This is a genomic window from Actinomadura luzonensis (genome assembly GCF_022664455.2).
In the GTDB taxonomy this organism is placed as follows: domain Bacteria; phylum Actinomycetota; class Actinomycetes; order Streptosporangiales; family Streptosporangiaceae; genus Nonomuraea; species Nonomuraea luzonensis.
Map to the genome: position 1 here is coordinate 2537367 of NZ_JAKRKC020000002.1, position 114351 is coordinate 2651717.

At 73.5% G+C, this 114351-nt stretch carries 99 protein-coding genes and 1 pseudogene (2 of these 100 running past the window's edge); 59 read left to right on the plus strand and 41 right to left on the minus strand.

The genetic code is table 11. From position 1 onward, the window contains the following. From MF672_RS42090 to MF672_RS52330, 3 genes and pseudogenes are all read right to left on the minus strand, one after another. Window positions 1–1202, minus strand: the 5' portion of a protein-coding gene (locus MF672_RS42090; RefSeq protein ID WP_247815710.1) for an MMPL family transporter. Its footprint begins 1084 nt before the window's first position; the window shows 1202 of its 2286 coding nt (coding positions 1–1202); its start codon is at window positions 1200–1202; its stop codon lies off the left edge, out of view. 136 nt (window positions 1203–1338) lie between these two features. After that, the gene (locus MF672_RS42095) at window positions 1339–1506 is read right to left on the minus strand and encodes a hypothetical protein (RefSeq protein ID WP_242379429.1); all 168 of its coding nucleotides are present in this window, start codon (window positions 1504–1506) and stop codon (window positions 1339–1341) included. A 325-nt stretch (window positions 1507–1831) separates the two neighbouring features. Next, window positions 1832–2098: pseudogene (locus tag MF672_RS52330) on the minus strand (AMP-binding protein); the annotation flags it as partial. 151 nt (window positions 2099–2249) lie between these two features. On the opposite strand from MF672_RS52330, the gene MF672_RS42105 reads away from it, so the two are divergent. Beyond that, window positions 2250–3032, plus strand: a complete 783-nt coding sequence (locus MF672_RS42105; protein ID WP_242379433.1) for a glycerophosphodiester phosphodiesterase — start codon at window positions 2250–2252, stop codon at window positions 3030–3032. On the opposite strand, the gene MF672_RS42110 is transcribed toward MF672_RS42105, so the two are convergent. Then, window positions 2999–3466: a hypothetical protein gene (locus MF672_RS42110; protein WP_242379434.1), complete on the minus strand. Its 468-nt coding sequence runs from the start codon at window positions 3464–3466 to the stop codon at window positions 2999–3001. The two genes, MF672_RS42105 and MF672_RS42110, sit on opposite strands and share 34 nt — an antisense overlap. Before the next feature lie 208 nt (window positions 3467–3674). Between MF672_RS42110 and MF672_RS42115 the strand changes: the two genes are divergently transcribed. After that, window positions 3675–5627, plus strand: coding sequence for a sensor histidine kinase (locus MF672_RS42115; RefSeq protein WP_242379435.1), 1953 nt, complete (start codon window positions 3675–3677; stop codon window positions 5625–5627). After that, window positions 5627–6280 carry a response regulator gene (locus tag MF672_RS42120; protein ID WP_242379437.1) on the plus strand — a complete coding sequence of 218 codons (654 nt, stop codon included), beginning with the start codon at window positions 5627–5629 and terminating at the stop codon, window positions 6278–6280. Before MF672_RS42115 ends, MF672_RS42120 begins: the two co-directional genes overlap by 1 nt. 7 nt (window positions 6281–6287) lie before the next feature. On the opposite strand, the gene MF672_RS42125 is transcribed toward MF672_RS42120, so the two are convergent. Then, the gene (locus tag MF672_RS42125; RefSeq protein WP_242379439.1) at window positions 6288–6767 is read right to left on the minus strand and encodes a hypothetical protein; all 480 of its coding nucleotides are present in this window, start codon (window positions 6765–6767) and stop codon (window positions 6288–6290) included. A 346-nt stretch (window positions 6768–7113) separates the two neighbouring features. Here MF672_RS42125 and MF672_RS42130 point away from each other — a divergent pair, with 346 nt between their 5' ends. Both MF672_RS42130 and MF672_RS42135 read left to right on the plus strand, forming a co-directional pair. Next, the gene (locus MF672_RS42130; RefSeq protein WP_242379442.1) at window positions 7114–7317 is read left to right on the plus strand and encodes a cold-shock protein; all 204 of its coding nucleotides are present in this window, start codon (window positions 7114–7116) and stop codon (window positions 7315–7317) included. Window positions 7318–7473: 156 nt separating this feature from the next. Beyond that, window positions 7474–9069 carry an alkaline phosphatase family protein gene (locus MF672_RS42135; RefSeq protein WP_242379444.1) on the plus strand — a complete coding sequence of 532 codons (1596 nt, stop codon included), beginning with the start codon at window positions 7474–7476 and terminating at the stop codon, window positions 9067–9069. 255 nt (window positions 9070–9324) lie between these two features. Here the strand turns inward: MF672_RS42135 and MF672_RS42140 are convergent, their stop codons facing one another. Continuing rightward, window positions 9325–10032, minus strand: coding sequence for a histidine phosphatase family protein (locus MF672_RS42140; RefSeq protein WP_242379446.1), 708 nt, complete (start codon window positions 10030–10032; stop codon window positions 9325–9327). A 59-nt stretch (window positions 10033–10091) separates the two neighbouring features. Here MF672_RS42140 and MF672_RS42145 point away from each other — a divergent pair, with 59 nt between their 5' ends. Together MF672_RS42145 and MF672_RS42150 are read left to right on the plus strand one after the other, a co-directional pair. Next, window positions 10092–11471, plus strand: a complete 1380-nt coding sequence (locus tag MF672_RS42145; RefSeq protein WP_242379449.1) for an MFS transporter — start codon at window positions 10092–10094, stop codon at window positions 11469–11471. Beyond that, window positions 11471–12301 (plus strand): ChbG/HpnK family deacetylase, encoded by an 831-nt coding sequence (locus MF672_RS42150; protein ID WP_242379452.1) that lies wholly within the window; start codon window positions 11471–11473, stop codon window positions 12299–12301. The genes MF672_RS42145 and MF672_RS42150 overlap by 1 nt, the downstream gene beginning before the upstream one ends. Window positions 12302–12395: 94 nt before the next feature. Here the strand turns inward: MF672_RS42150 and MF672_RS42155 are convergent, their stop codons facing one another. After that, entirely contained in the window at window positions 12396–12869 is a 474-nt protein-coding gene (locus MF672_RS42155) for a hypothetical protein (protein WP_242379454.1), read from the minus strand. 255 nt (window positions 12870–13124) lie between these two features. Here MF672_RS42155 and MF672_RS42160 point away from each other — a divergent pair, with 255 nt between their 5' ends. The 8 genes from MF672_RS42160 (at window position 13125) to MF672_RS42195 (ending at window position 21216) form a co-directional block, all read left to right on the plus strand. Continuing rightward, entirely contained in the window at window positions 13125–13550 is a 426-nt protein-coding gene (locus MF672_RS42160; RefSeq protein ID WP_242379456.1) for an Ohr family peroxiredoxin, read from the plus strand. A gap of 30 nt (window positions 13551–13580) precedes the next feature. Continuing rightward, on the plus strand, window positions 13581–14285 hold the full coding sequence (locus tag MF672_RS42165) for a molybdopterin-dependent oxidoreductase (RefSeq protein WP_242379459.1): 705 nt from the start codon (window positions 13581–13583) through the stop codon (window positions 14283–14285). Next, window positions 14251–14967 (plus strand): cytochrome b/b6 domain-containing protein, encoded by a 717-nt coding sequence (locus MF672_RS42170; protein WP_242379460.1) that lies wholly within the window; start codon window positions 14251–14253, stop codon window positions 14965–14967. The genes MF672_RS42165 and MF672_RS42170 overlap by 35 nt, the downstream gene beginning before the upstream one ends. A 35-nt stretch (window positions 14968–15002) precedes the next feature. Beyond that, window positions 15003–15557 carry a CGNR zinc finger domain-containing protein gene (locus MF672_RS42175; RefSeq protein WP_242379461.1) on the plus strand — a complete coding sequence of 185 codons (555 nt, stop codon included), beginning with the start codon at window positions 15003–15005 and terminating at the stop codon, window positions 15555–15557. Between the two features lie 222 nt (window positions 15558–15779). Further along, window positions 15780–17405 (plus strand): ABC-F family ATP-binding cassette domain-containing protein, encoded by a 1626-nt coding sequence (locus tag MF672_RS42180; RefSeq protein ID WP_242379462.1) that lies wholly within the window; start codon window positions 15780–15782, stop codon window positions 17403–17405. Window positions 17406–17595: 190 nt separating this feature from the next. Continuing rightward, the gene (ligA, locus tag MF672_RS42185) at window positions 17596–19698 is read left to right on the plus strand and encodes an NAD-dependent DNA ligase LigA (RefSeq protein ID WP_242379463.1); all 2103 of its coding nucleotides are present in this window, start codon (window positions 17596–17598) and stop codon (window positions 19696–19698) included. A 241-nt stretch (window positions 19699–19939) separates the two neighbouring features. Then, a complete protein-coding gene (locus MF672_RS42190; RefSeq protein WP_242379464.1) occupies window positions 19940–20608 on the plus strand; it encodes a tyrosine-protein phosphatase in 669 nt (222 codons plus the stop codon). Window positions 20609–20697: 89 nt separating this feature from the next. Next, entirely contained in the window at window positions 20698–21216 is a 519-nt protein-coding gene (locus MF672_RS42195) for a DUF6624 domain-containing protein (RefSeq protein WP_242379471.1), read from the plus strand. 164 nt (window positions 21217–21380) lie between these two features. Here MF672_RS42195 and hemC read toward each other — a convergent pair whose 3' ends face one another. The 5 genes from hemC to MF672_RS42220 all read right to left on the minus strand — a co-directional run bounded on the left by hemC (window position 21381) and on the right by MF672_RS42220 (window position 25880). Next, window positions 21381–22316 carry a hydroxymethylbilane synthase gene (gene hemC / locus MF672_RS42200; RefSeq protein WP_242379472.1) on the minus strand — a complete coding sequence of 312 codons (936 nt, stop codon included), beginning with the start codon at window positions 22314–22316 and terminating at the stop codon, window positions 21381–21383. An 89-nt stretch (window positions 22317–22405) separates the two neighbouring features. Further along, window positions 22406–23437: a LacI family DNA-binding transcriptional regulator gene (locus MF672_RS42205; protein ID WP_242379473.1), complete on the minus strand. Its 1032-nt coding sequence runs from the start codon at window positions 23435–23437 to the stop codon at window positions 22406–22408. Window positions 23438–23632: 195 nt separating this feature from the next. Beyond that, a complete protein-coding gene (locus MF672_RS42210; RefSeq protein ID WP_242379477.1) occupies window positions 23633–24091 on the minus strand; it encodes a MaoC family dehydratase in 459 nt (152 codons plus the stop codon). Continuing rightward, complete coding sequence (locus tag MF672_RS42215; RefSeq protein WP_242379479.1) at window positions 24088–24972, minus strand: amidohydrolase family protein; 885 nt, start codon at window positions 24970–24972, stop codon at window positions 24088–24090. Before MF672_RS42215 ends, MF672_RS42210 begins: the two co-directional genes overlap by 4 nt. Then, complete coding sequence (locus tag MF672_RS42220; protein ID WP_242379482.1) at window positions 24972–25880, minus strand: SDR family oxidoreductase; 909 nt, start codon at window positions 25878–25880, stop codon at window positions 24972–24974. Before MF672_RS42220 ends, MF672_RS42215 begins: the two co-directional genes overlap by 1 nt. Before the next feature lie 114 nt (window positions 25881–25994). Between MF672_RS42220 and MF672_RS42225 the strand changes: the two genes are divergently transcribed. From MF672_RS42225 to MF672_RS42235, 4 genes are all read left to right on the plus strand, one after another. Beyond that, entirely contained in the window at window positions 25995–26453 is a 459-nt protein-coding gene (locus MF672_RS42225; RefSeq protein ID WP_242379494.1) for a MarR family winged helix-turn-helix transcriptional regulator, read from the plus strand. Between the two features lie 52 nt (window positions 26454–26505). After that, on the plus strand, window positions 26506–26640 hold the full coding sequence (locus MF672_RS51640) for a hypothetical protein (protein WP_302893367.1): 135 nt from the start codon (window positions 26506–26508) through the stop codon (window positions 26638–26640). A 33-nt stretch (window positions 26641–26673) separates the two neighbouring features. Further along, window positions 26674–26901 carry a DUF6011 domain-containing protein gene (locus MF672_RS42230; RefSeq protein WP_242379503.1) on the plus strand — a complete coding sequence of 76 codons (228 nt, stop codon included), beginning with the start codon at window positions 26674–26676 and terminating at the stop codon, window positions 26899–26901. 72 nt (window positions 26902–26973) lie between these two features. Beyond that, window positions 26974–27180: a hypothetical protein gene (locus MF672_RS42235; RefSeq protein WP_242379504.1), complete on the plus strand. Its 207-nt coding sequence runs from the start codon at window positions 26974–26976 to the stop codon at window positions 27178–27180. Between the two features lie 46 nt (window positions 27181–27226). Here MF672_RS42235 and MF672_RS42240 read toward each other — a convergent pair whose 3' ends face one another. Beyond that, a complete protein-coding gene (locus tag MF672_RS42240; protein WP_242379505.1) occupies window positions 27227–28426 on the minus strand; it encodes a phospholipase D-like domain-containing protein in 1200 nt (399 codons plus the stop codon). Window positions 28427–28477: 51 nt separating this feature from the next. Next, window positions 28478–29869 carry an MFS transporter gene (locus tag MF672_RS42245; RefSeq protein ID WP_242379506.1) on the minus strand — a complete coding sequence of 464 codons (1392 nt, stop codon included), beginning with the start codon at window positions 29867–29869 and terminating at the stop codon, window positions 28478–28480. Between the two features lie 181 nt (window positions 29870–30050). On the opposite strand from MF672_RS42245, the gene MF672_RS42250 reads away from it, so the two are divergent. Together MF672_RS42250 and MF672_RS42255 are read left to right on the plus strand one after the other, a co-directional pair. Further along, complete coding sequence (locus MF672_RS42250) at window positions 30051–31055, plus strand: helix-turn-helix domain-containing protein (RefSeq protein ID WP_242379507.1); 1005 nt, start codon at window positions 30051–30053, stop codon at window positions 31053–31055. 201 nt (window positions 31056–31256) lie between these two features. Continuing rightward, complete coding sequence (locus MF672_RS42255) at window positions 31257–32282, plus strand: hypothetical protein (RefSeq protein WP_242379508.1); 1026 nt, start codon at window positions 31257–31259, stop codon at window positions 32280–32282. 75 nt (window positions 32283–32357) lie between these two features. Here the strand turns inward: MF672_RS42255 and MF672_RS42260 are convergent, their stop codons facing one another. After that, window positions 32358–33890: a hypothetical protein gene (locus tag MF672_RS42260; protein ID WP_242379509.1), complete on the minus strand. Its 1533-nt coding sequence runs from the start codon at window positions 33888–33890 to the stop codon at window positions 32358–32360. A 149-nt stretch (window positions 33891–34039) separates the two neighbouring features. On the opposite strand from MF672_RS42260, the gene MF672_RS42265 reads away from it, so the two are divergent. Further along, entirely contained in the window at window positions 34040–37564 is a 3525-nt protein-coding gene (locus tag MF672_RS42265; RefSeq protein WP_242379510.1) for a WD40 repeat domain-containing serine/threonine protein kinase, read from the plus strand. 13 nt (window positions 37565–37577) lie between these two features. Here MF672_RS42265 and MF672_RS42270 read toward each other — a convergent pair whose 3' ends face one another. Beyond that, window positions 37578–38765, minus strand: a complete 1188-nt coding sequence (locus MF672_RS42270) for a PucR family transcriptional regulator (RefSeq protein WP_247815711.1) — start codon at window positions 38763–38765, stop codon at window positions 37578–37580. 271 nt (window positions 38766–39036) lie between these two features. On the opposite strand from MF672_RS42270, the gene MF672_RS42275 reads away from it, so the two are divergent. From MF672_RS42275 to MF672_RS42330, 12 genes are all read left to right on the plus strand, one after another. Next, window positions 39037–40209 carry an ATP-grasp domain-containing protein gene (locus MF672_RS42275; RefSeq protein WP_247815712.1) on the plus strand — a complete coding sequence of 391 codons (1173 nt, stop codon included), beginning with the start codon at window positions 39037–39039 and terminating at the stop codon, window positions 40207–40209. A gap of 15 nt (window positions 40210–40224) precedes the next feature. After that, window positions 40225–42018 carry an AfsR/SARP family transcriptional regulator gene (locus MF672_RS42280; RefSeq protein ID WP_242382367.1) on the plus strand — a complete coding sequence of 598 codons (1794 nt, stop codon included), beginning with the start codon at window positions 40225–40227 and terminating at the stop codon, window positions 42016–42018. 101 nt (window positions 42019–42119) lie between these two features. After that, the gene (locus tag MF672_RS42285) at window positions 42120–43067 is read left to right on the plus strand and encodes an ABC transporter ATP-binding protein (protein ID WP_242382368.1); all 948 of its coding nucleotides are present in this window, start codon (window positions 42120–42122) and stop codon (window positions 43065–43067) included. 1 nt (window position 43068) lies between these two features. After that, the gene (locus tag MF672_RS42290; protein ID WP_242382369.1) at window positions 43069–43881 is read left to right on the plus strand and encodes an ABC transporter permease; all 813 of its coding nucleotides are present in this window, start codon (window positions 43069–43071) and stop codon (window positions 43879–43881) included. A 12-nt stretch (window positions 43882–43893) separates the two neighbouring features. Next, window positions 43894–45036, plus strand: a complete 1143-nt coding sequence (locus tag MF672_RS42295; protein ID WP_242382370.1) for a YcaO-like family protein — start codon at window positions 43894–43896, stop codon at window positions 45034–45036. Then, entirely contained in the window at window positions 45036–46334 is a 1299-nt protein-coding gene (locus MF672_RS42300) for a TfuA domain-containing protein (protein ID WP_242382371.1), read from the plus strand. The genes MF672_RS42295 and MF672_RS42300 overlap by 1 nt, the downstream gene beginning before the upstream one ends. Before the next feature lie 157 nt (window positions 46335–46491). Continuing rightward, window positions 46492–46761 (plus strand): StsA-related sactipeptide RiPP, encoded by a 270-nt coding sequence (locus MF672_RS42305; protein ID WP_242382372.1) that lies wholly within the window; start codon window positions 46492–46494, stop codon window positions 46759–46761. A 70-nt stretch (window positions 46762–46831) separates the two neighbouring features. Beyond that, complete coding sequence (locus MF672_RS42310; RefSeq protein WP_242382373.1) at window positions 46832–47101, plus strand: StsA-related sactipeptide RiPP; 270 nt, start codon at window positions 46832–46834, stop codon at window positions 47099–47101. A gap of 142 nt (window positions 47102–47243) precedes the next feature. Beyond that, complete coding sequence (stsB, locus tag MF672_RS42315; RefSeq protein ID WP_242382374.1) at window positions 47244–48746, plus strand: StsB family radical SAM/SPASM domain sactipeptide maturase; 1503 nt, start codon at window positions 47244–47246, stop codon at window positions 48744–48746. A 24-nt stretch (window positions 48747–48770) separates the two neighbouring features. After that, window positions 48771–49049, plus strand: a complete 279-nt coding sequence (locus tag MF672_RS42320; protein WP_242382375.1) for a PqqD family protein — start codon at window positions 48771–48773, stop codon at window positions 49047–49049. Beyond that, window positions 49046–50320, plus strand: a complete 1275-nt coding sequence (locus MF672_RS42325) for an NAD(P)/FAD-dependent oxidoreductase (protein WP_242382376.1) — start codon at window positions 49046–49048, stop codon at window positions 50318–50320. The genes MF672_RS42320 and MF672_RS42325 overlap by 4 nt, the downstream gene beginning before the upstream one ends. Continuing rightward, window positions 50317–52161 (plus strand): S9 family peptidase, encoded by a 1845-nt coding sequence (locus tag MF672_RS42330; protein ID WP_242382377.1) that lies wholly within the window; start codon window positions 50317–50319, stop codon window positions 52159–52161. The genes MF672_RS42325 and MF672_RS42330 overlap by 4 nt, the downstream gene beginning before the upstream one ends. A gap of 17 nt (window positions 52162–52178) precedes the next feature. Here MF672_RS42330 and MF672_RS42335 read toward each other — a convergent pair whose 3' ends face one another. Beyond that, window positions 52179–52424: a response regulator transcription factor gene (locus tag MF672_RS42335; RefSeq protein WP_242382378.1), complete on the minus strand. Its 246-nt coding sequence runs from the start codon at window positions 52422–52424 to the stop codon at window positions 52179–52181. A 229-nt stretch (window positions 52425–52653) separates the two neighbouring features. Here MF672_RS42335 and MF672_RS42340 point away from each other — a divergent pair, with 229 nt between their 5' ends. Genes MF672_RS42340 through MF672_RS42355 form a run of 4 tightly spaced genes read left to right on the plus strand, consistent with a single transcriptional unit; the run spans window position 52654 to window position 57578 of the window. Beyond that, entirely contained in the window at window positions 52654–52866 is a 213-nt protein-coding gene (locus MF672_RS42340) for an aroma-sacti cluster domain-containing protein (RefSeq protein ID WP_242382379.1), read from the plus strand. After that, window positions 52863–55991 carry an AAA family ATPase gene (locus MF672_RS42345; RefSeq protein WP_247815713.1) on the plus strand — a complete coding sequence of 1043 codons (3129 nt, stop codon included), beginning with the start codon at window positions 52863–52865 and terminating at the stop codon, window positions 55989–55991. Before MF672_RS42340 ends, MF672_RS42345 begins: the two co-directional genes overlap by 4 nt. Continuing rightward, window positions 55988–56962: a S8 family serine peptidase gene (locus MF672_RS42350; RefSeq protein WP_242376173.1), complete on the plus strand. Its 975-nt coding sequence runs from the start codon at window positions 55988–55990 to the stop codon at window positions 56960–56962. Before MF672_RS42345 ends, MF672_RS42350 begins: the two co-directional genes overlap by 4 nt. Continuing rightward, on the plus strand, window positions 56949–57578 hold the full coding sequence (locus tag MF672_RS42355; RefSeq protein ID WP_242376172.1) for a GAF domain-containing protein: 630 nt from the start codon (window positions 56949–56951) through the stop codon (window positions 57576–57578). Before MF672_RS42350 ends, MF672_RS42355 begins: the two co-directional genes overlap by 14 nt. A 143-nt stretch (window positions 57579–57721) precedes the next feature. On the opposite strand, the gene MF672_RS42360 is transcribed toward MF672_RS42355, so the two are convergent. Then, complete coding sequence (locus tag MF672_RS42360; RefSeq protein ID WP_242376171.1) at window positions 57722–59377, minus strand: amylo-alpha-1,6-glucosidase; 1656 nt, start codon at window positions 59375–59377, stop codon at window positions 57722–57724. A gap of 183 nt (window positions 59378–59560) precedes the next feature. Here MF672_RS42360 and MF672_RS42365 point away from each other — a divergent pair, with 183 nt between their 5' ends. After that, a complete protein-coding gene (locus MF672_RS42365) occupies window positions 59561–60577 on the plus strand; it encodes a LacI family DNA-binding transcriptional regulator (RefSeq protein ID WP_242376170.1) in 1017 nt (338 codons plus the stop codon). A gap of 21 nt (window positions 60578–60598) precedes the next feature. Here MF672_RS42365 and MF672_RS42370 read toward each other — a convergent pair whose 3' ends face one another. The 4 genes from MF672_RS42370 to MF672_RS42385 are packed head-to-tail and all read right to left on the minus strand — an operon-like array spanning window position 60599 to window position 65516. After that, window positions 60599–61621 carry an ABC transporter permease gene (locus MF672_RS42370; RefSeq protein ID WP_242376169.1) on the minus strand — a complete coding sequence of 341 codons (1023 nt, stop codon included), beginning with the start codon at window positions 61619–61621 and terminating at the stop codon, window positions 60599–60601. Continuing rightward, a complete protein-coding gene (locus MF672_RS42375; RefSeq protein ID WP_242376168.1) occupies window positions 61614–63131 on the minus strand; it encodes a sugar ABC transporter ATP-binding protein in 1518 nt (505 codons plus the stop codon). The genes MF672_RS42370 and MF672_RS42375 overlap by 8 nt, the downstream gene beginning before the upstream one ends. Then, the gene (locus MF672_RS42380) at window positions 63121–64188 is read right to left on the minus strand and encodes a sugar ABC transporter substrate-binding protein (RefSeq protein WP_242376167.1); all 1068 of its coding nucleotides are present in this window, start codon (window positions 64186–64188) and stop codon (window positions 63121–63123) included. The genes MF672_RS42375 and MF672_RS42380 overlap by 11 nt, the downstream gene beginning before the upstream one ends. Further along, window positions 64185–65516 (minus strand): enolase C-terminal domain-like protein, encoded by a 1332-nt coding sequence (locus MF672_RS42385; protein ID WP_242376166.1) that lies wholly within the window; start codon window positions 65514–65516, stop codon window positions 64185–64187. Before MF672_RS42385 ends, MF672_RS42380 begins: the two co-directional genes overlap by 4 nt. A 287-nt stretch (window positions 65517–65803) precedes the next feature. Between MF672_RS42385 and MF672_RS42390 the strand changes: the two genes are divergently transcribed. Beyond that, entirely contained in the window at window positions 65804–66553 is a 750-nt protein-coding gene (locus MF672_RS42390; RefSeq protein ID WP_242376165.1) for a FadR/GntR family transcriptional regulator, read from the plus strand. 22 nt (window positions 66554–66575) lie between these two features. Here the strand turns inward: MF672_RS42390 and MF672_RS42395 are convergent, their stop codons facing one another. Then, window positions 66576–68339: an RICIN domain-containing protein gene (locus tag MF672_RS42395; protein ID WP_242376164.1), complete on the minus strand. Its 1764-nt coding sequence runs from the start codon at window positions 68337–68339 to the stop codon at window positions 66576–66578. Between the two features lie 296 nt (window positions 68340–68635). On the opposite strand from MF672_RS42395, the gene MF672_RS42400 reads away from it, so the two are divergent. The 4 genes from MF672_RS42400 to MF672_RS42415 all read left to right on the plus strand — a co-directional run bounded on the left by MF672_RS42400 (window position 68636) and on the right by MF672_RS42415 (window position 75848). Next, on the plus strand, window positions 68636–70123 hold the full coding sequence (locus tag MF672_RS42400) for a lectin (protein WP_242376163.1): 1488 nt from the start codon (window positions 68636–68638) through the stop codon (window positions 70121–70123). A gap of 3 nt (window positions 70124–70126) precedes the next feature. Next, entirely contained in the window at window positions 70127–72520 is a 2394-nt protein-coding gene (locus tag MF672_RS51645; RefSeq protein ID WP_302893368.1) for an RICIN domain-containing protein, read from the plus strand. Window positions 72521–72596: 76 nt separating this feature from the next. Continuing rightward, on the plus strand, window positions 72597–74576 hold the full coding sequence (locus MF672_RS42410; protein WP_242376162.1) for an alpha-L-fucosidase: 1980 nt from the start codon (window positions 72597–72599) through the stop codon (window positions 74574–74576). Window positions 74577–74645: 69 nt separating this feature from the next. After that, on the plus strand, window positions 74646–75848 hold the full coding sequence (locus tag MF672_RS42415; RefSeq protein ID WP_242376161.1) for an acyltransferase family protein: 1203 nt from the start codon (window positions 74646–74648) through the stop codon (window positions 75846–75848). Here the strand turns inward: MF672_RS42415 and MF672_RS42420 are convergent, their stop codons facing one another. The 3 genes from MF672_RS42420 to MF672_RS42430 are packed head-to-tail and all read right to left on the minus strand — an operon-like array spanning window position 75849 to window position 78399. After that, window positions 75849–76322: a hypothetical protein gene (locus tag MF672_RS42420; protein ID WP_242376160.1), complete on the minus strand. Its 474-nt coding sequence runs from the start codon at window positions 76320–76322 to the stop codon at window positions 75849–75851. Continuing rightward, window positions 76319–77722: an ATP-binding protein gene (locus tag MF672_RS42425; RefSeq protein WP_242376159.1), complete on the minus strand. Its 1404-nt coding sequence runs from the start codon at window positions 77720–77722 to the stop codon at window positions 76319–76321. Before MF672_RS42425 ends, MF672_RS42420 begins: the two co-directional genes overlap by 4 nt. Further along, a complete protein-coding gene (locus MF672_RS42430) occupies window positions 77719–78399 on the minus strand; it encodes a response regulator (RefSeq protein ID WP_242376158.1) in 681 nt (226 codons plus the stop codon). The genes MF672_RS42425 and MF672_RS42430 overlap by 4 nt, the downstream gene beginning before the upstream one ends. Window positions 78400–78447: 48 nt before the next feature. Between MF672_RS42430 and MF672_RS42435 the strand changes: the two genes are divergently transcribed. Then, a complete protein-coding gene (locus MF672_RS42435; RefSeq protein ID WP_242376157.1) occupies window positions 78448–79290 on the plus strand; it encodes an SGNH/GDSL hydrolase family protein in 843 nt (280 codons plus the stop codon). On the opposite strand, the gene MF672_RS42440 is transcribed toward MF672_RS42435, so the two are convergent. Continuing rightward, a complete protein-coding gene (locus MF672_RS42440; RefSeq protein ID WP_242376156.1) occupies window positions 79277–80776 on the minus strand; it encodes an aromatic amino acid ammonia-lyase in 1500 nt (499 codons plus the stop codon). The two genes, MF672_RS42435 and MF672_RS42440, sit on opposite strands and share 14 nt — an antisense overlap. Before the next feature lie 62 nt (window positions 80777–80838). Between MF672_RS42440 and MF672_RS42445 the strand changes: the two genes are divergently transcribed. The 7 genes from MF672_RS42445 to MF672_RS42475 all read left to right on the plus strand — a co-directional run bounded on the left by MF672_RS42445 (window position 80839) and on the right by MF672_RS42475 (window position 91904). Further along, on the plus strand, window positions 80839–82395 hold the full coding sequence (locus tag MF672_RS42445) for an NAD(P)-binding domain-containing protein (RefSeq protein ID WP_242376155.1): 1557 nt from the start codon (window positions 80839–80841) through the stop codon (window positions 82393–82395). Beyond that, complete coding sequence (locus tag MF672_RS42450) at window positions 82385–83869, plus strand: class I adenylate-forming enzyme family protein (RefSeq protein ID WP_242376154.1); 1485 nt, start codon at window positions 82385–82387, stop codon at window positions 83867–83869. Before MF672_RS42445 ends, MF672_RS42450 begins: the two co-directional genes overlap by 11 nt. A gap of 144 nt (window positions 83870–84013) precedes the next feature. After that, entirely contained in the window at window positions 84014–85477 is a 1464-nt protein-coding gene (locus MF672_RS42455; protein ID WP_242376153.1) for a ricin-type beta-trefoil lectin domain protein, read from the plus strand. 67 nt (window positions 85478–85544) lie between these two features. Next, entirely contained in the window at window positions 85545–86813 is a 1269-nt protein-coding gene (locus MF672_RS42460; RefSeq protein ID WP_242376152.1) for an SGNH/GDSL hydrolase family protein, read from the plus strand. A 125-nt stretch (window positions 86814–86938) separates the two neighbouring features. After that, window positions 86939–88726, plus strand: coding sequence for an ATP-binding cassette domain-containing protein (locus MF672_RS42465; protein ID WP_242376151.1), 1788 nt, complete (start codon window positions 86939–86941; stop codon window positions 88724–88726). Beyond that, on the plus strand, window positions 88723–90495 hold the full coding sequence (locus MF672_RS42470) for an ABC transporter ATP-binding protein (RefSeq protein WP_242376150.1): 1773 nt from the start codon (window positions 88723–88725) through the stop codon (window positions 90493–90495). Before MF672_RS42465 ends, MF672_RS42470 begins: the two co-directional genes overlap by 4 nt. A gap of 17 nt (window positions 90496–90512) precedes the next feature. Next, the gene (locus MF672_RS42475) at window positions 90513–91904 is read left to right on the plus strand and encodes a WD40 repeat domain-containing protein (RefSeq protein ID WP_242376149.1); all 1392 of its coding nucleotides are present in this window, start codon (window positions 90513–90515) and stop codon (window positions 91902–91904) included. An 18-nt stretch (window positions 91905–91922) separates the two neighbouring features. Here the strand turns inward: MF672_RS42475 and MF672_RS42480 are convergent, their stop codons facing one another. From MF672_RS42480 to MF672_RS42505, 6 genes are all read right to left on the minus strand, one after another. After that, on the minus strand, window positions 91923–93113 hold the full coding sequence (locus tag MF672_RS42480) for a DUF2786 domain-containing protein (protein ID WP_242376148.1): 1191 nt from the start codon (window positions 93111–93113) through the stop codon (window positions 91923–91925). Between the two features lie 81 nt (window positions 93114–93194). Continuing rightward, the gene (locus tag MF672_RS42485) at window positions 93195–93746 is read right to left on the minus strand and encodes an EF-hand domain-containing protein (RefSeq protein ID WP_242376147.1); all 552 of its coding nucleotides are present in this window, start codon (window positions 93744–93746) and stop codon (window positions 93195–93197) included. Beyond that, entirely contained in the window at window positions 93727–94278 is a 552-nt protein-coding gene (locus MF672_RS42490; protein WP_247815714.1) for a nuclear transport factor 2 family protein, read from the minus strand. The genes MF672_RS42485 and MF672_RS42490 overlap by 20 nt, the downstream gene beginning before the upstream one ends. 242 nt (window positions 94279–94520) lie before the next feature. Then, window positions 94521–95351, minus strand: a complete 831-nt coding sequence (locus tag MF672_RS42495; RefSeq protein WP_242376145.1) for an SDR family oxidoreductase — start codon at window positions 95349–95351, stop codon at window positions 94521–94523. A 173-nt stretch (window positions 95352–95524) separates the two neighbouring features. After that, the gene (locus MF672_RS42500) at window positions 95525–96223 is read right to left on the minus strand and encodes an SUKH-4 family immunity protein (protein WP_247815715.1); all 699 of its coding nucleotides are present in this window, start codon (window positions 96221–96223) and stop codon (window positions 95525–95527) included. Beyond that, a complete protein-coding gene (locus tag MF672_RS42505) occupies window positions 96175–97572 on the minus strand; it encodes a hypothetical protein (RefSeq protein ID WP_247815716.1) in 1398 nt (465 codons plus the stop codon). Before MF672_RS42505 ends, MF672_RS42500 begins: the two co-directional genes overlap by 49 nt. A 683-nt stretch (window positions 97573–98255) precedes the next feature. On the opposite strand from MF672_RS42505, the gene MF672_RS42510 reads away from it, so the two are divergent. Continuing rightward, complete coding sequence (locus MF672_RS42510) at window positions 98256–100166, plus strand: APC family permease (protein WP_242376143.1); 1911 nt, start codon at window positions 98256–98258, stop codon at window positions 100164–100166. 295 nt (window positions 100167–100461) lie between these two features. Here MF672_RS42510 and MF672_RS42515 read toward each other — a convergent pair whose 3' ends face one another. Next, on the minus strand, window positions 100462–101991 hold the full coding sequence (locus tag MF672_RS42515; protein ID WP_242376142.1) for an FAD-dependent monooxygenase: 1530 nt from the start codon (window positions 101989–101991) through the stop codon (window positions 100462–100464). A gap of 63 nt (window positions 101992–102054) precedes the next feature. Here MF672_RS42515 and MF672_RS42520 point away from each other — a divergent pair, with 63 nt between their 5' ends. Next, window positions 102055–102663, plus strand: a complete 609-nt coding sequence (locus tag MF672_RS42520) for a TetR/AcrR family transcriptional regulator (RefSeq protein WP_242376141.1) — start codon at window positions 102055–102057, stop codon at window positions 102661–102663. A gap of 219 nt (window positions 102664–102882) precedes the next feature. Here MF672_RS42520 and MF672_RS42525 read toward each other — a convergent pair whose 3' ends face one another. The 3 genes from MF672_RS42525 to MF672_RS42535 are packed head-to-tail and all read right to left on the minus strand — an operon-like array spanning window position 102883 to window position 105010. Then, complete coding sequence (locus MF672_RS42525) at window positions 102883–103380, minus strand: DinB family protein (RefSeq protein ID WP_242376140.1); 498 nt, start codon at window positions 103378–103380, stop codon at window positions 102883–102885. After that, window positions 103377–104678, minus strand: a complete 1302-nt coding sequence (locus tag MF672_RS42530; RefSeq protein WP_242376139.1) for an RNA polymerase sigma factor — start codon at window positions 104676–104678, stop codon at window positions 103377–103379. The genes MF672_RS42525 and MF672_RS42530 overlap by 4 nt, the downstream gene beginning before the upstream one ends. Continuing rightward, on the minus strand, window positions 104675–105010 hold the full coding sequence (locus MF672_RS42535; protein ID WP_242376138.1) for a YciI family protein: 336 nt from the start codon (window positions 105008–105010) through the stop codon (window positions 104675–104677). Before MF672_RS42535 ends, MF672_RS42530 begins: the two co-directional genes overlap by 4 nt. A 489-nt stretch (window positions 105011–105499) precedes the next feature. Between MF672_RS42535 and MF672_RS42540 the strand changes: the two genes are divergently transcribed. The 4 genes from MF672_RS42540 to MF672_RS42555 are packed head-to-tail and all read left to right on the plus strand — an operon-like array spanning window position 105500 to window position 108272. Beyond that, entirely contained in the window at window positions 105500–105814 is a 315-nt protein-coding gene (locus MF672_RS42540; protein ID WP_242376137.1) for a DUF4158 domain-containing protein, read from the plus strand. A 4-nt stretch (window positions 105815–105818) separates the two neighbouring features. Beyond that, window positions 105819–106571, plus strand: coding sequence for a hypothetical protein (locus MF672_RS42545; RefSeq protein WP_242376136.1), 753 nt, complete (start codon window positions 105819–105821; stop codon window positions 106569–106571). After that, window positions 106543–106863, plus strand: coding sequence for a hypothetical protein (locus MF672_RS42550; RefSeq protein WP_242376135.1), 321 nt, complete (start codon window positions 106543–106545; stop codon window positions 106861–106863). The genes MF672_RS42545 and MF672_RS42550 overlap by 29 nt, the downstream gene beginning before the upstream one ends. Then, the gene (locus MF672_RS42555; RefSeq protein WP_242376134.1) at window positions 106845–108272 is read left to right on the plus strand and encodes a Tn3 family transposase; all 1428 of its coding nucleotides are present in this window, start codon (window positions 106845–106847) and stop codon (window positions 108270–108272) included. The genes MF672_RS42550 and MF672_RS42555 overlap by 19 nt, the downstream gene beginning before the upstream one ends. 224 nt (window positions 108273–108496) lie before the next feature. Here MF672_RS42555 and MF672_RS42560 read toward each other — a convergent pair whose 3' ends face one another. From MF672_RS42560 to MF672_RS42575, 4 genes are all read right to left on the minus strand, one after another. Then, a complete protein-coding gene (locus tag MF672_RS42560; RefSeq protein ID WP_242376133.1) occupies window positions 108497–109051 on the minus strand; it encodes a hypothetical protein in 555 nt (184 codons plus the stop codon). A 364-nt stretch (window positions 109052–109415) separates the two neighbouring features. Next, complete coding sequence (locus tag MF672_RS42565) at window positions 109416–110027, minus strand: TetR/AcrR family transcriptional regulator (RefSeq protein ID WP_242376132.1); 612 nt, start codon at window positions 110025–110027, stop codon at window positions 109416–109418. A gap of 596 nt (window positions 110028–110623) precedes the next feature. Beyond that, the gene (locus MF672_RS42570; RefSeq protein ID WP_247815717.1) at window positions 110624–111166 is read right to left on the minus strand and encodes a hypothetical protein; all 543 of its coding nucleotides are present in this window, start codon (window positions 111164–111166) and stop codon (window positions 110624–110626) included. Between the two features lie 89 nt (window positions 111167–111255). Continuing rightward, window positions 111256–111948, minus strand: coding sequence for a calcium-binding protein (locus tag MF672_RS42575; RefSeq protein ID WP_242376130.1), 693 nt, complete (start codon window positions 111946–111948; stop codon window positions 111256–111258). 180 nt (window positions 111949–112128) lie between these two features. On the opposite strand from MF672_RS42575, the gene MF672_RS42580 reads away from it, so the two are divergent. Beyond that, window positions 112129–114351: the start of an nSTAND1 domain-containing NTPase gene (locus MF672_RS42580; protein ID WP_242376129.1), read on the plus strand. The gene runs 2793 nt beyond the window's last position; the window shows 2223 of its 5016 coding nt (coding positions 1–2223); it begins with the start codon at window positions 112129–112131; the stop codon falls past the right edge of the window.

Here is a 114351-nt window from a genome sequence, read left to right on the forward strand (position 1 = left end):
GGGCGCGGGGCGCGGCCGAAGCTCGGGGTGCGGCCGGGGCGTGGCGTGCGGCCGGGGCGGCGCCAGGGCAGGGTGCCCCGCTCCAGCCACCGGTCCAGCCGCGGCAGCAGCGCCGGGGCCAGCGTCAGCGCGGCCAGCAGCGTGACCGACGCGGCCAGCATGCCCGCCAGCGCCATCGACCGCGCCCACGGCACCCCGACGATCAGCAGCGCGCAGGACGTGACGAGGATCGCCACCGCGCACCAGGCCACCGTGCTGCCCGCCGTGGCCGTGGCGTGCGCGGCCGCGGCCCGCGGCGGCCGGCCGGCCCAGCGGGCCTCGCGGTAGCGCAGCAGGATGAGCAGCGTGTAGTCCAGCCCGAGGCCCACCGCCATGGTGACGGTGTAGGTCAGGATGGTCGAGTCGACGGGCCAGAACCGGCCGGCCAGGGCGAGCGTCCCGGCGGCCGTCAGGATCGCCGCGCCGCCCACCAGCAGCGGGACGGCCGCGGCCCCCACCGCGCCCAGCCCGAGCACGAGCAGCAGCGCGGCCAGCGGGACGGTCCGCGTCTCCATCGCCCGCAGGTCGGCCAGATCGGTGTGCGCGAGCTGGGCGAAGGCCCGGCTGACGCCGAGGATCGTCACCTCCACAGCCTGCGGGCCGCCCGCCGACGCCTCGCGGGCGGCCTGTCGCGCCGTGGCGAGCTGGGCGGGCAGGTTGCGCTGCCGGGCCAGCTCGTCGCCGTGCACCCCGGCCAGCACGTACGCGTGCCGCCCGTCCTGCCCCGCGACCGGCGGCAGCGGCAGGAGCGCGCCGACGTCGGGACGGGCGTCCATGGCGCGGGTCACGGCGGCCACCGCCCGCTGGTAGGCGGGGTGCCCGGCGTCCAGGGCGGGCGAGGTGAAGGACAGGATCACCTGCTCGGTGCCCTGCTCAGGGAACCCGCGCGCGATCAGCGCGGCGGCCGCCGCCGACTCCGAGCCCGGCACCTCCAGCGAGGGCGGCGTCAGCCGCCCGGTCAGGCCGGGCAGCAGCACCGCCGAGCCCGCCGCGAGGGCCAGCCAGACGGCGGCCACGAGCCGGCCGCGCCGGGCCACCGCCCGGCCCCACTGCCCGAGCGCCGCCGACCCGCGCCGCCCGCCCCCGGTTCCCGGCGCGGGGTGGTCGTGCAGAGCCTGGCCGGTCCGGAGCGCCGCGCTGTCTGTCGCTTTGGTGCCGCTCATGCGCACCGACCCCCGATTGTCACCCTACGCGAACGTTCCACTACTACGCGATAAGGTCGGCGAGTTCAACGAGCGCCCGGACGGCGGCGCGCCGAGCGGCCTCAGGCGACCAGCCTGCTGTCGGCCCGCCGCTGGATCAGGTCCTTGTCGGCCACGACCACCGCGTCCGGGATCGCGTCCGGCAGGTCGTCCTCCAGGGGGAACCGGGCCGGTCGAGGTAGCCCAGGCCGAGGTACGCGCCGCCGAGGTGGATCTCGCCCCCGTCGGCGGGCCGCAGGTTCTCGTCCAGCAGGCGGACCTCCACGCCGGGCAGCGGCGAGCACTCCGTGGGACCGTACAGGTTGAACAGCCGGAAGGGCAGGCCGGGCGGCGACAGGCGGGTGCGCTCGTCGGGGATGACGATCGTGGTGCCGCCGGTCAGGTACCGCCAGATCTCCCAGACGGAGGCGTCGAAGCGTGCCGAAGGTTCGGTGCGACCAGGCCATGAGGCTGGACAGCGCGCGGTGGGGGACGAGCACGCCCTTGGGGACGTCGGCCGGCACCAGATGCCGCCACGCGGGCTCGGTCACCACGGCCGCGGTGCCCCGGAGCATGGTCCTGACCCGTTCCGGCGGGGCGGCGGGGTCGATCGGCGCGAAGGCGAGACCCGCCTTCAGCACCGCCGGCTCGCCCGCGACGAGCCGGATCGAACGATCGGCGAGCACGGCCGCCCAGCGCCCCCGGCCGGTCGCCGGCAGGCGGCGCAACGGCGCGGCGAGGCCGTTCGCGAGATCGTCCAGCTCCCGGTAGGTGAGCTGTTCCTGACCGGCCGAAAACGCGGCCCTTTGTGGGGACGACTCCAGCCGACGCTGGTGAAGCTGCAGAACAGATGCTAAGGGTGCGGCATCTGGCGTCATTGTCACGCCTGCCGTTTGTTGAGTTTTCAGCGGTTTTTGTCGGCGCGCCGCGGAACAGAATGACCTGGTCGCCGGAAGGGTGGCAATACATTCCAGAAAGCCGTTCTACAGCTCTTGATCACGCCGGCCGCCGCGCATACCCTCCAGGACGATGACGATCAGAACAGCGCTCACCATGGCGCTCACGACCGCGCTGACGACGGCGCTGACCGCGGTGCCCGCCCGCGCGGCCGTCGCCTGCCCGCTGGTGTTCGGCCACGGCGGCTACCCCACCGGCCCCAACCCCTGGGAGCGCGACCTCGTCCGCCAGCCCAACAACCCGAGGGCGCTGAACGACCAGAAGTCCTGGGGCGCGGACGGGGTGGAAGGCGACGTCCAGCTCACCAAGCAGGGCACCAAGGCCGTCATGTGGCACAACACCTCCACCAACGGCCTGACCGGCACCAAGCAGAACATCACCGACATCTGGTGGGCCGCCGGCACCACGAACCTCCAGGACCGCACCATCGTGCGCGGCCCGTACACCGGCGAGCGCGTCCACACCCTGCGCGAATGGCTCGACCAGGTGCGCGCCCGCGGCCTGGTCGCCCTCCTGGAGATCAAGCCCGAGACCCGGCCGATCCTGTCGAACGCCACCTACGCCACGGCCGCCTGGAAGGAGATCTCCGACCCCATCAAGGAACGGCAGGCCGCGCAGCGCATCCTGGTCTACTCGACGGACTCCTGGATCCAGGGCGAGCTGGCCAAGCGCCACCCCGGGCTGCTCAAGGGCTCGGCCGCCCGCTGGACCGACAGCGTCGCCTGGGAGGAGCCGCCGCCCTCGTGGAGCGGCAACACCGCCCGCTGGCAGAGCGTGCTCGACCAGGCGCCGGCGAGCGTGATGACGAACTACACCAAGGACTACCGCTCCTGGCTCAAGGGCAGGTGCGGCTGACCCTCCTCCCCGCGGCGGCGCAGCAGGCGCACCAGCCGGGCCGCCGCCAGGCCGCTCAGCGCCAGGTGCGCCGAGACCAGCGCGATCTGGAAGACCCGCTGCCCCGCCGTGAGGTCGACCGCGTACCCGCCGTCGTAGAAGCCGGAGACGAAGGCCAGCACCCCCGCCACCACCAGCAGCGCGGCGGCCGGCACGGCGAGCGCGCGGCGGCGCGCGGACGCGGCCGCGACGAGCACGACCTGGGCGGCCATCATCGGGATCGGCGCGGACAGCCGGGCCTGCGGGCCGAGCGCGTCCAGGAAGTCGTGGTTCAGCCCGGCCGACACCGAGAGGGCCGCGCCGGTCAGGTCCATGGCGAGCAGCAGCGCGACGCCGGCCGGCAACGCGACCCGCAGGGCGCGGCCGGCGGCGGGAGCGGGGGCGGGAACGGACATGTGGTCCACCTCCATCGGGGATCTACGGGGTTCCCAGCATGAGGAGGCGGCGTCGCGGGCGTCATGAGGCGCCGGTCCCGACCCGGTCGGGACTTCCCGTCCCGTGACGGCGGGACAGGCGAATGGCACGATTCACCCCATGAAGGTCACGGAGACCGCTCCCACGAGGGCGACGGGAACAGGCCGCCCCCAGCCTGTGACGGCGCCTGTGACGGCGGCTGTGGCGGCGCTGGCCGTCCTGGTCGTGCCGGTCGTCGCCGCGCTCGCGGTCGAGCCCCGGCTGCGGGCGCTCGGCGTCACCGGCATCGTGGCCCGGTTCGACGCCTTCCGCGCCGTCGCGGCGCTGTCGTTCGGGCTGCCCGGGCTCTTCGTGGTGTCGCAGCGGCCGGGCAGCCGGGTGGGCTGGGTGATGACGTTCACCGGCGTGGCGCAGGCGGCGGGCCTGGCCCTCGGCGCGTACGGGCTGCTCGGCGTCAACCAGGGCGTGGAGGGCGGCCGGCTGCCCGGCGACGACTGGGCGATGTGGGCGTCGAACTGGCTCTGGATGCCCGCCTACCTCGTCGTCCCGACGGTCTTCCTGCTGATCTTCCCCGACGGCCGGCTGCCCTCCCGCCGCTGGTGGCCCGCGCTCGCCGCGGCGCTCGCCGCGATCGTCGCCAACACGCTGGACTGGATGCTGCGGCCGGTCCCGTACGAGAACGTCCCCGGCCTCTTCCCGGCCGGCTACGAAGGGGTGCTGGCCGGGCTGCGCGGGCTGCCCGGCGTCCTGGACGCGCCCGTCGCCGCGGGCACCGCCGGGGCGGTGGTGGCCGCGGTCGCCTCGCTCGTCGTCCGCTACCGCTCGTCCGGCGAGGAGGTGCGCAGGCGGCTGCAGTGGGTGCTGGCCGCCGCGCTGCTGACGGTGGCGCTCGCCGGGGCGGCCCTGGCGGCGCCGCTGGAGTCGGGCCTGCTCGCGCTGGCGGCCGTGCCGCTGCCGGCGGCGGTGACGGTCGCGATCGTGGCGCACCGGCTGTGGGAGCTGGACCTGCTGCTGTCGCGGGCGCTGGCGTTCGGGGCGCTCAGCGTGCTGCTGCTGGGGACGTACGCGCTGGTCGCGTTCACGCTCGGCGGGGCCGCCGGCCCCGGGGTGTCGGCGGTGCTGGTGGCGCTCGTCGTGCACCCCCTGTACGTCCGCGCGCACGCCGCCGCCAACCGCCTGGTGTACGGCGACCGCGACGACCCCGCGGCGGCCCTGCGGCGGCTCGGCGCCCGGCTGTCCGGCGCGGGCTCGCCCGGCGAGCTGCTGGACCGGATGGCCGCCGAGGTCGGGCGGGTGCTGCGCGTCCACTACGTGGCGGTCGAGGAGGCGGGCGCCGTGGTCGCCTCGTGGGGCCGTCCCGGCGAGGTGGCCGAGAGCCTGCCGCTGCTGCACCGCGGCGAGCCCGTCGGGACGCTGCTGCTCGGCGAGCGGCTGCGGCCGCAGGACCGCCGGCTGGTCGCCGGGCTGGCCCCGCACGTGGCGGTCGCCGTGCACGCGCACCGCCTCGGCGCGGACCTGGAGCGCTCCCACGGCCGCCTGCTGGCCGCCCGCCAGGAGGAGCGCGACCGCCTGCTGTACGAGCTGCACGACGGCCTCGGGCCCGGCCTGGCCGCGCTCGCGCTGCAGACCGACCGCGCCCGCCGGCTCGTGGACACCGACCCCGACGAGGCCAGGAAGGTGCTGGGCGAGCTGTCGCGGCGCATCAGGAGCACGGTCGAGGACGTCCGCACCATCGTCCACGACCTGCGCCCGCCGCCCCTCGACGACCTCGGCCTGGCCGGCGCGCTGACCGAGCTGGGCAGGGGCTTCGCCGGCGACCTCACGGTGGAGGTGGAGGTGCCGCCGGACCTGCCGCCGCTGCCGCCCCCGGTCGAGCTGGCCGCCTACCGGATCGCCGCCGAGGCGCTGACGAACGCCGTCCGGCACGCCATGGCCTCCCGCTGCACGGTCACGCTCAGCGCCACCGACGCCCTCGAACTGCGGGTCCGCGACGACGGCGTGGGCGTCGCCGCGCCCGCCCGGCGCGGCTTCGGCCTGGCCTCCATGCGGCGCCGCTCGGAGGAGCTGAACGGCACCTTCGAGCTGGTCACCGGCCCGGGGCCGGGGACGTGCCTGCTCGTCCGGCTCCCGCTGGCGGCCTGATGATCAGGGTGATGGTGGTGGAGGACCACCCGGTGTTCGCCGAGGGGCTGGCCGCGCTGCTGCGCGAGGCGCCGGAGGTGGAGGTGGTGGGCGTCGCGGGCACCGGCGAGGCCGCCGTCGAGCTGGCCGGGCGCGAGGCTCCCGAGGTCGTGCTGATGGACCTGCACCTGCCCGGCATCAGCGGCGTGGAGGCCACGTCCAGGATCCTCGCCCGCGACCCCCGGGTGGCCGTGCTGGCCCTGACGATGCTGACCGACGACGAGACGGTGCTCGCCGCGATCCGCGCCGGGGCGCGCGGCTACCTGCTGAAGGAGGCGACCGGCGAGGACATCGTGCGCTCGCTGCGGGCGGTCGCGGCCGGGCAGGTGGTGTTCGGGGCCTCGGCGGGGGACCGGGTGCTGGCCGCCCTCGCGGCGCCCGCCGCCCGGCCCCGGCCGCTGCCCGAGCTGACCGAGCGCGAGGTGGAGATCCTCGACCTGGTGGCGGCCGGGCTCACCAACCAGGCCATCGCGCGGCGGCTGGTGCTCAGCGAGAAGACGGTGCGCAACCACGTGTCCAACATCTTCGCCAAGCTGCACGTCTCGGACCGCTCGGCGGCCGTGGCCCACGCCCGTGACGCGGGCCTCGGCGTCCGCCCGCGACGGGGGCTGTGAGGCGCCGTCAGTCGATGCGCTGGCAGATGGTGACGGCCAGGCGCGGCGACCACGTGCGGGTGGCGGCGTCGTAGGCCTGGGCGTAGCCGTTGGGGCCGCCGTAGCAGGGGGCGGCGACGGTGGTGCCCACGTAGACCGCCCCGCCCGGGGTGACGGGGTGCGTGCGGGCCGTCGTCCACGTGCCGAACGCGACGCGGCCGGTGGAGTATCTGACGGTGACGTAGACGCGCCCGCCGACCGTGAAGTAGCCGCCGGCGACCTTGAGGTGGTTGTCGAAGGTGTAGGTGAACAGGAAGGGGCGCTCGCTGTGCCGCGCCTGGGCCGCCGACGCGGCGGCGGCCTTCGTGGTGACGGCGTTCGTGGTGACGGCGTTCGTGGTGGCGGCGTTCGTGGCGGCGTTGGCGGGGCCGCCGAGGGCCGGGACGCCGAGGACGGCGATCGCGGCGGTGGCGGTGACGCCGAGCAGCGTGCGGAGGTGGCGGTTCATCGGCTCTCCCAGGTGACGGTCCGGCCTGTACGGTGCGTCACCATTGAGCGACGGTGCGCCTGCAACGCGCTTGCAGCACCCTGACGGCGGCCTGCGGCCGACTGAATGCGCAAAATAAACAGAACCGACTTTTGCCCGCAATTCAATATGCGCTGGCCTCCGCCGCCGGAGCGTGTGGTAGCGTGATTGGTGTTGCAGTTGTGGTTCCCATGAATGATGTGCGCCTGATGCCTGTGGCCTCGGGCGCGTTTCTTTTTTCGCCGGTCATTTCCGGGGGCGGGTCATTGCGGCGACACGGGTACCGCGAAGTGCGGTTCCCGAGCACTGTGCATAGAAGGAGACCGGGATGGCTACCGGCACCGTGAAGTGGTTCAACGCCGAAAAGGGCTTCGGTTTCATCGAGCAGGACGGCGGCGGCGCCGACGTCTTCGCCCACTACTCCAACATCGCCACCCAGGGCTACCGCGAGCTGCGCGAGGGCCAGCACGTGAGTTTCGACATCGTGCAGGGGCAGAAGGGCCCGCAGGCGGCGAACATCATCCCCGGCTGACGACGTCCGCCGAGCGGCCCGGTCCTCACCCGAGGGCCGGGCCTTCGTTCTTCCCGCACAGCCCTCGGGGCGGGATCGGGGGTGGCGGGGGCCCTTGCCGAGGGGTGCGGCCGGGAGGAGCGTAGGTGCCCTCCAGTCCCCCGAAGGGAGCCCGCCATGCGGAGAAGCACCCTCGTGACGACCGTGGCGGCGGTGACGCTGGTGGCCGGCCTGGTGCCGTCGCCCGCGGCGCAGGCCGGGCGCGGGCGGCCCGTCGCCGGCCGCTTCCGCCATCTGGTCGTGATCTACCAGGAGAACCACAGCTTCGACAACCTGTTCGGCCTGTGGGGCCGGGCGGGCGGCGAGCGGGTGGACGGCCTGCGCCCCGGCCGGGCCGCCCCGCAGGTCACCCAGGCCGGCGAGCCGTACCGCTGCCTGCTGCAGGACGACGTGAACCTCACCTCGCCCACCCCGCTGCCCGCCACCTGCGCGGACCCGGAGCACGGGGTGCTGGCCAGCGCGTTCGTCAACGCGCCCTTCCGCATCGACGACCACATTGGCCCGGACGACCGCACCTGCCCGCCGCCCGGCGTCTCCGCCCCGAACGGCGTGCCGAAGGACAGCGCGGGCGCCGAGCCCGGCGGCTGCACCCGCGACCTGGTGCACCGCTTCTACCAGGAGCAGTACCAGATCGACGGCGGACGCCAGGACCGCTACGTGACCGGCAGCGACGCGGTGGGCCTGACGATGGGCTACTACGACACCACCCGCCTGCCGCTCTACGCCTACCTGCACCAGCCGGGCGCGCCCCGCTACGTGGTCGCCGACCGGTTCTTCCAGGCGGCGTTCGGCGGCTCGTTCCTCAACCACCAGTACCTGATCGCGGCCCGCGCCCCCGTGGACGTCAACGGCTCCACCACCGACGCCGGCCTGCACTCGGTGGTGGACGCGGCCGGGTTCCCCAACGCCTCCTACCCGCTCTACCACCCCGCGACGGCCGTCAAGGACGCCCAGCTCACCCAGGCCTGCGGCCCCGCCGCGCACCCGGGCCTGGCCTGCGGCGACTACGCGGTCAACACCATGCAGCCGGCCAGCGCCCCGCACGGCTCGGGCGCGCAGCTCCCGCTCATCGACGACGCCGCCTACCCGAACATCGGCGACCGGCTGTCGGCGGCCGGCGTGCCGTGGGCGTGGTACTCGGGCGGCTGGGACGACGCCGAGGCCGGGCACCCGGGGCCGCTGTTCCAGTACCACCACCAGCCGTTCAACTACTTCGCCGGGTACGCGCCGGGGCAGCCCGGCCGCGCCCACCTGCGGGACGAGACCGCCTTCTTCGCCGCCGCCCGGGCCGGCACGCTGCCCGTCGTGAGCTTCGTCAAGCCGTACGGCGCGGAGAACGAGCACCCCGGCTACGCCAGCGAGCCGGACGGCAGCGACCACCTGGTGGAGCTGCTGAAGGCGGTGCAGAGCGGCCCGCAGGCGCGCGACACGCTGGTGGTGGTCACCTACGACGAGTTCGGCGGGAGCTGGGACCACGTGCCGCCGCCCGGCGCGGGCGGCCCGACGCGCGGCGCGCACGACCGGTTCGGGCCGGGCACCCGGGTGCCCGCGCTGCTGGTCGCGGCGGGTCTGCGCCGCTCGGGCGTGGACCACACGGTGTACGACACGACCTCGATCCTCGCCACCATCGAGCGCGGGCTCGGCCTGCCGCCGCTCGACACGCGCGACGCCCGCGTCAACGACCTCTCGCACGCCTTGGCCGGCCGTCTCTAGCGCCCGCCGCCCCCGTCGTCCTCAGAAAAACGGACATATGGATATAAGGCGGACTTAGCGGGTATGAGGAGATTGGGATCGAGTGCCCATGGCGGCGCCCGGCTTACATGGAAGCCGGGGCGCCGCTCGCTGACCCGAGAACCTATACAAACCGGACATCAAGCCGATAATCTGGCGGCGCTCCAGCGGGGATGCCTGGAGCGCCAACGTCGCCGCCCCCGGCCGCTCACCTGAGCGCCGGGGGCGTCCCCGCGCTCAGGTGAGCGGCGCGGACGTCGTGGAGAAGACCGGCGTGAGGTGCGCGGTGTCGTTGAAGCGGCGCAGCACCCACCGCGGGCCCGCCACCACCAGGTGCGAGACCGAGGCGTTGTCCGCCCCGAGGAAGGCGAACGGCCGCGACCCGGTGGCCGCCGCCAGCGCCTCGGCGATCACGCCGCCGTGCGTCACCACCACGATCCGCCCGCCGGGATGCGCGGCCGCGAGCTTGTCCAGCACCTCGCGCACCCGTACGGAGAAGGCCGCCGCGGGCTCCGCGCCCGGGATGACGTCCCAGCGCTCCTCGGCCGCCATGCGCCGCGCGACGGGATGCCCCTCCGCGACCATGCGCCGGAACAGGCCGCCCTCCCACTCGCCGAGGTGCACCTCGCGCAGCGCGGGCTCCACCACGGGGGTCAGGCCGAGCCGGGCGGCGAGCGGCGCGGCGGTCTGCGACGTGCGCCGCAGCGTGCTCACGTAGATCGCGTCGACGCGCTCGGCGGCGAGCCGCAGCGCCACCCGCTCGGCCTGCTCCCGCCCCTCGGGCGCGAGCCCGGGGTCGCCCTGGCCGTCCACCAGCGGGAACGGCCGGTCGGCCCGGGCCGGCTCGGACTCCCCGTGCCGTACCAGCAAGATCTCGGCGGCCCCCGGCGGCGGGCGGAAGCGCCCCTGGCGGTATTCGCCGGGCTTGTCACTCTCGGATCCCACGCGCGGAACATTAGTCTATTGATCGCCCCTGCCCGCCCCCCGGCACGGAAGGTGATCGCGTGTCCCAGCCCGGCACCGCCCCCGCACCGGGACGGACCCCGCCGTGGCGCTACGCCATCGGCATGTTCGGCACGTCCATCCCGATCAACATGATCAAGGGATCGATGATCCTCTTCTACGTCGACCTCCTCGGGCTCGACGTGCGCGCCTACGGCGTCGTCATGGTGGTCTACGCGGTCATCGACGCCCTGGACAACCCGCTGCTCGGCCACCTGTCCGACCGCACCAGGACCCGGTTCGGCCGGCGCCGGCCCTGGCTGCTGGCCGGCGCGCCGATGCTGGCCGCCTGCATGGTCGCGTTCTTCTCCGTCCCGGCCTCGCTGCACGGCATGGGCCTGCTGATCTGGTTCGCGGTGTTCGCGATCCTGTGCGAGGCGTTCGACTCGATGCTCAACGCCAACTACGGCGCGCTGCTGCCCGAGCTGTTCCCGCGCGAGCGCGACCGGGCCGTGGCCAACGCGCTGCGCCAGGGCTTCCAGCTCGTGGCGCTGGTGATCTCGCTGGCCGTCACCCCGCTGCTCACCACGCAGGTGTTCGGCACCGAGCACTCCACCCAGGGCTTCCGCACCACGGCGATCGGCTACGGCGTGATCGCGCTCGCGGTGATCGTGTTCATGGCGCTCGGCGCTCGCGAGAACCCCCGCTACTCCACCCGCGAGCAGCCGATGCTGCTGCGCAGCCTCTGGTCCATCGTGCGCAACCCGCTGTTCTGGACGGTCGGGCTCACCGGCGCCTGCTACGGCGTGGCCATGGCGCTCGTGCTCGCGGGCATCCAGCTCTACGTCCGCTACTCGCTCGGGCTGCCCGTCGGCAACGCGCTCTACCTCCAGGGCGTCGTCATCCTCGTCACGGCGGCCGGCCTCGCGGTGTGGACGCGGGTCGTGGCCCGCCGCGGCGCGCTGTGGGCCTGGCGGCTCGCGTTCGCGGTGCTCGCGGTCAGCTTCGCCGCGCTGTTCCTCGCCACCGACCTGCTCACCGCGATCGCCGCCGGCGTGCTCGTCGGCGCCGGCTGGTCGGGGATGCTCGCCACGAACGACCTCGTCGTCGCGCGGGTCCTGGACGCCGACGCGGCGCGCAACGGCGAGCACCGCGAGGGGCTGTTCCTGTCGGCGTTCGGCTTCTTCGGCCGGCTCAACGGGATCGTGACCGGGCTCGCGCTCACCTCGCTCGGGGTGTTCTTCGGCTACAACTCGGGGGCCGACCCGGGCGCCGACCCCGGGCTCGCGTTCCGGGTGTACCTGTGCGTGTACCCGTTCGCGCTGACGGCGATCGGGGCGGTCGCCGCCCGGTTCGTCACCGTGCCGATCGAGACCCCGCCCGAGGCCGCCGGGCCGCCCCCCGCCCCCGCCGGCGACGAGCCCACCCTGGAGCGTCCCTGATGACCCGCCGCCTCGTGATCACCGCCGACGACCTCGGGCGCGAACCCGGCTCGACCGACGTCATCCTCGCGCTGCTCGCCGAGGGGAACGTCAGCGCGACGACGCTCATCTGCGTCTCGCCGGACGCCGGCCGGGCCGCCGCGCGCGCACGGGAGCTCGGCGTGCTCCCGCGCCTGCACGTGACGCTGACCAGCGAGCGCGACGTCCCGCGCTGGCGGCCGCTCGGCGGCCCGGCGAGCCTCGCCGACCCGGACGGGACGCTCAGCGACGACCCGTGGGTCCTCGGCGCGCGCGGCGAGGCCGGGGACGTCATCGCCGAGGCCGGCGCGCAACTGCGCTGGATGCGCGAGAGGGGACTCGCGCCCGTCGCGGCCGACTCCCACGCCGGCACCCTCTACGGCCTGCACGGCAGGTCCTGGCTCGGCGGGACGCTGGCCTGGTGCGCCCGCCACGGCCTGGCCTTCCGGCTGCCCCGCGACCCCGAGCCGTACTTCGGCGGGCCGCTGCCGCCGGAACTGGCCGCGGCCCACGCGGCCGCCGTCGCGCAGGCCGACGCGCTCGGCGTGGCCATCCCGCGGACCATCGCCACGAACCGCCGCACGGCCCACGACCTCGGCTCCTACGAGCGGCTGCGCGACGACTACCTGCGCCGCCTCGCGGCCCTGCCCGAGGGCACGAGCGAGCTGTTCCTGCACCCGTCGCGCGAGGACGCGGTCGCCGGGCCGGACGGCGTCGTGCGGAGCTGGGAGACGCGGCTCCTCCGCGACCCGGTCTGGCACCGGGCGCTGGAGAAGGAGGAGATCGAGGTCGTCCCCGGCTGGTGGCCCTGACCCCGGCCCCCTGAACACGGAGATCCGGCCGCCGCGACGTGTGCTCGTCGTCGCGGCGGCCGGATCGCGCTTCGCGGTGGTTACCGGCCGGAGGTCAGTTCCAGCCGCCCGGCCACTTGCCCGGCCACCACCAGTTGCCGTTGTCCTGGTCGTCGTCGTGATCGTAGTCGTGGTCGTCGTCGTGGTCGTAGTCGTGCTCCGGCGGGGTCACGTGCTTGACCGGCTCCGGCTTGGGCTCCTCGTGCTTGACGCTCTCGTGCTTGTGACGGCGCTTCTCGTTGCGCGACTGGTTGTCGTTGTCGACGATGACGTCGATGTACGGCGGCTGCCAGCGCGGGCTGCGCAGGACCGGCTTCTCCCTCGGGACGTACCTCGGCTTGCTGACGTGGTGGACGGGCGCCGGCTCCGGCGGCCCCCCGGCCTGGACGGCGGGGATGCCCACGCTCGCGCAGGCCACCCCCAGGCCCACTGCCGGAAGGAACATGACGCCGGTGACGGCGCCGGTCAGGGCCAGGGCCGCGAAGCGCGCACGGCGCGGCGTCCGCGACTGCCGCATGTTGATGTTCACGTGCTCTCGTTTCCGTTCATGGTGTGTCGGCTCAGACGGAAGCAGGCGTACCCATGACGGTGTTCTCATTTATCTCTCTAAACCCAAACGACCCATCAAAACCACAGATCTCGCTGGATAACAGGACGCGGTGGGTCCCTTCCCGCATGCTCCCCAAGCGTCACCTGTTTGACAGGTGACGGCTGCGCCTGCCAGGATCGTCACCAGTTGAACCGGTGACGCAGGAGGCGCGCCGGTCGTACGAAGGGATGGGCCATGGCAGTCACCTACACCGGGGTCGTCACCGTGACCGGCGAGGGCCGCAACGGCGGCCGCGCCGCCGCCGACGACGGCCTCCTCGACACCACGCTCGCCATCCCGAAGGAGTTCGGCGGCGCCGGCGGCGCCACCAACCCCGAGCAGCTCCTCGCCGCGGGCTGGGGCGCCTGCTTCCTCGGCGCGGTCAGGAGGGCCGCGGCCGAACGCGGGGTCCGGCTCACCAGCACCGCCGTCACCGTCGAGGTGACCCTTACGCACGGCGACGACGGCGAGTTCGGCCTCGGCGCGGTGCTCAACCTGGAGCTGGGCGGCGTCGACGAGCGAACCGCCGCCGAGCTCGGCGAGGCCGCGCACCGCATCTGCCCCTACTCCAAGGCCACGCGCGGCAACATCCCCGTCACCGTCAGGGCGAGCGCCGCCTGACCCCGTCCCGGCATCCAGGAGGTGACGTCGATGACCGACCGCCACGACCCGGCGCGCGGCGGGCCGCCCCTCGCGCGCCGGGTGCTCCTCGCGACCCTCGGCGCGGGCGCCGCCGCCCTCGCCGCGGCCCCCGTCCTGCGCGGCGGCTGGGAGAGCGCGGTCGCGGCGATCTCCCGCAACGACCCCACCGGCCTCAGCGGGCTGCTGCCCGGGCCGGGCGGCTTCCGCTACTTCAGCGTCGCGGGCTCCGTGCCGGAGCGCACCGCGGCCGACTACCGGCTGGAGATCGGCGGCCTGGTCGAACGCCCGCGCGCGTACACGCTGGCCGACCTGCGGGCGCTGCCCCAGACGCGGGTCGTCGGCGACGTGACCTGCACCGACGGCTGGCAGGTGCCGGGCGCGGCCTTCTCGGGAGTGCTGCTGTCGCACCTGCTCGACCGGGCCGGGGTGCGGGCCCAGGGCGGGGCGGTCCGCTTCACCTGCTTCGACGGCGTCTACAGCGAGAGCCTGACGCTCGACCAGGCCCGCCGCCCCGACGTGCTGGTGGCCCTCGACCTGATGGACGCGCCGCTCGGCCACGACCGCGGCGGCCCGGTCCGGCTCTACGTCGCGCCGATGTACTTCTACAAGTCGGCCAAGTGGCTGTCCGGCATCACCGTCACCGAGCAGGTCGTGCCGGGTTACTGGGAGGAGTACGGCTATGACGTCGACGGCTGGCTCGACCGGCGCGCCTGAGCCGCTGCTGCGGCGCTTCACCCGCGCCGAGCGCCTGGTCCACCGGGCCACCGCCGGGCTCATGCTGCTGTGCGGGGCGTCGGCGGCCTGCCTGTACGTCACGCCGCTGGCCGAGCTGGTCGGCCGCCGCCACCTGGTGATGGTCGCGCACCAGTGGTCGGGGCTGCTGCTGCCCGTGCCGCTTCTGCTGGGGCTGGCCTCCCGCGCCCTGCGCGCCGATCTGGGCCGGCTGAACCGGCTGGCGCCGTACGACCGGGAGTGGCTGCGCGGGCTGCGAGGGGGCGGGCGGGGGCCGCGTCCGGCGGGGAAGTTCAACGCCGGGCAGAAGATCTGGGCGGGCTGGATCGCCGGGGCCGTGCCGGTGATGGCGGGCACCGGCCTGCTGATGTGGTTCGGCGGGCTCCTGCCGTGGATACCGCGCCGCGACGCGATCCTCGTGCACGACCTGACGGCCCTGGCGATCGCGGTCGTCGTGGCCGGGCACGTCCGGCTGGCGCTGCGCGATCCGGGGGCGCGGCGCGGGATGCGCACGGGGTGGGTGACGCGGCGGTGGGCGCGGCGGCACCACCCGCGCTGGGCGGATCCACCTGTGACAGACCCGACCGCGACAGACCCGACCGCGACGGAACCGACCGCGACGGAGCCGACCGCGACGGGGCCGGACGGCCGCGCCGGGCCGTGATTGCGCGCGGTGGCGTCACCTGTCAAACTGGTGACGTGAAGCATGTCTTCCTGTGCGGCAACCCCGCGCTCGACCTCGCCTGCACGCTCCGCGCGCGGCGCACCGAGCGCGTCGAGACGCTCGACGCCCCCGGCCGGCTCGACGCCTGGTACGTGGAGTCGGCCGTCGCCGACACCCTCACCCCCTGCGGGGAGGCGGACCTCGCCCAGGCGGTGGCGGTGCGCGAGGCGATCTACGCGCTGGTCACCGCCCGGCTCGCCGGCGGCCCGTACGACGAGAAGGCGCTCGCCCTGCTCAACGAGGCCGCCGGCCGGCCCCCGGCGGCCCCCCGGCTCACGCCCGAGGGCCGGTGGGTCGAGGCCACCCCCTGCCAGGCGCTGTCCACCGTCGCCCGGCACGCCATCGAGCTGCTGAGCGGCCCCGACGTGCCGCTCATGAAGGAATGCGCCAACCCCGAATGCACCAAGATCTTCATCGACCGGTCGCGGGGCGGGCGCCGGGAGTGGTGCGGCATGGAGTCGTGCGGCAACAAGGTCAAGGCGGCCGCCTACCGGGCGCGGAGGAAGGCCCGGCCGGCCGCCGCGCGCTGACCCGGTGACGGCTGGTATCGTGATAGGCGCTCGTAGTCGAACGAGGAGACCAGACGTGGCAGGTGACGACGACATCTCCGGGTGATACCGGAGATCGACCGGCCCCGGCAGGCGTGTGCGTGACCGCCAGCCGGCGTGGCCGTGTCCGTCGTCCCGTCAATCCGTCGTAACGCCGGGCGGCCTTCGCGCGCCCGCGCTCTTCATCTCCGAGGTCTTCGCACCATGTCCGACGCGTTCATCGTCTGCTCCCGCCTGTCCTTCTCCTGGCCCGACGACACTCCCGTCTTCCGCGACCTGTCCTTCAGCGTCGGCGCCGGCCGCACCGGGCTCGTCGCCCCCAACGGGGCCGGCAAGAGCACGCTGCTCAAGCTGATCGCCGGCGACCTGCGGCCCACGGCCGGCGGCGTCACCGTCGAGGGCGTGCTCGGCTACCTGCCGCAGGACCTCCCCCTCACCGCCGGGCTGAGCGTGGCCGAGGTGCTCGGCATCGCCCCCGTGATCGCCGCCCTCGACGCCGTCGAGGCCGGCGACACCGCCGAGGAGCACTTCACCACCATCGGCAACGACTGGGACATCGAGGAGCGCACCCGCGCCCAGCTCGACCGGCTCGGGCTCGGCGACCTCGCCTTCGACCGCCCGCTCGGCACCCTCAGCGGCGGCCAGGTCGTCTCGCTCGGCCTCGCCGCGCAGCTCCTCAGGCGTCCCGACGTGCTGCTGCTCGACGAGCCGACCAACAACCTCGACCTCGCCGCCCGCCGCCGCCTCCACGACGTGCTCGGCGACTGGCACGGCTGCCTGCTCGTGGTCAGCCACGACCGCGCCCTGCTCGACCGGATGGACCGCATCGCCGAGCTGGAACGCGGCGAGGTCCGCTTCTACGGCGGCGGCTTCACCGCGTACGAGGAGGCCGTGCGCACCGAGCAGGAGGCCGCCGAGCGGACCGTGCGCAGCGCCGAGCAGGAGCTGAAGCGCGAGAAGCGGGAGATGCAGCAGGCCCGCGAGCGCGCCGAGCGCCGGGCCGGCAACGCCGCCCGCAACCTCAAGAACGCCGGCCTCGCGCGCATCGTCGCCGGCGGGCTCAAGCGCGGCGCCCAGGAGTCGGCCGGGCGGGCCGGCCAGATGCACGCCTCCCGCGTCAGCGACGCCCAGGCCCGGCTCGACGAGGCCGGGCGGGCACTCCGCGACGATCAGCGGATCGCCCTGGAGCTGCCCGGCACCCGCGTGCCCGCCGGCCGCACCGTCTTCCAGGGCGAGCACCTGCTGGCCCGCGGCCTGTTCGCCGAGCCGGGGCTCGACCTCACCGTCCGCGGCCCCGAACGCATCGCCCTGACCGGCCCGAACGGCGCGGGCAAGTCCACCCTGCTCCGCCTGATCACCGGCGACCTCACGCCCGACGGCGGCACCACCAGGAGGGCCGACGGCCGGGTCGCCTACCTGTCGCAGCGGCTCGACCTGCTCGACCTCGGCCGGACCGTCGCCGAGAACCTGGCCGCCCTCGCCCCCGGCCTGGCCGAGGCGGAGCGGATGAACCTGCTGGCCCGCTTCCTGTTCCGGGGCGCGCGGGCGCACCTGCCGGTCGGCGTCCTGTCGGGCGGCGAACGGCTGCGCGCCACGCTCGCCTGCGTGCTGTGCGCCGAGCCCGCGCCCCAGCTCCTGCTGCTCGACGAGCCCACCAACAACCTCGACCTGGTCAGCGTCGGGCAGCTGGAGAGCGCGCTCGCCGCCTACGAAGGGGCGTTCATCGTGGTCAGCCACGACGAACGGTTCCTGGAGGAGATCGGGGTGGAGCGGTGGCTCGAACTGTCCGGCGGCCGCCTCCTGGAGACCGGCGCCCCCGGCGCCGACTGAGCCGTCCGCCCGTCGCGCGGGGACGGGGGCGCCGGCGCGGACGACCAGCCATGGCCGGCGCCCCCGCCCCCGCCCCGCCCCCGCCCCGCCTCCGGGCCGCCGGAAATCCCCTGATTGTCATACGGCACCCCAGCTCAAGCCACAGATCCGCAGGCTCGAAACTGTCGGTGCCGCTTGCGAGGATGTCCTCATGACCGAGACACCTCCCTCCACCGTGCCGGCCGACGCGACGGCGTACGCCGCAGCTGTCCAGCTCGCCGTCGACTCCGCCGCGGCCTACTACGCCGACGGCACCTCCACCCTCGACGACGACGCCTACGACCGGCTGGTCCGCGGCATCGCCGCCTACGAGGAGGAGCACCCCGGCGAGGTGCTGCCCGCCTCGCCGACCGGCAAGGTGGCGGGCGGGGCCGTGACGGGCGACGTGCCGCACACGGTGCCGATGCTGAGCCTCGACAACGTCTTCGGTCCCGACCAGCTCGCCGACTGGGCGGCCTCGCTGGAGCGGCGGCTCGGCCGCCCGGTGACGGCGTGGAGCGTGGAGCCGAAGCTCGACGGCCTGGCCATCTCGGCCCGCTACCGGCACGGCCGGCTGGCGCAGCTCGTCACGCGCGGCGACGGCACCGCGGGGGAGGACGTCTCGCATGCCATCGGCACCGTCGTCGGCCTGCCCGACCGCCTCGCCGAGCCGGTCACGGTGGAGCTGCGCGGCGAGGTCATGATGACCACCACCCAGTTCGAGGAGGCGTGCGCCAAGCGGCGGGCGCACGACGGCACCACGTTCGCCAACCCGCGCAGCGCGGCGGCGGGCACGCTGCGGGCGCAGGACCGTCCGTACGTGTGCGAGCTGACGTTCTTCGGCTACGGCGCCCTTCCGCAGCCCGACGACACCTCCGAGCTGGCCACCCGCCTGCGCGAGCTGCCGCACAGCGAGATCATGGAGTGGGTGGCCGCGCAGGGCGTGCAGACCACGGCCGCCACGCCGGTGGCGGGCATCGTGGCCGCCACGCTGGAGCGCGTCCAGGAGCGGGTGGGCGAGATCGGGGCGGCGCGCGCCGAGCTGCCGTTCGGCATCGACGGCATCGTGATCAAGTGCGACCTGGCCGCCGACCAGGCCCAGGCGGGGTTCAGCTCGCGCGCGCCGAGGTGGGCGGTGGCGTACAAGCTGCCCGCCACCGAGAAGATCACCAAGCTGCTGGCCGTGGAGTGGAACACCGGCCGCACCGGCATCATCGCCCCGCGCGCCGTGCTGGAGCCGGTCGAGCTCGACGGCAGCGTCGTCACCTACGCCACCCTGCACAACCCCGCCGACATCGCGCGCCGCGGCCTCATGATCGGCGACAGCGTGACGGTCTACAAGGCGGGCGACGTGATCCCGCGCGTCGAGGCGCCGGTCGTCCACCTGCGCACCGGCGACGAACGCCCCATCGAGATCCCGCGGTCCTGCCCGTCGTGCGGCGACGCCATCGACGCCTCGCAGGAGCGGTGGCGGTGCGTGCGCGGGCGCCAGTGCCGGGCGATCGCCTCCATCGTGTACGCGGCCGGCCGCGACCAGCTCGACATCGAGGGCCTGGCGGAGAACCGCATCAAGCAGATGCTCGACGCCGGCCTCATCACCGACTTCGCCGACCTGTTCTTCCTCACCCGCGAGCAGCTCCTCGGCCTGGAGCGCATGGGCGAGACCAGCACCGACAACCTGCTGGCCGCCCTCGACCGGGTGAAGAGCCGGCCGCTGAGCCGGGTGTTCTGCGCGCTCGGCGTGCGCGGCACCGGCCGTTCCATGAGCCGCCGCATCGCCCGCCACTTCGCCACCATGGACGCCATCCGCGCGGCCGGCGCCGAGGAGATCCAGCAGGTGGAGGGCATGGGCCCGGAGAAGGCGCCGGTGGTGGTGGCCGAGCTGATCGAGCTGGCCCCGCTCATCGACAAGCTGATACGCGCGGGCGTCAACATGACCGAGCCCGGCGCCGTCCCGCCCGCCGAGCGCGCGGCAGCGGCGACCCCGGGCGACACCGCGGAACCGGCCGACCGGCCGGCCGCGGAGCTGCCGCTCGCCGCGATGTCGGTCGTGGTCACGGGCGCGATGACCGGCCCGCTGGCGGCCCTGTCCCGCAACGAGGTCAACGAGCTGATCGAACGCGCCGGCGGCAAGGCCTCCTCCAGCGTGTCCGCCAAGACGTCGCTGCTGGTGGCAGGGGAGAAGGCCGGCTCCAAACGCACCAAGGCCGAAGGGCTCGGCATCCGCATCGCCACCCCGGAAGAATTCGCCGACCTGGTAGCCGCCCTCCTCTGACCCAACCCGACCCCACCCCCCACAACCCTTCCGCCCCACCTGCACCCCGCCCCACCTGCACCCCGCCCCACCTGCACTGCGCCCTACCTGCACTCCGACCCCGACCCCGCTCACGCCAGGTCCGCCCTCCGGCTCGGCACGGCGCCCGGCTCGGCACGGCGTCACTCGCCGGCCTGGCGTGGGGTCCGGCCGCCACCTAGTAACGTAGGAGACCTTCATAAATGCGCGTGGAGGTGTCCCGATGATGCAGGCGTTACGGTGGCCAGGCTGCGACAACACCCGTGATCTCGGCGGTCTGCCCACCGCCGGGGGCGGCCGGATCAGGCGAGGCGCCCTGATCCGCTCCGACCGGCCGCGCCCCGCGAGCGTCAGCACGCTGCTCCGCTCCGACGTCCGGCTGGTCATCGATCTGCGCCTGCCCGGAGAGTGCGCGGCGGACCCGAGCCCGCTCGCCGGCCACCTCATCTACCGCAACCTGCCCGTCCTGCGTGAGGAGGACACCGTCCTGGAGGCCATGGCAGAGACGTTGCCCGGCATCTACCGGGCGATCCTCGACCGCGGCGCGGACCGGATGGCACGCGCCGTGTCCGCCGTCGCCCTCGCCCCTCCCGGCGCGGTGCTCGTCCACTGCCACGCCGGCCGCGACCGCACCGGCCTCGTCGTCGCTCTGGCGCTGAGCCTGTCAGGCGTCCCGGACGACGAGATCGCCCGCGAGTACGCCCTCACCGCCACCTGCCTGCCGCCCGACCCCGGCGAACGCTCCCGCCGCCTGTCGGCCCAGATCACCGCGGCGACCATGCTGGAGACCTTGGCGTACCTGCGCGATCGGTACGGCGGGGCCGCCGCCTACCTGGGCCTCGACGAAGCTGTCACGACCCGGCTCCGGACCCGCCTCACCGCCCCCTCCTGACGTACGCGCCTCAGCGCGCGAGGGCTGGAAGTGGTGGAGTGGGGCCTGCACCATGGAGGGAGAGACCGCTCTGCCCGGGAGAGGTGCCGGTGTTCGACGCAGAATTACGCGATGAGTTGCTGGCGCGCCTGCAACGCGATCAGCAGCTGCGGCTGAACATCCCGAGGGGCCGGCCGGTGCCCGCGGACGTGCTCGCCGAATGGACGCGCGTGGACACCGAGAACAGCGCGTTCCTCAAGCGAGTCGTGGCCGAACACGGCTGGCCGGGGCGCGACCTCGTCGGCGAGGACGGGGCGCACGCGGCGTGGCTGCTCGCCCAGCACGCGGGCCACGACCTCGAGTTCCAGCGCCGCTGCCTGTCCCTGCTGCGCGAGGCCGTCGAGCGCGGGCAGGCGACCGCGAGGGAGTACGCGTATCTGCTCGATCGGGTGCGGGTGAGGGAGGACCGGCCCCAGGTGTACGGGACGCAGTACCGGCACTTCCCGGACGGCGGTTTCGGTCCGCACCCCGTCGAGGACCCGGAGCGCCTGGACGAGCGCCGGGCCGAGGCGGGGCTGGAGCCGCACGCCGAGTACGACCGCCTCATGCGCAAGCACCAGCCAGACTGAGCGATTACGCTCCGCGGAGCTGAGCTGGTGAACACGGTCGAGCGTCGTTGTCGTCGGGTCCCTGCCGATGGGGGGAGCGGTGGGGGAAGAGCGGTGGCTCGGCGCGGGCGATCCGTACGGCCAGTACGGGCTGATCCGTACGCCTGGTGGGGGATTCGGTACGGCTAGTGGGGGATGGAGTCGATGACCTCGCGCGCGCCCTGCCGCAGCAGCGCGACCGCGACGGAGGTGCCGAGCGTGGCCGGGTCCAACGGGCCGGCCCACTCGTGCGCGTCCAGCACCGTCTTGCCGTCCGGGCTGAACACCCGGGCCCGCAGCGACAGCCGGCCGTCGCGCTCGGCGCGGGCGTAGCCGGCGATCGGGCTGTTGCAGTGGCCCTGCAGGACGTGCAGCAGCATGCGTTCGGCGGTGATCTCCTGCCAGGTGGGCGGGTGCCCGAGGCCGGCCACGGCCTCGATGGTGGCCGCGTCGTCCTCCCGGCACTGCAGCGCCAGGACGCCCGCGCCGATGGGCGGGCACATCGTCTCCAGCGACAGCACCTCGCTGGCCCGCTCCCGCTGCCCGATCCGCTCCAGCCCGGACACCGCCAGCAGCAGCGCGTCGGCCTCGCCCGCGTCGAGCTTGGCCAGCCGCTTGTTGGCGTTGCCCCGCATCGGCACGCACCGCAGCCCGGGATGCGACACCGCGAGCTGGGCGACCCGCCGCACCGACGACGTGCCGATCGTGGCGCCCTCGGGCAGCTCGTCCAGGGTGAGCCCGCCGGGGTGGACGAGCGCGTCGCGCAGGTCGTCGCGCTTGAGGAAGGCGGCGAACACCGTGCCCGCGGGCAGCGGACGGTCGGCCGGCACGTCCTTCATGCAGTGCACGGCCAGGTCGGCCCGGCCGGCGAGCAACGCCTCGTCGACCTCCTTGGTGAAGGCCCCCTTGCCGCCCAGCTCCGACAGCGCGCCCTGCCACCGGTCGCCCGAGGTGGTGACCGGCACGACCTCGGTGCGGATGCCCGGGTGCAGCTCGGCCAGCTCGGCGCGGACGCGCTCGACCTGGGCGAGCGCCATCGGGGACGAGCGCGTGACGATGCGGATCAGCTCAGGGACTGCCATCCATCGATGGTAGTCGCTAGCGGAGGCTGCCCGGGGGGATCCGTCAGGACGCACGCCGAGCCGTGCGGCGTGCAGCGGGAGCGCGGCGTTCAGCGGGTGCGGCGTCGGGGGTGCGGGGGTGGGGCGGTGCTGGCGCGGATGACGAGTTCGGTGGCGAGTTCGAGGCGGTGGTGGGGGAGGGGTTCGTGGTGGGCGAGGTGGAGGAGCATGGTGGTGGCGGCGGCGGCCATCTGGGTGAGGGGCTGGCGGATGGTGGTCAGTGGAGGGATGGTCCAGCGGATGGAGGGCAGGTCGTCGAAGCCGATGACGCTGAGGTCGTCGGGGATGCGCAGGCCGAGTTGGGCGGCGGCGTGGTAGACCCCGATGGCTTGGCCGTCGTTGGTGGCGAAGATGGCGGTGGGCGGGTCGGGCTGGGTGAGCAGGTGGTGGGCTTGGGTGCGGCCGCCTTCGATGAGGAAGTCGCCGCCGGTGATGAGGCCGGGGTCGGTGGGCAGGCCGGCGAGGTCGAGGGCGGTGCGGTAGCCGTCGAGGCGGGCGCGGCTGGGCAGCGCGGCGTCGGGGCCGGTGATGATGGCGATGCGGCGGTGGCCGAGGTCGATGAGGTGGCGGGTGGCGGTGAGGCCGCCGTGCCAGTTGCCGGCGCTGACGGAGGGGATGGTTTTGGCGGGGGCGTCGGCGGGGTCGATGAGGACGAGGGGGATCTCGCGGCGGGCGAGGCGGTCGTGCTGGTGGTCGGTGAGGCCGGAGAAGACGGCCAGGACGCCGGTGGGGCGGCGGGCGAGGGCGGCGTCGATCCAGGTGTCGCCGGCGGCGGGGTCGTGGTGCAGGTCGGTGATGCCGACCAGGAGGTGGTGCTGGTGGGCGATCTGGGTGACGCCTTTGGTGATTTCGACGGGGTAGTCGCCTTCGAGGGCGTGGAAGACGAGTTCGATGAGGGTGGTCGGAGGGGAGCGGCGGCGCTGGCGGCGGTAGCCGTGGCGGCGGATGAGTTCTTCGACGGCGGCGCGGGTTTCGGGGGAGACCTCGGCGCGGCCGTTGACGACCTTGGAGACCGTCGCGGTGGAGACGCCGGCCAGCTGGGCGAGCTGGGCGATGGTGAGGGGGGACGACGGCGCGGTCATGGCCGCAGTCTAGCCAGCCCCGCCCCGCACCCAGCCCCGCCCCGCAGCCAGCCCCGGCCCGCAGCCAGCCCCGGCCCGCAGCCGTACCAGGCGGAGTGATGCGGGGCCAGGCAGGGGCAAGGGCAGGGGCGGTGGCGGCGAGGCGGAGCTCACCCGGCGGCGGCCCCGGCAGCTCCAGCGTCCCAGCAGCTCTCGTCAGGCGTAGTGGCGGTAGACGGCGCGGGCGACGCAGGCCGGCTTGGCCGAGCCCTCGGCCTCCACGGTGAAGTCGCACACCATCTGCACGCCGTCACCGGGGACGTCGGTGACCTCGGCGACCACGGCCCCGAGCCGGATCCTCGACCCGACCCGCACGGGGCTGGGGAAGCGCACCTTGTCCAGGCCGTAGTTGATGCTCATGGTGACGTCCTCGATGGCCAGCAGGTCGTTGAAGAGCGGGATGACCAGGGCCAGGGTGAGGTAGCCGTGCGCGATGGTGCCGCCGAAGGGGCCCTCCTTGGCGCGTTCGGCGTCCACGTGGATCCACTGGTGGTCGTCGGTGGCGTCGGCGAAGGTGTTCACCCGCTCCTGGCCGACCGGCAGCCACCGGCTGTGGCCCAGGTCCTCGCCGGCCAGCGCCTTGATGCCGGCCAGGCCGCGCGCGGTGGTGGTCATGCTGGGGTCTCCTTCGGGGTGAGGCCGAGCAGGCGGCAGGCGTTGTCCTTGAGGATCTTGGGGCGGACCTCGGGCTTGAGGTCGAGCTTGGCGAAGTCGGCCAGCCAGCGGTCCGGGGTGATCACGGGGTAGTCGGAGCCGAAGAGCACCTTGTCCTGGAGCAGGCTGTTGGCGTAGCGGACGAGCTGCGGCGGGAAGTACTTCGGCGACCAGCCGGACAGGTCGATGTAGACGTGCGGCTTGTGGGTGGCGACCGCCAGGGCCTCGTCCTGCCAGGGGAACGACGGGTGCGCCAGGATGATCCGCAGCTCGGGGAAGTCCACGGCCACGTCGTCCACCAGCATGGGGTTGGAGTGCTTCAGCCGGATGCCGCCGCCGCCCGGCACGCCGGCGCCGATGCCGGTCTGGCCGGTGTGGAACAGCGCAGGCACGCCCAGCTCCTCGATGGCCTCGTACAGCGGGTAGGCCATCGGGTCGTTCGGGGAGAAGCCCTGGATGCTGGGGTGGAACTTGAAGCCGCGCACGCCGTGCTCGGCGACCAGCCGCCGCGCCTCCCGTACGCCGGCCCGGCCTTTCCACGGGTCCACGCTGGCGAACGGGATCAGCACGTCGGGGTGCTCGGCGCAGCTCTCGGCGACCTCCTCGTTGGGGATGCGGGGGTGGCCGGTGGCGTGCTCGGCGTCCACGGTGAACACGACGGCGGCCATGTTCCGCTCGCGGTAGTAGGCCGCGGTCTCCTCGATGGTGGGCTGCCGGTGGCCCTGCGCCTTGAAGTACGCCTCCGAGGCGGCGAACAGCTCCGGGCTGAGCGAGCGGTGGCCGGTGCGGGAGACCTCGGCGTGCGTGTGCACGTCGATGGCGGTCAGCCGGTCGGGGTCCATTATTTCGCCCCCTTCGGGGCGGGGATGCCGTAGGTCTCCGGTTCGGCGCCCACGCCGGTGCTCCACTGCTCGGCGATCGCCTCGGCGCTCCAGCCGCCGTCCATGAACGCCACCGCCTTCTCCCGCGGATGCGCCCACAGGGCGAGCCGGTCGCCGCCGACGCCGATGGCCTGACCGGTCACCCCGGCGGACGCGTCGGAGGCCAGGAACGTGACGAGCCCGGCCACGTCGTCCACGGTGCCGAGGCCCTCGTCCCTGCGCAGCCAGGCGGGGAACGGCTCGCCGGTGCGCTCGGCCTCCTCGATGACGGGGGCGAACGCCGGGATCGTCCTGGTCATCTCGGTGGCCGCCACCGGGACGATCGCGTTCACGGTGATGCCGGCCCTGGCCAGCTCCATCGCCCAGGTGCGGGCCATGGCGACGATCCCGGCCTTGGCCGCCGCGTAGTTGGTCTGGCCGAAGTTGCCGCGCTGCCCGGCCGGGGAGGAGACGAGCACGATCCGGCCGCCGTCGCCCTGCTCGCGCATCCGTACGGCCGCCGCGCGGGCGCAGGTGAACGTGCCCCGCAGGTGGACCCGCACCACCGCGTCGAAGTCGTCGTCGGTCATCTTCCACAGCACGCGGTCGCGCAGGATGCCGGCGTTGGTCACCAGGACGTCCAGGCGTCCGAACCGCTCGACCGCCGTGCCGACCAGCCGCTCGGCGGCCGGCGTGTCGCCGACGGCGGCCACCACGCCCGCCGCGCGGCCGCCCGCGCCGGTGATCCTCTTGACCGCGGCGTCCACGGCCTCCTGGCCGACGTCGTTGACCACGACGGCCGCGCCGGCGGCGGCCAGTGCCTCGGCGTAGGCCAGGCCCAGCCCGCGCCCGCTCCCGGTGACGACGGCGACCTTGCCGCTGAGATCCATGTCCCACTCCATCCCGATTGACAGGAAACCTGTCGATCGAGAGCGTGTCATCGATCAGGAAACCTGTCAATGCCCTAGGCTGGGAGCCCGGGCGGGGAGCGAGGTGCGGGGACGATGACGGAGATCCAGGCGCGGCGGGAACGGGCCAAGGCGCCCGCGTCGCTGCTCTACATGGTCAAGCGGCTGGAGCTGGCCGTGCGCTCGCGTCTCGACGAGGTCGTCCGCCCGGCGGGCATCACCGCGCTGCAGTACACGGCGCTCACCGTGCTCGAACGCCACGACGGCATGTCGGCGGCGCAGCTCGCCCGCGACTCCTTCGTCACCGCCCAGTCCATGGCCGACATGATCCGCACGCTGGAGAACCGGGGCCTGGTCCGCCGCGAGCGCAACCCGGCCAACGGCAGGGAGCTGCTCATCCACCTCACCGAGGACGGCCACGAACTGCTCGCCACCCTGGCCGGGGCCATGCTCGCGCTGGAGGAGCGCATGGTCCTGGCCCTGTCCCCCGAGCAGGCCGACGACTTCCGCCAGGCGCTCGCCACGGCCTGGCGCGCGCTGTCCCGCCGCGACTGACCGGCGACGGCCTCCGGGCGCGGCCGGCCACAGACGGGCCCGCGAGGAGGCCGTGCCGCTGCGGCACCCCCGGCACGGCGACGCGGCCGGGCTGATCGGCACCGGCGTCCCGATCCGCTGCCCGGCCGCCACGGCCGCCCTGGACGAGCCCGCGCCCGCCCTCGGCGAGCACAACGCCGAGATCTAAGGCGGCCTGCTCGGCCGGGGAAGGATCGGACCCGTGGACGAACTGATTCTCGACCTCGACGAGCCCGCCACCCGGGAGCACGTCACCCGGTGCGCCGCCTGCAAGCACCGGCTGCGCACCCCCGAGTCGCGGGCCCTCGGCATCGGACCGGACTGCGCCGCCAAGCTCGGCATCGCGCCCCGCAGGCCCCTCCGCGTCACCGGCGTGCCCACTGGATGGGACGTCGACGGACAGCTCGACCTGCTGGAGGAGACAAGCTGACCAGACATGCCTCGACCAACCCCCTCCGATGAAGGACACTGCGAGAGGGCAAGGCGACCTGCTGGAGGAGACGTGGCACACCCCGAGCTGAACACGGACGTGGTCCTCGCCGCCGTGCGAGACCACGGGCACGAGGCCTACGACGTCCTGGTCAAGGAGTTCCCGTCGGAGGCGGTGATCGAGGAGTTCACCAAGGCCGCCAGGTCGGGCTTCACCACCTTCGGCATCGGCGTGCACCTGGCGGAGCTGACCGACAAGGGACGCAAGCGGCTCGGCTGAGCCGGTCGGCCGAGGGTCCGGCGCACGGTTTCCCGGCCCGCCGGTCTCACGCCTGCCCCGGGGCCGCGCCGGCCTCCCACACGCGCGCGAAGTTGGCGGCGTACGCGTCCACGACGCGGCGCTCCGACAGCTCGACCATCGCCTCGTCGTTGCGCCGCAGGGAGGTGGCGTTGAAGTTGTGGCTGCCGGTCATCACCCAGCCCGGCCCGTGTCCCGGGTCGGTGACCACGAGGTACTTGGAGTGGATGCGGCCGGCGGGGGTCGAGCCGTCGAGCACCCGGCGCGGCACGCCGGCGGCGTCCAGCGCGGCGGTGACCGCCGGGTCGGCCGGGCCGTGCACGACGCGCACCCGGCAGCCCGCCGTCACCAGCGCCGCGAGGCGGTCGACGATGGCGAGCCGGGTGGCGTCCCACTCGGACTGGCCGATCTCGACGCGGGTGCGGCCCTTGGGCTTGCAGCGGACCTGGCCGAGCCGGTCGGCGATCGGGTCGCGGTCGGCGACCGGGTAGAACTGGGCGGTGATCCGGCCGCCCCGCCCGCCGGCGGTGACGGTGGTGTCGTAGTCGGGGTTCTGCACCTCGGCGGCGAGGTCGTCGAAGTACTTGCCGTACCCCGCGAACAGCTCGCGGTTGCCGGGCAGCACGACCAGGTTGTTCCAGTAGCTGGTCGAGTTGACGTCGGTGAGGTTGTTGGACGCCTGGACGACGACGTCCCGCCGGCCGCCCGTCAGCGAGAAGAGCGAGAACTTGTTGTGCATGCCCTTGGTGCCCTGGCAGGAGGTGGTGTTGCCTTCCGGGCTCAGGTGGCTGCAGACGTGCACCCACGACGTGGCCGACTCGTCGGTGCCGAGCGTGCTGATCAGCGACGCGGCGGCCGGGTTGTCGACCTGGTAGCCGTCCATGACCATGCGGATCGCGACGCCGCGGCGGTGGGCGTCGAGCAGCACCGCCGCGTAGTCGGCGCCGGCGTCGCCGGAGACGACGAACTCGGCGATCTCGATCGACGACCCGGCCGGGGCCTGCTTGATCAGCGAGCAGATCCGCTCCACGACCGCGGTCGCGGTGCCGGCGAGCGGGTCGTTGAAGGCGGCCCCGGTCTCGACCGGAACCTCGGCGGCGTTGCGGCAGGCGCTGCGGGCGGGCTCGGGCAGGGCGGCCCGCGCGGCGGGGACGCCGACCGCCTGCGCGCACAGCGCGGTCAGGGCGGCGGCGAGGACCGCAGGGCGGAGGAAACGGGTTCGAGGCATGAGGGTCTTTCCAGGTGCTCACATTAACGTTAATGGGATCGCTGGCCGATGCTAGGACCGAGGGGTTCGGCCGTCAAGAGCGCATCCGCTCTCACCTCGCAACGCTGTCCGGACAAGCTGGCCGTCCGGTTGACTCTGGGTGCCATTAACGTTAATGAGAGAAGGCGCAGTCGGTGCGCGGCGGCCGGCGACGGCGGACGCGGACAGGAGCGTCGCGCCCGCGAGGCCGCCCCACAAGGCGATCGGGCCGTGGGCGGCGAGGGCGGTGATGACCGCCGGGGAGACGGCGAGGCCGAAGCCCGTGGAGAGCTGGAAGCGGGCGAGGGCCCGGCCCAGGAGACGGGCCGGGGCGAGGGCGGTGACGAGGGCCGTCGCGCTGCCCGCGTAGACGATCTCGCCGACGGTGCAGACCACGGACACCGCGGCGACCGCCGGCGCGCCCCAGCCGGGTCCCAGCGCGGTGGCGGCGAGGAAGCCGAGGTAGGACGCGGCGAGCACCACGCCGGCGAGAGCCAGCACCGCCCGCCGGGAGAAGCGGGACATCAGGACGGTGACCGGGACCTGCAACGTGACCACCAGCACCGTGTTCGCCACGAAGACGGCCGCCGGCCACACCGGGGACGCGTGCAACCGGGTCACCAGGATCAGGGGGAGCGCGACCTCGGGCACGTTGAGGCAGAAGATGTAGACCACGTTGGCGGCCAGCATGACGCGCATCCGGGGCGCGGGCCCACCGACGGCGTCCGGAGCGGTGTCCGGAGCGGTGTCCGGAGCGGTGTCCGGAGCGGTGTCCGGAGCCGCGTCGGGAGCCGCGTCCGGAGCGGGAGCGGAGGCGGCGGCCGGGTGGGCGCGCAGGCGGACCGACCACGCCAGGGCCGCCGCGGCGAGGTAGGCGAGCCCCGTGACGGCCGCCAGCGCCCGCAGCGCGGAGGTGCCGCCCGCCAGCGACGCGGTGGCGAGGAGCGCGCCCACGCCCAGCCCGGCGTTGCGCAGGGCGCGGCCGCCCGCGAGGGCGGCGTCACGCTCGCGGCCGTGACTGACCGTGGCCACGAGGGCCGCGTGGGCGGCCGGCCAGGCCTGGTTGCCGATGCCGAGGAAGAGCGCCGCCGTCGCGAACAGCGTGACGTGCCCCGCCGGCGCGGCCAGCAGCAGCGCCACCCCCAGCACCCGCACCAGCATCGACGCCGCCACGGCCGCGCTGCGCGCGCCCCGGTCCAGCCACCGGCCGACCGCGGGCATGCACACCAGGCCCACCACGACGCCGGTCGTCATGGCGACGCCGGTGACCGGCGCGGACAGCCGCAGCACCGTCACCCCGTAGAGCAGCAGGAAGGGCCGCAGCAGGCCGGTGCCGAGCGCGTCCACGGCCAGCGCGACGGCATAGCGGGGGCCTCCGGAGGCGCGGACGAGGGCCCGTGGCCGGATCTTGGTGGTGGTCGCCATGGCGTCAACGATGCGTCCGCCCGCCGAGCCGGCCGCGCCGGTTGACGGACAGCGTCAACCGACGCGGCCGCCGGCCGCGCGACCAGCGATGATGGGGGGATGACGGTGAGCATCGACATCCGCGGCCTGCCGCCGGAGCGACTGCGGGTTCGCCGCCTCCCCGCTGGCCGAGCTGACCGCGATGCTGCACGTCCTGGCCGAGCCCGGGCATCATCCGCAGCTCGCCGGCTGGGCCGCGGGCGTCTGGTCGGGGCTGCCGTCCGAGCTGGCCGAGCGGCTCAGGGAGGCGGAGTTCCTGTGGCGGTCCTCGCGGGCCGACTTCCTGGTCCCCGCCCGTCCCCGGCCGTCCCTCGCCGAGGAGCTGGACGACGTGGACCGCCTCGACGACGAGACCTACGTGACCGCCGCGCTCGTCACCACGTGCGGCAGCAACCGGGTGCACTTCGCCGGTCCGTCGCCGCTCGCCGACGCGACGGCCCGCGAGCGGGCCCTCGACCTCGCCCAGGCGCGCGGCGCGCTCCAGGAGGCCTTCGCCGAACGCCTGCTCGCCGACCCCGCGGCCGTGCGGGCGCGGGTGCGCGACACCCTCGAACAGTGCGCCGGGGCCTTCTTCGACGCCGCCTGGACGGACGTCGCCGGGCGGCTCGCCGCCGACCTGCGCCTGAAGAACGACCTGCTGAGGCGCCAGGGCCCCGCGGCGGCGCTCGCGTCCGTCTCCCGGGCCGTCACCCTGACGCCGGACGGCGAGCGCATCGTCGTGGACAAGCTGCAGGACAACGCGACCGCCGCGCACGGCGCCGGGGTTACCTTCCTGCCCAGCGTCTTCGGCCGTCCGCACCTGGTGGTGGTCCACGCGCCCGGCTGGCGGCCGGTGGTGCAGTACCCGGTGGCCGAGCCGGAGCCGGCGGAGCCGGTGCCGCTGGAGACGGTCACGCTGCGGCTGGAGGCGCTCGCGCACCCGGTGCGGCTGCGGCTGCTGCGCACCCTGGCGCGCGGCCCGCACACCACCGGTGAGCTGGCCCACGCCTGGGCACTCTCGCCGCCGGAGGTGTCCCGCCACCTCGCGGTCCTGCGGCGCGCGGGCCTGCTCACGGCCCGGCGGCAGGGGCGTTACGTCCGTTACACGGTCAACGTCCCCGAGCTGACGGCGCTGGGCGCCGATCTGCTGGCGGCCGTCCTGCGCTGAACGGAGCGGCCTGACAAAAAGGTTGACTGAATCGCGAAATTACGGACAGCCCGTCTACTACACTTCCCGATCACTATGGGACACCAATTAACCAGAAAAAGCAGATTCATCGGCGCTATATCGACGATTGCGGCCCTTGTCGCCTCTGTCGTTATTATTGCCGCAAGCCCGGAAAAGGGCGCGGCGGAGGCTGATGTCCGGTTGGCGGCCGGCGCGGCCGAGCGGCTGCAGGCGCGCCCCAACGACGGCTCGGGCCTGTGGCCGGACTTCTCCAACACCGGCTACCGGCACACGCCCGCCAATGCCGGCGGCCTGGGCCTCGGGGCCTACCCGGGCAAGCTCAAGGACTACACGACGGGCATGAGCTCGGCCAAGCCGCTGCGCCTGGAGTACGAGGACGGCAGCGTCATCTCCTTCACCCGCTTCCTGGCGGAGAAGGTCATCATCTACGGCGACAACCTCACCTTCGTCGGCTGCCTGTTCGAGGGCACCAGCCCCAACGACAACCTGGTGCAGATCTACTCCGACACCAACGTCTCGTTCCTGTACTCGACGTTCAAGCCCAGCTCGTACGACCTGCCGCCGGGCAACGACGGCACGGTCACGTCGTCGCACACCGAGCCGGGCACCCCGTACGACAAGTCCTGGCAGCTCATGACGACGATGAAGGAGGCCGTCGCCGTCATGGACCACAACGACATCTGGGGCAACGCCGGCCTCATCATGGTCACCGGCTTCCCGGGACGGCCGTCGACCTGGACGAACAACTACATCCACGACAGCGCCGACACCGCCCGCGACGAGTACCACCACGACGGCATCGGCCCGCAGAGCGAGGGCGACGGCGGCCCGATGGTGATCCGCAACAACACCATCGCCTCCATCGGCAACACCAACGGCCTGGCGCTGCAGGGCCAGGGCGTCTACAGCGACATCACCGTCGAGGGCAACTACGTCTCCGGCTGGGGTTACGCCCTGAGCATCGGCACCGTCAACAACGCCAGGAACATCACCGTCGCGGACAACGTCTTCTCCGCCGAGCTCCCGCAGCTGTACGGCTTCCTGTACGGCAACCTCTGGGGCGGCACGGCCGCCGGCTCCACCTGGCGCGGAAATCTGCTGCAGGTCCGCGCCGGCGACCTCAACACCCGCCACACGCCCGCCGACCACGGCACGTACCTGTGGCCGACCGACAACAGGGGCCACACCACCGACTACACCGGCTGAGCACCGGAACGGGAGCGGGCGCCCCAGGCGGCGCCCGCTCCCGGCCGGGGAACGCGGGTCGTCGGAGAGCGCCCGTCAGGTCGCGGGCGGGGCGTAGCCGAGCAGGCCCTCGTTGGTGACGCCAGGGCCTTCGCAGTCGGCGGCGGCCGACACGAAGTGGTCGCCGAAGCCCGGGATGTGGCAGCGGTAGAGCGGGACGTACGCGCTCGACGGGCGCGTCTCGTGGATCCAGCCCTCCGTCTGCACGATGGTCGTCCGCGTGCCCTCGCAGCCGGGGTCGAGGGAGACGAAGTAGTCGGCGGCGCCCGCCCGGCAGTTGTACAGCGCGCGGGTGCCGGGCTGCGGCGCCGACCACAGCGTCCAGCCGCCCTCGCGGGTGTAGCCGGCGGGCGGTGCGCCGGTGGTGACGAGGTGGCGGTGGTCCTTGACGTAGCGGGTGAAGGGCGTGCGGACGGGGGTGCGGCCGTCCGCGCAGGTGACCTTGCGGCGCATGACGCGGGCGTTGCCCCAGTCCGGCTGCGGGCTGGGCCACTGCAGGTAGTAGAGGGAGAAGTCGGCGCCCAGGTCGGCGGGGTCGGGGCCGTTGCCGACGGGCGTCACGTACGCGTTGAAGTACCCCGGGTCGCGCGCCACCGGGAAGCGGGCCGACCAGCCGTCGAGGCCGTCGCCGGAGGTGGACAGGACGATCTCGCGCTCGGAGACGGCGGCGGCCATGACGTAGGCGTTCATGGCCGTGCTGCGCACCACCTGCGGGCCCCAGGCCATGGGCCGGCCGGGGTTGAGGTCGGCGGACGAGCCGCCCCAGGCCGGCTCGTCCCACCCGCCGCCGCCGGTGTACTTGTGCCACGGCACGACCGTGCCGCGCTGCGCGGCCGCGATCACGTCCTTGAGCGGCGCGCGGGCCACCGACAGGCCGGCCGGCACCTGCTGCCCGCCGGCCAGGCGGTGGTCGGCGAAGTAGAGGTGCAGGTACTCGACGCCGTCGCCGCCCTGGACCACGGTGAGCTGCGGGATCCCCAGGTCGGCGTTCCAGGTGGCCTGGTCGATGGGGATGTCGGGCTGGACGACCTTGCCGAGGTAGGTGGTCACGCCGGTGGCGGGGTCCAGGCGGCCGAGGTGGAGCTCGGCGTAGAACTGGTCGCCGGCGACGCGCCGCTCCAGGTGGAGGGTCTGCAGGACGACCCCGGTGCCGGGATCCCGGTATACCGCGCCCCCGCCGGCCCAGATGTAGCCGGCCGGCACGCCCTGGAGCTGGGTGGAGAAGGCGACGCCGTCGCGGACCGGGTCGGCCAGCGTGCCCTTGACGGTCACGTTGCGCTGCGGGCGCGAGGCGACGCTGCCGCCGAAGGCCGCCGCGATGTGGAAGTAGTACGTGCCGCCGCCGAGGGCGGTGACGCCGAACGGGCCGTCGGGCCAGCCGTCGAGGCCGAGCCGGTCGCGGGTCGCGTCGGACACGGCCACCTCCGGCGGGCCGACGGCGAACGCGGCGCACCCGGCCGCGGCCTCCTCCGTCACGGCGGCCTGCCTCACCCCGGGCGGCGCCGATCCGCCGTGCAGGGTGAGGACGGCTCCGAGGGCCGCGGCGAGCGCTCCATGCCAGGCGTGCAACAGATCTCCCGAGGTCCGGTCATGTCGTTCGGGCGGAGCCTACGAGCGTGCTCCCGGTGCCGCCGGACATATCGGCAAATGTGGAAACGTCGGGGAGCGAGCCGGCCGGAGCCGGGAACTTTGCCGGCCGGGCGGGCATCTAACCCGCCGTGGAAGCGCTCACCGCCGCGGATCCGCAGCGTGTCGGGGACTACTGGATCGCCGGGCGGCTCGGCTCGGGAGGCCAGGGCGTCGTGTACGACGCCTACGACCGCGACGGGCGCAGGGTCGCGCTCAAGGTCCTGCACGCGATCGACAGCCGGGCGAGCCGCGACCGGTTCGCCAAGGAGGCGACGGCCGCGCGGCGGGTGGCCTCGTTCTGCACCGCGCGGGTGCTGGCCTGCGACCTGTCGGGCGCCAGGCCGTACCTCGTGAGCGAGTACGTGCCGGGGCCGAGCCTGCGCCAGGCGGTCGAGCGGGGCCGCCGGTTCACCGGCGACGACCTGCACAGGCTCGCCACCGCGATCGCCACCGCGCTGACCGCCGTGCACGACGCCGGGGTGATCCACCGCGACCTGAAACCGGACAACGTGCTGCTCGGCGCCGACGGGCCCCGGGTGATCGACTTCGGCATCGCGCGTACCGTGGACATGTCGCTGACCAGGACCGGCGAGGTGGCGGGCACGCCGACCTACATGGCGCCCGAGGTGTTCACCGGGCAGCGCGCGGGCGCGCCCGCCGACGTGTTCGCGTGGGGCGCGATCACGGTCTTCGCCGCCACGGGCGAGGACCCGTTCCGGGCCGACCACCTCGGCGGCGTCATGCACCGGGTGCTGTCGTTCCACCCCGACCTGAGCGCGCTGCCGCCGCGGCTGGCCTCGCTGGTGTCCGCGGCGCTGGACAAGGACCCCGCGGCGCGTCCCGCCGCCCGCGACCTGCTGCTCGCCCTGGTCAGCGGCGGCGACGCCGGCCTCCAGGGGCTGCTGAGCGCCGGCAGCCGCGCGGCCCGGGGCGTGCACGTGCCCGACCAGGCCGACCCGGCGCTCGGCACCATCGCCGAGGACGCCTACGGCGCGCTCACCCCCGACGAGCGGCAGCTGGCCGCCGAGGTCTTCCTCCGCATGGTGACGGTCACCGAGGACGGCCACGAGAGCGTCCGCCCGGCGTCGAAGGACGACCTGCTCGCCGGCCGCTCCGAACGGGAGACCCGGGCGATCGAGAACATCCTCCGGGCGTTCTCCTACCTGGTGACGCAGCAGGACGACGCCGTGCGGCTGTCCCGCCCGGCGCTGCTGCGCGCCTGGCCGCGGCTGCGCATCTGGGTCGACGACGACCGCGACGGGCTCGCCGTGCTCGGCCGGATCAGCGAGGCCGCCCGCCAGTGGGACGACCACGGCCGCAAGGACGGCGACCTGCTCCAGGGCAGCCGCCTGGACCAGGCGCTGACCTGGGCCGCCACCGGACGCCGGCACATCACGCTGACCCCGCGCGAACGCGACTTCCTGGCCGCCGGCACCGGCCTGGCCCGGCGGCGGGTGCGCCGCCGGCGGCTGACCACGGCGGCGCTGGCCGGGCTGCTGGTGGTGGCGCTCGCGGCGGGCGGCCTCGCCGTGCTGCGGGGCCGGCAGGTGGCCGAGCAGAGCCGCGTGGTGGCCCTGCAACGCGACCAGGCCGTCGGCCGGCAGGTCGCGGCGGAGGCCGACCGGCTGCGCACCACCGACCCGGCCACGGCGATGCTGCTCAGCGTGGCCGGCTGGCGGCTGGCCCCCGGCCCCGGCACCCGGCGCGCCCTGACCACCTCGCTGACCATGCCGGAGAGCGCCGTCTTCCGCGACCCCGGCGCCAAGGGCGTCTCCGCCACGGCGTCGGCCGCCGGCGGCCGGATCCGGGCCATCGCCGGGCAGGACGGCGTGCGGGTCTACGACGTCCCCGCGCGGCGGCAGACCGCGTTCTGGCGCTGGCCCCGCGGCCTGGACGTGCTGCCGGCCGCGGCGGCGCTCAGCCCGAGCGGGCGCACCCTGGTCGTCGTCAGCAGGCAGACCGCCTACGCCTGGGACACCGCGACGGGCGCGAAGCTGCGCGAGCACCCCGTCGCGGAGGGCACCCCGGGCGTGGACGTCGTCTTCGACGGCAACGAGAGCCTGGCCGCGGTGATGCGGGAGAACACGCTGGAGTTCCTGTGGGACACCAGGACCGGCGCGTCCTACACGCCGGACCTGGACGCCGACAGCGCCCTGGCGATCGCGCCCTCCGGCGCCTACGTCGCGGGAGTGGGGACCAACCAGGGCGGGCTGAAGGTGATCCGCCTGCCGGGCCTCACCGTGGACACCCGCCTGCCGAAGAAATGCGGATCGGTGGTCACGTTCACCCCGGACAGCAGGCGGCTGCTCTGCGCGGACGGCGACATCGCCGCCTGGGACCTGGCGTCCGGGGCCAAGGTCCCGGACGGGGACCGGCCGTTCTGGCAGGCGTCGGCCGGGGACGACCTGCCGTACGCGCGGCTCCGGCTCAGCCCCGACGGCCGCCGGCTGCTCGGCGTCGAGGGCCGGACGCTGCACCTCTGGGACGCCGTCAAGGGCGACGAGACCGCCACCTACCAGGCGGAGGGCACGCCCGAGGACGCCTGGCTGGAACGCGACGGCCGCACCGTCCGCTACCTGCTCGACAGCTCGACCATCACCGCCGACCTCGGCTCCCGCCTGTCCTCGGCACGGCTTCCCCCCGGTCACGAGGTCGTCGCGTTCAGCCAGGACGGCCGCCTGGCCGCCACGGCAGGGAACGAGCAGGCGGTGCGCGTGTGGGACACGCGCCGGCTCGGCCCGCCGATGGCCGGCAGCGAGGGCGCCACCAACGTCCTGTTCGACCCGGCGGGCACGCGGCTGGCCGCCGACGGCGCGGACTCCTCGCCCGGCCTCTGGGACGTGGCCACCGGCCGCCGGCTGTGGCGCCACCCCCTGCCCCGGTCGTTGTTCGTGCTGTCCAAGACGTTCACGCCGGACGGCCGCAGGCTGGTGCTGTCGCTCAAGGAGCTGAGCGAGCGGGACGCCCGCAACGAGCTCGTCGTCCTGGCCGCCGACACGGGCCGGGTGCTCGCCCGCCACCCCCTCGGCACCGCCACGGGCACGATCGCCCCCACGCGCGACGGCGCGGCGGTGGTGACCGGCACCGGCATGGTCTACGACCTCGGCACCGGCAGGGCCGTCGGCCCCGGCTTCAACGGCTCGGGCGAGGCCGTCGCGGTCAGCCCGGCCGCGCCGCTGCTGGCCCTCGGCACCCGGACGGTCCAGTTCTGGGACCTCACCAGGGGCGACGAGCTGTCGCCCGCGCTGCGCGTGGCGAGCGAGGCCCAGGTCGAGACCATGCGGTTCAGCCACGACGGCGCCCTGCTGGCCCTGATCGTCCGGTCCATCGGCGAGACGTTCGACGAGCTGTACAGCGTCCAGGTGTGGGACGTCGCCGGCCGCGAACGGCTCGGCTCCTTCCCCATCGACATCCTCGACCAGCTCGCCTTCAGCGCCGACGACCAGACCCTGTACGTCTCGGGCAACAGCTCGACGACGATCACCCGGATCCCGGTCGGCCCGGAGGGCGTGGCCCGCCTCGTGTGCGAGCGCGCGGGCCGCACCCTGAACGCCGAGGAATGGCGCCGGTATCTGCGGGACGTGCCCTATCGCGACGTGTGCGGGGCCGCCTGAGGCCGGGAGCGCGTCACTGCCGGTCGCGCCACGCCTCGGCCAGGATGCGGGTGACGGCGGTGCTCAGCACCCGTACGCCCCGGGTCGAGCCGGGCTCGATCCCGACCAGCTCGCGGACCCGCCGCAGCCGGTAGTCGAGCGTGCGGGGGTGCACGCGCAGCGCCACCGCGGTGCGCATCCGGTTCATGTCGTTGCGGTAGTAGGCGTCGAGCGTGGCCACCAGGTCGGGGCCGTTCGCCAGCCGCCAGGTCAGCTCGCGCAGCCACTGGTCGACCTGCGGCATCTGGGCCGCCCCCAGCTCCGCGAACACGTCGACCACTCCGTACACCTGCGAGGGGACCCGCTCCACTGGCGCCGCCCGGCAGATCTTGCGGGCCAGCGCGACCGGGTCCGCGAGGGCGAGCGTCCGGCCGGCGGCCGCCCCGGCCGAGCACGGCCCGGACAGCTCGGCGAAGTCGCGGACCAGGGACAGCGCCTGCGACCGCGCCGCCGCCTGCCCGTCGATCGGGCCGGCGTCGCCGCACGGCACCAGCGCGACGAACTCCTCGGGATCGGGCCAGGTCAGCGGAATGTGGTGGCGGGTCAGCAGCGTCCTGACGACGTGGTCGCGCCGCCGGTCGTCCGGCCGGCCGCCGGCGATCCTGGCGACCGTCACCAGGTAGTGGTCCGGCACCGGCAGGTCGAGCTCGCGGGCCAGCTGCGCCGCCGCGGGCTCGTCGGCCAGGAGCATGCCCGCGAGCAGCTGCATCCTGGCCTCGACGGGCAGGAAACGCTCCTGGCCCTTGAGGTAGCCGTGCGTGTAGGCGTTCTGCGCGGTCAGGCCGTGGTGGGCGACCCAGCCGAGCATGCACATCACGTCGGCGAGGTCGTTGGGGCCCGCGGCCTCGTGGATCTCGCGCAGCGTGAGGTTGGCGTGCAGGAGCAGGACCTGCCGCTGGGACGCCAGTGAGACGCCCACCTCGCCCCGCGACATCCCGACCGAGGACATGTACGCCTGGTCCTGCTCGGTGAACGGCCGCTCCTCGGCGGCCAGGTCGATGGTGCGGCGCCGGAGCGTCACCGCGAAGTCCAGCATCGCGGCCGACCCCCGGATCTCCGCGGCCAGGCTGCGGTAGTCGGCCAGTTCGCGGGTGTACACCTCGACGGCGCGCCGGGCATTGGCGTCGAGGCGTCTGCGTAAGGTCCGGTACAGATTGCCCATTGAGGCTCTCCTTTACCGTCGGCCGGCAATTCGACCGCAATGATCAATGGGTTTACTTGACTGGCGGGGACTGCGCAAGCTGACCAGTTCCGCAATGGCGTTGTAGTGGCGCCCTTGTCATTCGTGACAAGGCGCCCGGCGGATGTCCGGCCAGGCTCATCACAGCTCACGACGACAGGGCGACATTCCGCTGAGACCCTGTCCGCATGAGCTTCCCGCCGACGACGGACGCCGATGACCTGCTCGGCCGGCGCACAATCACGGTGAGAACTTGTTAGGCCCGGACGCGGTTTTCCCCCATTCGGCGTCCGGCCGGCCGCGAGGGGGACATCCGGTCACCCTCGATCTGCGGTCGTCGTCGCCGCACGCCGTCCGGTGGCTGCCGCCGGACGACCCCGTGCCGGGCGCGCCGCGGGTCGTGCTCGCCGACCGCGCGGCCCGCGGCGAGTTCGCCGCCCTGCAGGCCGCGCTCCACCGGCTCGGCGTGCCGACCGTACGGCTCGACGCCGCGCACGCGGCGGCACCCCCGGCGGGCCGGGACGGCGGGCCCCGGGGCCGCCACGACTCGCTCGGCCTCACGATCACCCTGGACGGCGGCTCCCCGGACAGCGGGCTCCTCACCATGGACGGCCGCCGCTTCCGGCCGAGCGTCGTGTGGGCGCGCGGCCCGATGCCCCGCGAGATCCCGGGCGCGCCCGGCCCGGCCGGCCCGCTGATCAGCGCCGACTCCTGGGCCGCCCTGGTCGGCCAGCTCGCCGTGCTCGCCCCCGCCGCCCTCCCCGGCCCCCGCGCCGGCCGCCTCGCGCAGCTCGCCGGGGCGGCCGCGGCCGGCGTGCGCACCCCGCGCACGATCGTCACGACCGACCCGGCGGCCGCCGCCGCGCTGCCCGGGGACAGGCTCGTGGTCAAGGTGCTGGACGAGCACTTCGTCGAGACCGCGCCCGGCCGGCTGGTGGGCCTGCTCCCGGAGATCGTCGACCGCGACGCCCTCGTGCGCCGCCCGCCCCCGGGCTTCCCGATGATCGTGCAGGAGTACGTCGAGCACGACCTCGAACTGCGCGTCTACTACCTGGCCGGCGACCTCCGCGCCTTCGCCGTGGCCAAGCCGGCGCCGGACGCGCTCTGGCGGGACCCGGCCGGCGTGTCCGTCCGCGCGACGCCGGTCCCGCCGCGGGCCGCCGCGGCGGTGCGGCGGCTCGCGCGGGACTGGGGCCTCGCCTTCGGCGCCTTCGACCTGCTGCTCGCCGCCGGGGACGTGGTCTTCCTGGAGGTCAACGCCGACGGCGACTGGCGCTGGTTCGAGGCCAGGGCCGGCACCCGCGCGGTCACCGCCGCGGCCGCGTCGATGGTCAGGGCGCTGCACCTGAACGCGCCCCGGGCCGCCGCGCCGCCGCCGATCGGCGGCGTGCTGGATTTCCTCCTGCTCGGTACCGAAGCCATGTGACGTCGAGGAAGGCGCATGAGCACCGCCCCAACGTCCCGCCTCCACTGCTCGATACTCGGCCCGCTCCAGGTCCGGGTGGACGGACACGACGCCGTCATCGGCGCGCCCAAGCAACGGCTGCTCCTCGCGCTGCTGCTGTGCCGGGCGAACGCGGTCGTGCCGGCGGCCGACCTGATCGACGCGTTGTGGGGGGAGACGCCGCCCCGCACGGCCAGGAAGAACCTCCAGGTCTACGTCTCCGCGCTGCGCAAGGTCGCCGGCGACCGGATCGGCTTCCACGGCTGGGGGTACCGCTTCCGCGCCGGCCCCGCCGAGCTGGACCTGCTGCGCCTCAGGGAGCTGGCCAGGACCGGGCGCAGCGCGATCCACGGCGGGAACCCGGCGGCGGCCGCCGAACTGCTCGGCGACGCGGTCGCCCTGTGGCGGGACCAGCCGCTGACCGAGTTCGCGCACGTGCCGCAGGTGGTCAGGGAGGTGGCCAGGATCACCGACCTGTTCCTGTCGGCCTACGAGGACTGGGCCGAACTGGAGCTCGGGCTCGGCCACCACGTCGAGGCCCTGACCAGCCTGGACGCGCTGCCCGCGCGGTTCCGCACCCGGGAGCGGATCGCCGCGGCGCGGATGACGGCGCTGGCCCGGTGCGGGCGCGCGTCCGAGGCGCTGTCGTACTTCGAGGAGCTGCGCCGGTACCTGGCGACGGTGCTGGGCATCGACCCCAGCCCGGTGCTCAAGCGCCTCTACCAGGACATCCTCACCGGCGCGGTGGCCCGGTCCGCCCCGCCGGGCGCGCGGGGCGGGGGAGCACCGGTTCCCGTCCTCGCCAACCAGCTGCCGCGCGACATCGGCGACTTCGTCGGCAGGACGGCGGAGCTCGGCCGCGTCATGGCCGGACCGGCCCCGGTCGTCCTGATCACCGGCGAGCCGGGCATCGGCAAGACCGCCCTGGCCGTCCACGCCGCGCACACCCTGGCCCCCGCCTACCCCGACGGCGCCCTGATGATCCCGCTGCGGCGCGGGGGCGGCGGGCCGCACGACGTCCGCGGCCTCCAGCACGAGCTGCTGGAGGCCGTGGGGGTGAGCACCGCCGGGATGCGCGACCAGGACGTGCTGGCGTCGGTGTGGCGGTCCTGGCTGGCCAGGCGCCGCGTCCTGCTCGTCCTCGACGACGCCCCCGACGAGCCGAGCGTGCGCCTGCTGCTCCCCGGCTGCGGGGACAGCCGGGTGCTGGTCACCAGCAGGAGCAGGCTGAGCGGCCTGGAGTCGGTGGCCCGGATCGAGCTGGGCGAGCTGACGGCCGCCGAGAGCGTCGAGTTCCTGGCCCGGCAGGTCGGCCGCGAACGGGCCCTCGCCGGCCGGGCCGCGCTCACCGCGCTGTTCGGCAGGTACGGCCGTTCCCCGCTGATGCTGCGCCTGCTCGGCGGCCGGCTCGCGCGGCTGCCGCACGTGCCGCTGGGCCTGCTGATCGACCGGCTGACCCGGGCCGAGCGCGTGCTGGACGAGTTCGCCGCCGGTGACGTGTCGCTGCGCGAGCGGTTCGAGGAGTTCTACGACCGGCCGTCCTGGCCGCACCGGGCGGCGTTCGTCGCGCTGGGCGCGCTGCACGGGCCGCCGTTCGGCCACGAGGAGCTGGTGGCGGCGCTGGACGGGCCGGGAACGCCCGCCGAGCGGGTCATCGAGTCGCTGCTGGAGGCCAACGTGCTGTCGGTGCCCGGGCCGGGGGCGGCGGAGGTCACCGCGCACTCGCTGACGTACACGATGTCGCCGCTCGCCCACCTGTTCGCGGCCGAACTCCACCGCGCGGACGGCTGAAACACCGTCGCGGGCCCACATTCGTGGGGTTGTCCCGGCCGCGTGACCCGAGGTGATACTCGACCACGGAAGCCGAGCGCAATCGACCGAGAGGTGGCGGTATGGCCGTGTCGGGCGACGTGGTGACGGCCGAGGCGCTGACCAAACGCTATCGGCGCAGCGAGACGCCGGCCGTGGACGACGTGTCCTTCGAGATCGCGCGGGGCGAGACGATCGGGCTGCTGGGCCCGAACGGGGCCGGGAAGACGACCCTGATCAAGATGATCTGCGGCGTGACCGCCCCCACCTCCGGCCGCGTCCAGGTGTTCGACGCCGACCCGGTCCGCCAGCCGGTGGCCGCCAAGAGCGGCATCGGGGCGATGCACCAGATCGCGCCGTTCGACGAGATGCTGCCCGCGCTGGACAACCTGCGCATCTCGGCGCGGTTCCGCGGGGTGCGGTGGCGGGACGTCCGGCCGTGGGCGCTGGAGCTCGCCGAGTTCCTCGGCGTGGCCAAGGCGCTGCCGCAGCTGTGCTTCCAGCTCTCCGGCGGGCAGCGGCAGCGGCTGCAGCTGATCCGCGCCCTGATCACGCTGCCCGGGCTGCTGATCCTGGACGAGCCGTCGGCCGGCCTGGACGTCGCCGGACGGCACCAGATCGAGCGGTTCGTGACCTGGCTGCGCGAGGAGCACGGGGTGACCGTGCTGTGGACCAGCCACCACATCGACGAGCTGGAACGCAACAGCCAGCGGGTGATGGTGATCAACCGCGGCCGGGTGCTGCGCTTCGCCAAGCCGCGCGAGCTCGTGGAGGAGTTCGGCGCGGTGCACCTCATGGTGACCGTGGCCGACGCCGAGGCGGGCGCGGCCGTCGCCGCGTGGGCGCGGAACGCCGGGCTGAGCGCCGACGCCGACGACGGAGAGGTGCGCATCGAGGGCGCCCGCGCCAGGGAGATGCTGCCCGAGCTGACCCGGCACTGCCAGGACCACGACATCGTGCTCAGCGGGGTGTCGACCGCGCTGGACTCGCTGGAGACGGTCTTCCTCCGGATGACCGCGGACGAGGGCTGACATGGCCGCCAAGCTGACCTTCGCGACCGCCCCGCCTGTCGCGGCCCCCCGGGCCGCCGACCTGGCCGCGGTGATCTACCGCGAGTACGCGCTGCTGGCCCGCAACCGGATCAACCTCATCCTCAGCCTGGCCCCGATGCTGGTGTACCTGCTGCTGGTCAACACCTCGCTGAGCAACCTGGTCGGCAGCATCTCCTACCGGGGCGTCGAGCTGCGGTTCGCGGTCTTCCTGCTGCCGATGGTGCTGGCGATGTCGATCGTCAGCGCGTCCGGCACCTCCGGGATCGCGCTGTTCCAGGAGGAGCTGAGCGGGGTGGCGACGCAGCTCTGGTCGTACCCGATGCGCCGCTCCCGGTTCCTGCTCGGCAAGCTGCTGGCCGGGGTGTCGCTGGTGCTCGGCCAGAGCCTGCTGGCGCTGGGCGTCGCGGTGCTGATCTTCGACCTGCCGTTCGGGCTGGAGGGCTGGGCCGGGCTGCTGGTGGCGCTGACGCTGGCCGCGGTCGCGTTCAACGGGCTCTACCTGGCCGCGGCCATCACGATCACCGACTTCCAGACCTTCATGGTGTTGTCGAACGTGTCGATCCTGGTGCTGGTGTTCAGCGCGCCGTCGATGTACACGGTCGACCAGATGCCGGTGGTGCTGCAGTGGATCTCGGTGGTCAACCCGCTGACCTACGCGATCAACGGGATGCGGGACGCGGCGCTGTTCGGGTTCGCCGACGCGTGGGCGGACCTGCTGGTGCTGGCGGTGATCGCGGCGGTCACGTACGGGGTGGCCGGGCGGGCGCTGCTGAACCGGGCACGGAACCTCTGACCGGGCAGGGACATGCTTACCGAGAAATTTCCTGACACGTCCAAGGTGCGGCTCCCCGGCACGGACCGGGCCTGCGACCCGGCGGCCACCCTGGCCATGACCCGCCGGGCGGCGCGCCAGGTCGGGGTCACCCGGGTCGCCGACATCACCCGGCTCGACACCGTGGGCATCCCGACCTTCCAGGCGATCCGCCCCGCCTCCCGCACGCTCGCCGTGTCGCAGGGCAAGGGCGTCACCCCCGAGCTGGCCAGGCTGTCGGCGGTCATGGAGTCCATCGAGCTGTGGCACGCCGAGCAGGACCTGCCGCCCGCCGTGACCGCCCCGCCGCGCGAGGTCGCCGCCCGGCTGGGCTACGACGTGCGCGCCCTCGTCCCGGCCGAGCCGAGCCTGCTGCACGACGGGCTGCCGCTGGACTGGCTGGAGGCCACGTCGCTGGCGGACGGCTCGCCCACGCTGGTGCCCCGCGACGTCGTGGCCCTGACGCTGGGCGGCGGCACCGGCTGGAGCCCGCCGCTGTTCTTCGCCTCCAGCAACGGCCTGGCCGGCGGGAACACCCGGACCGAGGCCACCCTGCACGCCCTGTACGAGGTGATCGAGCGCGACGCGGTGACGGCCGCAGTGACCGGCCGGCCTACCGGCGGCGTCCGCGTCGATCCCGGCACGTCCGGCTCGCCGGTCGTGGCCGGGCTGTGCGCGGCGCTGGCGCGGGCCCGGGTCCGGCTGGAGGTCCGGCACCTGCCGTCGCCGACCGGGCTGCCGTGCTTCCTGGCCCGCATCACCTGCGACGACTACCCGCCGGCGTTCTTCGGTTTCGGCTGCCACCTCAGCTCGGAGATCGCGCTCACCCGGGCGATCACCGAGTCGGCGCAGGCGCGGCTGGCGTACGTGTCCGGGGCGCGGGACGACCTGCGGGCCGACTTCCACGACGGCGTCCCCCGCCCGAGCCGCCCCGGGCCGCCGCCCGAGCTGGCCGGTCCCGTCCCCGTCCTGCGGGCGCACGGCACCCTGGCCGAGGACCTGGAGGACGCGGTCCGGCGGGCCGCGGCCGCGTTCGGCCATCCGCCCCTCGTCGTCGACCTGACCCGTGAGGACGTCGGCGTGCCGGTCGTCAAGGTGGTGGCGCCGGGCGCCCGCGTCTGCCCCGAGGTGATGTGATGCCCGCGACCGTCGTCTACGCCGGCCCGACGATCTCCCCCGAGGAGATCCGCGCGGTGGTCCCCGGGGCGCGGGTCCGGCCGCCGGTGGCCCGCAACGACCTGTTCACCGAGGACTGGACGCCCGGCGACACGGCGGTCGTCCTCGACGGCTACTACCGGGAACGCCTGTCGGTGGGCCACAAGGAGATCCTCTGGCTGCTCGCCGAGGGCGTGCGGGTCATCGGCGCGGCCAGCCTGGGCGCGCTGCGGGCGGCCGAGCTGGGCCCGTACGGCATGCGCGGCGTCGGCGAGGTCTTCCGCCTGTACGCCGCCGGCGAGATCGACGGCGACGACGAGGTGGCCGTGCTGCACGGCCCGGCCGAGGTGGGCTACCCGCCCGGCACGGTGGCGCTGGTCAACCTGCGGCACGGCTGCCGCGAGGGGGCGCGGACCGGCCTGGTCCCCGAGGCCGTCGGCGCGCGCGTCCTGGCGGCGGCCAAGGCCCGGCCGTTCACCCACCGCACCTGGGACGAGCTGGCGGAGGACCTGCCCGGCGAGGGGGTGCGCGACGCCCTGCGCACCCTCCGGCGCATGATCGCGGCCGGCGACTGGGACCTCAAGCACCTGGACGCCCTGGCGGCCCTGCGCGCCGCCCGCGACCCGGGCCCGGCGGCGCCCGCCGCCGGCCCCGGCGACGCGGCGCTGACCGGCATCACCAGGAACGAGGCGCTGCGGTGGCGGTCGAGGCGGGAGTACGCGCCCGGCCGCTGGATGTCCGACCTGGACGTGCTGACCGCGGCGCGGCTGTTCGACGACGACTACCCCCGCCTGCACGAGGAGACGCTGACGGCCCTGCTGGCGGGCTTCGCCGCGGCGCGCGGCCTGACCCTGGAGGAGTACGCCCGCGCCACGCTCGGCGTCGCGGCGGAGCTGCCGGGCCCCCTCGCGGCGTGGCTCACCGAGGAGGAACGCGCCACCCTGCCCATGGGCGACCGGCTCCGCCTCGTCATGGTGCGGGTCTGGCCGATCTGGAGGTCGGCCGACTGGCGGCCCGCCGTCCTGGCGCGCACCCGCGGCACGGAGCGGTGGGAGCGGTGGACCGGCCTGGTCGAGCGCGCCGACGAGGCCGCCGGGCAGAGCAGGGGGCGGCTGGTCGTGCCGCCGCCCGAGTTCTGCGGGCGGCTGTTCCTGCGTCACTGGCCCGGCACGCCGCCGCGGCTCGCGATGGCCCGCCGCGGGTTCCTCGGCGTCGAGGACCTGGGGCACGCGGCCGCCCGGTTCTTCGCCCTGGACGTGCGGCGCCGCCCCGGCTCCTGACCCGGAACAGCCGGACCCGACCCTGTCGCCGGCGCCTTTCCGCGGCGTGCTCGCATTTCCGGAATTTGGGCCCACATTTGTGGGGTTGCCCGCCCGGAGCAGCGCCACGTAATACTCAAGGTGAAACTCGTTCCCCCGAAAAGAGAGGTGGAAGGGCATGGCCTTCGACGCGAGGGAAGCATTGCGCACGGCCGGAATTCTGACCGGCTCGGAATCGCCGGAAGTGGCGCAGGCGCTCAGCGTCCTGTCCCGCGAGGAAGTGGACATGCTGGTGTCGCTGAAGAGCCGCATCTCGGCTGCGCTGCCCGAGGTGCTGGCGCACTCCATCGGCAACTGGACCACCCCCGAGGCGACGCAGCAGCATTTCGACCCGGCGATGCTGTGCGCGTGCGCCATCTGGTCCGGGGCCGGGCAGAACGCCTCCTAGGCGGAAAAGCGACGACACCGGGTCGTCATCGAGCCGAAATTCGGGCTCCCGAGAAGAAAGGTGGAAAGGCATGACCTTCGACGCGAGGGAAGCGTTGCGCACGGCCGGAATCCTGACCGGCTCGGAATCGCCGGAAGTGGCGCAGGCATTCGGCTTCCTGTCCCGCGAGGAAGTCGACATGCTGGTGTCGCTGAAGGACCGGATCCCCGCCGCGCTGCCGGAGGTGCTGGCGCACTCTCTCGGCAACTGGACCACGCCGGGGGCGACGCAGCAGAACTTCGAGCCGAGCATGCTCTGCGCGTGCGGCATCTGGTCCGGGGCGGGACAGAACGCCTCGTAGCCGGCCCCTGGCCCGTTAGGAGCGGCCGCGACCGCGCACTCCGAAGAGCTCGCAGGTGCGGCCGGGCGGCCCGTCCGCCGCGACGCGGCGGACGGGCGCCGAGATCGCACCTGTGAGCCGACGCAAGAGAAAGGGAGTGGACATGCCAGGGAAGCTGACCGGGAGCCGCGAGTTGTTCGAGGTGCCGGACGGGCTGACCTATTTCGCGGGCGACGGGGAGTACCTGGTGGTCAACCCGCACGCCGGCGGCCGATGCGTGCTGGACCCCCGCGAGTTCGGCGTGCTGCGGGCGCTGGCCCGGCCCGCCGCGGACGGGGCTCCCGCGCCGCTCGACCCCACCCCGGAGACCGAGCGGACCCTCGCCAAGCTCATCCTGAGCTGGGTCGTCTACTACAACGGCAACCACCCGGTCATCAGGCTCAGCGAGCCGGCGCTGCGGACGGTCTACTACGCCATCACCGACGGCTGCAACCTGCGCTGCCCCTATTGCTACGCCTCCTCGGAGAAATGCCTGCCGGGCGAGCTCGGCACCGCGGAGTCCCTGGACCTGGTCTCGCGGATCGCCGGCCTCGGCGCCGGGACCCTCGTGTTCACCGGCGGCGAGCCGATGCTGCGCAAGGACCTGTTCCAGATCGCCGCGCACGCGAACGACAGCGGCCTGCGGTCCAACATCATCACCAACGCGACGATGATCAGGAAGCCGGCGCAGGCGGCCCGCGTCGCCGAGCTGTTCAGCCAGGTCACGGTCAGCATGGACGGCGGCACCGCCGAGACGCACGACCGCACCCGCGGCGCCGGCGCCTTCGACAAGACGTACCGGGCGCTGCGGCTGCTCAACGACGCCGGCGTGACGCCGAACATCAACCACATCGTCACCTCGGAGAACGTGGACCACCTGGAGGACTTCGCGACCTTCCTGGAGGGGCTGCGGGTCGACGCCGTCCGGCTGATGTACCACAACAACCTGGGCCGCGGCGTGACCGACGAGTACGACTTCGGCTGGGCCGACCACCTGCGCATCCAGCAGCTCGTGTGGACCAGGCCGGTCGCCGCGCGGCTGCGCCCGCTCGGGCCGAAGCCGATCTCGCCGTGCTCGATCAAGGGTAACTGCGGGATGGGCGGCAGCGAGATCTACATCAACTCCCTGGGCGACGTGTACCCGTGCAAGCTGGTCACCGGCCGCGAGCACTTCGCGGGCAACGTCCGGCGGCAGTCGCTGGAGGAGATCTTCGCCACGCCGGTGCTGCGCGGCATGCGGACGAGCACCGTCTTCGGCGGCGACTACCACGCCGACTGCGAACGCTGCTACATCAAGGCCACCTGCGGCGGCGGCTGCCGCGCCGCGCACATGGCCGAGTCCGGGGACGTCCGCAGGAACAGCCGCCACCTGTGCCGCATCCTGCGGCACGGCGTCGTCACCCAGATGTGGCAGGAGGCCGGCGTCGACCCGCTGGTCATCGCCGCGCACGACGCCGAGATGAGCACGCCGCGCCTGGTCGCCACCGACGAGGTGCACGCCGTGTACGACGACTGGAAGACCTTCGTCCCCGTTTCACCCGTCCCCGTTCCGCCTCCCGGGCCCGCCGGCGGGCCGGCCAAGGGCGTACGGGTCGGCGAACTGCTCTCGATCACGCCCGTTCGATGAACGGCTGACTACAGGAGGTGGCGCGTGTCGCTCCGCATCAGTGACGCGGTGGTGTGGCAGGAGACGGGCGAGGGCATCTCGCTCTACCACACCGAGACGGGGGACTTCCGCACCCTGAACGAGACCGGCTCCAGGATCTGGCTGCTCGTCGCCGGCAGCGGCGAGGCCCAGCCGGTCGCCTCGGCCCTGTCCCGCGAGTTCGCCGGCACCAACGCGTCCCTGATCAGGCGCATCGTCGTGGACGTGCACGAGTTCATCGGCACGATGGTGGAACAGGGCCTGTTCGAGGAGAGCCGGACGTGACGACCGCGATCGTCCTCGGCGGGGGGTTCGCGGGGGTGCTGGCCGCCGCCGTGCTGGCCCGGCACGGCGGCGACGTGCTGGTGGCCGAGGGCGATCGCTACCCGTCCGGCCCGCTCCCGCGACGGGGGCTGCCGCAGGCGCGCCACAGCCACGTGCTGGTCACCGGCGGGGCGCGGGCGCTGGAGGACCTGCTGCCCGGCACCCTGGAGGCCCTGTACGCCCGGGGCGCGCACCGCCGCGGGCTGACCGGCGACGCGCTGATCCTCAGCGCGGAGGGCTGGTTCGGCCGCCACGACACCGGCGCGTACCTGGTGTCGTGCACCCGCGCGCTGCTGGACCAGGTGGTGCGCCACCGGGCCCTGGCCGGCGGCCGGGTCACCGTGTGGCAGGACGCCCGGGTGCTCGCTCTCACCGGCGACGCCGCCCGCGTCACCGGCGTGACGATCAGCCGCGCGGGCGGCCCGCCGGAGACCGTCGAGGCCGACCTCGTCGTGGACGCGACCGGACGCCGGTCGAAGGCCCCGCGCTGGCTGGCCGGGCTCGGCGTGCCGGAGGTCGCGGAGACGGTGGTGTCCTCGGGGCTGGCGTACGCGACCCGGCTCTACCGGGCGCCCGAAGGACTCGCCGCCGGCCTCCCGGCGATCATGATCCATCCGGGGGCGGCCGACGGGCGGCCGGGCCAGGGGGCCACGCTCTTCCCGGTCGAGGACGACCGCTGGGTCGTCACCCTGACCGGCACCCGGGGCGGCGAACCGCCGGCGCGGGAGCCCGGTTTCACCGCGTTCGCCCGCCGGCTGCGCAGCCCGGTCGTGGCCGTGCTGATGGCCGCGGCCACGCCGCTCGGCCGCGTCCGGCCGTACCGGGACACCGCCAACAGGCGGCGCTTCTTCGAGCGGACGCCCCTGCCCGAGGGCTTCCTCGCGATCGGCGACGCGGTCGTCGCGGTGAACCCGGTCTACTCGCACGGCATGTCGATCGCCGCGCTCGGCGCGCTCCGCCTGGACCGGGAGCTGACGCGGCACGGCGGCGTGAAACCGTCCCGCACCCCGGAGCTCCAGGCGGCCGTGGCCGAGGTGGCGGACCCGTCGTGGCGGATGGCGATCGGCCAGGACAGCAGGTACGCCGTCCGCGACGACGCCCCGCCGGCGGGGACGGCCGCGGCGCGTTCCCTGCTCAGCCGGGCCACGCTGACCAGCCCCGAGCTGGCCACCCGGCTCTTCCACGCGCAGACGCTGATCGCGCCGGCCCCCGAGCGGGAGAGGACCCCATGAACCGCGGAGCCGTCCCGCTGATCCCGCGCGCCCTGCTGTTCGGCAACCCGGCGTACCTGGCCCCCGGCCTGTCCCCGGACGGGACCCGGCTGCGCTTCCTCGCCCCGGACGAGGGCGTGCTGAACGTCTGGGCGGGCCCCGCGGACGCGCCGGAGCAGGCCAAGCCGGTGACCTCCGACCGCGGGCGGGGCATCAGGTCGGCCGGGTTCTGCCACGACGACCGTACGCTGTACTACCTCCAGGACCGGGACGGCGACGAGAGCTGGCGGCTCTACCTGGTCGATCTCGAGACGGGGGCCGAGCGCTGCGTCACCCCGTTCGAGGGCGTGCAGACCCGGGTGCTGGCGCACGACCGCCGGCACCCCGGCACCATGCTGCTCGGCCTGAACAAGGACCGGCCCGACCTGCACGACGTCCACCGCCTCGACCTGGCCACCGGCGACCTCACCAGGATCGCCGTCAACCCGGGCTACCTGAGCTGGGAGATCGACGGCGACCTGCGCATCCGCGGCGGCACCGCGATGAACCAGGACGGCACCCTCACCATCCACCTGGCCCCGCCCGGCGCGGACGAGCCCGCGCCGTGGCTGGAGGTGCCGCGCGAGGACGTCATGGGCACCCGCATCGCGGGCTGGTCCCGCGACGGCCGGACGATCTACCTGCTGTCCTCGATCGGCGCGAACGCCACCCGCCTGTACGCCGTGGACGCGGCCACCGGCCACCGGACCCTCCTCGCCGCGGACCCCGTCCACGACGTGAAGTCCCTGGAGCTGGACCCGGTCCACCGGCGTCCCCAGGCGGCGGTGATCGCCCGGGACCGCGACGAGCGGGTGTTCCTCGACGACGCGTACGAGCGGGCCGTCGCCCGGCTCGGCGACCGGCTCGCGGAGCTCGGCGTGCACGGCGAGCTCGACATCGACCGCGCCGAGCGCGCCGACCGGCGGTGGGTCGTCGCGGTGGTGGCGTGCGACGGGCCGGTCCGCTACTACGTCTACGACCGGCACGACGACCGCCTGCGCTTCCTGTTCTCCCACCAGCCCGGCCTGGACCGCTACCGGCTCGCCGAGATGGAGCCGTTCGCCTTCGCCGCCCGCGACGGCGTCGAGGTGCACGGGTACGTGACCTGGCCGCCCGGCGTCGAACGCCGCGGCCTGCCCGCCGTGGTGAACGTGCACGGCGGCCCGTGGTGGCGCAACTCCTGGTGCTTCGACGAGGAGGCGCAGCTGCTGGCCAACCGCGGGTACGCCTGCGTCCAGGTGAACTTCCGCGGCTCGGTCGGCTACGGCAAGCACTTCCACAACCTGGGCGCCAAGCAGTGGGGCGCGGGCATGCAGACGGACCTGCTGGACGCGGTCGCGTACCTGGCCGGGCGCGGCGCGGTCGACCCGGCCCGGGTGGCCGTCATGGGCTGCTCGTACGGCGGTTACGCCGCCCTGGCCGGCGCGGCCTTCACCCCCGGCGCGTTCGCCTGCGCCATCGACCTGTGCGGGCCGTCGAACCTGCTGACGCTGCTGGCGGGCGGGGCGTCGTACCGGCGGACCGTCGACTCCTTCATGCACGCCCACGTGGGCGACCCGGAGACCGAGCGCGACCTGCTGTGGGAGCGCTCGCCGCTGTCCCGCGCCGCCGACATCACCATCCCGCTGCTCATCGTGCAGGGGGCCAACGACGTGCGGGTGCCCCGCCAGGAGGCCGAGCAGATCGTCGCGGCGCTGCGGGCGGGCGGGGTGCCGCACGAGTACCTGCTGTTCGAGAACGAGGGCCACGGCCTGCTCAGGCCGGAGAACCGGGAGGCGTACTACGCCGCCGTCGAGCGCTTCCTCGCCGAACACCTGGCCTAGGAGGCCGGGCGCCCCGCTCAGGAGGAGGCCGCGGCGGGCGGCCAGATGCCCACGTGCAGCAGCTCGTGGGCGTAGCAGTACGCCACGAGCTGGCTGCGGTTGCTGCACCCGAAGCGGTCCAGCAGCCGGCCTATCCGCTCGGCCACGGTGTACCTGCTCAGGCGCATCTCGCGCGCGATCCTCGTCGTCGTGTACCCGGTGGCGAGCATGACGATCAGCTGCCTGTCGCGATCGCTGATGAGGTCATCGGGAACGAGAGTCATGAGAAACCCCGTACGGGTCGTCTTGACCGCGGGCGCCCCGGACGGAAGCGCCTCCCTCCGCACGCTAGGAGAGCCCGCTTAACTACCGGTATGGCGTGACCATGCGCCCGGTTGTCCGCCGCCGGTATGGCGATGGCATGGCGGCGCCATACCGGCGCGAAACCGGCCGGACCTAGCCTGATGGTCAGTGCTCGAGGCCCCGTCGGGCGACGTGATCGGGAGGTAACCGATGGACAGCGACGAGGTGCTGACGCGGCCGGAGCCGTTCGACGCGCTGGCCACGCTGCGCGCCGCCGGCCACCCCGTGGACCTGCTGAACGAGCGGCAGCGGCAGGTGTTCGCCGAGCTCGGCCGGCCCGAGGTGGAGCTGCTCAACTCGATCAGGGCCCGGCTGGACGCGGCGGCCGGCGAGGTCGAGGGACAGGACCTCAAACTCGTATGAGCGCCAGGGCCGCACGCCCGGCCCGCCGGCGCGTGGTCGTCGTGTTCATCGACCTGGTCGGCTCGACCGAGCTCGCCGAGCGGCTCGACCCCGAGCTGCTGCGCACCATCCTGGACCGCTACCACCGGGCCTGCACCGCGGGCATCGCCGAGCACGGCGGCGTGGTGGAGAAGTACATCGGCGACGCGATCATGGCCGCGTTCGGCATCCCGATCAGCAGCGAGGACGACGCGCTGCGGGCGGTGCGGGCCGCGTACGCCGCCTTCGGCCGGGTCGGCCGGCTCAGCGACGAGCTGGCCCCCACCCACGGCATCCGGCTGGAGGTGCACTGCGGCATCGCGGCCGGGGAGGCGATGGTGATCGACACGCCGGGCACCGACCTGCGGGTCATCGGCGACATCGTCAACACGGCCGCCCGCCTGCAGTCGGCGGCCGGCGCCGGCGACATCCTCATCGGGGACGAGGTGGCCCGGATGGTCCGCGCGCAGGCGCGGATGGAGCCCATGCCGCCGCTCCGGCTGAAGGGCAAACGCGACCCGGTGCGGGCCTGGCGGCTGCTGTCCCCCGACGCCCCCGACGAGGCGCGCGAGGACGACCAGGCGCCGCTGATCGGCCGGGACGACGAGGTGCGGCAGCTCCACCAGGCCTACCAGCGGACCGCCCGGGACCACCGGGCCTGCGTCTTCACGCTGCTCGGGCTGCCCGGCGTCGGCAAGTCCCGGCTGGTGCGCGACTTCACCGGCGGGCTGCCGGCGGAGACGTCGGTGCTCGTCGGGCGGTGCCCGTCGTACGGCGCGGGCGTCACCTACCGCCCCATCACCGAGATGCTCGAATCCCTGAACGGCGACTGGCCCCGCCTCGCGCCCGCGCTGGAACCGTCGAGCGCGCGGGCGCTGCGCGGCCTCGCCACGGCCGGCCCGGATACCGATGCCGACATCGACATCGACGCCGCCGGTGTGGAGGAGATCGCGCGGGCGGTGCGGGGCCTGTTCGAGGCGCTGGCGCGGCGCCGTCCGCTGGTGGTGATCTGGGAGGACCTGCACTGGGCGGAGCCCACCCTGCTCGAACTGGTCGAGGACCTGGCGGCCTGGCTGCTGGACGTGCCGGTCCTGCTGGTCTGCGTGGCGCGGCCCGAGCTGCTCGACCTGCGGCCCACCTGGGGAGGCGGCATGGCCTGCGCGTACGCGCTGGAGTTGGGCCCGCTCGACCCGGTCCAGATGCGCACCCTGGTCGCCTGCCTCGCGCAGTCGGCCGTGGCGGCCGGCGCCCCGGACCCGGCGGGCGACGCGGAGGTGGTCGCGCACGGGGCCGACCCGCTGCTCGAACGGGTCGCGGAGGGCGCCGACGGCAATCCGCTGTTCGCCGAGCTGATGCTGGAGACGCTGCTGGAGGAGGGCGCCGACGCGCCGGTGCCGCCCACCGTCCAGGCGCTGATCGCGGCCCGGCTGGACCGGCTCGGCGACGGCGAGCGCGACGTGCTGGAACGGGCCGCCACGATCGGGCAGGGGTTCACCCGCGACCGGCTCGCCACCCTGCTCCCGGACGACCCGCCCGACCTGGACGAGCTGCTGTGGAAGCTGCTGCGGCAGCGCGTGATCCGCCGCGCGGAGCAGCCCGGCTCGTACCGGTTCACCCAGACCCTGACCCGGGACACCGTCTACGCGATGACCCGCAAGGAGCTGCGGGCCGCCTGGCACCTGACCCTCGCCGACCGGCTCGCGCAGCGCGCCCGCACCCCGCCCGACGGGTCCTTCGAGGAGCCGTCGCAGAGCGTCGTCGCCCACCACCTGGAGATGGCGTGCCTGCTCAAACGCGACGTCCAGCCGGACGACCCGCTGCTGCCCGCGCTCACGGCGCGGGCCGCCCGCGCCCTCATCGGCGAGGGCACCCACGCCCTGCACCGCAAGGACCTGCCCGCCGCCCTCGCCCTGCTGGAGCGGGGGCGCGAGCTGCTGCCGCCGGGCGATCCCGGGCACCGGCGGCTCGCGGTGCGGATCTGCGACGCGGGGCTGGCGCGCGGCGACGGCGAGCGGGCGCTCGCGGCCGTCGCGGCCGCCGAGCGGATGTTGCCCGACGACCCGCGTACCCGGCTGACCTGCGCCATCCAGCGCGAGACGCTGCACGCGCGGTTCGGGACCGCCGTGCCCGCGCTGGACCCGCTGCGGGAACCGCTCGCCGCCGACCCCGCCGACGACCTCAGCTGGTGCCGCTTCCACGAGCTGGAGGCGCTGACCCGCCTGGGCGAGGGCCGCTTCGGCGGCGCGGAGGCGGCGCTGCGCGCGGGCCTGGCCCGGGCCCGCTCCATGGGCGACCGCTACGAGGAGAGCCGGCTGCTCATCGGGGTGTGCGAGCTGTCCCAGTGGTCGTCCACGCCGATCGCGGAGGGCCTGGCGCTGTGCGCCGAGCTGCTGGCCAGGTTCGCCGACGACCGGGCGCTGCTGGTGCCGGTGATGATCACCCAGGCCCGGCTGCTGGCCCTGGCGGGCGAGCCGTCCGACGCCCGCGCCGTCCTCGACACCGCGGCCCGGCACGCCGCCGACCTGCACCTCGACCTCGCCGCCACCGCGGTCACGCAGGTGCGCGGCCTGGTGGAGTCGCTCGACGGGCGTCCCGCCGACGCGGTGCCGCTGTTCCGGCGGGCCGCCGGGGCGCTCCGCGCGGCCGGGCAGCCGGGGCCCGCGGCGACCCTGGACGTCTACGCGGCGCGCGAACTGCTGCGGCAGGGACGGCACGCCGACGCCGCCCGCACGCTGGATCGCGTGGACGCGGCGCGGACGCTGGGTCGTACGGACGCGGCGCGAGCGCCGGGCGGCGGGGGCGTCCGGCTGCAGGCGCGCGGCGAGCTGCTCCTGCTGGCCCTGCGCGCCCACCTGGCGGCGCTCGACGGCGACCACGGCCGCGCCCTCACGCTCGCGGCCGAGGCGGGGGACCGGCTGGCCCACACCGACGACCCGTGCCTGCGCGGCGACGTGCTGGCCGAGCTCGCCGACGCCTACCGCGCGGCGGACCATCCCGCCCAGGCCGCCGACGCCGCCGGACGCGCCCGCCGGTCCTACGCCGCCAAAGGCGCCACCTGGCCCCGGGGCCGCGCGACCCCCACCGCCCGCGAGGAGCCGGACCGGTGACCACCTCCCCAGCCCCGCCCCCGCCGCCGTGGCGTGGGGAGCGGCCCGCCGCCTTCCCCGGCATGCCCGCCTGGGGCATGGCCACCTCCCGCCGCAGCCTGGAGGAGTTCCAGGTGAGCCGCCTGGAGGAGGTCGACCGGGAGTGGGCGTGGGGCGGGTCGGACGGGTCGGGGGTGCGGGTCTGCGTGGTCGACACCGGCGTGGACGGCGCGCACCCGTTGGTCGCCGGCCTGGCCCGGTCCCTGGTGGTCACCCAGGCCGGCGCCCCCACGGACGAGGTGACCGCCGGCGCCGCGAACGCCGGCCCCGCCCCGGCCGCAGGCGCGCTCGGCGGCGGCGGCCGCGACGGCACGGCGGCGGTCGTCGACTGCGAGCCGACGGACCCGGCCGGCCACGGCACGGCCTGCGCGGGCATCATCCGCTCGATCGCGCCCGCCGTCGAGATCACCTCGGTCCGGGTGCTGACGGACGGCCGGTCCGGCAGCGGGGCGGCGCTGCTCGCGGGCCTGCGCTGGGCCGTCGACGAGGGCTTCGACGTGGTCAACCTGAGCCTGTCCACCACGCGCGGGGAGTTCCAGGGGCCGCTGCGGGAGCTCGCCGACCGGGCGTACTTCCGGCGCAGCCTGCTGGTGGCGGCGGCGCACAACATGCCGGTGCTCAGCTACCCGTGGACGTTCTCCTCTGTCATCTCCGTGGCCAGTCACGACGAATCAGATCCGATGACGTACTACTACAACCCCGCCCCGCCGGCCGAGTTCTACGCCCGCGGCGTGCGCGTCCCGGTCGCCTGGCCGGGCGGCAGGCAGCTCCGCAGCACGGGCAACAGCTTCGCCGCGCCGCACATCACCGGCGTGTGCGCCCTGATCCTGAGCAAACACCCGTGGCTGACGCCTTTCCAGCTCAAGTCGGTGCTCTACCTGGCCGCGAACAATGTCACCGCATCCCCTGGAGCCACCCATGGCCGTACGTGACCCGCTGCTCCCCGGCGACGTGGAGCTCACCGAGCGCCGGCTGATCATGTCCGTCGTCGAGGTGGCCCGGCACGTCTTCGACGCCGCCGCCGCGTCGATCTTCCTGATGGACGGCGACACCGGCGAGCTGATCTTCACCGCCGTGTCGGGCAAGGGCGAGGGCCACCTGCCGGGGACGCGCTTCCCCCGGGGCACGGGGATCGCGGGCTGGGTGGCGGCGAGCGGCCAGCCGATGATCGCGGACGACGTGGCGGAGGTCGCCCAGTTCGCCCGGCACGCGGCCGAGTCCACCGGCTACGTCCCGCGCAGCATCATGGCGGCGCCGCTGATCCGGTACGAGGAGTGCATCGGCGTGCTGGAGGTGCTGGACCGCTCGGACGCCCTGCGCGGCGAGCTCGCCGACGTGGACCTGCTGGCGTTGCTCGCCACGCAGGCCGCCTGCGGCCTGGAGCTGCTGCTCCGCCTGCGCCGCACGCACGCCGCCGCGGCGGGGCCCGGTCCGGACGACGTCCACGTGCTGCTGGAGCGCATCGCGGCCCGCCTGTCGCCGGGGAACGGCCCGGCCAGTCCCACCGCGCTCAAACTGCTCGCCGCGGCCGACGAGCTCCTCGCCTGACCGCGCTCCGCCGCGCCACGACCCACGCCCGCCGTCCTCTGGAGGCCGGAGTCAGTCCCAGAGCGGCAGCGCGCGGCCCGCCCCGTTCTTGACCGCCGCCGCGTACAGCGCCTTGGCGGCGGCCCCGGCCGCACCGGACGCGGTCATCGCCCGTGGGCGGCGGCGAGGATGAGGTAGGCGGCGGCCGTCCAGGTGTAGGCGCGGTCGCGCAGCCCCTCGCCGGTGCGCGCGTCGAAGTTCTCCGCGAACCCGGACCGCTCGCAGAGCCGGCGGAAGCGGGCGCTGATCTCGTCGGCGAGCGCGGTGTGGCCGGCGCGGCGCAGGCCGTCCTCGATGAGGACGGTCGAGGGCGCCCAGATCGGCCCCCGCCAGTAGCCGTCGTCCTCGTAGTGCTCGGAGGACGGGTGCTCGGTGGCGAGCCCGAACGGCGTCAGGTGCTCGGCGATGCGTGCGGCGAGCGCGGTGTGCACCGGCTCGGGCAGGTCGTCGCCGAGCACGATCGGCATGAGGTCGAGCAGGCTGGAACTGCTCCACGTCTCCCCGGACAGCGCGCAGCGCGCGACGAAGCGGTCACCGGTCCACAGCTCGCGCAGCATCGCCTCGCGCATCCGGCCGGCGGCGCCGGACCAGCGGGCCGCCGCGTCCGCGTCAGGGGCGCGGCGGGCCAGCTCGCGCAGCTGCAGGACGAGGAAGGCGGCCAGGTCGGCGGTCTCGACCACCCGCCCCCGGTCGAAGGTCGTGGCGTTGTCCCAGCCGCTGTCGTTGCCGTGGTGGTAGTGCGGCAGTTCGCGGCCGGGGGCGCGGCGGGCGGTCAGCCAGAACGTGGTCCAGCGCTCCAGCAGCCGGTAGGTCTCCTCCGGGTCGCCGCCCGGCAGGCGGCCCAGGGCCCAGCCGTGGATGGGCGGCTTGACGAAGTTGTAGAGGATCTCGGAGTGGGTGACGGAGTCGGGCAGCGCGCCCGCGGCGTCCTGGTGGTCGAAGGGCAGGCGGAACTGGTCCCAGGCCAGCTCGGGCAGCCCGCCGGCGAGGGCGATGGCGGTGAAGCAGTGGTCCCAGCTCCACACCTTGTCCATCCAGTGCTTGGACATCAGCACGGCGGGCCGGGTGACGAACCCGGCGGGGCGCACGACGGCCGACCACAGCACGTACGCGGCCAGGTCGGCGGCGGGCGTGGCGTCGCCGCGCCAGGGCGCGACGGCCGCGGCGAAGGCGTCGAACTCGGCGCGCGCCGCCTTGGCCACCTGCTCGAACGGCTCCGTGCCCGGGTACGGGGCGCGCGCGGTCTCGTACTCCTCCAGGGCGATCTCCCAGTCGCCGGTCAGGGCGAGGCCGCGCTCGGCGGCGCCGAGCGCCTGCACGCCGAGGGGGACGGCCGCGCCGTCGAGCACGGTGATCCGATAACGGCGGCCGGTCTGGTAGACGGTGAGGACGTAGGAGCCGTCGGCGGGGTCGCGGTAGAGGTAGGGACCGCTGAACGAGGTCAGCACCGGGTCGGCGGCCGTGAGCCGCAGGCCGAGCCCGCGCCCCCTGACGCGGACGGTGTCGGCCCGCTCGTAGGCGAGGGCGATGTGCCCGTCGTCGCCGCTCCAGGTGAGCTGCCCGGGCGTGGCGGTGACGACGCACCCGGCGTCCGGCGCCAGCCGCAGGATCGGGTGCATGCCGCTCTGGTGGGAGACCAGGTGCACGTCCTGGGCGTAGGTCCGCTCGGCGATCACGGGGGAGAGGCCGAACCAGGAGCCGCGGTGGCTGAAGGGGATGTCCCGCAGGGAGAACACCGGGCCGGGGGCGGCGACGGTCATGAACAGGGTGTCCCTTCTCGGCGACTCGACTCGAATCGGTTCGAATCGGTTCGACCGACCGTAGGCCGGGCTGGTCCCGCCCGTCAAGACGCCCGCCGCGCCCGGTCCCGCATTGGCGGGCGCCTCCGGATTGTGCGACGGTTCGACAGGCAGGCCGATCGGCAGAGCGTACGAGGAGCACGCGTGAACATCGGGGAGATCGCCAGACGGGCCGGCGTTTCGCGGAGCACCGTCTCCTACGCGCTCACCGGCAGACGCCCCGTGTCGGAGGCGACCAGGCGGCGCATCCAGGCGATCATCGACGAGCTGGGCTACCGGCCCAACGCCGCGGCCAGGGCGCTGAAGGAGGGCAGGACCCGTACCATCGGGCTCGTCGTCCCGCCCGCCGGCCGCCGCCTGACGGACCTGCAGCTCGGCTTCGTGGCCAGCGTGGTCGACGCCGCCGCGCGCGCCGACCTCGACGTGCTGCTGTCACCCTCGGGCGGCGAGCACGAACGCTCCTTCGAACGCGTCGTCACCGGCCGGCGCGTCGACGGCGTCATCGTCATGGAGATCCGGCTGGAGGACGACCGCGTCACCCGGCTGCGGCACGGCGGCCTGCCGTTCGTGGGCATCGGCCGGACCGCCGACCCGGGGGACATGTCCTGGGTGGACGTCGACTACGACACCCTCATCGCCAGGTGCGTGCACCACCTGGCCGACCTCGGCCACCGGCACGTCGCCCTGGTCAACCGCAACGCCGACCTGGTCGCCGCCGGATACGGGCCCGGCCACCGCGCCCAGGAGGGCTTCGCCCGCGCGGTCGCCGAGCGCGGCCTGCACGGCACGCAGGTGTGCTGCGGCGACGACGCCCGGTCCGGCCAGGCGTGCGCCGGACGGCTGCTGGCCGAGCGGCCCGAGCTGACCGCCATCGCGACGATCAACGAGGCGGCCGTCGCCGGGATGTACCACGCGCTGAGCCTGGCGGGGCTGGCGGTCCCCGGCGACTTCTCCATCGCGGGCGTGGCCGCCCGGCACTGGGCCGAGAGCCTGCACCCGCCGCTCACGGCCGCCGACGTGCCCGCCGACGAGCTGGGCGCGCAGGCCGTCGAGCTGCTCATCCAGCGCATCGCCGACCCCGCCACCCCGCACCGCCACCTCCTGGTCGCCCCGCCGATCTCCCTGCGCGGCACCACCGCCCCCGCCCCGTCCCGGAGGTGACGACGGTGCCGCTCCACCCGGCTACTCCTGGGCCTTGCCCCCGGTGAGGCGGGACAGGACGAGGGCGATGATGATGATGGCGCCGTTGAGCGCCTGGATCCACTGGGCGGGCACGCCCGCCAGGGTGAGGACGTTCTGGATCATGTAGAGGAGGAGGATGCCGGTGAACGCGCCGAACATCGTCCCCTTGCCGCCGTTGAGCCCGACCCCGCCGATCACGGCGGCGGCGAACACCGTGAAGATGGCGCCGTCGCCCTGCGCGGCGGCCACCGAGGCGAGGTGGCCCGACATCAGCAGGCCGCCCAGCGCGGCGAGCAGGCCGGCCCCCACCAGCGCGGTCCAGAGCACCCGGCCGGTGCGGATGCCGGCGGCCCTGGCCGCGTCCGCGTTGCCGCCGATGGCGTACAGGGCGCGGCCGAACCTGGTGAAGCCGAGCAGCACGATGCCGGCGGCGAACAGGATCAGGCACAGCCAGATCGAGGCGGGAACCCCGAGCCACACCGCCGAGCCGAGGTAGAGCATCGACGGCGGCAGGTTGAAGAAGGTCTGGCCGCCGGAGATGCCGGTGAGCAGGCCGCGCAGCACGATCAGCATGCCGAGGGTGACGATGAAGCCGTTGAGCCCGAAGCGGACGATCAGCAGCGCGTTGACCGCGCCGGCCAGCACGCCGACGGCCAGTGTGATCGGCACCGACCAGGCGCCCGGCAGCAGGCCGAGCCCGGCGCCGGAGCCGGCGGCGACGGTCAGCCACGCGGCCACGCCGGGCGCGAGCCCGAAGGTCGACTCGAGCGAGAGGTCCATCTTGCCGGCGACCAGCACGATGGTCTGGGCCAGGACCAGGAGCGAGATCTCCGACATGGTCTGCAGGATGTTGATCAGGTTGTCGCCCTGGAGGAAGATCGGGTTGACGATCTGGCCGACGACGGCGATCACCACGATCGCGGGGATCAGCGCGAAGTCGCGCAGCCGGGCGAGCCGTACCCGCGGCCGGTCCCGCTCGAGGGCGGCGGTCCCGCTGTCGCGCGCGAGGGTGTTCTCAGGCATCGAGCCGGACTCCTTCCATGGCCGCCACCACGTCGTGGTCGTGCCATCCGCTGGCCAGCTCCGCGACGATGCGGCCCTGGAACATCACCAGCAGCCGGTCGCACAGCCGCAGGTCGTCGAGTTCGTCGGAGGCGATCAGCACGCCGGTCCCCTGGGCGGCCGCCTCCTCGACCTTGCCGAGCAGGAACTCCTTGGACCGCACGTCCACCCCGGCGGTGGGGGTGATCAGGACCAGCAGCCGGGGATCGGAGGTCAGCGCCCTGGCCATGACGACCTTCTGCTGGTTGCCGCCGGACAGCCCCATCACGGGCAGGCCGGGGCCGGGCGTCTTGATCCGCAGGTTGGCGATCAGGGTCCTGGCCAGCCGGTCGCGACGCCGGCCGCTGATCAGGCCCGCCGTGCCGAGCCGTTCGGGCACGGTCATGGTGGCGTTGTCGGCGATCGACATCATCGGGACGAACCCCTGGCGGTGCCGGTCGCGGGGGACGAAGCCGACGCCCGCGGCGAGCGCGTCGGGCACGCTGCCGGGACGGGGACGGCGGCCCGCCACCTCGATCGTGCCGGAGTCGGCCGCGCGCAGCCCGGCGACGGTCTCGGCGAGCTCGGTCCGGCCGCTGCCGGCCGCGCCCGCCAGCCCGACGATCTCGCCGGCCCTGACCTGGAAGCCGATCTCCCGGTAGGCCGCGCCGCTGGACAGGCCGCGTACGCCGAGCACCACGCCGCCGCCCGCCGGCGCGGCCGTGCGGAGCGGCCCCTCGGCCAGGCGGTGGGCCTCTCCCGTCATCGCCGCGACCAGCTCGGCCTGCGGCAGGCCGGCCACCGTGGTGGTCAGGATGTGCCGGGCGTCGCGGAAGACCGTGACCGTGTCGCAGATCTCGTAGATCTCCTGGAGGTGGTGGCTGATGAACAGGAAGGTCACCCCCTGCTCCTGCAGGGCACGGACGCGGGTGAACAGCCGGGCGATGGCGGCGGCGTCGAGCTGGGCGGTCGGCTCGTCGAGGATGATGAACCGGGCGCCGAAGGACAACGCGCGGGCGATCTCCACGAACTGCCGCTGCTCCACGTCCAGCTCGCCGGCCGGCAGGCGCACGTCGACGTCCACGGACCAGGTGGCGAGCAGGTCGGCCGCCGCGCGCCGCACCGCGCTCCAGCGCACCAGCCCGAACCGGTTCAGGGCGTGGCGGTGCAGGAAGAGGTTCTCCGCCACGGTCAGCTCGGGGATGATCGTGGACTTCTGGTAGACGCAGGCCACCCGCTGCCGCCAGGCGTCCCGGTCGGCCAGGCGCGGGGCGGGCGCGCCGCCGAACCGCACCTCGCCCTCGTCCGGGGGCTGGAGGCCGGTGAGGATCGAGACCAGCGTGGACTTCCCGGCCCCGTTGCGGCCGACCAGGGCGTGGGTCGTGCCGGGCATGATCCGGATGCCGGCCCGGTCCAGCGCGACGGTCTCGCCGTACCGCTTGGTGACGCCCACCGCCTCGGCGACAGGCGTGGCCGTCCGGTCAGCTGCCAAGGTTGTTGCCCCAGAGCGAGGAGTCGTCCGGCTTGACGCTCGGGACGTCCGCGTACGCGGCGCCGTCGGCGGTGACCAGCGGCGCGGAGAGCTGGTCCTCCAGCAGGCCAGGGCGCACCTGGATGATGGTGCTGCCGTGGTCGGTCGCGCCGGGCTTGAACGTCCGGCCGTCGATGGCGGCCTTGGTGTACCACAGCGCGTACTTGGCGTACTGGTCGGCCGGCTGGGAGACGGTGGCGTCGATGTTGCCCGCGGCGATCTCCTTCAGCTCCTGCGGGATGCCGTCGTTGGAGACGACGAAGACGTGCTTGGGGTCGCCCGGGGGGACCAGCAGGCCGCGCTGCTGGAGCACCTGGAGGGTGCCGGACAGGGCGAAGCTCGACTGCATGTAGACGCCCTTGATGTCGGGGTGGGCGGTGAGCTGCGTCTGGAGCTTCTGCGAGGCGATCGCGCCGTCCCAGTTGGCGGCCTCGCCGAACACCGTGATGCCGGGGTAGCGGGCCTTCATGCAGTCGTTGAACGCCTCGGTCCGGTCGCGGCCGTTGATGGAGGCGAGGTCGCCCTGCAGCATCACGACCTTGCCCTTGCCGGACAGCTTCTCGCCGAGGAACTTGCACGCCTTCTCGCCGTACGCCCGGTTGTCGGCGCGCACCACCATGTAGGCGTCGCCCTGCTCGGGACGGGTGTCCACCATGACGACGGGGATCTTCTTGGCGTTGAGCTGCTGGAGGGTGGGCGCGACGGCGGCGGTGTCCTGCGGCGCCAGCACGACGCCCTTGACGCCCTGGCTGACGAAGCTCTGCACGTTGGCGGTGAGCTTGGCGATGTCGTTCTGCGAGTTGGAGGTCTTCAGCTCCAGGCCGCTCTCGGCGCCGAACTGGGGGACGTACTTGATGAAGGAGTTCCAGAAGTCGGTGTCGGAGCGGGGGTAGTCCACCCCGACGACCGGCTTGCCGCCCCCCGAGGCGGCCGTGCCGCCGCCCCCGCCGCCCCCGCAGGCGGTGGCCAGACCGGCCGACAGGGCGACGGCCGTGCCTAAGAGGAGTGCTCGTCTCATGGTCGTTCCTTTCCTGTGCCGCCGGCGGCCGCGCTGGCGGTCCACCGGGGGCCGTGCGGGTAGGCGTACGCGGCGCGGGAGGCCGGACGCATCTCGGCGCCCCCGCCCGGCCGGGCGGGAGGGACGTAGCGGCCGTCCCTGATCACCACCGGGTCGGTGAAGTGCTCGTGCAGGTGGTCGATGTACTCGATGACGCGGTCCTCGGTGGTGCCGCTGACGGCCACGTAGTCGAACATCGACAGGTGCTGGACCATCTCGCACAGGCCGACGCCGCCCGCGTGCGGGCACACCGGCACTCCGAACTTGGCGGCCAGCAGCAGGACGGCGATGTTCTCGTTGACCCCGGCGACCCTGGCCGCGTCGAGCTGCAGGATGTCGATCGCCTCCGCCTGGAGGAACTGCTTGAACATCACCCGGTTGTGCGTGTGCTCGCCGGTGGCGACCTTGATCGGCGCGACCTGCCGGCGGATGGCGGCGTGGCCGAGCACGTCGTCGGGCGAGGTGGGCTCCTCGATCCAGTACAGGTCGAACTCGGCGAGGGGGGCCAGCCACTCGATCGCCTGGCCGACGTTCCATGCCTGGTTGGCGTCCACGGCGATGCGCACCCCTGGGCCGACCGCCTCCCTGGCCAGCCGTACCCGCCGGGCGTCCGCCGCCCGGTCGGCGCCGACCTTCAGCTTGATCTGGCGGAAGCCGTCGGCGACCGCCTCCTTGGCCAGCCGGACCAGCTTGTCGTCGGTGTAGCCGAGCCAGCCCGGAGTGGTGGTGTAGGCCGGGTAGCCCTCGGCCAGCAGCCGTTCGAGGCGTCCGGCGCGGCCCGGCTCGGCGCGGCGCAGCAGGGCCAGCGCCTCACCGGGGGTGAGCGCGTCCTCCAGGTAGCGGAAGTCGACGACGTCGACGATCTCCTCCGGGGGGAGGTCCGACAGCAGCCGCCACAGCGGCTTGCCGGCCCGGCGCGCGCGGAGGTCCCACAGGGCGTTGAGCACGGCGCCCGCCGCCATGTGGATGACGCCCTTCTCCGGGCCGAGCCAGCGGAGCTGGCTGTCGCCGGTCAGCCGGCGCGACACCCCGCCGAGGTCGGCGAGCACCTCGGCGGCCGGCCGCCCGGTGACCAGCGGCGCCAGCGACCGCACGGCGGCGACGGCGAGCTCGTTGCCGCGCCCCACGGTGAAGGCGAGCCCGTGCCCTTCCTGTCCGCCGCTGGTCCGCACGATCACGTACGCGGCGGAGTAGTCCGGCTCGGGGTTCATGGCGTCGGAGCCGTCGAGGTGCCGGGAGGTCGGGAACCGGATGTCGTGGGCCTCGACCGCGGAGATCAGCTCGGTCACGTTGGCCCGCCCTGGCGACGTGTGCGCACGAAGGTGCACCTCCATTGGCTGTTTCCGGGAGGTGAAGAGAACTTCACCACCAGAACATGGGATGTCTTTGTAATCCCCGTCGAGGTGGTGTGTCTAGATGCTGGGCACAAATCCCGAGAATGTGGCGAACCGGCCGTCCATGGAGGAGCAGACAGCCCATGTCTGTTGCGTGACCTCGATCGGACATGGGATGTCTGTTAGGTTGCGAGCGTGAAGCGCGTGCTGAGCGAGCGGCCCCGCCGCTGGAGGGCGTCCCCGTGTCCCTGACCGACGAGGCGATCAGCCGCATCCGCGGGCTCATCCAGTCGGGCGAGCTGCCCCCGGGAGCGCGGCTGCCGTCGGAGCCGCAGCTCGCCGCGCAGCTCGGCGTGTCCCGAAACCCCCTGCGGGAGGCGGTCAAGGCGCTGGTGGTGGCCCGGGTGCTCGACGTACGGCGGGGCGACGGCACCTACGTCACCAGCCTGGAGCCGCGGCTGCTGCTGGAGGGGCTGGGGCTGGCCGTCGAGCTGCTGCGCGACGACACCCTGCTGGAGACCGTCCAGGTGCGGCGGATGCTGGAGCCCGAGGCGACCGCCCTGGCCGCGTCCATGATCACCGCCGAGCGGCTCGACGAGATCGGCGAGCACCTGGCCGCGATGCGCGCCGCCAGCGACGACGTGGAGAAGCTCAACCACCACGACGCCGCCTTCCACCGCGCCGTGGTGCGCGCGACCGGCAACGAGACGCTGTCCACCCTGCTCGACGGCATCTCCGGGCGGACGCTGCGGATGCGGGTGTGGCGCGGCACGATCGAGGCCGGCAGCTCGCACAAGACCGTCGCCGAGCACGAGGCGATCTACAACGCGCTGGCCGCCGGCGACGCGCGGCTCGCCCAGGCCGCGGCGCTGATGCACATCGGCACGACCGAGACCTGGCTGCGCTCGGTGCTCGGGGACGTCGGCGGCTCCCGCGCCCAGGACGGGAGCGCGGGCGGCCGACGGGCCCAGGACGGGAGCGCGGGCCGCTGACGGTCCCCGGCCGCGCCGGCGGTCAGCCCCGCGTCCACTTCTGGCTGGTCGTGCCGGTGCACGACCACAGCTGCACCTTCGTGCCGTTCGCGGTGCCGAAGTTGCTCGCCTCCACGCACAGGCCGGACTGCACGCCGGTGATGGTGCCGTCGGCGTTGACGTTCCACTGCTGGTTGGCCTGGCCGTTGCAGTCCCAGATGACCACCGGGGTGCCGTTGCCGGTGCCCTGCCCGCCGGCGTCGAGGCACTTGGAGCCGTAGACCTGGAGCTGCTTGGCGGCGGTCGGCTGCCACTGCTGGTTGACGCCGCCGTTGCAGTCCCACAGCGCCAGCTGCGTGCCGTTCGTCCTGGACAGGCCCGGGACGTCCAGGCAGCGGCCGGCGTTGACGTTGCGCAGCGCCGAGGCCGCGGGAGTGCCGCCGTCCGGGGGCAGGAGCGTGACGGTGAAGGCGTCGTCGACGTTCGTGTGCGGCAGGTTGACCGTCGTGCCGTTGCCGGACAGGGTCACCACCGTGTCCCGCACGGTCACCGGCCCCTGGACGGCGGCGCCGTTGTCGTACGGGATGCGCTCGACGACCACCCGCACCTGGTTGTCGCGGACGATGCCGCTGGTGGTGTCCAGCCGTTGCAGGCCGACCGCCACGTTGCCCGTCGTGCTGCCGCCGCCGACCAGGATCTTCGCCACTCCGCTCGCCTTGGTCGCGAACGCGTCGTAGGAGGAGCTGGGGGTGACGGACACGATCTGGCCGGTCTGCGACCCGTAGAAGCGGTAGGCCCACCACTCGCCCTTCGGCCGGTACTGCCCCGAGGAGTCGCGGGTCAGCAGGTTGGCGAGGTCGTTGTGCAGGTTGCCGCCGCCCGCCCAGTTGGCCCGCAGGCCGTCGGCGCCGGCCCGCTCCAGGCGGGCGATGTACCAGGCGCCGTCGGCGGGGTTCTGCTCGCCGGCCGCGCCGTACTCGTTGATCTGGTACGGGCGCGGGTGGGGGATGCCGCGCGGGCCGAGGCTCGCGTTCGCCGCCGCGACGTCGGCCACCGGGTCGCCCGGCAGGGAGTGCCAGCTGACGATGTCGGGCACCACGTTGTTGGCCTTGACGTAGTCGAGGTACTGCGTCCACCAGCCGCCCGTGGACGGCACGCACGCGCAGCTCGGGCCCACGATCAGGTGCGACGGGAACGCCGCCCTGACGCGCTGGTAGGTGCGCCGCCACAGCTCGAAGTACTGGGACTGGGGCCGGTTCCAGAACAGCGTGATGTTGGGCTCGTTCCACAGGTCCCACTGCACCGGGGCGCCGGTCGCCCGTACGTCGCCGATCAGGCGGGTGAGGAAGTTGTCGTAGTCGGTCCAGTCGCCGTTGTCGCCGGGGAAGCGCGAGATGGGGTAGCCGTCGGCGCCCCACAGGTCGTGGACGAGCAGCACGAACTCGCCGCCCAGGGAGCGGGTGCGCAGCAGCTGGGCGCGGGTCGCGGCCCACCGGCGGTCGTACCTGCCGGACACCCAGCCGCCCGGGCTGTCGAGCTGCGCGCCGCCGGCGCGCATGTACCGGAACTTCACCTCGGTGTAGAAGCGGTCCGGCGGGCCGGAGGCGTTCTCGGTCATGCCGTAGATCCACCCGGAGGCGCGGTAGGACGGGGAGCCGCCCGCGGCGCCGAAGTCGACGGTGATGGACTGGTCGGCGGCCTGGACGGGCCCGGCCGGCAGGACGGACGCGGCGACGAGCGCGCCGATGGACAGCAGTGCGGAGAGGCCGTGGCGGCGTCCGCGCCGTCTCCTGAACCTGGTGCCCATGCGCGCCTCCCGGTCGAATCGATTCGGCACCAGAAGCTCAACCGTTTCCGGTCTGCCTGTCAAGAGATCACCGAATCGGTTCGAGCCAGAGTGAAAGTTTCATCGTGGCGAGGGGAATCGCGCTGCTGGGGACGGCTCCGGCGCGAGGCGGGGCCCGGGGATCCTTGACAGGACGTCACGGCTCGTATTGGCTCGCCCGCACCATCACAGAGTCATCCGCACGGCCGGGCCTGCCGGTGATGTTAGCGCTAACACGCGCGCGGGCGTCGGGTCTTCCACCCCCCAGGAGGAGATCGATGAGGACTTCATCCGGCGTCGCGGCGGTGACCGCCGCGCTCGCCACGGTACTGGTCACGGTCGTCGGCACGGCCTCGTTGTGGATGGCGCCCGCGTCCGCGGCGGTGGCGCCGCTGGTCAGCGCGGCGTCCGGGCGGTGCCTGGACGTCGCGGGCAACACCGACACGGCCGGCGCCGCGCTGCAGATCTGGGACTGCAACGGCCAGGCGAACCAGGGGTTCGAGTTCACCTCCGCGGGCGAGCTGCGGGTGTTCGGCGGGACCCGCTGCGTGGACGCCTACGGTGGCCAGACCGCGCCGGGCACCAAGGTGATCATCTGGTCGTGCAACGGGCAGGCCAACCAGAAATGGCGCCAGAACTCCGACGGCTCCGTCACCGGCGGGCAGTCGGGGCTGTGCCTGGACGTGAACCAGGCGGCCACGACGAACGGCACCGCGGTCATCCTGTGGACGTGCAACGGGCAGAGCAACCAGAGATGGACCTCGGGCAGCGGCGGCACCACCTCGCCGACCCCGCCCGCCGGCGGGGGCCCGTGCGACATCTACGCCTCCGGCGGCACCGCTTGCGTCGCCGCGCACAGCACCGTCCGGGCGCTCTACCGCTCCTACAACGGCAACCTCTACCAGGTCAGGCGTTCGTCGGACAACACGACCAGGAACATCGGCGTGCTGAGCGCGGGCGGCTTCGCCAACGCGGCGTCGCAGGACTCCTTCTGCGCGGGCACCACCTGCGTGATCACGGTCGTCTACGACCAGTCCGGCCGCGGCAACGACCTGTGGTACCAGGGGTCGAGCGTGGTGCCCGGCTCCAGCCAGAGCAGGCCCGCGACCGCCACCTCCGAGTCGCTGACGGCCGGCGGCACGAAGGCGTACTCGCTGTACATCAACCCGGGCAACAGCTACTGGCGGGACGGCCACCTGACCGGCGTCCCCACCGGCAGCGCGCCCGAGGGCATGTACATGGTGACCAGCGGCACCCACGTGAACGGCGGCTGCTGCTTCGACTACGGCAACAGCGAGACGACCCGGAGCGCGGACGCCGCCGGGGCCATGGACGCCATCAACTTCAGCACGCAGTGCTGGTTCGGCGGCTGCTCAGGCAGCGGCCCGTGGGTGCAGGCGGACCTCGAATGGGGGCTGTACCCCGGGGGCAGCCAGTCCTGGAACCCGAACCAGCGGGCGTTCACCAGCAAGTTCGTCACGGCCATGCTGAAGAACAACGGGACGTCCCGGTTCGCGCTGAAGGGGAGCAACGCACAGTCCGGCGGCCTGACCACCCTGTGGGACGGCGGGCTGCCCGCCGGCTACAGCCCCATGAAGAAGCAGGGAGCCATCATCCTGGGCAGCGGCGGTGACTGCTGCAAGCCCGGCGGCGGCGCCAACCTCAGCGCGGGGACCTTCTACGAAGGAGCCATCGTCGCCGGTTACCCGTCCGACGCCACCGAGAACGCCGTGCAGGCCAACATCGTCTCCGCCGGTTACCGCTGACCCGTGAGGAACCCCACCGTGCCCCGATCCTGGTCCGTCACGGCGCTGCGGCCGGCCCTGGCCTGCCTCGTGGCCGCGGCGCTCGCGCTCGCCGCCCCGGCCCCTCCGGCCGAAGCGGCCACCACGACCCTGTACGCCGCGCCCGCCGGCACCGGCACCGCCTGCACCTCCGCCCAGCCGTGCTCGCTGTCCGCGGCCCAGGCGGCGGTGCGCTCGCTGACCGGCGCCATGTCCGGGGACGTCGTCGTCGAGCTGGCCGACGGCGTCTACCGGCTCGCGGCGCCGCTCCGGATGACCGCCGCCGACTCCGGCACCGACGGCCACACCGTCCGCTGGCAGGCCGCGGCGGGCGCCCGTCCCGTCATCAGCGGAGCCAGGGCGGTCACCGGATGGACCCTGGCCGACCCCGGGAGGAACATCTGGCGCGCCGACGTCGGCGCCGGGACCGACACCCGGCAGCTCTACGTCAACGGCGCCGTCGCCACCCGCGCCCGCACCCAGGTGAACCGGGCCGACTTCACCGCCACCACCAGCGGCCTGCGGTTCGGCGGCGGCGCGCTGAGCTACCTCAACGACCTGGCCGGCCAGAGCCGGATCCAGCTGGAGAGCGTCAACTCCTTCACCGACCGGTACGTGACGGTGCAGAGCATCAGCGGCAACGTCATCACGATGCAGCAGCCCGGCTGGAACAACAACACCTTCGGGTACGACACGTTCACCCGGCCGCACCGGGCCGGCCCGCTGTACCTGACGAACGCCTACGAGTTCCTCGACTCGCCAGGCGAGTGGTACGTCAATCCCGGGACCGGCGTCCTGTCCTACATCCCGGCGGCCGGGCAGGACATGAACGGCGTCAGCGTCGAGCTGCCGGTCCTGCAGTACCTGGTGAGCGTCGGAGGCACCTACGACGCGCCCGCCCACCACATCACGTTCGCCGGGATCACCTTCACCGGCACGAGCTGGCTCGGGCCCAGCGGCAACCAGGGCTACGCCGACCAGCAGACGGGCGCCTACATCGCCGGCGACTGGAACTGGCCCGCCGACCGGCTCACCTCGTGCCAGGAGGGCTGCCGGCAGTTCGAGGCCACCCGGCCCAGCTGGTACCAGAGCCCCGCGGCCGTGCAGGTCTCCGCCGCCCACCACATCACCTTCACCGACTCGCGGTTCGTCAACCTCGGCCAGACGGCCATCGGCATCGGCAACGACGCCAACGCGCACGCCAGCGGCGTCGGCCTGGGCGCCGCCGACATCACGGTCACCAGGTCCGAGATCGCCCGCAGCTCGGCCGGGGGCGTCCTGGTCGGCGGGGTGCGGGCCGACGCGCACCATCCCGGTGACCAGCGGATGGTCAACCGGAACATCACGATCAGCGACAACCGGATCCACGACCTCGCGCTGGACCACCGCAGCGCCGTCGCGGTCCTGACCACCTACGTCACCGGCAGCGACGTGTCCCACAACGAGATCTCCGCCATGCCCTACACCGGCCTGTCGATCGGCTACGGCTGGGGCGCCAACGACGCCGGCGGCAACAACAGCTACGCCGCCCGCGGCCTGTACGACTACCAGCCGCGCTACACCACTCCCACCACCGCGTCCGGCAACCGGCTGGTCGGCAACTACGTGCACGACGTCATGCAGCAGATGACCGACGGCGGATGCATCTACACCCTGTCGGCGAACCCGGACGCGCTGATCAGCGAGAACCACTGCCTGCGGACCAACGGCTGGTTCGGGGTCTACTTCGACGAGGGGTCCCGGTACTACACCGTCACCCGCAACGTGCTGGCGAACACCGGCACCTGGGCCACCGCCAACTACTGGGGCGGCGAGAACATGGGCAACTGGACCGTCACCGGCAACTGGTCGACCAACGGCAGCACCAACGTGACGAACGGCGACCGCGGCAACGTCGTCTCCGGCAACGTCACGGTCACGAACGGCGCCTGGCCGGCGGGGGCGCAGGCCGTCATGGCGTCCGCCGGGCCCCGGAGCGGCACCACCCAGCCCGGCACGACCGCGATCCGCGGCGTGGGGTCGGGCCGGTGCCTGGACGTCAGCGGCGCCTCCCAGGCCAACGGCGCCCAGACGCTGATCTGGGACTGCAACGGCCAGCCCAACCAGCAGTGGACCTCGACCAGCGCCGGCGAGCTGCGGGTGTACGGCGGCAAGTGCCTGGACGTCAGCGGCGCGGGCGCCGCCGACGGCACCGCGGTGATCATCTGGGACTGCAACGGCCAGAACAACCAGAAATGGCGCCTGAACGCCGACGGCACCATCGTCGCGGCCGGCGCGAACAAGTGCCTGGACGTCTCCGGCGCCGCCACCGCCAACGGCGCCAAGGTGCAGATCTGGTCCTGCACCGGCGGCAGCAACCAGAGGTGGACCCGCGCCTGAGCCTCAGGACGACTGCCGCAGCGACCACACCCTCCGCAAGAAACCCCATGTCCGCTCCAGCTCACGAAGGGTCGCCATGTCCTCGTTCTCCTTCCGGTTGAGCCGCCGCACCCTGCTCGCGGGGGCCGGGGGCGTCACGGCCGCCGGCCTCCTCGGGGTGCGCGGCGCGTGGGCCACCGACGGGCCGCAGAGCTACACCGCGAGCTGGGCCTCGGTGGACCAGCACCCGCCCGCCGCCGAGTGGTTCCAGGACGCGAAGTTCGGCATCTACTACCACTGGGGCGTCTTCAGCGTCCCCGCGTTCGCCAACGAGTGGTACCCCCGCAACATGTACTTCAGCGGCTCCAACGAGAACAACCACCACAAGAGCGTCTACGGTGACCCGTCGGTGTGGCCGTACCACAACTTCATCAACGGCGCACGGGACAAGGCGGGCAACTGGGTGCAGTTCGCTCCCAAGCTGAAGTCCGCCGGCGGCAACTTCGACCCCGGCGAGTGGGCCCAGCTCTTCGCCGACGCCGGCGCCAGGTTCGCCGGGCCGGTCGCCGAGCACCACGACGGCTACTCGATGTGGAACAGCACGGTCAACGAGTGGAACTCGCTCGCCACCGGCCCCCGGCTCGACCTGCTGCGGCTGCACGCCGACGCCATCCGGGCCAAGGGCCTGAAGCTGCTGGTGTCCCTGCACCACGCCTACAACTTCACCGGCTTCTACGAGCGGGTGCCGGCGCAGCCCACCGCCACCCTGCGCAAGCTGTACGGGCAGCTCGACGCGGCCGCGGAGTACCAGCTCTGGTACGACAAGCTCAAGGAGGTGATCGACGGTTACCAGCCCGACGTCATCTGGCAGGACTTCAACCTCGGCCGCATCCCGGAGTCGCAGCGGCTGAGCTTCCTGGCCTCCTACTACAACCGGGCGGTCGCCTGGAACAAGGACGTGGTCGCCACCTACAAGGACGGCTTCAACAACCGGGGCGAGGTCTTCGACTACGAGCGCGGCGGCCCCGCCGCCCTCCAGACCCCCTACTGGCTGACCGACGACAGCATCTCCAGCTCCAGCTGGTGCTACACCGTCGGCATCGGCTACTACTCGCTGGAGGCCATGCTGCATTCGCTCATCGACCGGGTCAGCAAGAACGGCAACATGCTGCTCAACATCGCCCCCATGGCCGACGGCACCATCCCCTCCGGCCAGCGGACGATCCTGCTGAGCATCGGCGACTACCTCAAGCGCTTCGGCGAGTCCATCTACGCCACCCGCGCCTGGACCCTCCACGGCGAAGGCCCGACCCAGATGGGCGGCGGCTCCTTCACCACGCCACGGCCGGGGACCAACCGCGACATCCGCTTCACCCGGAGCAAGGACAACAGGGTGCTGTACGCCACCGTGCTGGGCTGGCCGGGCGCCACGCTGACCATCACGACCCTGAGCTCGAACCGGATCAACCTGAGCAGCCTGGCCTCGGCGCAGCTGCTCGGCCCGGCGGCCGGCCAGTACGTCGCCCTGCCGGGCCGCACGCAGGACAGCGGCGGCCTGCGCCTGTCCATGCCCTCCTCCACCGCCCCGTTCAGCGCCCCGGCGTACGTGGTCAAGCTGACCTTCACCGGCGCCATCCCCGCCCTCGACGCCGGCCCCACCCCCACGGGCTGGGTGCGGATCGGCAACGTGACCACCGGCCTCGTCCTGGACAGCGGCGGCAACGTCGCCTCCGGGTCGGCGCTCAAGCAGTGGACCTACGACGGCAGCACCAACCTGCAGTGGCAGCTCGTCGACCTGGGCAGCGGCTGGTACCGCCTGGTCAACCGCACCAACGGCATGGTCGCCGACAGCTGGGGCAACACCGCCAACGGCGCCTCCTGCCTGCAGACGACCTGGAACGGCGGCAACAACCAGCAGTGGCGGCTCAACAACCTGGGCAACGGCCGCTACCAGATCGTCAACCGCGGCACCGGCACGGCGCTGGACGGCGCGGGCCTCACCGCGGTCGGCTCCGCCGTGCAGATGTGGACCCCGAACGCCAGCACCAACAACCAGTGGACCATCACCGCGGTGTGACCCGGACCGCGACACGACTGCGACCCGGCCCGGACGGCACCCGGACAGGGGAGCGGCACGCTCGGCGTCATGACGTCAGCGCGATCGGCCGGACAGGCCGCGCCGCCCCCCGGACGGAGGCCGCACCTGCCCGCCCTGGACGGCCTGCGGGGTGTCGCGATCATCGGGGTGCTGCTGTTCCACACCGGCCACCTGCCCGGCGGGTTCCTCGGCGTGGACCTGTTCTTCATCCTGTCCGGCTACCTGATCACCGATCTGCTGCTGCGCGAGGTCCGGACGACCGGCGCCGTCTCGCTCGCCGCGTTCTGGGGCAGGCGGGCCCGGCGGCTGCTGCCCGCGCTGGCGGGCATGCTCGCCTCGGTCACCGTGGTGGTCCGCGTGGCGGGGCCGCCGGACCTGGTGCGGACGACGCTCTCGGACGGCCCGTGGGTGCAGGCGAACCTGGCCAACTGGCACCTGCTCGCGGAGTCGGCCGGCTACTGGGACAGGTTCGGGCCGGGCCGGGTGTTCGGGCACCTGTGGAGCATCGCGGTCGAGGAGCAGTTCTACCTGGTGTGGCCGGTGGTCCTGGCGATCGCCGCGCGGCGGGCGGGCCGGGTGGAGCGCCGGGGCGCGGCGGTCGCGGCGCTGGTCTCGGCCGCCTCGCTGGTGCTGATGGTCGTCCTGCTGGATCCCGCCGACCCGACCCGGGTCTACACCGGCACCGACACGCGGGCGTTCTCGCTGCTGCTGGGCGCCCTGGCCGCCACCCGCCCGGCGCGGGCGCGCGCCGCCGGCCCATGGGCAGGCGCCGGGCCGGCGGCGCTCGCGGCCGGGATCGGCGCGATGTGGCTGCTGGCCGACGGGACGGACACGCCGTGGTTGTTCACGGGCGGGCTCTTCGCGCACTCGCTGGCCGCCGCGCTGCTGATCAGGCGGTGCGCGCGGGCGCCGCGGACGCCGGTCGCCCGGGCGCTGGCGTGGCGGCCGCTGCGCTGGTGCGGGCTGATCTCCTACAGCTTGTACCTGTGGCACTGGCCGGTGATCGTGCTGCTGTCCCCGCAGCGGACCGGGCTCGGCGGATGGACCTGGACGGCCATGATGGCCGGCGTGTCGATCGTCCTGGCCGCGCTGTCGAAGCACCTCATCGAGGACCCGATCCGGTTCCGCGCCGGGTGGGCCAGAGGGCGGAGCGGGGTGCTGGCGGCCGTCGCGCTCATGATCGTCCTCGCCGGGTCGTGGGCGGCGCCCGCGCCGGCCCCGGCCCCGGTCGACGTCACCAAGCTGGGCTGATCACCTGATCAGCGGGCAGGTCCGCAGCTTGTCCGACTCCGGCGTGTCCAGGGTGAAGATGATCCGCACCTTCATGCTCCGCGCCCCGCCGCTCTGCACGTGGACGCCCAGCGCGGTGCACACGAGCTGGTCGATGCCCCGCGCGGTCACGTCGTCCGCCGTCAACGGCACGCGGATCTCGGTCACGCCCGGGGCGGCGGCCACCCCGACCCGCGTGTTCGTGGTCGGCGCGATCCCGGTGCGCACGTCCGAGTCGCCGGGCCCGGCCAGCAGCAGGGCCAGCGCCTCGGGGATCGTCCCGAGCCGGCCGGTGGGCCGGAGCTGCGGCCGCAGCTCGCCGTGCGCGCCGATGAAGTACAGCGTCACCCCGGGCGCCACCCCGGTCGGGGCCCGGCCGCCGCCGGTCACGCCGGACGGCTGGATCCCGCAGCCCGCGAGCAGCACGACCGCCAGCGCCGCGCGGAGCCGTCTCACCCGTCCTCCTGGCCGCGTGGCAGCCGCAGCGTGAACCGGGCGCCGCCGCCGGCGGCGTTGCCGGCGGTGAGGTCGCCGCCGTGCAGGCGGGCGTTCTCCAGCGCGATCGCCAGCCCGAGCCCGCTGCCCGGCGTGCGGGGGCGGGCGGCGTCGGCCTTGTAGAAGCGGTCGAAGACGCGCGGCAGCACGTCCTCGGGCAGGCCGGGACCGCTGTCGGTGACCTCGATCCGCACCTCGCCGCGCGACGCGGAGACCCGCACCAGCACCGGCGGCTCCCCGTGCCGCAGCGCGTTGCCGACCAGGTTGGCCACGACGACGTCCAGCCGGCGCCGGTCCAGCCGCAGGACGACGCCGTCCGGCGCGGCCAGCTCCACGCGGTCCAGCCAGCCGCGGGCGCGCAGGCAGCCGCGCACGGCGGCCGCCACGTCGGTGTCCTCCACCCGCAGCCGGGCGGTGCCGGCGTCGAACCGGGACACCTCCATCAGGTCCTCCACGAGCGCGACCAGCCGGTGCGTCTCAGCGATCGCCAGCTCCGAGGACTCCCGGGCGTCCGGCTCCATCCCGGCGGCCGCGGTCGCCAGCACGTCCACCACCGCCATCAGCGTGCTCAGCGGCGTGCGCAGCTCGTGCGAGACGTCGGCGGCGAACCTCCTGGCGTCGGCCTGCATCCGCTGCAACGACCCGGCCATCTCGTTGACGGTGACGGCGAGGTCGGCCAGCTCGTCGGCGCCCTGCGGCGGTGAGCGGGCGCCGAGGTCGCCCGCGGCCAGCCGGCGCGCGGTGTCGCGCAGCTCGCGCACCGGCCGCAGGACGCCGCGCGCGGCCAGCAGCGCGAGCAGCACCGCCGGCGGCAGCGCCAGCGCCGAGGTGCGGACGGCCGACCGGGTGAGGCCGTCGACCTGCCGCTCGACGTCGGTGAGGTCGCGCGCGGTGTACACCTCGATGCCGGACGGCGTGCGCGCGCCGTCCGGCGCGGTCAGCACGACGGGCGTGCCGATCAGCAGGAACGGCCGGCCGGCCGCGGTGACGAGCTGCGTGGCGATCGCGGGCCGGGCGCGCACCGCCGCGCGCAGCGCGCCCGTGACCGGCCCGGTGGCCGGCCCGGTGCCGGTGACGGTGCCGGAGCGCAGCTCCCGGTACGTCACCACCGTGTCCTGGCCGACGGCGGCGCGCAGCCGGTCGAGCGCGCCCTGGTCCGGCGGGTACGTCAGCTGCGGGGCGATCGCGCCGATCCGCCCGGCGACGGCCTGGGTGAGCCGCTGCCGGGCCGCGTCGACCAGCGCGGAGCGCGCCGACCGGGCGCTCGCCCACGCCGCCGCCGCCGCGCCGAGCACCGTCACCAGCACGACGGCGGCCAGCAGCCGGGCGCGCAGCCCGCGCGGCCAGGGCCGCCACGTCACAGCGGCCCGAACCGGTAGCCGAACCCGCGGACGGTCTGCACGTACTCCGGCGCGCCCGGATCGTCCTCGATCTTGGCCCGCAGCCGCTGCACGCAGTTGTCGACGAGCCGGGAGTCGCCGAGGTAGTCGTGCTCCCACACCTGCTCCAGGAGCCGCTGCCGGCTGAACACCCGGCCGGGCGCCCCGGACAGGGTCAGCAGCAGCCGTAACTCGGTCGGCGTCAGCGGCACCGGCTCGCCGTGCGCCGTCACCGTCAGCGACGCGGTGTCGATGCGCAGGCCGCGGTGCACGCGCACCCCGTCGTCGGGGGCGGCGTCGGCGGCGCGCCGCAGGACGGCGCGGATCCGGGCGTCGAGCACGGTGGGCCGCACCGGTTTGACGACGTAGTCGTCCGCGCCCGCCTCCAGGCCGCCGACGACGTCGAAGTCGTCGCCGCGCGCGGTGAGGATGATCACGGGCACCGCACCGGACGCGCGGAGGCGGCGGCACACCTCCACCCCGTCGATGCCCGGCAGCATGAGGTCGAGCACCACCAGGTCGGGCGCGGCCGAGCGGACCTCACGCAGCCCGTCCTCGCCGGTGTCCGCGGTGCGGACGTCGTGGCCGTGCCCGCGCAGCGCGAGCTGCAGCCCGCGCCGGACCAGGGGATCGTCCTCGATGAGCAGAATCGCCGCCACCCGTCCAGTATGGTCGGCGCCCGCCGGCCTGGCCGGACAGGCGGGCACTTGCGACACAACGGCGACATGCCGGTGGAGGCGCCGGGACAGCTCGGCGGCACCGTCGGAGCCATGACCGTGACCATGACCACGACACGAACCCTCGCCCTCGGCCTGGCCGCGCTGCTGCTGACCGCCGCCTGCGCCGGCACCCCGGACGCGAGCGGCACCCCGGACGCGAGCGGCCCGCCGGCCGGGCCCGGCGCGTCCGGGCCCGCCAGGGTGCTGTTCCTCGGCGACTCCGTCGCGGCCGGCGAGGCGCTGCCCCTGGCGGCCGCGTTCGAGGCCGGCGGCGTCGCCTTCACCTCCCTCGCCGCGGACGGCGGCGGGAACGTCGTCGGCCCCTTCGCGGACCGGAACTGGGAGAAGCTGCCCGGCCGGATCGCCGCCGCCCGCCCGACGGTGGTGATCTACCAGCTCACCACCTACGACTGGGGCGGCCCGGGGGAGCAGCGCGCGGCCTACGACAGGCTCCTGGCCACGGTGAGCGGGGCCGGCGCGAAGCTCGTCCTCCTCACCTCCCCGCCGATCAGGCCCGACGACTTCTACCGGCCGCACCTGGCCGACCTGAACCGCGCACCCGGCGTCGCCAGGAAGGTCGCGGCCGCCTCCGCCGGCCGGGCGGCCTTCCTCGACGCGGCCGCCGTGTGGGGCGGCGCCTACCGGCGGGTCAGGGACGGGATGCCCGACCGCAGCGCCGACGGCATCCACACCTGCCCGCAGGGCGCCGCCCGCTTCACCGTCTGGCTGCTGAAGGAGCTGGCGAAGCTGTACCCGGGCTTCACGCCCCCGCCGCCGCGGTCCTGGGCCGGCGCGGGCTGGTCCGCGGACCGGCACTTCACCGGCTGCTGACCAGCAGGGCGGCGGCCCGGCGGACGTCGGCGTCGAGCGGGCGGTCGGGGTCGATCGGGGGGACCGCCTCGGACAACGCGCCGAGCAGGGCGGCGCAGGACGGCGAGGTGGGGCGGCGGGCGCCGACGTGGGCGGCCTGGCGCAGGCCCACCGCCAGGGAGCCGCACAGGAGGGCGAGCAGCGCGGCCATGTCGTAGGCCCGCAACGCCGCCTGGGTGCCGAAGGGCACCACATCCTGGTTGTGCAGGTTCGTCGGCAGGCTCTGCGTGCCGGCGGGCAGGGCGGCGTGGCGCAGCTCGGCCACGAGGGCGGTCGTGGCGAGCTGCACGCCCTGCATGCCGTGCTGGCGGCCGGGGCCGGCGGCGAGCATCGGCGGCAGGCCGCCGTTGCGGGCCGGGTCGACGAGGAGGTCGAGCTGCCGCTCCGCGAGGTTGCCGAGCTGGGCGGTGACCATCGCCAGGACGTCGGAGGCGAACGCGGCCGGCTGGCCGAAGAAGTTGCCGCCGTGCACCACCAGGTCGTCGTCAGGGAAGAACAGCGGGTTGTCGCTCACGCTGGACAGGTCGGCCGCGACGACGCCGTCGGCGTAGCGCAGGGCGTCCTCGGCCGCGCCCAGCAGCTGCGGGGAGCAGCGGATGCTGTACGGCTCCTGCAGCGCCCGCGTGCCCGACGGGGTGATCCCGGCCAGCGTCGCCCGCATGCCGGCGGCGACGTCGATCGCGCCGCGGTGGCCGTAGGCGTCCATCAGGCGCGGGTCGAGGAAGCCCGGGTCGCAGCCGAGCAGGTCGGCCAGCAGGCAGGTGAGCGCCTGCAGCGCCCGGTGGGAGGCGCGGACGGAGTCCAGGGCCAGGGCGGTCGCCGCCGTGGTGAGCGAGGTGCCGTTGACGAGCGCGAGCGCGTCGCGGCCGTCGAGCGTCAGCGGGGTCAGCCCGCATTCGCGCAGCGCCTCGGCCGCCGGCTTGCGCCGCCCGCCCGCGTACGCCTCCCCCCTGCCGCGCAGCGCCTGGGCGGCGTACGCGAGGGGGATCAGGTCGCCGCTCGCGCCGACCGAGCCGTAACGCGGGACCGCCGGGACGAACGTGGTCGCGAACATCGCGGCGAGCCCGTCCACGACGTGCGCCGAGACCCCGGACACGCCCTGGGCCAGGGACCGCGCGCGGACGAGGAGGGCGGCCCGGCACACGGCGTGGTCCAGGTCGGGGCCCTGGCCCGCGCCCAGGTGGGCCAGGGTGTTGTCGCACTGGTCGGCCTGCTCCTGCCTGCCGGGGAAGCCGACGAGCGCGCCGAAGCCGGTGGTGGCGCCGTACACCGGGCGTTCCTCCTCGCTCAGCACGTCGCGCAGGAAGTCGCGGCCGCGCTCGACGCGGGCGCGCACCCCGTCGCCGGCCAGGACGGCGACCGGCGTCGCGGCGCGGCGCAGGTCGGCGGCCGTCAGCGGGGCATCGAGGCTGATACTGGTGCTGGTCAGGCTTTCGGCTGCGGTCATGCCCCTGACGCTAGGCCCGGATTCTCAGAAACCTCTGAGATTGCGTTCGTAGCGTCCGACGCATGGCGCACGACTACCTGATCATCGGTGCCGGGCCGGCCGGGCTGCAGCTGGCCGCCCTCCTCGAACGCGACGGTCATGACTATGTCGTCCTGGAACGCGGGGCCGGTCCCGGAACCTTCTTCACGAGGTTCCCGCGGCACCGCCAGCTGATCTCCATCAACAAGGTCCACACCGGGTACGCGGATCCGGAGCTGCGGCTTCGGATGGACTGGAACTCGCTGCTCAGCGACGATCCGGAGCTGCTGTTCACCCGCTACAGCGAGCGGTACTTCCCGCAGGCCGACGACCTCGTGCGCTACCTGGCCGACTTCGCGCGGGCGACCGGCGCGCGGGTGAGCTACGGCGCCGACGTCGTACGGATCGGCCGTGACGAAGACGGGTTCACCGCGACCGGCCGGGACGGGCGCTCGTGGCGCGCCCGCCGCCTCGTCATGGCCACCGGCGTCTCCGAGCTGTACGTCCCGCCGATCCCCGGCATCGAGACCGCCGAGCGCTACGACACGTTCGAGCCGGACCCGCGCTCCTTCACCGGGCAGCGGGTCCTCATCATCGGCAAGGGCAACTCGGGCTTCGAGACCGCGGACGCGCTGATGGAGCGGGCGGCGGTCATCCACGTCGCCGGGCCGCACTCCATCAGGATGGCCTGGCAGTCGCACTACGTCGGGCACCTGCGCGCGGTGAACAACAACTTCCTCGACAGCTACCAGCTCAAGTCGCAGAACTCCGTCCTGGACGGCACGGTGGAGAGCATCGAACGCCGCGACGACGGCACGTACCGGGTGCTGTTCCGCTACGCGCGCACCGTGGAGGCGCTGCGGGAGCTGCACTACGACCGGGTGATCGCGTGCACGGGGTTCCGGTTCGACGCGTCGGTGTTCGACGACGGCTGCCGTCCGCCGCTGGTGATCGACGACCGGTTCCCGGAGCAGACGCCCGCGTACGAGTCGACCGGCGTGCCCGGCCTGTACTTCACCGGCACCCTCACCCAGGCGCGCGACTTCAAGAACTCCACCAACGGCTTCATCCACGGCTTCCGGTACGGGACCCGCGCCCTGTACCGCATCCTGGCCGCCCGCCACCACGGCACCCCCTGGCCCGCCCGGCAGGTGGCGGCGGCCCCCGACGCGATCAGCGACGCGATCATCGCCAGGGTGAACCGGTCCTCGGCGCTGTGGCAGCAGTTCGGCGTGCTCGGCGACGTGGTCTCGGTGGCGGCCGGCGGCGTCGCGCTGTACCAGGAGGAGGTGCCGGTGGCGTACGTCGCCGACGGCGGCCTCGGGCCCGCCGGGCACCGGTTCGTCGTCACGCTGGAGTACGGGAAGGACCACGACGTCACGGACCCGTTCGACATCTCGGTCCCGCGCGTCACCGAGAACGACGCCGCCAACGCCCACGACGCGAGCTACCTGCACCCGGTGGTGCGCCACTACCGCGACGGCGCGCTCGCCGGGGTCCACCACCTCGCCGAGAACCTGGACAACGAGTGGGACCTGCCGATGGTGCACCAGCAGCCCCTGGTCGTCTTCGTCAAGGAGTGCCTGGCCGATGCCGGCTGAGGCGAGGCCGGGCGAACCGTACCCGGGGCCGGTCCTGGACCTCCTGGCCGCCGCGGGGGACCGGACCGTGTTCGAGCACGGCGCCCGCGCCGTCAGCGGCGCGCGGATGCTCGGGCTCGTCCGGCGGGTCGCGGCGGGCCTGCGCGCGGCCGGGCTCGGCCCGGGGGACGGGGTCGCCCTGCGGCTCGGCGTCACGCCCGAGGCGTTCGCCGCGGTCATCGCCGGTCACGTCGTGGGGGCCCGGGTCGTCGGCGTACGGCCCGGGCTGCCCCCCGCCCAGCTGCGCCACGTGCTCCACCAGGACGTCACCGCGGTCGTCGCCGACGACGGGACCGGCACACTCGCCCTCGCCGACCTCCTGGCCACCCCTGACGAGGGCGGCCGGCCCCAGCCGTCCGGCCGCCCCGGCGACGTCGCCCGCCTGCTGTACACCAGCGGCAGCACCGGCACCCCCAAGGCATGCGCGCAGACGTACGCCGCCATGAGCGCGGCCTGGACGGCCCGGCCCGAGGCGTGGCCGCCGGCGATCAGGGAGCTGGCCTCCCGGTTGCGGCGCTACCTCGTGTTCGGCTCGCTGAGCAGCCAGGTGATGATGGAGTACGGCGTCCTGACCCTGGCGGCGGGCGGCACCATGGTCGTCGCCGACCCGCCGGCGTTCCCGGAGGCGATCACCGGGCTCGGGGCCACGGCGAGCGTCATCACCGTGCCCCGCCTGTACCAGTTGGTCGCCGCGCAGCGGCGCCGGCCGGCCGACCTGAGCAGCCTGCGGGCGCTCATGGTGTCCGGTTCGCCACTGGCGGCGTCGCGGCTGCGCGAGGCGCTCGACGTGCTGGGCCCGGTCGTGTTCCACGGCTACGGCCAGACGGAGACCGGCACCATCTCCATGGCCACGCCGTGGGACGTCCCGCCGTCGGTCGGGTTCCCCCCGGACGTCGTCGACGTCGTGGTGCGGGGCCCGGACGGCCGCCCGGTCCCGCCCGGGGTGGACGGCGAGCTGTACGTCCGCACCCCCGCCCAGGCCGCCGGCTACTGGAACGACCCCGGCCGGAGCGCCGAGGTCTTCGTGGACGGCTGGGTGCGCACCCGGGACCTGGGCCACTTCGACGCGGACGGCCGCCTGTACCTGACCGGCCGCACCCGGGACGTCGTCATCGTCAACGCGAACCTGTACTACACCGGCCCCATCGAGCGCGTCCTCGCCGCCGCGCCCGGCGTCGCGGAGGCGTACGTGGTCGCCGCCCCGGACGAGGAGACCGGCGAGGCGGCGCACGCCTTCGTGGTCCCGGCGGCGGACCGGGTCCCCGACCTGGACGCGCTGCGCGAGCTGGTCGGCGAGCGCCTCGGCGGCGCCTGCGTGCCCGCGACGATCACCGTCGTCGACGAGGTCCCGGTGGGCCCGGGCGGCAAGCCGGACAAACGCCTGCTGCTGCCCGCGATCCCGCGCCCGGAGGACGGCCCCGTACGGCTCGCCTGACCGGGCCGCGGGGCCGGCCGGGCGCGGAGGTCTTTCCCCGGGCCTGTGTTAGCGCTAACTTGGCGGTGCGAGACGGATTTCCCTCCGGGCGGGCGTCAACGATCACACGCGGGTCACCGCGACGACGCACGAGAAGGGTTTCCCATGGACCGATCCCGAGCCAGGCGGCTGCTCACCGGGCTGGCGGCGCTGGCGCTCCTCCCGATCGCCACGGCCGCCTTACGGCCGGCGCCCGCGGCGGCCGCGACCAGCCAGTTCCGCGGCATGAACTGGGCGGTGCCGGGCGACAACTTCAGCACCGGCCCGCTCGTCGTGGACGCCCTCAGCGGCTCCGACAGCTACGCCACGGTGCAGGCCAAGGCCAACGCGCTCTACGACGACATGCAGGCGACACTCGGCGTGAACACGGTCCGGCTGCCGATCAACACCCACACCGTCGGCACCGCCTGGTGGAACGCCTACCGCGGCGCCGTCGACGCCGCCACGGCGCGCGGCTGGAAGGTCATCCTCGCCTACTGGGAGGACGGCGCGGCCTCCGGAGGCCGCGTCACCAACCTGCCGGCGTGGCACTCGATGTGGTCCACCGTGACCTCCCAGTACGGCTCGAACGGCCTGGTGTACTTCGAGCCGATGAACGAGCCGCACGGCTACAGCTCGGCCGAGTGGCGCGACCTCGCCGCCGCCTGGCTGAACGCCCACCCCTCGGCCCCGCCGGGCCGGGTGCTGGTCGGCGGCACCGGCTACAGCCAGGACCTCCGCGACCTGTGCGGCGACGCGCGTTTCGCGGGCACGCTGTTCTCGTTCCACCACTACGCGTTCTTCTACCCGGCCAACACCTACGACGGCTGGCGGTCCCACGTCCAGACCCGCCTCGGCGCCTGCGCCTCGCGGGCGGTCGTCACCGAGTTCGGGGCCCCGATGAACAACGGCCTGAACTACGCCGACCCCAGCAGCACGGACAACTTCGTCCGTCACATCCGCGCCGTCACCCAGGTGATGCGGGACAACGCCATGGGCGGCACCTACTGGCCGGCCATCGGCGGCAAGCCCGGCGACATCGGCTACGACTGGTACTCGATGTACGCCAGGAGCGGCAGCGGCACCGACCAGAACCTCACGATCCGCAACCAGTCCGGCGCGAACCGGCTGCGCTACGGCTGGGGTGACGCCGTCGACGGCGGCGGTGGCCCGGCGCCGACGACCCGGATCGTCAACCAGAACTCCGGCAAGTGCGCCGACGTCCTGCAGGCCTCGACCGCGAACGCCGCCGAGGTCGTCCAGTACACCTGCACCGGAGCCGCCAACCAGCAGTGGCAGCTCCGCGACCTCGGCAACGGCTACCACAACATCGTGGCGCAGCACTCCGGCAAGTGCCTCGACGTGAGCAACGCCTCCACCGCGAACAACGCGGCCGTCATCCAGTACACCTGCGGCACCGGCGCCAACCAGCAGTGGCAGCTCCGCGCCGTGCCCGGCACGGGCCACGTCGAGATCGTCGCCCGGCACTCGGGCAAGTGCCTCGACGTGTCCGGCCAGTCCACGGCGGACAGCGCCCGCCTCCAGCAGTACACCTGCTGGGGCGGCGCCAACCAGCACTGGGACACGTGAGCCCGCGCCCGGCCGGAGCGCGTGATCACCCGTTGACGCCGTCGCCGCGGCATGTTGTGATCCACTCATGCGTAGGCTCCTCCCGCGTGCCGCCGCGGTCGCCGTGCTCCTGGCCGGCGCGGCGGGCATCCAAGTCGCGCACGGCGGACCGGCGCAGGCGGCCCTGCCCACCGCGCTGCCCACCGCCGCCGTCGCGCTCGGCGACAGCTTCGTCAGCGGGGAGGGCGCGGGCGACTACCAGCCCGTCGTCGACACCGCCGGCACGGCGCAGGGCTTCCCCGGCTGGTCGGCGCCCAACAGCAACGCCTACTTCTGCCACCGCTCGGCCAACGCCTCGGTGTTCGCGGCGTCGCTCCCGGGCATCCAGCAACGCTTCAACCTCGCGTGCTCCGGCGCCCAGCCCGCCGACATCGCCAGCCCCTCGAACGCCCGGCCCGAGGGCCGCGCCGTCGCCGCGCAACTCGACCAGCTGCGCGCCGTCGCCCAGACGCACGACATCGACGTCGTCCTCGTCGGCCTCGGCTCCAACAACAGCCAGTTCACCTTCGGCGACGTGGCCACGCTGTGCGCCAACCGCTTCATCGCCGACGCCTGGACGGGCTGGTGGGAGTTCTGGGCCTACCTCAACGGCGAGGTGCCGCAGAAGCCCTGCACCGCCGCCGACCTCGCCACCGACGCCGAGGTCGGCACCGCCACCGCCGAGACCACCGCGGCCCTGCGCCAGATCCTCGACACCCTCGACCAGGTCGACGCCGACGGCGCCCACCAGGTGATCCTGCAGACCTACACCAACCCGCTGCCGCCCGACCTCGCCGAGCCGTACCACGAGGAGGACGGCCGCACCGACACCCGCGACAAGTTCCGCGCCCTCGGCGCCGAGCGCTACGCCGCCGGATGCCCGATCCACCGGGCGAGCCTCGCCCCTGGCCACGAGTTCTCCCAGAACCTCGGCACCCTGGTCAGGAACGCGCAGGCCACGCTGGCGGCCGAACGCCCGGCGGCCGACGTGCGCGTGCTCGACGTCCAGCAGGCGTTCGACGGGGCCCGGCTCTGCGAGAACCCGGGCAGCCCGGCGGGCGCGCTCGCGACCCCGATCCGGGTGCAGGACGGGCCGTCCGGCACGTTCATCACCAGCCTGTCCGGCTGGGACAAGATCGGCATCCAGCGGGCGGCGAACACCTGCGTCACCTACTTCCAGACCTGCCAGGAGTCGTGGCACCCCAACGCGGCGGGCCACGCGGTCCTCGGCCAGTGCCTGGCCGGCGCCTCCGCGGCGGCGCCCCGCTCCGTCGTCACGTGCGCCCGCGAAGCGGACGGCACCCTCACCATCTCCTGACGCGGCCGCACGCATAAATCGCGTTGCGGCGAGGCGGTCCCCGGCGGCAGTGTTTGTCGCGACGCGGGCCGACGCCTCCGGAGCACGGGGCCGAGCAGGGCGACCGCCGTCCGTCAGGAGGAACGATGCCGAGCGCCCGCGTCACCCGCGTGCCCGCCCTGGTCAGGTACGCCTTCGCGCAGGCGCCGCTCATGGCCGCCCTGACCGCGGTCCTGGCCGTCCTCGCCGGCGCGGCGCCCGTCGGGATCACCGTCGGGCTCGGCGAACTGGCGGGCGGGCTCACCACCGCGATCGGCCGCGGCCTGGACACGCCGGAGGCGCGCGCGTGCTACCGGTGGATCGCCGTCGTCGTCGTGTTGTTCCTCCTCACCCACCTCGCCGAGTCCGCGCGCACCGTCCTCGGCCGGGCCCTCGGCCGCCGGGTGACCGGCCGGCTGGGCGAGCGGGTGATGACGGCCGTCTCCGAGCCCGCGACGATCGGCCACCTGGAGGACCCCGCCTACCTCGACCGGATCGCCCGGGCCCGGGGCGAGGGAGCCATCGACATGCCGCCCGGAGAAGCCCTCTTCGGACTGTCCACCAAGACCTCGACGTGGGTCACCGCCGTCGGCTCGGCGGCGCTGCTCGCCGGCCTCGACCTGGCGCTCGGGACCGTCGTCCTCGTGGTCTTCGCCGCGATCCACTTCCGGCTGGTCAGGAACTACCGGATCGCCGTCGTGGAGAACGTGAGCCAGACGCGCAAGCTCCGGCGCACGGCGTACCTGCGGGACGTGCCGACCACGCCGGGCCCCGCCCGGGAGGTCCGCCTCTTCGGCCTCACGGCGTTCTTCCGCGACGCCTACCGGTCCCAGTGGCGGGCGAACATGGCCGAGGTCTGGCGCCGGCGGCGCGAACACGACCTGTTCGTCGTCGTCGTGGTCGTGACCACCGGCGTCACCGTGGCGGCGGTCTTCCACCAGCTGGCACACCGGGCCGCCGCCGGCGACTCGACGGTGGCGGACCTGACCATCGGCGGGCTCGCCGTCCGCGCGCTGCTGCAACTGTTGCGGGCGGACGAGGACGAGCTCCGCGTCGGCTTCGGCTCGCGGGCGGCCGCCGAGGCCCTCGCCTTCCCGGCCGTGACGGGGCGGGCGGACCCGGCGCCGGTCGCCGAGCCGCCGGACGCCACGATCTCCGTCAAGGACCTGCGCTTCCGCTACCCCGGCGCCACGAGCGAGGTGCTGCACGGCATCGACCTCGACATCCCCGCCGGCCAGTCGCTGGCCGTCGTGGGGCTCAACGGGGCCGGCAAGACGACGCTCACCCGGCTGCTCGCCGGCCTCGACGCGCCGGGCGGGGGCTGCGTACGCGTCGGCGGGACCCGGATCGACGAGGCCAACCGGCGGGCCTGGCAGCGGCAGGTCGTCGCGGTCTTCCAGGACTTCGGCCGGTACCGGCTGCCGATCCGGGACAACATCGCCTTCGGCTCCCTCGCCCACGCCGACGACGACGAGGGCCTGCGCGCGGTGGCCGCGCAGGCCGGGCTCCAGGAGTTCATCGAACGGCTCCCGAACGGCTGGGACACCGTGCCGGCCGACGCCTCGGGCGGCGAATGGCAGCGCATCGCCATCGCCCGCGCCCTGTTCGGCCTGCGGCACGGCGCCCGGCTGCTGATCATGGACGAGCCGGCCGCCGCCCTCGACGCCCGCGCCGAGGCCCAGCTCTACGACACCTTCCACGAGCTGACGGCCGGCGCCACGACGGTCGCCGTCTCCCACCGGTTCGCGACCGTGCGCAAGGCGCAGCGGGTGGTGGTGCTCGAGGACGGCCGGATCATCGAGGACGGCCCGCACGAGGCCCTGATCGAGGCCGGCGGCCGGTACGCCGAGCTGTTCCGGCTCCAGGCGGAGCGTTTCCAGGGGGCCTCGTCGTGACCGGCCCGCTGCGTCTCGTCCTCACCCTCGGGCCCCGTACCGACCTGGCCAGGACCCCGGTCGTCGTGGCGGTGGCGATCCTGGAGCAGGCGACCGGGGTCGGCCTCGCGGTCCTGCTCGGACTGTTCAGCGAGGCGGCGAGCCGGCACGCGACGAGCTCGGTGCTGGTGCTGTCGCTGTGCCTGGCCGTGTTCGTGATGCTCACCCAGGGCACGTTCATCGCCGGCTACTTCACCCGGCTCCGCCTGTCGGAGGAGATCCAGCACGAGACCGAGCGCCGCTTCATCGACGTGGCCGGCACGACGCCGACGCTGGAGATCCACGAGCGTCCCGGCCGCGCCGCCAGGGCGGCCGCGGTCCGCGCCGGTCGCGCCGACCTCCGCGAGGGCTTCGACCGGGTGCTGTGGCTGGCCGGGGCCGCGCTGGTCTGGGTGGCGTCGGCCGTCCTGATGGCCGCGGTCGTCCCGATCCTCGCGGTCCTGCCGCTCTTCGCCGTCCCCGTGCTGCTGGCCACCCGGAGGGCCGACCGCGAGCGCGGCGCGGCCGTCGAGCGGGCGGCGCCGCGTACCAGGCTGGCCGAGCACCTGTTCACGCTGGCGGCCACGGCCGGGCACGGCCGCGAGACCCGGCTGTTCGGGCTGGCGGGCGAGCTACGCCGGCGGCACCGCGAGCAGTGGGACCGCGGCGGCCGCGACATCCTCGTGGCCGAGCTGCGGTCCCGGGTACCGCTCGCGCTGGCCTGGGTAGTGTTCGTGCTGGCCTACGCGGCCGCGATCGCCCTGATGGTGCGGGCCGGGCTGACCGGTGACGCCTCGCTCGGCCTCATCGTCGCGGCCGCCGCGGTCAGCAGCCAGATCGTCGGGCAGGCGCAGGCCCTGCTGAGCCAGCTCTCCTGGGTGGCCGCGTCGGTGCGGGCCGCGCGGGTGTTCCTGCAGGTCGTCGAGGAAGGCGCCGCGGAACGGGCGGCCGTCGTGCCGGCCGCGCCGGCGGCGGTCCCGTCCCGGCTGGAGCGCGGCATCACGCTGGAGGGGCTCGGGTTCCGGTACGGGGACCGGGACCGGCCCGCGCTGAGCGGGATCGACCTCGAACTGCCGGCCGGCTCCGTGGTGGCCCTGGTCGGCGAGAACGGCGCGGGCAAGTCCACCCTGGTGAAGCTGCTGTGCGGCCTCTACCGGCCGGCTGCGGGCCGCGTCCTGGTGGACGGGACCGATCTCGCCCGGTTCGCCCCTGAGCAGTGGCGGGCCCGGGTCACGGCGGCCTTCCAGGACCCGGACCACCTGGAGCTGCGGCTGGGGGAGTCGGTCGGGCTGGGCTCGCTGGAGCACGGCGACGATCCGGAACGCGTCCTGGAGGCGTTGCGGACGGCCGGCGGCGACCGCTTGCTGGACGCGCTGCCGGACGGGCTCCACACCCGGCTCGGCCGGACGTCGTGGGACGGCGAGGGGTTGTCCGGCGGTCAGTGGCAGACGGTCGCGAACGCCCGCGCCGCGATGCGGCGGGAGCCGTTGCTGCGGATCCTGGACGAGCCGACCGCCAGCCTGGACGCCCGGGCCGAGGAGTGGCTGTTCCAGCGGTACGCCGGCGCGAGCCGGCTGCCGGGAGGCGTCACCGTCCTGGTCACGCACCGCCTCACGACCGCCCGGGCGGCCGACCTCATCGTCGTCCTGGACGGCGGCAGGGTCGCCGAGACCGGCACCCACGACGCGCTGAGCCGCTCCGGCGGGCTCTACGCCGAGTTGTTCCGCCTGCAGGCGCGTTACTTTGTCTAGGCATGGAGGAGAGAGACATGTCGGATGCGTCGAGCAATGCCCGAACGCGCACCGGCCTGCTCTCCGGACGCCTTCTCATCTGGCCGGCTCTGGCCGGGCTGTGCCTGGGGATCGGCATACTCGTCCACCAGAGCCGGACCGACGGGTCCGACGCCTACGCCATCGCCCTCGACGGCGCCGGCAAGCGCAACTCCGACTGGTACGCCGCGAAGCTGCTGGGCTACGTCTCGGTCCAGCTCCACGCCGACCCCTACACGAGGTCGGCGTTGGAGGACACCCTCGTCGCGGAGCGCAGAGGATCGCTCCCGGGGAGCGCCACCGTCGTCGATGTCGCGCTGGACGCGGACGGCGAGGTCGCCCTGGTGTCCGACGCCGTCGAGGGCACCGGGATCTGGCACCTGAAGCAGGACGCCACGACCGACCGGGAGAACCTTCAGGGCACCCGCGGCGTCATGCTCGATGACGAGTCCGGGCCGGTGGCCCTTTCCCCCGACGGACGGGTCGCGGTCGCCGGCGACAGCGCCGGCGGCGACATCACGATGTGGGACCTCGGCGACCCCGACGAACCGGCGAAGACGGCCGTCCGGGTGGGCGGCTACCAGGCGGACCTGCTCGACCTGTCCTTGAGCGCCGACGGGAAGACCTTGTTCGCCGGCTTCGGGAACGGGTCGGTGGAGATCTGGCAGCTTCCCACCGGCACCGGGCAGCAGCCGAGACTGTTGTCGCGCACGCGCGAGCACGCCTCCGGCGTGCACAGCCTGGCGGCCGGCGACGACGGCCGCCTGCTGCTCACCGTCAGCGACGACGCCGCGGTGACATGGCTCCTGGCCGACCGGACGCACCCCTCCGTGGCCACGAAACTCATCAGCGCGGAGCTGGATCCCGGAACGCGCTCGTGGTCCAGCGGGGCGCTCAGCGCCGACGGCCGGCGGGCGATCATCGGCGGAGCCGTCTACGACCTCACCGACCCGCGACGGCCCGTCCGGCTGGGCGCTCTCCCCATACCGCCGGAACCCGGAACATCGGTGGCGATCTCTCGCGACGGGTCTGTCGCGGCGACCGTCCACGACGAACCGGGCGACACCTCCGGCCGCGACCCGGTCGTCGTCTGGGGCCTGCGCGACGCTTCCGTACCGGCCGAGCTGGCCACCCTCAGGGCCCCTGACTCGGGATTCTGGCGCGTGGCCATGAGCGCGAACGGCCAGGTGGTCACGGCGGGGACCAGGACGGACGGCGGGTACTCGTGGCTGCTCCCGGCGTTCCGGAACGGCCTGATCAGGGACGCCTGCGTCGGCGCGGGCCTGATCAGACCCGACCCGGAGTACTGGAAGACGATCAGCGGCGCTCCGCGGCCGGACCTCCTCGACGACGAGCCGTTCGCGATATGCCCCCGGCTCGACGAGAAATGATGCGGTGATGCCCGCGCGCTACCGGTCGCGCGTCCCGAGGCTGGCCCGGTCGGCGGCGGTACGGCCCGCCGCCCAGCCCTCCCGGTCCCAGGACGTGCGGACCGCGTGCGAGACCAGGCTCGGGAACATGCGCTCGACCGCCTGCTCCACCTCCTGCTCGCGGGCCGCCAGCACCGGCACCAGGTCGGTGCCCCGGCTGGCGCTCTCCTGCGCGACCGCGTCCGCCGTGGCCTCGGCCAGCCGCTCCCCGATCCTGGCCGCGAACGCCGACAGGAACGACTGGCGGAACGCCTTGCTCCTCGACCGGCCGGCGCCGTGCTTCTTGGTGCCCGAGTTCACCAGCGCGGTCTGCGCCTGCACCAGCAGCGAGGTGAACAGCATCTCCACCCAGGACAGGTCGGCCGCGAACCCCAGCACGGTGGCGAACCCCAGCTCCCGCGACCAGATCACCCGGCACCTGTTGGCCTCGGCGACCAGGTTGAGCAGCACGGCCTTGGGCTGCTCGTACGGCGCGTCGACGCCGACCCGGATGCCCGCCGGGGCCTCACCTCCGCCGGGCCGCGCGTCCAGCATCGCCGCGTCGATGCTGTACTTCGCCATCAGGCGCTGCGCCGCCGAGGTGAACGTCTGCGCCTCCGCCTCGTACGTCGTCGACTCCGCCTTGGCGAGCAGCGCCCGCACCCGCGCCAGCGTCTTCTCGCTGACGGTGTGCGAGCGCGCCTGGACCGTCCGGCGGGCGGCCCCGGGCGGCGGGCCCAGCGACTCCAGCCGGGGCAGGCCGGTCAGCAACCCCAGCAGTTCCAGCACGCCGGAGACGGTCATCAGCCGGCCGGCCGCCGCGCCGTCGCGCGCCTGCCGCGCCGCCAGGTAGCCGCCCTTCCACCACACCGCCGCCTCCAGGCCGGCGAGCTGGTCGCGCCAGCGCTCGTCCACCGTGGCCGGCGGGTAGGCCCGCAGCTCCCAGGCGACGAGGTCGGACGCCACCCGCCCGTGCCAGTCGCTCAGCCGCCTGGCCGCGATCCTGACCACGTCGGCCGGCTGCCAGCCGTTGCGCCACAACGCCGAGATCGCCCGGGACGCGGCCTCCAGCAGCACGCGGTCGGCGTCGTCCCGGTCGGCCAGGAAGGCGGCGGCGGCGTCGAAGGCCGCCTGATCCTCGCGGGCCAGCGCCTCCACCGCCGCGCCGATCAGCTCATTGGCCCTGCTCACATGCGCCGCCCGCCTCGTAGGAAGTCCGCCAGAACTTTACCGTGACGAACCCCCGTCCCTGCGCGAGATCAGCGGCGCGTATCAGGGCGGCGGGGGTGGCGGCTCGTACAGGCCGAAGAGCACGGCGCCGGGAGCGCTGTGATCCCGCAGCAGGAAGAACCCCTCGGCCGCGCGGACGAACTCCGCGCAGCCCACCTTCCCGTCGTTGTCGGAGTCCAGCCAGACGAACGCCTGCGCGGCCGCCGGAGCGGCGACGCCCAAGGTCGTCAGGAGCTGGTGGCACTCCATGTCGGTGACCCGGTTCTCCGGGCCGGCGCCGGCGATGGTGAGCGCGGCGTGGACGATGCCGTTCAGCGCCCGGAAGACCGGACCGGGATCGGTCAGGCAGTGCGCGATGAAGAACGTCTTCTCGTCCACCTGCTCGGAGCCGTCGCCGCCGGCGAGAAGGGCGCGCCAGTACAGGGTGTAGGCGGAGCGCAACGCGATCGTCTCATAGGCGCCGTCGCTGAGTCCGTAGTGCTGCACGAGGCGTTCGGCGAGGTGGTGGTAGTCGCCCCAGCCGAGGACGCCGTCACGGTCGGCGTCCAGGAAGGTGAAGAGCGTGCGCACCGGGTCAGTGCCGATGGCGGGCATCACGCGACTCCTGGCGGGGCTTGTCGGCCGGGGTCGTGCTCGGCGTGACCCGGCGCCACAGGTCGTCGAAGGCGACGGTGTCGTAGAAGGCCACACCCTCGACGACCTTGCCCGCGCGAACCCGCATGATCCACACGTAGCTGTTGGTGTAGGGCTTGCCGTCGTTGGCGACGCCGCGTCCGGCCCAGTACACGATCATCGTGTCCGTGTCGCAGAAGATGCGATGGACGCGGGTGGGCCGGAAGGGGGTCGGCGACCGGTCGAAGCGGGCGCCGAAGGGCTCGTAGACCTCATCGACGAACTGCTGCTTGCCGCGGTAGAGCTTGGAGACCGCCGAGCGCCCCTCGATGCGCCAGACGACGCCGGGGGCGAACACGTCGGTGATGGAGCCCTTGCCGGTCCGCCATGCCTCGAACGCGTCGCGGATCACGCGCCGGCCGGCTTGGTCGCATCCTTGCGGAGCACGCGCCGCGTGGGCGGTCAGGTCCGTTGCCAGGACAGATCCGGCGATCAGCATGAACATGCCGGACATCCGGCCCAGTGTGTTGATGAGTGTCACGGCTTCCCTCTATCAGACGTGGTCTGCCTCCTCGATGCCCAGTGATCAACGCGCCTGACCTGGGAAAACGGAAAAATTTACGGCATGGGGCGCCGACGTGTTCATCACCCTGCACTGCGAGTTCGGGCTCCCGGCCCCGTGGCGGTCGTTCGGCTGGGGCTCCGACACGCCGTTGCGGAGCCGTCCCCGCGGACGTGCGCACCACGACGGGGGCGTCATTCCCAGGCCGCCCGTTCGTCCTTGACGAACTGCTCGAAGGCGATCGGTGCCCGGCCCAGCAATCTCCGTACGTCGTCGGTGACGCCGGCAGCCAGCCCGAGCCGGCACATCGAGTACAGCGCCAGCGTCACCGCGGCCATCGGCACGTCCATGCCGTGCCGCCGGGCATGCCGCCAGTAGGCGACCGGCCCTGGAGCCGCGTACCGCACGGTCCGGCCCAGCACTGCGGAGATCACGCCGGCGGCGTCGGCGTAGCTGAGCGCCTCGGCCCCCGTAGGGGTGTACGCCTGGCCGGCGTGACCGTCCTCGCGCAGGGCGAGAGCGGCCACTTCGGCCACGTCCCGGACGTCGACGAAGGACGTACGACCCCGCCCGGCGGGCACCATGATGACGCCTTCGTCGCGAATCTCGGCGGCGTGCGTGGTCGACAGATTCTGCATGAAGAATCCGGAACGCACGAACGTCCAGTCCATGCCGGAGCCGGCCAGCCACCTCTCCAGCGCCCGGTGCGGCACGAACGGGTTCTTCTCCGCGCCCTGCAGCGACAGCAGCACCATGTGCCGCACGCCCATGCGGCGGGCCGCCTCCAGGGCGGGAAGCATGTCGCGGCTGACATTGCCGAGCTGCGGAGGACGCATCAGGAACACCCTCTCGACCCCCTGGAAGGCATCGCCGTAGGTGCTCGGATCGGTGAACGAGAAGCGCACGGCGTCCCGTCCCTCGGGCCTCATCATCGCCGGCCGTACTTCAGCACCGGCTCGGCGCAGCAGTCTCACCAGATGGCCGCCGACCCGGCCCGTCGCCCCTGTCACCAATATGCCTGCCATGGCTGCACACTACGGCGGGGCCGGGATCGTCCCACCGGGACCAAAGCCACGGACCCGGCGCCGAAAGCCCCTCAGGCTGAGTGGCCGCAGGTCAGCCCTGGGGTCACAACAGGACAGGCAGCCGGACGAGGCCCCGGACGATCGCGCCGGGCCGCCAGCCGCCCACCGTCTGTCTAGGTGAGGAGCGTGTAGTCCTGCAAGGTCGGCGGCCAGAGGGCGTCCTCGCCCGTCATGGCCGCCGGCTCGTACGTGTGCAGCTCCAGCGTGAGGTCCTCGGCGCACCAGTAGGCCGCCTCGCGGTGCGCGCCGCGGCCCTCGCACCACAGCCTGCGCTCCCGGTGGACGACGTACACGAAGTAGGCGTACGACTCGACGTCGTGGTGCGCGACGCGGGCGGTCTCCAGCGCCTCGTGCGCCTCGTACACCACGCCGGTGCGGCCGTCGAGGAAGAGGTGCCAGGTGTCCAGCCCGTCGAGCAGGAACAGGGCGCCGAGGTCGGCCGGCAGGCCCGCGCAGGCGCGCAGCTCGTCCACGCTGCCGGGCCAGGACGCGGTCAGCGGCTCGGCGAAGCGGCGAGCTCCGCCCGGCCGGACGGGCTGGTGGAGGCCGTCCGCGGGCAGGCCGACCTCGGCCAGGAAGCGGCGGGTGGGCGCGTGCGTGATCGCGGGGTGGAGCTCGTCGCCGGCCGGCCGGACGACGCCTGCCTGGCCGTACAGGCTCTCCAGCAGCTCGCGCGTGACCCTGGTCGGCGGGCGGAGCAGCGGAAGCGGGGTGATGGCGCCGGGCCCGCCCGCCAGGCGCTCGTGGTGGGCCAGGTGGTCGTCTACGTACACGGGCGTGGACAGCTCGGCCGAGACCGGCCAGCCCCGCATGACGGCGGCCAGCTCCCCGTGCGCCGCCACGGGCGGGGCGACGGCCTCGGCCAGCGCGGGCAGGCTGATGGCGTACGCGGGCAGGCGCGGCTCGGCCAGGGCAGCCGGTCCGCGGCCTCCGCCACGCCGCGGGCGGCGGCCTCCGGGGCGTCGCGGTGCCGGCCGCAGTGCAGCAACCGCCACGTGTACGGGCCGAGCGGGTCGAAGGCGAGGGCCAGCGTGCCGGCGGCGGCACGGCCGTCCGGCGACAGGCCGTCCAGCCAGGCACGCGCCACCCGCACGTCCATCGGCAGGTCAGGGCCCGGGTCGGCGCCCACGGCCCGGGCGGCGAACGCGGCGAGCCCCGGCGAGGGATACACCTGGCCGGCGGTGAACGGCGACCGCTCCACCCGCTCGGCGTCGTACCAGGCGGTGAAGGCGGCGCGGTCGGTGGCCCGCGGGTCGTCCAGGTCGAGGACGAACGCCGGCGGGCCGAGGCCCTCCGCGGCGTCCGGGCGGCTCAGCTCCACGAGCAGGCGGACGTGCGGATGGACGGCCAGGGGAAGGACGAGCTCGGCGAACGCCCGCTCGGGGTCGTTGCTCCTGTGGACATCGGCCACGGTGACGAGCACGGGCCGGTCGATCGCGGGCCGGTCGATCGCGGGCTCTTCGAGCGCGGCCAGGCCGGCGTCGCCGAGCTTGAGCTGCCCGGCCAGATCCCGCACGGCGTCGTCCACGTCCCTCCCGCGCAGGCAGATCGCCGCTTCGGCGGGACCCGGGTAGCCGGACCAGTCCCAGACGCCGGAGTAGCTGAACCAGGACAGCAGCCGCGTCTTGCCGGCGGCGGGCGAGCCGGTGACGACGCAGATCCGCGGCCCGTAGGGATCCTCCCGCCAGCGCAGCAGGGCGTCCGCGGCAGGGGCGCGACCGGCCGTGGGCTCGTCGCGGATGCCGCGCCCGGGGCGCGCCTCCACCCAGGCGGGCGAGGCGGCCAGGTAGTCGGGGACCGCGGGCGGGCCGCCCAGGAGCGCCCGGACGAACGTGGTGATGGCCGTGTGGAACTCCAGCATCATCGCCGCGGCCTCGGCCCAGGCCTCCCGTGTCCCGGTCACGCAGGGCTCGTCCCTGTGCCGGGTCAGGAGCATGGTGTCGTCGTCGTGATCGTCGGCCAGCTCGGCCAGGTGCTCGAAGAACGCGTCCTGGATCGTCCGCAGCCTGCCGACGTGCTCACGCAGCCGTTGCGCTTCCGGGTGCTCGCCGAGCTCGGCCAGCACGCCGTCGAAGTGCGCGATCCGCACGTCCGGCCAGGGCAGGCCGACGACCCGGAACGCGGTGAGGAGGTGGGAGGGCAGGTCGCGCGGTACTTCCATGGTGGCGACGAGTCTAGGGCAGCGGGTCTCGACCCCGGTCCCGGCAGGTGGGATGTGATCGAGTACGCAGCGACTGCCCGGGCAGTGCCTGTCCGAGGACGCCCGCCTGCGGCCCACCGCGCGGGAGGCGCTGCTGCAGGTCCTGATGGGGGCGGGCCTCGCGGCCGCACTCATGGCGGGCACCGGGATCACGCCGGCGCCACGCGACGCCACAGGCCACCGGGACGCCCGGCCGAGCGGCCCGGTCGCCACGCCCACGGTGTCCACGCTGCCCCGGCCGACCAGGACGTTCATGCTGCTGCCCGGCAGCTCGGTCACCGTCCATGAGCGCGACGACGACCCTCTGAGGCTGAGCTCCTACGAGACGGGCGGGAGCGGCCCACCTCTGCACCCGCAAGCCCGGCAGCCAGGGCTTCGTCCAGCAGAGCACGTTCCTCCACTACGCGCTGAGCCCCTCTGGCGGCCAGGCGCCGCCCACCCGTACCCGCTGCGAAGACCGATACTCCGTCGTCTCCGTCATCGGCCGGGAGACGGAACCGGTGGCGAGGCGGGCACCGGCTGTGACGGTGCTGACCGGTCTCCGATTTATACGTTTTCTTGACGCCTTCACCCCATCACTGGCCCTTTTGCCCTGGGTAGTGTGCGATGCGTCTTGGCGGGGGTCTGGGTGAAGGGTGACCGTCATGGTGCTGGCGAAGCGGCCGGCTCCCACGGAAGGAACGCTGCGTTCCTGGCTGTTGCAGGGGCTGCAGACCGACCGCAGGCAGATCGAGCACGGCCCCCACGTCAAGCACCCGTGGTGGCGGGTGATGTGCCTGACCGGCGTGGACTACTTCTCCACCCTCGGCTACCAGCCCGGCATCGCCGCGCTCGCGGCCGGGCTGCTGTCGCCGCTGGCCACGCTGTTCCTGGTGGCGCTGACCCTGTTCGGCGCGCTGCCGGTCTACCGCAGGGTGGCCGCCGAGAGCCCGTACGGTCAGGGCTCGATCGCCATGCTGGAGAAGCTGGCTCCGCAGTGGTGGGGCAAGTTCTTCGTGCTGGCCCTGCTCGGGTTCGCGGCCACCGACTTCGTGATCACGATGACGCTGTCGGCGGCGGACGCGACCGCGCACGTCCTGGAGAACCCGTTCGTGCCGGGCTTCCTGCACGGGCAGCGGGTGCCGGTGACACTGGTGCTGCTGGCGGCGCTCGGCGGGGTGTTCCTGCTGGGCTTCACCGAGGCGATCGGCATCGCGGTGCTGCTGGTGTTCGCCTACCTGGGCCTGAACGCGGTCGTGGTGGCCACCGCGATCGTGCATGTGCTCGAAGCACCGCAGGTCGTGGTGGACTGGCAGCGGGCGCTGAGCGTGGACCTCGCCGGCCCGCCGGCCATGATCGGGCTGTCGCTGCTGGTGATGCCGAAGCTGGCGCTGGGCATGTCCGGGTTCGAGACCGGCGTGGCGGTGATGCCGGTGGTCAAGGGCGACATCCAGGAACGCGTCAAGGGCACCCGGCGGCTGCTCACCGTCGCCGCGCTGATCATGAGCGTCTTCCTGGTCTTCTCCAGCTTCGTGACCACCGTGCTCATCCCGCACGAGGAGTTCGAGGAGGGCGGCAGGGCGAGCGGGCGGGCACTCGCCTACCTGGCGCACGGCTACCTGGGGGAGTGGTTCGGCACCGCGTACGACGTGTCCACGATCGCGATCCTGTGGTTCGCCGGGGCGTCGGCGATGGCCGGGCTGATCAACCTGGTGCCGCGCTACCTGCCCCGCTACGGCATGGCGCCGGAGTGGACGGGTGCGGTGCGGCCGCTGGTGCTGGTGTTCTCGGCGATCGCGTTCGCCATCACGATCATCTTCGACGCCGATGTGACGGCTCAGGGCGGCGCGTACGCCACCGGCGTGCTCGTGCTGATGCTGTCGGCGGCCGTCGCGGTGACGCTGTCGGCGCACAAGAAGCGGCAGCGGGTGGCGACCGGCGGGTTCGCCGCGATCTCGGCGGTGCTGGCGTACACGCTGGTCGACAACGTGATCGAGCGGCCGGACGGCGTGAAGATCGCCGCGTTCTTCATCGCGGCCATCGTCGTCACCTCGCTGATCTCGCGAGCCACCCGCTCCACCGAGCTGCGCGTCACCGAGGTGCATCTCGATCCGCTGGCCGAGCGGTTCGTCAACGACCTGTGCGGCGAGGTGCACGTGATCGCCAACGAGCCGCACAGCCGGGATCAGAACGAGTACACCGGCAAGCTGCGCGAGACCTGGCTCAACCACCGGCTGCGCAGCTCCGAGCCGGCGCTGTTCGTGGAGGTGACGGTGCCGGACGCCTCCGAGTTCGAGACCGAGCTGCACGTCAAGGGCGAGGAGCGGTACGGCCGCCAGATCCTCACCATCGAGAGCTCCGCCGTGCCGAACACCCTGGCCGCGCTCCTGCTGCACCTGCGCGACCGCACCGGCTCGGTGCCGCACATCTACTTCCACTGGACGGAGGGCAACCCCGTCGGGTCGATGCTGCGTTACCTGGTCTTCGGCGGCGGCGACGTACCGCCGCTGACCCGCGAGGTGCTGCGCCAGGCCGAACCCGACCTGGAACGCCGGCCGCACGTCCACGTCGGCTGAGCCGGGGAGCCGGTGGGCCGGTGGGCCGGACCGGCGTCGGCCGAGGCAGGAGCGGACGGCCCTCGCCAGGTTCGCCGCGCGCGGGTCGTCCGGCCGGTAGTTCCAGAGGTTCGTGACGTAGGCGAAGCCGATCGACCCGCCGGAGCCCGGATGCCCGCACGACGCGGGCCCGGTCATCGGCATCGGCGGCCAGGCCCGCCAGAACCCCGGCGACAACGGGCCTGGACCGAGCCGGGCATCCACACGGCGTTCACCCAGGCGGTCACCGTCTCCGCGTCGAGGCCGGTGGTCGCGATCACCCGGACGTCGTCGAGGCGCCGAACCAGCGCACCAGCGCGGCCTCCAGACCGGCGGCGTCCAGGCCCGACCAGGCCACGTAGCCGTCGGGGCGGACGAGCATGGCCGGGACCGGAGAGTCGCCGCTGGTCGCGCGGACGTGGCGGACGTGGCCGGCCCACGGCGAGGCGACGGCGGCAAGGGCGTCCTCGCCGGTGAGGTCGAGGAGCAAGGGGCGGGCGTCACGGAGGAGTTCGGCGAGGCGTCGCGCACGCCCGTCGCCGGTGACCAGGTCGAGGGGCGGCACGAACCAGCCGGTCGGCGAGACGGGATCGTCCTCGCCCATGTCGTGACGGACGTCGGTCCCCGCGACCAGGTCGGCGATCGCCTGGACGTTCCCGGCGTGGCCGAGGAGCTCGGTGAACAGGTGGCGCAGCGCGGTGACGTCGTCGCCGGGGGACAGCAGAGCGGTGGCGGCCTGGGTGTGCAGGGCGACGCGGCGGGCGGCCGTCCGGCGTTCGCTCTCGTAGGTGTCCAGGAGGTGGGCCGGGGCGTGGCCGTGGAGGGTGGCGGCGAGCTTCCACGCCAGGTTGGCCGCGTCCTGCAGCCCGAGGTTGAGCGTGGGGCCGTGGCTGACGTGCGCCGCGTCGCCGGCGATGAGGACGCGGCGGTCGCGGTAGCGGGCGGCCAGGCGGGTGTTGCGCCCGCACTGGCGGCGCAGCAGGGTGGGCGCGCCGGCGGCGGGCGGGGCGAGAGGGAGGCGTACGCCGAGGACGCGTTCGACGCTTTTCTCCATCTCGTCGAGCGTCATCGGCGTCTCGGTGTCGGGGTGGTCCTCCCATTCGGTGGTGCTGACGAGGGGCCGCAGCGGATCGTGGGCGAGGAAGGTGAAGACGCCGTGGGCGGTGCGGTGGAAGTGGGCGGGGATGTCGCCGAGGCCGTCCACGGTGAGGCGGCCGCCGGGGCGGAGCTGGAGGCGCTCGTCGGGGGCGATCAGGGCCGTCCGGTCCACGGCGTTGGGGTTGTTGTGCCCGGGGAAGGCGATGCCGGCCTGCTTGCGGACCCCGCTGTGGGCGCCGTCGCAGCCGACGAGGTAGCGGGCGGCGAGGGTGGTCGTGCTCCCGTCCGGGGTGCGCGCCGCCACTTGGACGTGGTCGGCAGTCTGGGTGAAGGAGACGACGTCCCAGCCGCGGCGGACGGCGGCGCCGAGTTCGGTGGCGCGTTCGTGCAGGACGTGTTCGAGACGGCGCTGGTCGCAGGGCAGGAGGTGCATGGGGTTGCGCCCGCCGAGCGCGTGCAGGGGAAGGGGCAGGCCGCCGAAGAAGAAGCCGGGCGCGGGCCGGGGGACGCCCTGGCCGCCCAGGCGTTCGTAGAGGCCGCGGTGGTCGAGAAGCTGGACGATCTGGCCGGCCAGGCCGTGCGCCTTGTCCGACCGGTCGGGTTCGGGGAGCCGTTCCAGGACCAGGGGGTGCACTCCGGCGAGGCGGAGCTCGCAGGCGAGGAAGAGGCCGGCGGGTCCGCCGCCGACGATGATGACGTCGTACATCATGCCCTTTAGGTACGCGGTTGTATCCAACGAGGACACCGTAGGGCGTCGCGATAAGGTACACAAGTGAATCTCAAAGCGGGCAGGACTCGGCGTCGCGGGCCCGAACTGGAGGACGCGATCCTCGACGCCGCCTGGCACGTGCTGGTCGAGCACGGCTACCACGGCTTCACCTACGAGGCCGTCGCCGCCCGCGCCGGCACCAGCCGTCCGGTGCTCTACCGGCGATGGGCGCGGCGCGAGGACCTGCTGCACGCGACCCTGACCAGGTTCTGGTGGTCACAGCCGATCGAGGTGCCCGACACCGGCAGCCTCCGCGAGGACGCGATCGGCCTGCTGCGCAACGCCGACGCCGCCCGGCGCATGATCACATTGCTCAGCGTGCAGCTCGCCGACTACTTCCGCGAGTCCGGCACCAACTTCAGCGAACTGCGCGCCGCGCTCGGCACGCCGGGCGAGGCGACCGGCTTCGAGATGATCGTGGCGCGGGCGGTCGAGCGTGGCGAACTGCCCGCCGTGCCGCGTTCGCCGCGCGTGGTGAACCTGCCGTTCGACCTGTTCCGCCACGACGTCCTGATGACGATGCGCGCGGTCCCCGAGGAGTCGATCGTCGAGATCGTCGACGAGGTCTGGCTCCCGCTGCTCCGACTGGTGGGAGTGGCGGACTGCCCCTGACCGCTGCGGCGCTGTTGGCCGTCGCCGGGGTCTGAGCTGACATGGCGATCTCAATGATCTGGCGGCACGCACGGTCCCTGCACAAGAGCGACGATGGAGCAACCAAGCATGATCAACGGGGAGATCCGAGGGACTTGAGCCCACGATCCGGGACCCTCGTCGTGCTCGTGGTACCGGAGTGGCTGACGCCCGATGCCGCTCCGGAGCCGGCAGCCGGAGTCAGCGGTCCTGGACGAACCAGGTGCTGCCGTCGATGAGCTCCCGGGTCGCGTCGAGATGACCGGCGTGGCAGGCCGTCTCGGCGATGACGTGCAGGATGACCTCCCGCAGGCTGCGCAGGCGCCAGTCGCCGAACCGCCCGGGCGGCCACCAGGCCGGCGGCGCGTCCAGGGAGACGGCGGTGCCGATGACGGCGTTCGCTGCCTCGATCTCCCGCCGGTAGTCGCGCAGCACCGCCTCGGCTGGCACCTGCGGATCGACCCGCCAAGCATCATCACCGTCGTCGATCACGTCAGGGCCGCCGGCCACGACGGCGCGGAACCAGAACCGCTCGACGTCCAGGGACAGATGCCGCACCAGGCCTAGGCATGCCCACCCGGACGGCAGCACCGGCCGCCGCAGCGCCTCCTCGCCCAGTCCCTCCAGAATGCCCAGGACGTGCCGCCGCTGGGCGTCCAGACAGGCAACCAGTGCGTCGAGCTCCGTGGTGGCGGTCATGGCGCGAGCTCGTGGGCGCGGGTGAGCAGCGCCCGGCGTTCGGGTTCGCTGTGGGTGAGGGTCGCGGCCTGCCGGAACAAGGCGGCTGCGCGGGCATGGTCACCGTGCCGGGCCGTCAGGTCCGCCTCGGCGGCGACGGCCAGGGGGTAGCCGTCCAGCGCGCCGCCCGCCCGTGCCCGGGCCAGCAGTGCCAGCCCTTCCGCGGGACCGTGGGCGTAGCCGTGCGCTATCGCCCGGTTCAGCTCGATCACGGGGGTGGGCTGGAGCCGCGCGAGCCGGTCGTAAAGCCGGGCGATCGTCCGCCAATCCGTGCGGGAGGCGGCTGCGTGTCCATGGCCTGGTAGGGCGGTGGCGTGGCAGGCGGCGATGCGCGCCTGCAACGCGTAAGGGCCGTCCTGACCGGACGCGGGCAGCAGGGCGAGGGCTTCGGCGATCGCGGCGTGGTCCCAGCGGGAGCGATCCTGTCGCTCCAAGGAGAGCAGCCCGCCGTCGGGGCCGCGGCGGGCCTCGCGGCGCGAGTGCTGCAGCAGGAACAGCGCCAGCAACGCATCCACCTCCGCCTGGCCCGGCATGAGCCGCGTGAGCAGCCGCGCCAGGCGGATCGCCTCCTCGGCGAAAGCGGGCTCGCCGCCGGCGGTGTAGCCGCGCGTGAACAACAGGTAGAGCACGGCCAGCACGCCGGGCAGCCGCTCGGTCAGGGCTGGGCCGTTGGGCACCCGGTACGGGATGCCCGCGTCGGCGATCCGCTGCTTGGCCCGGGTCAGGCGGCGGGTCATGGTCGACTCGCTGACCAGGAAGGCGCGGGCGATGTCGGTGGTCGGCACGGCGCAGATCGTCCGCAGGGTCAGCGCCACCCGCGCCTCCAGCGCCAGCGCGGGATGGCAGCAGGTGAAGATGAGCCGCAGCCGGTCGTCCGCGACCGGGTCCGCCGTCCCGTCGAGCATCGCGTCCGTCACCTCCTCTGCCGCAACGGCACCGGCCCTGTCGGCGGTGAACGCCAGCACGGCCAGTTCCCGCAGCTTACGGCGCTCCACCGACGCGCGCCGCAGCGTGTCGACCGCGCGGTTGCGAGCCACCGTCATGAGCCAGCCCCCTGGATTGGCCGGTACGCCCTCGGCGGGCCAGCGCTGCAAGGCCAGCGTCAATGCCTCCTGAGCGCAGTCCTCGGCCAGCGTCCAGTCACCGGTGACACGGATCAACGCGGCCACGATCCGCACGTACGCCTCACCGGCCGCCGCCGCAGCCGCGGCCGCTTCACGGGCCGCGGCCGACCGGTCGTGGTCAGGCAGAGCGGTCACGGCCGGAGGCCGGCGAGCGGGCGGAGTTCCAGCCGGCCGGCCCTGGCCATGGGATGGGCGCGGGCGACCTCGACGGCCTCGTCCAGGTCCGCGCATTCGAGCAGGTCGAAGCCCACGATCACCTCCTGGGTCTCGGCGAAAGGGCCGTCGCTGAGCAGCAGCTCGCCTCTGCGCACCCGCACAGTGGTGGCCGCCGAGGCCGGAGCCAGCTCAGAGCCCTGCAGCCGCCGGCCGCGTGCGTCGTTGTCGGCCACCCAGACGTGGATGTCCGGCTCGTTCGTCGGGTCGGTGTCGGGCTCAGGGTCGGTGCAGACGAACATCAGGTACTTCACCTGGTCTCCTTCGGTTCGGCGGTATCCCCGCCTCGGTGCTGCGTCACCATGATGACGAACGAGCGGCGCCATTCCGGACACGGTCCCAGGAAGTGACGCTCACCGGATCTCCGACGGCGAGTTCGCAGGGGCGTACGCGACCCCGGCCCCGGCCGTCCGCCGGTAGGTGGTGAGCGTTCGCAGGAGCTGATGTTGGGGCGGAAGCGGACTTCTGCAGGGGTGTGCCGCTGCCCAGGTAGAGGGAGCCGCCCGCCATGGCGGACGCCCCGCCCCAGCCGCCGGCGGCGTCCAGGACCAGCACCTCCGCGCCCGCCCTCGCCGCTTCGCGTCCTGCTCCCGAAGGCGTCCCCAGCCCCAAAGTAGCGATGAGCTAGATCACGATTGCGGTTCGTAGTCGTCACGAATCGCGCGTACCGGGGCGTAGGGGGTGTTCCCCGTTCGATCGTGTGCCCTGTTCTCGGGGGTCGGTCGGGCGAAGGGAGCTGCGGGATGCGTCGGGAGTGGGAACCTGAGGAGCTGATCGCGGCGTGGACGCTGCTGGACAGCGATTGGGAGCTGGTGGGGAACAAGACGGGGGCGACCCGTCTGGGCTTTGGTCTGTTGCTGAAGTTCTTCGAGCAGGAGGGCCGCTTCCCGCGACATGCGGGTGAGGTGCCGCGGGAGCCGGTGGACTACATGGCCGGGCAGGTGAAGGTCGAGGCTGCGCTGTTTTCGGAGTATCGGTGGTCGGGGTCGACGATCGAGTACCACCGGGCGCAGGTGCGGGAGGCGCTGGGGTTTCGGGAGTCGAACCCGGGCGGATGAGGACGTGCTGGCCGGGTGGCTGGCGAAAAAAATCTGTCCGATGGTGTTCACCGACGAAGGGCTGCGGGCGGCGCTGCTGCCGCGTTGCCGGAAGTTAAAGATCGAGCCGCCGGGCCGGATGGACCGGATCGTGGGTGCGGGCCGGGCCCGGTTCGAGCGGAAGTTCTGCCTGCATGTGCTGAACGGGCTGTCGGCGGACTCGGCGCGGGCGCTGTGGGAGCTGGCCACGGGCGAGGACGGGTTCCTGCAGGAGCTGAAGTCCGACCCTGGACGGCTGGGCCTGGAGACGCTGCTGGAGGAGATCGTCAAGCTGCGGCGGGCCAAGACGCTCGGGTTGCCGGCGGATCTGTTCGGCGGCTATTCGGACCGGTTGGTGGCCTCCTGGCGGGCGCTGGCCTGGTCGCGGACGACGGAGATCACGGATGCGCTGGTCGATCTGCTCATCGGCCTGGTATCGAAGATCAACACTCGGGCGGAGCGGAAGGTTGAGCGGGCGATCGCAGCAGAGGCCAAGAAGGTGCACCGCAAGACCGAGAAGCTGTTCTCGATCGCCGAGGCGTCGCTGCGGCGGCCGGAGGGCACCGTCCGGCAGGTGGTGTTTCCCGCGGTGCCGGGCGGGGAGGCGACGCTGCAGGCGCTGGTGGCCGAGGCGAAAGCGGACGCCAAGACGTTCAAGGCCCCAGGTGCGCACCGTGCTGACCAGCTCATATTCCTCCTACTACCGGCGGATGCTGCCCAAGTTGCTGGCCGCGCTTGAGTTCAAGTGCAACAACACCGCCTACCGGCCGGTGATGGACGCGCTGGACCTGCTGCAGCGCTACGCCGATATCCCGAACACGACCCGCCACTACGACGCCTCGCAGACCGTCCCGATCGAGGGCGTGGTGCCGGACGGCTGGCTGGAAGCGGTGGTCGATGAGAACGGGGTCATCGAGCGGGCCTCCTACGAGCTGTGCGTGATCGTGTCGCTGAAGAACGCACTGCGCCGCCGCGAGATCTACGTCGCCGGCGCCCGCCGCTGGACGCCACGGTGTTCATCGAGACGTTGAAGGAGGCGATGCGCGCGGCGATGGCGGCGTGCGGGGAAGCGCTGGCCAGGAACAAGTCCGGCGGGACGAAGGTGAAGACGCACCGCGGCGAGCCGCGCTGGCACATCCCCGACCTGGGCAAGCTGACGGTGCCGGAGAATCTGCGGGCGCTGCACACCGAGGTCGCAGCCCGCTGGGGGATCATCGACCTGCTGGACTTCTTGAAGGAGTCGGACTTCGTCACTGACTTCACCGACGCCTTCACCACGGTCGCCACCAGGGAGGCGACCCCACGCGAAGTGATCCGCAAACGGCTGCTGCTGGTCCTGTACGCGCTCGGTACGAACGTGGGGATCAAACGGGTCGCCGACGGCGGCCGCCACGGCGAGACCGAAGCGGCCCTGCGCGCGACCCGCCACCTGTTCGTCAACCGCGACAACCTGCGCAAGGCGATCGCCACCCTGGTCAACGCCACCCTGAAGATGCGCGACCCGCTGTGGTGGGGCAACGGCACCGCATGCGCGTCGGACTCCAAGAAGTTCGGGTCCTGGTCGTCGAACCTGATGACCGAGTACCACGCCCGCTACGGCGGGCCCGGCGTCATGATCTACTGGCACGTGGACCGCAAGTCGGTGTGCGTCTACTCCCAGCTGCGGACCTGCAACGCCTCCGAGGTCGCCGCGATGATGGAGGGCGTGCTGCGGCACTGCACCGACGCCACCATTGACCGCCAGTACACCGATAGTCATGGCCAGTCCGTGGTGGGGTTCGCGTTCTCCTACCTGCTGGGGTTCAAGCTGCTGCCGCGGATGAAGAGGATCGCCCAGCAGAAGCTGGTGAAGGTCGACGCCGGCGACCAGGTCCCGGCTTGCTTGGAGGGCATGGTGGCCGACAAGCCGATCGACTGGAAGATCATCGCCCAGCAGTACGACCAGATGGTCAAGTACGCCACCGCCCTGCGGCTCGGAACGGCCGAGGCCGAGCAGGTGCTGCGCCGCTTCACCCGCGGCGGGCCGAAGCACCCCACCTACCGGGCCATCGAGGAACTCGGCAAGGCGGTCAAGAGCATCTTCGTCGCCGAGTACGTCGCCTCCCTAGAGCTGCGCCGGGAGATCCACGAGGGGCTGCAGGTGGTGGAGAACTGGAATTCGGCCAACACCGATCTGTTCTACGGCAGCGCCGGCACCCTGCCCGGCAGCAACAAGGAGCACCAGGAGGTCTCCATGCTGAGTCTGCACCTGTTGCAGTCCGCGCTGGTGTTCATCAACACTCTGCTGGTTCAGTCCGTGCTGAAGGATCCGGCCTGGCAGGAGAAGATGACCGACGCCGACAAACGGGGCCCGTCGCCTCTGTTCTGGTCGAACGCCAACCTCCACGGACGGATCGACATCGACATGGACCGCCGCCTCGACCTCGGCTTGGCGGCGTGACGCCGACGGCCTGCAGCCACCGCGGGCGTGCGGAGAGCCGCACCCGACCATCGCCGAAGGCTCCTACGCCGGGCACTGCACCCTGCCGCTCGGCCACGCCCACCACGTCCACCAGACCTCCAGGGGCGCCCAATGGCTTCGAAGCACCTCCTGGCGCAGCGACGGGGGTGTCGTCATTAGGTGGACTTCTCGCACCTCGGATGCTTGGGTTCGATGCCGCTGAGTCAGGCCGGGACCGGCGCGGGCTGGACCCGCTTCGCGTCCCAGGCCAGCCACACGCAGGCGGTCGCGAGCAATGCACCGTGCGCGATCCGCAGTGCGGGCGGACCGAAGAACTGCGGCAGGAACAGCCCGAACCCGACCGCGAACAGGATCGCCGGCACCGTGCGCATCCGGGCCGCGACGAGGATCGCGCCCGCCGCCATGGCCAGCAGCCCGAGCCCGAACATCGTCATCGCGAACGGGTTGTAGCGCACATCCTCGGCCAGGTCGAGGACGTTCGACTGGTTGGACATCGCATGCAGGCCGAAGCTCTCGGCGCCGTAGTACGGCAGCGTCAGGCCGGCGCCGATCCAGAACACGATCGCCGCCACGCGGTTGATCGGCAGCAGTGCGATCGCGACCAGGATGAACCCGATCATCGCGCACAGGTGCGCGACGATCCACGCGGTGGAGCCCATCGCGGCGGCGGCACCCGAGGTGGTGGACTCGTCCTCCCAGGGGCGGAGGGCGGGGTAGAGCAGGAACAGTACGCCTGCGGCAGACAGCGGGATCCTCATGATTTGTTCCTCAGGTTGGCGAGATGCATCTGGATGAGCTGGTCGTAGGTGTCGTCGAGTTCTTCCGGCAGGCCGAAGCCTTCCGCGGATTCGATGGACGCGAAGCTGCGCACGAGCACTCGCAGGCGCCGGGGCGCGTGCACGGCAGCCGAGCCCTCGAGCCCATAGCCGCACTGGGTGGAGGTTGGCCCACGCCGTGTAACCCGCCGAGCAGTGCGGCCGGCGCAGCCAGGCCTGCAAGCAGGCGGCGCCGCCAGCGAGGGGCGGATTTCTTCGGGATGGGCGCCGAGGTGACGTCGGCTTATGTGGGGGATTCGGTCGTGGGGGGCATGGTGCGGCCTCTTTCGTTGAGGTGGTGTGTGGTTCAGGCGGATGCGCCGCGCAGTGTGCTGGCGACGAGGCGGTCGACGTAGGCCTCGTCGATGGGGCGGCCGGTGACGAGCAGCCGGTAATACAGGGCGCCGGCGAGCTGGTCGAACAGGACCTCGGGCTCGACGTCGGCGTGAAGCTCTCCGTGTTCGCGGGCGTGTTCGAGCAGTGTCAGCACCAGGGCGTTGCGGCGGTGGAACATCGCCTGGACCGCCGCGCCGACGTCGGCGTGGCGGGCGGCCGCCGCGGCGACCTCGGCGACCAGGCCCGCGGAGGCGTCGCCCGAGGTGGCGGGGCGGCCGGCCTGCCGCATCCGGTGGAGGCCTGCGACGATCTCGCCCAAGTAGTGGGTGAGATCCGCGCGGACGTCCCCGGTGTACTCCACCGGCACGGAGTCCTGGAGCCGCGCGACCACGGTGACGATCAGGTGGTCCTTGGTGGGCCACCTCCGGTACAGCGTGGTCTTGGCGACCCCGGCCTGCATGGCGACCTCGTCGACCGAGAACCGGTCATAACCGCGATCGAGTAGCGACTCCAGCGCCGCATCGAGGATGCGGGCGTCAGCCGCCTCAGACCGCGGTCGCCCGCGTCGTCCAGTCGGTCCCACAGCGCGACCCCCTTTTCGCTCCGGACGTTTCGTAAATCAACCTAGACTGGTTCCCGCGTTTACGCAACGGTCGTATCGAAATCCGCTCCGGATGGCCACCCGGAATCGGCGTCCCACTCCCGAACGTGGCCCTAAAATAGGGATTGATCTTGGTGGCGCCCTCGTGCGGGGTGTCTCAGAGAGGAACGCTCATGAGCCGTGACACGTCGGTTGGGACATGGCCATGGTTATTGGCACTATCCAACCTCGCTTGGACAACGCGGCCGGGCCGGAGGAGGACGTCAAGCCGGGGCGGGAACGCCTTCGAGGATGATCACCGGAAATATCCGGTCGGTGTGCTGCTCGTAGGCAGAGGTGCCGTCGGAAACCGAGAGTGTTTGACCACCGTGTTGAGTCCCGTGCCGCTGTAGCCGTGCCGCTGGATCAGTTCGAGCATCGCTTCAGCCAGCCGGGCGCTGGTCTGGGCTCCCTTTGTCGCGGCCATGACACTAGAATGGACCGGTCTACATATTTTGTGCACCGTCCGGACCGTTCCTTGCTTGACCGCGACGGCGTCAGCGCAGAGCGGCCCACCGTGGGCGGGCCGCTCTTTGAGCTCACGGGAGAATGCCGGTCGCTTTGCACGTGGAGGGGATTGGAGCAGAGCCTCCCAACGCTGTCTGACAGATCATCAGGCGGACCCTGTCGACCTTGGACCACGTGAAGTCGATGGGCTTGGCCTTTCCGTGGCCGCAGAGCTCGTACCTCTTGGCGGGGCTCCGGCCGCCGCCGATGGTGTGGCCGTCGAAGCGGACGTAGGCGCACTTACCGCCCTCGGACTGTCTCCGGTGGTCGAGGTCGTACAGCCAGCCGGTCACATGGACCTGGTTCATCGCGGGGGCGTCGGACGGGTAGTGAACCTTGATGTTTCCCCTGGCCATCGCCCAGAAGCTGACGGACCAGACCGGGCCCCAGGGGCGGTCAACATCTGGGTCGAGCAGGAACGGGACGGATGTCGGTCCGGGGGCCGGATCGGATGCCGCAGCAGCCAGGGTAGCCGTTGCGCCGGTGGCGACCAGCGCGGCGGCGACAGCCAGCACGGTCTTGATCGAGTGGCGCCTGAGAACACCTTTGTTGTCGGTCTCGCCAGTGCGGTGCATGAGCTTTCCTTTCCTTGTTGAGGTGGTGGCCACGGTCGGGTGGCTTCCTTGAGGCGTGGGATGTGCGGTATCGGGGGGCGGGGCACAGTTCACTCGCAGTTCAACTGTTGTTCCGCGAAGCAGGAGTCGTTTCCGGTCGCGCCGTCGGCGAAATCGGTGTCGCCGCCCTGCCCATGCAGCTTGTCGTGCCCCGAGCCGCCGAAGAGCTCGTCGTTGTCGGGACCCCCGCGCAGGTCGTCGTCACCGCCGTCGCCGTACAGGTTGTCCTCGCCCCACCCGCCCTGCAGCAGGTCCCCGCCTTTCCCTCCGGTCATGTGGTCGGCGCCGCCCCGGCCCGTCAGCGTGTCGTTGCCCTGCTCGCCTTCGAGCCAGTCGTCGCCGGATCCCCCGGTCAGTTGGTCGTCGCCGCCGCCTCCGTAGATCCTCGACCGTTTGGAAACCTCACTGATGGCGATGTCGTCGAGGTCCCGTGTCTGGACGACCACCCGGCTGAGGAGCCCCACCGTGCACTTGACCTTGGTGAAGTCGGGGACTTCCGACCATGCGCAGCCTGCGCCGGGAGTGATCTGGGCAACGTCGTCCACGAGGTAGATGTGGACGCTCTGCTGGGTGACGACGACCCTGTTGGAGGTTCCTCGGCCGGCGGCGAAGATCAGGACGCCTCCGGCGACCCAGGCCTTGCCGGGCGCGGCGTGCGCCTGGGCGGCCGCAGGGAGGACCTGCGTGGTGATGGTGCCCGCGGCCAGCGCCGCGGCCAGCAATGCCTTGCTCATGCTGTTCATCTGGAGTTCCCTCCTTTCCGAGGTGCTCGCCAGGGTCGGATCGTGTGTTTGAAACCCGTAGGGAAGTCGCATGAGAGTCGCTTGAAGGCGAGCTCAGAGGCGGGAAAGCCGCGCCGGCACCGGCAGGCCTTCGGCTTCCGCCCCTCTTTCCCGGGTGTGAGAACAGGAATACGGTGCGTTATGCGCATCTGCTTTCTCGGGCCGCTGAGCGCGTTCGAGGGTGATCGGGTGATTCCGCTCGGGGGTCCCAGGCAGCGGTTGGTGCTGGCGCATCTGGTGATTCGCGCCAATCAGGTGGTTCCCGCCGAGAGGCTGATCGACGAGGTGTGGGGGGACGGGCCTCCGGAGTCGGCGCGCGCCACTTTGCAGAGTTACGTGTCGCATCTGCGCAGGGCGTTGGGTACCGGGCGGATCGAGAGCCACGGGCAGGGCTATGTGCTGCGGGTCGACCGGGAGCAGATCGACGGCCTGCGGTTCGAGGGCCTGGCGGGTGAGGGGCGCCGGTTGCTCGCCGACGACCCCGCGGCGGCGGCAACCGTGCTGCAGGAGGCGCTCGGGCTGTGGCAGGGGGCGGCCTTCGCCGATCTGACCGGTGAGCCGTCACTGCGGACGGAGATCGTCCGGCTGGAGGAGCTGCGGATATCGGCGGTGGAGGACAGGGTCGCCGCCGAGTTGGCCCAGGGAGGTCACGGCCGGCTGGTCGGCGAGTTGGAGACGCTCACCGCGGCCTACCCGCTGCGGGAGCGGTTGTGGGGGCAGTTGGTGCTGGCCCTGTATCGGTCGGCCCGGCAGGCGGAGGCGCTGGCGGCGTTCGAGCGGGCCCGCCGGCTGCTGGCCGAGGAGTTGGGGATCGATCCCTCGCCGGAGCTGCGGCGGTTGCACGAGCAGATCCTTCGTCAGGATCCGACGCTGCAACCGGGCGTGTCGGCGTTGCGGGGGTATCGGTTGCTGGAGCGGGTCGGAGAGGGCGCGTTCGGGGTGGTGTGGCGGGCCGTTCAGCCCGGCGTGGAGCGGGAGGTGGCCATCAAGGCCATCCATCCCCGCCTGGCCAACCGGCCGGAGTTCGTCCGCGGGTTCGAGGCCGAGGCCCAGCTGGTGGTCAGGGTGGAGCATCCGCACGCGGTCCCGCTGTACGACTTTTGGCGGGAGCCGGACGGGGCGTACCTGGTCATGCGGTTTCTGCGGGGCGGCAGTCTGCGGGCCCTGCTGGACCGGTCGGGCCCGCCCGAGCCCGGGACCGCGGCAAGGATCATCGAGCAGGTGGCCCGGGCGCTGGCCGCGGCGCATCGGCAGGGGGTTGTGCACCGCGACGTCAAGCCCTCCAATGTGCTTCTGGATGAGGACGGCAACGCCTACCTGTCCGATTTCGGCATCGCCAGGCAGACGGCGGGAAGCACCCGGGAGACGCCGCCGTACACCTCGCCCGAGCGCCTTCGGGGAGAACCGCTGGCTCCCGCCGCCGACGTGTACTCGATGGGGATCTTGATCTCCCGCCTGCTGGCCGCACCCGCTGATCCCATGCGGAAGGTGATCGAGCGAGCCACCGCCGCCGATCCCGCCCAGCGGTACCGGGACGCCGCGGCACTGCTCGCCGCGGTTCGTACTGCCTGGCCGCAGGCAGCTCAGGCCATGGTCCCCGGCCCCGCGTCGTCACCGCGCAAGTCGTCGCCGCGAAATCCGTACAAGGGGCTTCTCGCCTTCACCGAGGCCGATGCCTGCGACTTCTTCGGCCGGGAGGCGCTGATCGCCCGGCTGCTCACCCGGCTTCGGGAACACCGCTTCCTGGCCGTGGTCGGGCCGTCGGGAAGCGGCAAGTCCTCGGTGGTACGGGCCGGACTGATCCCGGCCCTGCGAGCCGGGGCGCTGCCGGGCTCCGGCTCGTGGTTCGTGGTGCGGATGGTGCCGGGCACCGACCCGTGGGAGGAGTTGGAGACGGCGCTGCTCGCGGTCGCGGTCGGCCCGCCGTCCTCGCCCGCCGCGTTGCTGGAGAGCGGCCAGGCGGGGCTGGCGCGTCTCCTCCCGGACGGGGAGGGCGAGCTGTTGCTGGTCATCGACCAGTTCGAGGAGATCTTCACGCTGGTGCAGGACGAAGACCGCCGACGCCGATTCCTGGCCGCCCTGGTGTCCGCGGTCGCCGATCCCCGAAGCCGGCTGCGGGTGGTGGTCACGCTCCGGGCGGACTTCTACGATCGGCCGCTCCAGTACGGCGGCCTGGCCGAGCTGGTCCGTTCGCGGACCGAGGTGGTCGTCCCGCTCAGCGCCGAGGAACTCCAGCAGGCCGTGACCAGGCCCGCGGAGGCGGTGGGAGTGAAGGTCGCCCCCGGGCTCGTCGCGCAGATGGTCGCCGATGTCGCGGACCAGCCGGGCGCGCTGCCGCTTGTGCAGTACGCGCTCACCGAGCTG

What these genes read in the sequence shown, in the direction of transcription:
- MF672_RS42485 (WP_242376147.1), bottom strand. Translation starts at nt 93,746, where the DNA reads ATGCCCGCCATCGGCACTGACCCGGTGCGCACGCTCTTCACCTTCCTG.
- MF672_RS42515 (WP_242376142.1), bottom strand. Translation starts at nt 101,991, where the DNA reads ATGATGTACGACGTCATCATCGTCGGCGGCGGACCCGCCGGCCTCTTC.
- MF672_RS42300 (WP_242382371.1), top strand. Translation starts at nt 45,036, where the DNA reads ATGCCCGCGACCGTCGTCTACGCCGGCCCGACGATCTCCCCCGAGGAG.
- MF672_RS42550 (WP_242376135.1), top strand. Translation starts at nt 106,543, where the DNA reads ATGCTGCCCAAGTTGCTGGCCGCGCTTGAGTTCAAGTGCAACAACACC.
- MF672_RS42500 (WP_247815715.1), bottom strand. Translation starts at nt 96,223, where the DNA reads ATGCGGGGCTGGCCGGTCTCGGCCGAGCTGTCCACGCCCGTGTACGTA.
- MF672_RS42250 (WP_242379507.1), top strand. Translation starts at nt 30,051, where the DNA reads ATGCTGCACGTCCTGGCCGAGCCCGGGCATCATCCGCAGCTCGCCGGC.
- MF672_RS42380 (WP_242376167.1), bottom strand. Translation starts at nt 64,188, where the DNA reads ATGAGACGAGCACTCCTCTTAGGCACGGCCGTCGCCCTGTCGGCCGGT.
- MF672_RS42560 (WP_242376133.1), bottom strand. Translation starts at nt 109,051, where the DNA reads ATGAGGATCCCGCTGTCTGCCGCAGGCGTACTGTTCCTGCTCTACCCC.
- MF672_RS42270 (WP_247815711.1), bottom strand. Translation starts at nt 38,765, where the DNA reads ATGGGCAATCTGTACCGGACCTTACGCAGACGCCTCGACGCCAATGCC.
- MF672_RS42305 (WP_242382372.1), top strand. Translation starts at nt 46,492, where the DNA reads ATGGCCTTCGACGCGAGGGAAGCATTGCGCACGGCCGGAATTCTGACC.
- MF672_RS42240 (WP_242379505.1), bottom strand. Translation starts at nt 28,426, where the DNA reads ATGCCTCGAACCCGTTTCCTCCGCCCTGCGGTCCTCGCCGCCGCCCTG.
- MF672_RS42310 (WP_242382373.1), top strand. Translation starts at nt 46,832, where the DNA reads ATGACCTTCGACGCGAGGGAAGCGTTGCGCACGGCCGGAATCCTGACC.
- MF672_RS42335 (WP_242382378.1), bottom strand. Translation starts at nt 52,424, where the DNA reads ATGACTCTCGTTCCCGATGACCTCATCAGCGATCGCGACAGGCAGCTG.
- MF672_RS42370 (WP_242376169.1), bottom strand. Translation starts at nt 61,621, where the DNA reads ATGCCTGAGAACACCCTCGCGCGCGACAGCGGGACCGCCGCCCTCGAG.
- MF672_RS42505 (WP_247815716.1), bottom strand. Translation starts at nt 97,572, where the DNA reads ATGGAAGTACCGCGCGACCTGCCCTCCCACCTCCTCACCGCGTTCCGG.
- MF672_RS42570 (WP_247815717.1), bottom strand. Translation starts at nt 111,166, where the DNA reads ATGCACCGCACTGGCGAGACCGACAACAAAGGTGTTCTCAGGCGCCAC.
- MF672_RS42190 (WP_242379464.1), top strand. Translation starts at nt 19,940, where the DNA reads ATGATGCAGGCGTTACGGTGGCCAGGCTGCGACAACACCCGTGATCTC.
- MF672_RS42225 (WP_242379494.1), top strand. Translation starts at nt 25,995, where the DNA reads ATGACGGAGATCCAGGCGCGGCGGGAACGGGCCAAGGCGCCCGCGTCG.
- MF672_RS42160 (WP_242379456.1), top strand. Translation starts at nt 13,125, where the DNA reads ATGGCAGTCACCTACACCGGGGTCGTCACCGTGACCGGCGAGGGCCGC.
- MF672_RS42490 (WP_247815714.1), bottom strand. Translation starts at nt 94,278, where the DNA reads ATGTCCGGCATGTTCATGCTGATCGCCGGATCTGTCCTGGCAACGGAC.
- MF672_RS42285 (WP_242382368.1), top strand. Translation starts at nt 42,120, where the DNA reads ATGGCCGTGTCGGGCGACGTGGTGACGGCCGAGGCGCTGACCAAACGC.
- MF672_RS42330 (WP_242382377.1), top strand. Translation starts at nt 50,317, where the DNA reads ATGAACCGCGGAGCCGTCCCGCTGATCCCGCGCGCCCTGCTGTTCGGC.
- MF672_RS42290 (WP_242382369.1), top strand. Translation starts at nt 43,069, where the DNA reads ATGGCCGCCAAGCTGACCTTCGCGACCGCCCCGCCTGTCGCGGCCCCC.
- MF672_RS42130 (WP_242379442.1), top strand. Translation starts at nt 7,114, where the DNA reads ATGGCTACCGGCACCGTGAAGTGGTTCAACGCCGAAAAGGGCTTCGGT.
- MF672_RS42280 (WP_242382367.1), top strand. Translation starts at nt 40,225, where the DNA reads ATGAGCACCGCCCCAACGTCCCGCCTCCACTGCTCGATACTCGGCCCG.
- MF672_RS42450 (WP_242376154.1), top strand. Translation starts at nt 82,385, where the DNA reads ATGCCGGCTGAGGCGAGGCCGGGCGAACCGTACCCGGGGCCGGTCCTG.
- MF672_RS42475 (WP_242376149.1), top strand. Translation starts at nt 90,513, where the DNA reads ATGTCGGATGCGTCGAGCAATGCCCGAACGCGCACCGGCCTGCTCTCC.
- MF672_RS42210 (WP_242379477.1), bottom strand. Translation starts at nt 24,091, where the DNA reads ATGACCACCACCGCGCGCGGCCTGGCCGGCATCAAGGCGCTGGCCGGC.
- MF672_RS42540 (WP_242376137.1), top strand. Translation starts at nt 105,500, where the DNA reads ATGCGTCGGGAGTGGGAACCTGAGGAGCTGATCGCGGCGTGGACGCTG.
- MF672_RS42110 (WP_242379434.1), bottom strand. Translation starts at nt 3,466, where the DNA reads ATGTCCGTTCCCGCCCCCGCTCCCGCCGCCGGCCGCGCCCTGCGGGTC.
- MF672_RS42395 (WP_242376164.1), bottom strand. Translation starts at nt 68,339, where the DNA reads ATGGGCACCAGGTTCAGGAGACGGCGCGGACGCCGCCACGGCCTCTCC.
- stsB (WP_242382374.1), top strand. Translation starts at nt 47,244, where the DNA reads ATGCCAGGGAAGCTGACCGGGAGCCGCGAGTTGTTCGAGGTGCCGGAC.
- MF672_RS42180 (WP_242379462.1), top strand. Translation starts at nt 15,780, where the DNA reads ATGTCCGACGCGTTCATCGTCTGCTCCCGCCTGTCCTTCTCCTGGCCC.
- MF672_RS42415 (WP_242376161.1), top strand. Translation starts at nt 74,646, where the DNA reads ATGACGTCAGCGCGATCGGCCGGACAGGCCGCGCCGCCCCCCGGACGG.
- MF672_RS42465 (WP_242376151.1), top strand. Translation starts at nt 86,939, where the DNA reads ATGCCGAGCGCCCGCGTCACCCGCGTGCCCGCCCTGGTCAGGTACGCC.
- MF672_RS42295 (WP_242382370.1), top strand. Translation starts at nt 43,894, where the DNA reads ATGCTTACCGAGAAATTTCCTGACACGTCCAAGGTGCGGCTCCCCGGC.
- MF672_RS42400 (WP_242376163.1), top strand. Translation starts at nt 68,636, where the DNA reads ATGAGGACTTCATCCGGCGTCGCGGCGGTGACCGCCGCGCTCGCCACG.
- MF672_RS42445 (WP_242376155.1), top strand. Translation starts at nt 80,839, where the DNA reads ATGGCGCACGACTACCTGATCATCGGTGCCGGGCCGGCCGGGCTGCAG.
- MF672_RS42495 (WP_242376145.1), bottom strand. Translation starts at nt 95,351, where the DNA reads ATGGCAGGCATATTGGTGACAGGGGCGACGGGCCGGGTCGGCGGCCAT.
- MF672_RS42165 (WP_242379459.1), top strand. Translation starts at nt 13,581, where the DNA reads ATGACCGACCGCCACGACCCGGCGCGCGGCGGGCCGCCCCTCGCGCGC.
- ligA (WP_242379463.1), top strand. Translation starts at nt 17,596, where the DNA reads ATGACCGAGACACCTCCCTCCACCGTGCCGGCCGACGCGACGGCGTAC.
- MF672_RS42245 (WP_242379506.1), bottom strand. Translation starts at nt 29,869, where the DNA reads ATGGCGACCACCACCAAGATCCGGCCACGGGCCCTCGTCCGCGCCTCC.
- hemC (WP_242379472.1), bottom strand. Translation starts at nt 22,316, where the DNA reads ATGGCAGTCCCTGAGCTGATCCGCATCGTCACGCGCTCGTCCCCGATG.
- MF672_RS42105 (WP_242379433.1), top strand. Translation starts at nt 2,250, where the DNA reads ATGACGATCAGAACAGCGCTCACCATGGCGCTCACGACCGCGCTGACG.
- MF672_RS42120 (WP_242379437.1), top strand. Translation starts at nt 5,627, where the DNA reads ATGATCAGGGTGATGGTGGTGGAGGACCACCCGGTGTTCGCCGAGGGG.
- MF672_RS42150 (WP_242379452.1), top strand. Translation starts at nt 11,471, where the DNA reads ATGACCCGCCGCCTCGTGATCACCGCCGACGACCTCGGGCGCGAACCC.
- MF672_RS42345 (WP_247815713.1), top strand. Translation starts at nt 52,863, where the DNA reads ATGAGCGCCAGGGCCGCACGCCCGGCCCGCCGGCGCGTGGTCGTCGTG.
- MF672_RS42525 (WP_242376140.1), bottom strand. Translation starts at nt 103,380, where the DNA reads ATGACCGCCACCACGGAGCTCGACGCACTGGTTGCCTGTCTGGACGCC.
- MF672_RS42215 (WP_242379479.1), bottom strand. Translation starts at nt 24,972, where the DNA reads ATGGACCCCGACCGGCTGACCGCCATCGACGTGCACACGCACGCCGAG.
- MF672_RS42170 (WP_242379460.1), top strand. Translation starts at nt 14,251, where the DNA reads ATGACGTCGACGGCTGGCTCGACCGGCGCGCCTGAGCCGCTGCTGCGG.
- MF672_RS42355 (WP_242376172.1), top strand. Translation starts at nt 56,949, where the DNA reads ATGGCCGTACGTGACCCGCTGCTCCCCGGCGACGTGGAGCTCACCGAG.
- MF672_RS42340 (WP_242382379.1), top strand. Translation starts at nt 52,654, where the DNA reads ATGGACAGCGACGAGGTGCTGACGCGGCCGGAGCCGTTCGACGCGCTG.
- MF672_RS42510 (WP_242376143.1), top strand. Translation starts at nt 98,256, where the DNA reads ATGGTGCTGGCGAAGCGGCCGGCTCCCACGGAAGGAACGCTGCGTTCC.
- MF672_RS42125 (WP_242379439.1), bottom strand. Translation starts at nt 6,767, where the DNA reads ATGAACCGCCACCTCCGCACGCTGCTCGGCGTCACCGCCACCGCCGCG.
- MF672_RS42455 (WP_242376153.1), top strand. Translation starts at nt 84,014, where the DNA reads ATGGACCGATCCCGAGCCAGGCGGCTGCTCACCGGGCTGGCGGCGCTG.
- MF672_RS42220 (WP_242379482.1), bottom strand. Translation starts at nt 25,880, where the DNA reads ATGGATCTCAGCGGCAAGGTCGCCGTCGTCACCGGGAGCGGGCGCGGG.
- MF672_RS42205 (WP_242379473.1), bottom strand. Translation starts at nt 23,437, where the DNA reads ATGACCGCGCCGTCGTCCCCCCTCACCATCGCCCAGCTCGCCCAGCTG.
- MF672_RS42460 (WP_242376152.1), top strand. Translation starts at nt 85,545, where the DNA reads ATGCGTAGGCTCCTCCCGCGTGCCGCCGCGGTCGCCGTGCTCCTGGCC.
- MF672_RS42135 (WP_242379444.1), top strand. Translation starts at nt 7,474, where the DNA reads ATGCGGAGAAGCACCCTCGTGACGACCGTGGCGGCGGTGACGCTGGTG.
- MF672_RS42360 (WP_242376171.1), bottom strand. Translation starts at nt 59,377, where the DNA reads ATGACCGTCGCCGCCCCCGGCCCGGTGTTCTCCCTGCGGGACATCCCC.
- MF672_RS42440 (WP_242376156.1), bottom strand. Translation starts at nt 80,776, where the DNA reads ATGACCGCAGCCGAAAGCCTGACCAGCACCAGTATCAGCCTCGATGCC.
- MF672_RS42410 (WP_242376162.1), top strand. Translation starts at nt 72,597, where the DNA reads ATGTCCTCGTTCTCCTTCCGGTTGAGCCGCCGCACCCTGCTCGCGGGG.
- MF672_RS42575 (WP_242376130.1), bottom strand. Translation starts at nt 111,948, where the DNA reads ATGAACAGCATGAGCAAGGCATTGCTGGCCGCGGCGCTGGCCGCGGGC.